Raw genomic sequence first — 115,343 nt, 5'->3', positions numbered from 1 at the left:
CAGTGGACACATTTCTAGCACCTGTAAATAGCAACTACCGTCTAATGCTTGGTCCTTTCAAAGACTACAAGCAGACTCAAGATGTTCTCGAACAAGTGAAAAAGATTGGCTACTCCTCAGCTTTCGTCAAAAAAATGTAAACATCATTGACATAAATAACGGTTGTTACTTAGTGTAAGCTATCTAGTTTGCCCAGACCGTTCTGTTAATATACGGACAACAAACAAAAATTGTATTCAAATGAATAAGAATAAACCTTCTATGAAACTTCTAACTTCCATTGCTCTTACCGCAACTTTAGCAGCAACTTCTGCTTCTGCGGCGCCTGTTGTTATGCCGGATGCACCTCAAATCGCAGCGAAAGGCTTCGTTTTGATGGACTACAACTCAGGTAAAGTCCTAGCTGAAAAAGAGATGAACACTCAACTTCACCCGGCTAGCTTGACAAAAATGATGACCAGCTACGTTATCGGCCAAGAACTGAAGCGTGGCAACATCACTCCAGAAGATGAAGTTACCATCAGTAAAAACGCTTGGGCAAAGAACTTCCCTGATTCATCGAAGATGTTTATCGAAGTTGGCACAAAGGTAACCGTTGAAGAGCTTAACAAAGGCATCATTATTCAATCAGGTAATGATGCATGTGTAGCAATGGCTGAGCATATCGCAGGTTCAGAAGACGCGTTTGTCGATCTAATGAATGCGTGGGCAAAGTCTATTGGCATGAACAATTCACACTTCGCCAACGTACACGGCTTGGATAACCCGAACCTATATTCTACGCCTTACGATTTAGCGCTACTTGGTCGTGCACTGATCCGCGACGTTCCAGATGAGTACCGTATTTACTCAGAGAAAAAATTCACCTACAACGGCATTACCCAATATAACCGTAATGGCTTATTGTGGGATAAGAGCATGAACGTTGATGGCATTAAAACTGGCCACACAAGCCAAGCTGGTTATAACTTAGTGAGCTCAGCAACTGAAGGTAAGATGCGTTTAGTTGCGGTAGTTATGGGCACTAAGAGCGCCAATGCACGTAAATCTGAAAGTAAAAAGCTGTTGAGCTATGGCTTCCGTTTCTTCGAAACAGTGAATCCACATAAAGCCGACGAAACCTTCGTAGAAGAAAAAGTCTGGATGGGTGACAAAGACGCTGTAGCACTAGGTGTTGACCAAGATACCTTCGTCACACTTCCACGCGGCCAAGCGAAAAACCTAAAAGCAAGTTTCGTACTTGAAAAACAGCTTGAAGCACCAATATCTAAAGGCGATGTCGTTGGTAAGCTATACTATCAACTAGACGGCGAAGATGTTGCTGAATACCCACTACTTGCACTTGAAGATGTTCAAGAAGGTAGCCTATTCAGTCGTCTATGGGATTACATCGTATTACTTTTCAAGAGCTTGTTCTAATAATCAAACTCTAGAGCTAAAAGTAATCAAGTTTCCGTAAAGCCGCATAATGCGGCTTTACTTTTTGTTGGCTTGAGATCATCCACATAAGGCATTACTATTCGCATCGTTATAACGAATTGGTATTTTTGGAGTCCCTAATATGTTGACCATCAACTCTGATGCAAAACTCAAAGACCTACTAGAGTTCCCTTGCTCTTTTACATTCAAAGTGATGGGTTACGCTAAGCCAGAACTTCCTGAAAAGGTAGTGGAAGTAATCCAGCGCCACGCGCCAGGGGACTACAGCCCAACTATCAAACCAAGTGCAAAAGGCAACTACCATGCAGTATCGATCAACATCACTGCAACGTCTATCGAGCAGGTAGAGACCTTATACAAAGAACTTGGTGAAATCGATATTGTTCGCATGGTTCTATAAAAATTTGAAAATTTAAATTTTTTTTGAAAGCAGCTTAGGCTGCTTTCTTTTTATATTTCAAAAACCTAGCACTTAATAGTGATTCAGTCGTTAAGAATTCGTTATTTATTGGTAGTTCAAAACCACAGACATGTTTATAATGCGAATACTTTATTAAGTAGCAGCGGAGTGATTGGTGGAAAATCAACTAGTTGTAAGAAAGCTTGGTAGAAAGGACTACGAGCCTGTCTGGAAAGCGATGCATGAGTTTACTGATAATCGCACAGAACAAACGCGCGACGAAGTCTGGTTAGTTGAACACAACCCTGTGTTTACGCAAGGTCAAGCAGGCAAAGCCGAGCATCTACTTAACACTGGTGATATTCCCGTTGTTCAAAGTGACCGAGGTGGTCAAGTCACCTATCATGGTCCAGGCCAGTTAGTGGCCTATTTCCTAATCAACCTCCGTCGTAAAAAACTGGGCGTTCGTGAACTGGTTACTCATATCGAAGACCTCGTTATTCAAACGCTAAAAGAATACAATATCGAATCGGCTGCGAGACCCGACGCACCTGGCGTCTATGTTGACAATAAAAAAGTATGTTCATTGGGCTTACGCATCAGAAAAGGATGCTCTTTCCATGGACTAGCATTGAACGTCAATATGGATCTCACTCCCTTTTTAAGAATTAATCCTTGCGGCTATGCCGGAATGGAAATGGTTCAGGTCAGCCAGTTGGGCGGTCCACAGCAAGTGTCCGTCGTAGAAGACCAATTAATCAAAGCACTCATAACAATACTTGATTACGAGCAAGTAGAATTCAGCGAAGAAGCATAAGACGATGAGCAAACCTATCCAAATGGAAAAAGGCGTTAAGTACCGTGACGCTGACAAAATGGCATTGATTCCAGTTAAGAATATGCCTACCGAGCAAAAAGAGATCCTTCGTAAGCCTGAGTGGATGAAGATCAAACTCCCGGCAGACAGCCAACGTATTCAAGATATTAAATCTGCAATGCGTAAAAATAACCTGCACTCTGTTTGTGAAGAAGCATCCTGCCCCAACTTAGCTGAATGCTTCAACCACGGTACTGCAACATTTATGATTCTTGGCGCAATCTGTACTCGTCGTTGCCCATTCTGCGATGTTGCCCATGGTCGCCCCAACGCTCCAGAAGCTGGTGAACCTAAAAAGCTGGCGCAAACAATCAAAGACATGAAGCTGAAGTATGTCGTGGTGACTTCTGTAGACCGCGATGATCTTCGTGATGGTGGTGCAACACACTTTGCTGACTGTAATCGTGAAATCCGTGCACTTAACCCGGAAATCCGTATTGAAACCTTAGTTCCAGATTTCCGTGGCCGTATGGATGTTGCGCTTGAGGCAATGAAAGACAACCCACCAGATGTTTTCAACCACAACCTAGAGACCGCTCCTCGTCTCTATCGTAAAGCTCGTCCAGGTGCAAACTACAAGTGGTCGCTACAACTGCTTAAGAAGTTTAAAGAGATGCACCCTGACGTACCAACAAAGTCGGGCTTAATGATGGGCTTGGGAGAAACAAAAGAAGAGATCGTGGAAGTGTTGAAAGACCTTCGTGAGCACGGCGTTACCATGTTAACGTTAGGCCAGTACCTTGCGCCAAGCCGTCACCATTTACCTGTAGAACGCTACGTTCCACCTTCTGAGTTCGATGAGCTAAAGGATATTGCACTGGAACTTGGCTTTACTCACGCGGCATGTGGTCCATTCGTTCGTTCTTCTTATCATGCGGACTTACAGGCTCAAGGCGTAGAAATTAAGTAATTCCATTTGTGGTTTTTTGTTAAACACGGATTCGCTCTCGGAGCCATCCGTGTTTTTTTTAAGAAAAATCGCCAAGATGACAATCTCATACTCGCATTTTCGCTATATTTAGGTAGGCTTAAAGAAAAATATTATTCAATCAAGGATGTAGCATGAAGTTACTTAAAGTTGGTCTGCCTATTTTAGCCGCTACTGTTATTGGTGGTTGTGCGCAGAATACTCAACAAGACAACTACTTAGAGGCGTCATTTGAACTGTGTAATACCGAGGTAAATCTGTACTCGGTGAGCGACGATGGTCGAGTTCGTATCGTTTGTAAAGACGGCGCTAAATTCGCACTGAACAGCGAGAAAACGCTGGATATCATGCGTGACATTAATATCGATTACTGTAATGGTGAAGGCTTGGGTCAATTTAGTGAAAGTCGCAAGTACTACTCGTTCAAGTGTAAATCTGGAACTTTACTGAATATCAATAAATAGCTAGCGTTTACTTTTCAAACGAATACAAGATCAAAAAAGCGAGCTCATAGCTCGCTTTTATTATTTCTTAGATAAATCTATTAAGCGTAAACAGGTAGACGCTTACAGATCTCGAGTACTTTAGCTTTTGTTGCTTCAATCACTGTTTCATCATTGATGTTGTCTAAAACATCACACATCCAGTTGGCAAGTTCAGTCGCATCTGCTTCAGTAAAACCACGGCGAGTAATCGCTGGAGAACCAACACGGATACCAGACGTTACGAACGGGCTACGAGGGTCATTTGGTACTGAGTTTTTGTTTACAGTAATGTTCGCTGCACCTAGGGCTGCATCCGCTTCTTTACCTGTAATATCTTTGTCGATTAGGTCAACAAGGAACAGGTGGTTCTCAGTGCCGTTAGACACAATCTTGTAGCCGCGCTCTTGGAACTGGGCAACCATCGCTTTTGCGTTCTTAACTACGCGAGCTTGGTACTCTTTAAACTCAGGCTCCATTGCTTCTTTGAATGCTACTGCTTTACCAGCGATAACATGCATCAAAGGACCACCTTGACCACCAGGGAAAACAGCTGAGTTAAGCTTCTTGTACATGTCTTCGCCTGCATTAGACAGGATTAGACCACCGCGAGGACCCGCTAATGTTTTGTGTGTTGTGGTCGTCACAACGTGTGCATGAGGAACAGGCGTTGGATAAACACCAGCTGCAATAAGACCTGCAACGTGCGCCATATCAACAAACAGATACGCATCAACTTTATCCGCAATTTCACGCATACGAGCCCAATCTACGATCTGGCTATATGCAGAGAAACCACCAATGATCATTTTTGGCTTGTGCTCAAGTGCTAGCTGTTCCATCTCGTCATAGTTGATTTGACCAGCTTCATCGATACCGTAAGGAATTACGTTGTAGTGCTTACCAGAGAAGTTAACTGGAGAACCGTGAGTGAGGTGACCGCCATGAGCCAAGCTCATACCTAATACTGTATCGCCCGGGTTAAGTAGAGCCATGTACACGGCACTATTCGCTTGAGAGCCAGAGTGAGGCTGAACGTTCGCATACTCACAACCAAATAGCTCACACGCACGGTCAATCGCTAGTGCTTCCGCTTTATCGACGTATTCACAACCACCGTAGTAGCGCTTGCCCGGATAACCTTCAGCATATTTGTTTGTTAGCTGAGAGCCTTGCGCTTCCATTACGCGAGGGCTGGTGTAGTTTTCCGAAGCGATAAGCTCGATGTGCTCTTCTTGACGAAGGGTTTCTTCTTGAATAGCTGCAAATAGCTCCGCATCGTAATCAGCGATGTTCATATCACGCTTAAGCATCTGTATCTCCTGACTCAGATTGTTCTGAAAGTTTCAAAAAAACCACACAATGACCAAAAGCAAACGTTTTCGTCACCACATTTGATGACTTGCATCATACATAATTTGATCTAGGTCATAAAGAGAAAATTGGAAATTTCTCATGCAGTTTTCTCATAGTGAACCTTAGGTATCATCATGGGCGCCTGAATTAGTACGACAATGTGTACACTAAGTGTCAATAATTCCATTTACACAGTGTAAAATTTGAATTACATAGGTTTACCGCAAATTTCGCCTTCAAGCTACCGAAAAGATCATCTTTTCAATACTATTGCGGCGATTATTACTAAGAAGAATTTTGAACTGATGCAAAAACACTCACGTAGAGAAGATTGGATAGCAATACTGACTGGTACATTTATTGTTGCCCAAGGTATTTTCTTTCTTCAGTCGGCTCAACTATTAACTGGCGGTACCACAGGTCTGGCGCTTCTTGTAAGCCAGTTTGTGCCGGTTTCTTTCGGTACCTTGTATTTTGCCTTCAATAGCCCGTTCTATCTGTTAGCATGGAAACGCTTTGGTAAACGTTTTGCCGCGAGTAGTGCTATTTCGGGGGCGTTGGTCTCTGTTATCACAGACAACATGTACCGTGTCGTGTCACTGGATCAGATTAACGATATTTATTGTGCTATTGCTGGCGGCTTGCTGATGGGTCTCGGCATGCTGATTCTATTCAGACATCGCTCAAGTCTTGGTGGGTTCAATGTGCTTTGCCTGTTTATTCAAGATAAATTTGGTATTTCAGTTGGCAAAACTCAAATGGCAATAGATTGCTCGATCCTAGTCGCTTCATTCTTCTTTGTCTCACCGAGCGTCATTATGACCTCCATCTTGGGTGCAGTAATGCTGAACCTTGTTCTAGCTATGAACCATAAGCCTACCCGCTACGTAGTGACCTACGGTTAATACCAATGCCCTTCGCTTTCCTCTCAGTTCGGCGAAGGGCATTGCTCGTTACTTATTAATCAAAATAGCTACCGTCTCATACGGCTTCATGACTACTTTTTTCTCAAGTGTTACTGTGCGTTCTAGGTCGTAGTTGCTCAAGACTCGTTGTCCAGTGAGCGCAACGAAAGGTTCAGGTAGAGTGACCTGAGTCTCCTGCCCGAAATAGTTATTCAGGCATAGCAACATGGTTTCAGCGTTTTCTCGCAGATATCCATGCACCTGTTCATGCTCCGGGAACAAATCAGTATAACTACCATCGGTTATCACAGGCACTGTTTTGCGAAGAGCGATAAGCTCCTTGTAGAAGTAGAACACGGATTGTTCGTCTTGAAGTGCTGCCTGAGCATTGATCTGCGAGTAGTTTTCAGAGACTCCAATCCAAGGTGTTCCTGAAGTAAAGCCAGCATTAACACTACCATCCCACTGCATCGGCGTACGAGAGTTATCGCGAGATTTTTGCTGCAAAATCGCCATCATCTCATCATGAGACGTTGTGCCCTCTTCAACCATTAGTTTGTACATATTCAAACTTTCCACATCACGATACTGAGCAAGCTCAGTAAAGCCTGGGTTAGTCATACCAATCTCTTCGCCTTGGAATATGTATGGCGTTCCCTGCATTAAATGGACGGATGCTGCGAGCATTTTCGCCGACTTATTGTGATAGCGGGTATCATTACCCAAGCGGCTCACAATACGTGGCTGGTCATGGTTACACCAAAACAGTGCTCCCCAACCTTTGCCATTCAGACCCGTTTGCCAATGGTTGAAAATCTGCTTGAGCTGGGCAAAGTCAAAATCCGCTTTAGTCCACTTCTCTCCATTTGGATAATCAACTTTCAAGTGATGAAAGTTAAACACCATCGACAGCTCTTTGCTATCTAACGCGCTGTATTGCTGGCAATGCTCTAGCGTTGTCGAAGACATCTCACCGACCGTCACTGAACCATACTTTTGGAATACCGCTTCGCTGATCTCTTGTAGATATTCATGCACTCTTGGGCCATCAGTGTAAAAGCGACGGCCATCACCAATATGATCATCTGCAAAATCTTGCTGCTTTGAAATCAGGTTAATGACGTCTAACCTAAATCCATCGACTCCTTTTTGCGCCCAAAACTCAATCACACGTTTTACGTCGTCTCGAACAGCAGGGTTCTCCCAGTTCAGATCGGCCTGCTCTTTGGCAAACAAATGCAAATAGTATTCGTTTGTGGCTTCATCTAGTGCCCATGCAGAGCCACCAAATTTAGATTGCCAGTTGTTTGGGGCTTGCCCATCACGACCAGGTTTCCAAATATAATAATCACGATAAGGACTTTGCTTATCACCAAGAGCCGACTGGAACCATTCATGCTGTGTTGACGTGTGGTTCACTACGATATCCATGATAATACGAATCCCCTTTTGATGAGCTTGTTCTAGTAGCTCATCAAAATCTTGCATGGTGCCAAAATCAGGGTTAATAGCGTAATAGTCAGCAATATCGTAACCGTTATCAATCATTGGAGAGGCATACACTGGTGTTAACCAGATAGCATCAACACCAAGCTGATCAAGGTAATCTAGCTTTGAGGTAATGCCTTTGATATCCCCCATACCTTTGTTGCCGCTGTCACAAAAACTCTTCGGATAGATTTGATAAATAGTGGCGGTTTTCCACCAGTCTTGTTGAGCTTGTTGACTCATCGATTTCAATCTCACTTACCATTACAAAAGAAACAAAAAGAAAACAGTGGCTCAAATTGAGCCACTAATGGGGGAGTTACGCGCTTGCAAGCTCTAGCTCGCCTTTTGACTGAGCGCGTTTATACAGGAACAGGGTTAGGATAATTGGCACCGCCATAGCTACTAGCATCGCCATTAGATATACCGTCCAGTACTGAGGTTGGATGGAAAGAATACCCGGTAGACCACCAACACCAATACCATTCGCCATTACACCAGCGCTACCACAAATCGCTGCAGCAAGCGCACTACCAATCATGGCGCTCAACATCGGGAATTTGTATTTCAAGTTAATACCGTACATTGCAGGTTCTGTTACTCCTAAGTACGCAGAGATAGCAGCAGGAACTGAAATATCTCGTTCGCCTTCGCGCTTACTAATAATGATGATACCGACAACTGCAGAAGCTTGAGCAATGTTTGACAAAGCAATCAAAGGCCAGATTGGCGTACCGCCAAGGTCTTGCATAAGCTGTAAGTCAACGGCGTTAGTCGTGTGGTGGATACCCGTTATCACAAGTGGTGCGTATAGGAAGCCAAATACCATAGAACCAAGAACCGCGAAGTCACCCGTCATCGCAGCTTTCGCTGCAAATGCAACACCGTCACCCAGCACGCGACCAAAAGGACCAATAAGTGCGTGCGCTAAAATCACAGATAGAATGATTGAAACGAAAGGCACCACAACCAGATACAGGTAACTTGGAACAATACGTTTAAGGTTCGTTTCGATAAAGGCCAAAGCAACACCGGCTAACATGGCCGGAATGACCTGAGCTTGATAGCCCACTTTCTCTATCACGAATAAACCAAAGTCCCAGACTTCAGGAACCTGCTTACCGATTAAGTAGGCATTCATTAGTTGTGGCGACACCAAGGTCACACCCAGAGTAATACCCAGAATAGGTGTGCCTCCCAGTTTTTTCACTGTCGACCAACACACACCAACAGGCAGGAAGAAGAAGATTGCTTCACCAATTAACCATAAGAACGAATGAACCGTGGCCCAGAACTGGCTGATTTCAACCAGTGTCTTGCCATCGAACATGCGAATGTCGCCAATGACATTTCGAAAACCAAGAATCAGACCGCCAGTGATAATCGCAGGTAAAAGAGGAACAAAAATTTCGGCTAGATGCGAAATACCGCGCTCGAGAATATTCATATTTTGGCGAGCAGCCAGTTTGGCATCATCTTTTGATGCAGCTTTCTTGCCCGCCATGTCAATAAGTAGCTTGTATACTTCATCGACTTCAGTACCAATTACGACTTGGAATTGGCCAGCATTGGTAAAGCAGCCCTTAACAACCTTTAAGCTTTCTAGTGCTGATTTATCTGCTTTTTCTGTGTCGTTAAGAACAAATCTCAGACGAGTTAAGCAGTGACTCACACTGGCAATGTTGTCGGCACCGCCGACCCCTTCGATGATGGCTGCAATATCTTGCTTCGCTATCTTGCTCATCGTATGTACACCTTTTTACTGATATAGAGACGTTGGATAACAAACGTCCATGTGTCTCGTTGTATTAATAATACCGCAATGCGCCAATGGGAACATTCCCAAAAATCTAAATGCAGTGTGACACACGAGAAAAAAACGTAAATGGGAACATTCCCATTAATTGAGAGTGATCACAATAATTGTAGAGAAATGCATCAAAAGAAAAGGATGAGAAGACAGAGTAGAAGCCGTGTTTACACAGCTTCTTGTGTGAGATGAGAGACGATAGCGTCGCCTTTCAATTGCTTAATCAATAGGTTAGCTGCTTTTTCACCTGCTTGATGATAGCCAGGATCAATACTGTAGATATTCGGGAATAAAAATGACAACAATTCATTGCCACCAATACCCGTGACAATAATGTCCTCTCTTCCTAACTCTTGTAAGCGCTTAATGGTACCCAGTGCTAGAGTATCGCTGGCGCAGACAATGGCTTGCAGGGAATCACTCACCACATCATCCACTAGTGAATATGCACTCTCATGATGAAGTGCTCCGGTACGAAACCGAGCCGGCAATTGCTGCTCTTCACACCAAACTTGATAAGCGTTTAAGCGAGCTAAGCCTGTAGTTTTATCTTCAGGATCTACACCAATAAACGCCAGATCACTCACGCCTTGATCTTTAAGCTTATTCAGAACCGCGTGGATCAAACCGGCATTGTCGTAATTGATCGACGACACTCGATCGGTATCCATCGCAATCACAACTACCTTTTCATCCCAATCTGCCACGGCATCCAGATCCAACTCGGTAAAACCAAACACTATTACCCCATCCACATTTCGCTTTCGCAACACGTTAAGATGTTCATTAGTTTTCACCGGATCGAACTGGCTTTCCATAATCACAACGTCATAGCCTGCCGCATAGAGTACATTAAGCATGCTGCTGACGGCTTTGTTTTCAGAAGGGGAATCCAGTCGAGAAATGATCACACCAATCACGTTCTGAGCTCCACCACCTCGCATAGACTGAGCCGATTTTGACGGAACATAACCATGCTCCGCGATCACCTGCTCTACCTTTTCGCGAGTCTCTGGCTTAACTTTGGGGTCATTGGTCAACACTCGAGAGACGGTCGATTTGCCGACTCCCGATAGTTTTGCGATATCAAGTATGGTCAGTTTTTTAGTCATTAGCCTTTAGGAATACTGCGTGTGGTCATACGGCAGGACTTATCAGTGACACCATTCATTGTCAGCATGCCTTCTCGACCTTTACTGAACAACTCAATATTAGAATCGGTTTGCGATTCACCATCCAAGGTATAGCGCACGCCGGATGCTGAGGGGACTCGATGCAACGGATATTCCGTCTTGTCTATCAACAAAAGGATTTGTTCACTGGAAAGTTGAGTGACCTGGAAGTTTTGACTATCACACTCATATTGGAGCACATGATAATTACCAGCTGTGGATTCCGTTTGTCCGCCACTACTGCATGCCGCCAATCCACTCACCAATAAAACGGGTAACAACGTTTTTTTTGCAATTGAAAGCATCATTTCTCCTCTTTAAGGCTAACACCCATTCAGTTTATTTCTATTTAGCAAGATACGCTGGTACATCGCGGATGCTATCAAGAACAGTAGTCGCAATGGACTCACCGCGCTCAGTAACAGGCTTACCTGTACGTACCAAAATCTTAGTACCTACACCAGCTGCTTCAGCCGCCATCATATCTTCTGCTTTGTCACCCACCATAACGGATTTAGCCATATCTATCTTGAGAAAATCTCTTGCCGAAATGAACATTCCCGGCTTTGGTTTGCGACAATCACAATCTTGTTTGTAGTCACCAACACCGTGCTCTGGATGATGAGGGCAGTAGTAAATACCGTCAAATTCGACGCCATTATCTGAGAAATTCCAGTCCATCCATTGAGTTAGAGACAAAAAGCGGTCTTCTGAGAACATCCCACGAGCGATCCCTGACTGGTTCGTTACTAGCACGAGCATGTAGCCCATATCTTGTAACTTCTTGGTCGCTTCAAACACACCTTCAACATATTCGAAGTCATGTTCATCGCTTACATAGCCATGGTCGATATTGATTACGCCATCACGGTCTAAAAACACAGCTGGTTTTGCCACAGGTTACTCTCTTGCTCTAGATAAGTGCTAATGACATGAATTATTACATGCTTTTATATCCACATCACTATGAAAATGCCGTTTAGACGTCTAGACGTAAAAATATCTATTGACACAAATCGGTGAAACCCATAGCATCTTCTATCAATTGAGATGTAGTTCAAACTTTTATGCTACTCATTGGGTTTAGGTTGCTTAGATGATCGAAATTAATCAGGTAAACAAAGTGTTTTATCAAGGGACAAAGGAAATCAACGCTTTGTCTGATATTAACCTTCATATTGCTGAAGGCACCATCTTTGGTGTGATTGGCTCATCCGGTGCAGGGAAAAGTACCCTGATTCGTTGCGTTAACATGCTAGAAGCACCGACGTCTGGAGCAGTCATTGTTGATGGTATTGACCTGACTAAACTGTCCAAGTCAGAGCTAAGCGAAACGCGCCGCAATATTGGCATGATCTTTCAGCACTTTAATCTGCTTTCATCTCGTACCGTATTTGAGAACGTCGCGTTACCACTTGAACTTGCAGGTAAAGCGAGCTCTGACATTGAGAACAAAGTCTCTGAACTGCTTAAATTAGTGGGCCTTGCCGACAAACGTGACACCTATCCGGCTAACCTGAGTGGCGGACAAAAGCAGCGCGTCGCCATTGCTCGAGCCTTGGCTTCTGACCCTAAAGTTCTCCTATGCGATGAAGCAACGAGCGCACTAGACCCAGCGACGACTCAGTCTATTCTTGAACTGCTCAAAGAAATTAACCGTAAACTTAAAATCACCATGTTACTTATTACTCATGAAATGGATGTGGTGAAAAGCATCTGCCATGAAGTGGCAATCATTGGTGATGGTCGCCTTGTAGAGAAAGGCACTGTGGGCGAAATCTTCGCTCATCCTAAAACCGAGCTCGCGCACGAATTTATTCGCTCCACACTGGATCTTTCTATTCCGGAAGATTATCAAGCTCGCTTGCAAACCGAACGAGTTGAAGGCAGTTACCCACTGGTACGCCTTGAGTTCACTGGAGCAACCGTTGACGCACCGCTAATGACGCAAATTGCGCGCAAATACAACATTGATGTAAGCATTCTCAGCTCAGATCTTGATTATGCCGGTGGAGTTAAATTTGGCATGATGGTTGCTGAGTTATTCGGTAATGAAAGCGATGATAATGCAGCAATCCAATACCTTCGTGACCACAATGTAAAAGTAGAGGTACTTGGCTATGTCCTTTAATACTGTCTCTGAATGGCTATCACTTAATAGCAATCTACTGCTCGGCGCGACATGGGAAACGCTCTACATGGTCGCTGTTGCTGGCATTGTTGGCTTCGCAGTAGGTATTCCGCTAGGGGTGATTCTCCATACAACGAAGAAAGGTGGCTTGCTGGAAAATCCACGCCTAAACAGTGTGCTTGGTGCCATAGTAAACGTAGGTCGTTCAGTACCATTCTTAGTGTTAATGGTCGCCATCATTCCTGTGACCAAAATGCTCATCGGCACCTTTATTGGCACAACAGCAGCCATCGTGCCATTAACAGTAGGGGCTATTCCATTTGTCGCTCGTTTAATTGAAGGCGCCTTGCTTGAGGTTCCAACGGGCTTAGTGGAAGCGGCGCAGTCAATGGGTGCTACCCCTTATCAAATTATTACCAAAGTGCTGCTTCCTGAAGCATTACCGACTATTGTCAATTCAGTGACAATCACATTAGTGACACTTGTAAGCTACTCAGCAATGGCTGGCACAGTGGGTGGCGGTGGTCTTGGTGATGTCGCGATACGTTACGGATTCCACCGATATGATGTGGTTATCATGGCAGTTACTGTCGTCATGCTCATCGTATTAGTACAAATTATTCAGTCTATTGGCGACGCTATTGTGCGCCGAGTAGACCACAGATAATTGAAGTTTTAGATTTATAACAAGGAGAGAGTCATGAAATTCAATGTTAAGAATTTACTCGCAATCGCAACAGCAGCGTCTGCACTCGTTCTAGCCGGTTGTGGTGAGAAAGAAGCCGATACTAACAAAATCAAAGTTGGTGTTATGGCCGGTGCAGAAGCACAGGTAGCAGAAGTAGCAGCGAAAGTAGCAAAAGAAAAATACAACCTTGATGTTGAGTTAGTTACCTTCACAGATTACGTGACGCCAAACGCAGCGTTAGATGATGGCTCTATTGATATCAACGCATTCCAACATAAGCCATATTTGGATCAACAAATTGCAGACCGCAACTATAAGCTGACTGTTGCAGGTAACACATTTGTCTACCCTATCGCAGGCTACTCTAAGCAAGTAAAGTCTGTGGATGAAATCCAAGATGGTGCTCGCATTGCAGTACCAAACGATCCAACAAACCTAGGTCGTTCTCTGCTGCTTCTTGAGCAACAAGGTCTGATCACGCTACGTGATGGCGTTGGTCTACTGGCTACCGTTCGTGACATCGAGAGCAACCCGAAAAACATCACCATCGTTGAGCTTGATGCTGCTCAACTTCCACGTTCACTCGACGATGTTGCGCTGTCAGTCATTAACACTACGTACGCTAGCTCTATCAACCTAACACCTCAAAAAGACGGCGTATTTGTTGAAGATAAAGAGTCGCCATACGTAAACCTTATCGTAGCTCGTGAAGACAATGTAAACGCTGAAAATGTACAAAACTTCGTTAAAGCATACCAAACTGACGAAGTCTACAACGCCGCTTCTGATATCTTCCAAGGTGGTGTTGTTAAAGGCTGGTAATGACTCGCTTTTAATTCAGATACAAAAAAGGTTGAAGCATCTCGCTTCAACCTTTTTTACTTTCTAAACCCTGCGTTCAAACTGTTTTACTTCAGATGATCCCAAGAAATATTCGACACTATTCGGCAGGTATCGCATTTGAAGTAGAAAATGTCATGCAAAGGCTCATCAAGTAGCCATTCACCACCACATTTAGGGCATTTGCGAGCTTTCTCTTCTGCTAGATCCTTACCACCAACTTTGTAGAGATAGTAATAGGTTGGAATTTGTGTAATGTACTCAATGCGGCCACGAATATCCCAACCACGACGGAAAATATCACTACCAATGTCCGATAGCTCTCGTAATGCGGCATGCTCAGCTTTACATCCTCCTGCCATCTGAATCTCATCGCAAGCTTGCCATTCGGTTTGCCATTTAATGACCGACTTATGGTCTCCATTTAGAGTCGGAGGGTTTCGGTAGAGCGGAATAGGCAATAAGGTCTCACCACTTCGAAGTGGAGAACAAGTGTGCACATAGGTGGTATAAAGCACTTGCCAACTTGGTACTTCATCTTCTGCCGCTTGCTCTGAGTTAATATCGCGTCCCAATAATCTTACTTTAGGTGCGAGCAGGCATGCCTCTGATAAACGCTTGAGGCAGACTTTCACAAAATCAGAGTGATGTTTGGGATGTAGGCTTTCTTGTTCAGGACACACAGCTCGTACAAAAAACTCCCCTTCCCCCATCACTATGGGAAATTCACGCCCTAATACCTGACCGTTATATCGCAGCGCATCCATCAGGCCATTAATACCTTTTTCTACTGCGCTGATGGTGGTGTTATCAAAACACTCAAAATGAAGCTCAACAACATACATAATTAAACGTTAGGCTCCAATCCATCGAGGAAAGTGACGATATCTTCAGCAATCACATCTCTTCTATCGGTACCCAAACGCTCCAGAATGACATTTCCAGTGATGTTGCAGATTGAAATCACGTCCATATCGGCATCGGTTGCCGCGATAAATACCGTAGGCTTAAGCTTCAACCTTCTTTGTGTCACCAAGTGGCCCAAGATATTTTCTTGCAAACGAGTAAAATCATCGTCACTCCAAACTTGCAGTAAGGTCAGTTCGTTACCCTGCCAAGTTGCTTCCATATCAGCACTATATTGATGGCCGTAAAAACCTTTAATGTCATCGTGAAGGCTCAACTCAATACCTTGCTCGATGTTTTCGAGCATCTCAGGAGCATCGCGAAGACAATGTGTCCAATAAACCTGTTGCTCGTCTTTGCTATCAATACATGGGGAAACTAATCCATGCAATTCTTCACTAGCAGGAAGTGTTTGATGTTTTTCTTGCCATGCTTGTTGATAGCGTTTTGAAAACGCCTCCAAAGCTTGTTGTACACTTTGATTCATATTCTCTCCAGTTATCCTTCGCTTACAACGCGTTTTACCACGACAAAGGATGACAGCTATTCAGGGATCTCGTAAAATTCAGCTTATTCTAATCGAAATATCACACAATTATGAGCAAATATTCCAACGCTAAAGAGCTTTCAGGTCTCACCCTCGGCCAAAAAACCGAGTACGCCAATCACTACGATGCCACTTTATTGCAACCAGTGCCGAGAAGCTTAAATCGTGATGACCTTGAACTAGGGAAAACTCTGCCATTCCAAGGGTGTGATATTTGGACGCTATATGAAATCTCATGGCTCAATGCTAAAGGTTTACCTCAAGTCGCGGTCGGTGAAGTGTCCATTCCAGCTACGAGTGCAAACCTTATCGAGTCGAAGTCATTCAAACTGTATTTGAATAGCTACAATCAAACGCGATTTGCAACTTGGGAGCAAGTGCAGTCCACAATTGTAACTGATCTGTCTAACTGCGCAGGCGAAACGGTCAGTGTCAAACTGACCCCTGTCGCGGATTTCGAAAATACCAAAATCGTAGGTATGGCAGGCGAATGTATTGATGACCAGGATATTGCCATCGATAACTACGAATTTGATGCAGAGCTTCTTAAAGACGCTGCGGGTGATGAAATCGTTGAGGAAGCGCTTCATAGCCATCTGCTAAAATCAAATTGCTTGATCACTAATCAGCCAGATTGGGGCAGCGTGGAAATACAATATCAAGGCGCAAAGATAGATCGAGAAGCGTTACTGCGCTACTTAGTGTCCTTCCGCGAACACAACGAATTCCACGAACAGTGTGTCGAACGTATTTTCACTGATTTGGTGCAATACTGTAATCCAACTAAGTTAACTGTGTATGCAAGATACACTCGTCGCGGTGGTTTAGACATCAACCCATACCGTTCTAATCAATATCAAGCACCTGAGCATAATGCTCGTATGGCAAGACAGTAACCTTTTAAACTTCAGGAAATGGACACTTTCATGGGCTCTAAATTTTGGGTTGTATTAGGGATTTTTGCAGCGCTTCTAAGTAGTGTGGCGAATGCAACGTCGTCTTTTACTTCTCCCCTCTTGGTTGAGGCGGATAAGTTGGTCGAAATTGAGCCCAGCAAAGCGCTAGAAATCGCGACCGACTACCTGACAAACCGCAGTTTTGCAGAGCCCAATGATGATCGCCTTCCAAACCTATCTCGTGACGATACCGACCAACGCATTCGAACGCCATTAAGTACGGTGAATGCGTTAATCATCGCTTCTCAAGCCCAGTTTAACTTGGGGCGAGTCCGCGAGGCGTTGCAAGGCTTAGATAAAGCCGAGTCAATGACCAAGCAATATCACTTGCTGTTCTTAGAGTTAGATGTACGTATTCTCAAGACACGTTTACTATGGCTGACAGACAGCGAAGGGGCAAAGGCGTTAGATGCGCTCAAGACTATAGAAAAAGACCTTGAGGCGATTCGTAAAGGCCAAAGCATTGCTAACCGCACCAGCTACCGCATCAAAATCTTACAAGCAGAGATAGCTTCGGCGGAAAATGAATACGATCTCGCGAATCATATGTATCAAAAGGCGAATGAATTCGTACCGCAAGATAAACTTTCGAAATGGGAAGTTGAATATCATACCGCTTATGGTACCCACTTCCTCCGCTACCGACGCTACAACGAAGCGCTATCTGAGCTCTTGCTCGCTTATTGGACCGCAATCGAGCTGAACAGTAGCGATCAGCTGGCACATATTAACCAATTGCTAGCGCAGTTATTCATGCAGCGTCAGGTACTGGATAAAGCGCTTGAACACTTGTCACAAGCCGCCGATTTTTATGGCAATTACCCTGAGTCCCCTATCCTCGCGGATGTGTTAAAGCTCATGGGGGATATTTATTTCCTTCAAGGGAAATACAACTTGGCTTTAGTGCATTACTTTAATGTTATCGACCACCAAGCAACCGATAAAAATATCGAAAAAGTCATCGATATTAGAATTAGTTTGGCATCCACGTATTTGCAACTCTACAACTATCCACTTGCTGAGCAGTATCTTACCCGAGCAGAAAACCTATTAAGTTATGCCGATTACCCGGCGCTTAAGGCGCGTGCATCACTATTGTACGCAGGACTAGCTTACCACCAGCAAGAAAATGACAAAGTCATTGAACATGCCACCAAGGCACTTGAGCTGAGTAAATCCCTGAATCAAACATCGCTAGAACAGCAAGCATACCAGTTGTTAGCGTTAGGCCATGAACAGCAAGGCCACTACCAACAAGCACTCGATGAAATTAAGAAAGCTAATTCGCTGCGCATTTACCAGCAAGATCAGCTTAATCAAATAAGTGAAGACGCCTTCAGGCAACAAAAACAGTTTGTTGAACAGGGCCTACACTACGAAACGCAAAAACAAGAGCTCAAAGATGCACTGCTGCAACAGAAAAAGTTCCAGAAAGTCGCTTTTGGTCTGTTCTGTGCCCTCTCTGTCATGGCACTGATGGGGCTGAGATTGTTCTATGTTTATCGACGTAACAAAACCGAGTTAAAAGAACTTAATGACACGTTATTTACCCATGCTCGCTCTGGTTTACCGAACCTACGTTTATTGAACGCTAACTTACCAAGTTCTTTACAGCGTACCCAAAGCTACTTTGAACAGTGGCAGGTTGGTGAGCTCATTAACGAGCCACTAAGCGATCGTCTTCGTTTTGTCATGATCGATGTACCGTTCCTAAGAAACATGTACCTTCAAAACGGTTACAAATCGGGTCTCGAACTAGAACGAGCATTTGGTGAATTTATCCGTAGCAAAATAGAAAGCCCCGCTCGTATCTATCATTTCTCCGACGCGAACTTACTCTACATTGAACCGAGTATTAAGCCGCGAACCGCAGAGAGTTTATTCGAAGAAATTCAAAGTTGGGTGGACGAATTTGAGCCAAATCGAAACATCAATCGTATCGTCCGAGTCGGCATGGCCAACTACCCCTTCTTGCCACGAGCCTACACCGCCATCAATGATAAAGAGCTGCTTGACATCTTACTCATCGCCACGCATATGGCACGTGATGTCAGTATGAAAGAAAGTAAAAGTCATTGGGTTTATTTGAAGGCGATAGATAATGCACCTGCTGCAAGTTTAGCGACTGAAGATATCCGACAAGCATGTCGAACCGCTATAAAACAAGGACTAATAAAAGTGCACTCATCCTCTCAGAATGAGGACGGGTTCAAAAAAATACTGACTAGTGAGTAAAAATACGGCACTTGAACGCAAGATTACGTGACGTTGTGATGTTTTTTGATATTATCAATCAATACATCAATAAGTTTGACAACTAGTTTGTTTTTATAGGATTTATGGGCTCACAGGATAGCGAGACAATGGAGAATCTCCATCAGCTTAGAATGCAGTTGGAGCAATTACGCGTTGCTCAACGAGATGCATCGCTGAAATCTCGTCGTGAGCAGACCATTCTAAAACGCTTTATTGGTACCTTAAGTCACGCCCATATTGGTTCGCACTCGCGAATTGATGACAAACTGATTGAATTACGCCATGAGTTAGAGCATAACAAAGACATCAGTAGTTTGGTGCCAAAGTTTGCTATTTTGGAGCGCCTGATCGGTCAAAAGGCAGTTGCCATGGAAAAACAACAAAGCTCATTGGAAGAGCAGACTCGACGCAGTGGCGAAACGTTGCAGCGCGTTGCTGGCCTACCCGCTCAAATCAAGCGTGACCTGCGCTCTATCCTTGCTTACAACGACAACAACTCACTAAAACTCACTGATAACGCGGTGAAACTGCTGGCAATTTATGAACGTGCCATCAAGATTATTACCTCAAACTCTGCGTTAACCTCCAAAGAACCAGAAATCAGTGCGGATTCCGCTTTACTGTTAACCTTAGGTGACGAGCTTCAGAACCTGATTACAGAACTTGATTTTGACGGTGAGCCTGGGGAGCAACTGTTTGAAATTCGCTCTAAGCTGCTTACTGACGCCTCCGGCAATAACTTGCTCGAGCTGACCTTACAAGTACTACGTTTGGTTATTGATGCCACCAAATATGAGCGTCGCACCTCAGAGCAATTTTTAGAACGAGTAAATACGTCACTTTCGTCCTCACTAAAAAGCAATGCTCAAAACCTCGATCAGAATCAAATCTACTTTGAGCAGCGACAAATCATGAGTAAAGAACTCAGTGATTTAGTGACTACGGGACAAAACAGTATCGCCAACTTGCAAGACTTAGAAGATGCTAAGCGAACCATGAATCCATTGTTTGCTCAACTAGCTTCCCTAACCGAGCGCCTGCAACATGCCGAAGCTCGTGAACAAGCCTTGTTAGAAAGAATGACGCACAGCAATAATCAGCTTGAGTCACTTTACGATGTCACTCAAGACTATCGACGCCGCCTAGAGGATCAATCCAAACGCATGCTGTTAGACCCCCTTACTAAGGTCTACAATCGTACCGCTTTGCTGGATAAACTTGAGATCGAATATCGTCGCTGGCTTAAGAATCAGCATCCACTCTGGGTTATTATCTTTGATATCGATAAGTTTAAGAGCATAAACCACAACTTTGGCTATAGCGCTGGAGATAAGGCTCTTAAAATCATCGCTAAAACCATTTCAAGCACAGTTTCAAAGACAGATACCGTTGCTCGCTTCTCTGGCGAAGAGTTTGTACTGATTATGCCTGAGCAAAATGAAGCTTATTGCCAAGCTAAAGTTAGAGAAATACAAACTAAAATCAGCAACTTACCATTCAAATTCCGTGACCAACTGATCACTATCACTTTATCAGCAGCAAGTACGGCCTTTAGTCACAATGACACCCCAGATGAAGTGCTTGAGCGTTTACACAAAACGATCGCACACACTCAAAAACTCGGTCCTAACCAATTGGCTTGGAAGCCCTAGTCCTCTTTTATTTTTCAAATAGTTATAGAAACTTGTGTCACATTTGCTAATCTAATAGTTATCTGTGTACTTAACCGAAGCTATTGCTGGAACTAAGTCCACAGCCAATAACTAAAACTACGCGACCGACTGCAAAGCGCGAGTAACTATAGCAACGCAAATAACTATAACAACACGAATAACTAAGGCGATTGGTTCACTGTCTGATATTTGACTCTTAAGCTTTCAGCCAACAAATACAGACAGTAGCGAGACATGAATCGCTTTCGGTTCTAGAAAAGGAAATGCTTATGATCACGCATATTAGCCCAGCAGGGAGTATGGACCTGCTGTCTCAGCTAGAAGTAGAGCGTCTTAAAAAAACCGCATCTAGTGACCTTTATCAACTGTATCGCAATTGTACCTTAGCGGTACTCAATTCCGGCAGCCACACCGACAACTCAAAAGAGCTGCTCGACAAATATCAGACTTTTGATGTTAATGTCATGCGCCGTGAACGCGGCATCAAACTTGAACTAGCCAATCCACCAGAACATGCATTCGTGGATGGTCATATTATCAAAAGTATCCAAGAACACCTCTTCTCTGTGTTACGTGACATCGTATACGTCAACATGCACTTGGCCGATAGTCAGCGACTTAACCTGACCAACTCTACCCATATCACTAACTTAGTGTTTGGTATCTTACGTAATGCGGGCACATTGATTCCGGGTATCGAACCTAATTTGATTGTCTGTTGGGGCGGACACTCCATAAACCCAACAGAATACCAGTACACTCGAGAAGTCGGTAACGAACTTGGTCTACGAGAGCTTAATATTTGCACTGGTTGTGGTCCAGGCGCAATGGAAGGACCAATGAAAGGAGCCGCGATTGGTCACGCCAAACAGCGTTATACTGAGCAGCGTTATCTAGGTTTAACCGAACCATCAATTATTGCGGCCGAGCCACCAAACCCAATCGTCAATGAGCTGGTTATCATGCCCGACATTGAAAAGCGCTTGGAAGCGTTTGTTCGAATTGCCCACGGTATTATTATTTTCCCAGGTGGTCCAGGGACAGCGGAAGAACTACTATATATCCTTGGTATCATGATGCATCCGAATAATGCCGACCAGCCAATGCCAATCGTCCTGACAGGTCCAAAAGAGAGCGAAGCCTACTTCCGCTCCATTGATGAGTTTGTCCGTTCGACCCTTGGTGAAGAAGCGACGAAGTATTATCAGATCATTATTGATAATCCAGAGAAAGCTGCACAAATCATGAAACAGGCGATGCCAACGGTAAAAGAACATCGTAAAAAAACGGGCGATGCATACAGCTACAACTGGTCACTGCATATTGAACCTGAGTTCCAACTTCCGTTCGACCCCACTCATGAAAATATGGCAGGGTTAGATTTACATCTTAACCAAAGACCTGAAAACCTAGCAGCCGCCCTGCGCCAAGCGTTTTCTGGCATCGTGGCTGGTAACGTTAAAGCTGAAGGCATCAAAGAGATAGAGAAACATGGACCATTTATCATTGACGGTGATAAATCATTAATGAAGAAAATGGACCGATTGTTAGCTGATTTCGTGGCGCAACAACGCATGAAATTACCGGGTTCTGAGTATGTTCCATGTTATCGAATCGCCAACGGCGAATAAAACACTGAAACTCAACTGAAGATTATTTACAATAAGGCCACGTTCTCAAGTGGCCTTAAATTTATGTCAATTCATCTCGTTATCATCGATGCACTCAATCTCATCCGCCGAGTACATGCGGTTCAACCCGACCCAACAGATATCGATAGAACCATTCAAACCACGTCGAGAACCTTACATCGCATTTTAGACGAGTCCAAACCCACGCATATCATTGCCGTGTTTGACCATCATGAACAGGATCGAGGTTGGCGCGCTGACATCCTTCCTGAATACAAGCAAAACCGTAAACCCATGCCTGAGCCTTTATTCAATGGTTTGGAAAAAATACAAGATGCTTGGTGGCAATTAGGAATCGATTCCTTGCTTTCTGAAGGCGATGAAGCTGATGACTTGGTCGCGACCTTGGCGGTAAAAGTAGCCAGTCACAACGAGAAAGTCACCATTATTTCTACAGATAAAGGCTATTGCCAGATACTTTCGCCAACATTACAAATTCGCGATTATTTCCAACACCGTTGGCTAGACGCACCATTTGTTGAGCAAGAGTTTGGGGTCAAACCGGAACAACTTGCCGACTACTGGGGGTTAACTGGAATCAGCTCATCACAAGTACCTGGGGTTGCTGGGGTAGGACCTAAAGCGGCCAAGGAAATCCTTAATCAGTTCACCGATATTGAGTCGGCTTATACCTCGGATGACCTCGCAGCTAAATACCGTAAGAAGTTAGATGAGCATATTGAAATGGCGAGAAAGTGTAAGCAGGTTGCCGCACTAAAAACCGACATTGAGTTAGGCTTTAATTTACAAGATATCAGATTCGAGGGCTCAAGCGCTCAGTCTTAAGCCCCCATACGCTTTAATGAGGCGAGATGTTGGATAGCACTTGGATGTGCACTGTGATTTCTTCACGGTCGTGGTACAAGTGCTTAGCTTGAAGCTTAAACTTCACCTTGTTCTCGATTAAGAATACCTTAAGGTTTTCAATATCCTGAAGAACCTCGTCATAGCGACCTTTCATTGGCAACTTCAGGTTAAAGATAGTCTCTTTCGCCCAACCACGAATCAACCACTCGCCCATCAGATGAGCAACACGAGCTGGTTTCTCAACCATATCACACACCAACCAAGTAACGTTTTTACGTGGTGGCTCAAACTTAAAACCATCGACTTGATGATGCTTCACTTGACCAGTATTCATTAAGCTGTCTGCCATCATGCCATTATCGATAGCATGAACAAACATCGAACGACGCACTAATTGATACGTCCAACCGCCTGGACAGGCACCTAAATCAACGCCCCACATGCCTGATGCTAATCGAGTATCCCACTCTTCTTTAGGGATAAAGACATGGAATGCTTCCTCAAGCTTTAATGTTGAGCGACTTGGCGCATCCACCGGGAACTTAAGACGAGGGATACCCATGAAAAACGCTGAGCTATTTTCTGGATAGGAGTAACCAACAAAGCAGTGTCCTGAACGAATAAAGCAAATATGCAGCACTGGCTTCTTACTATGCTCTTTATTGAACAGATAACCTTTACCACGCATCGCTTGGCGAACCGGCACCGTGAACTTACGACAGAACTTAAGTAGCTCTTTCGCTTCATTAGTATCAGGAGTTTCAATACGTAAATCCCCACAGCGAGGAAATTGCTCAATGGACTCCAATGACTCAAGTAGCGGCGTAATACGGTCTTCTGCTGGGAGTGACTCTAGTTCACTCGCGATGGCAAACATTTGACGAGCAAAAATCAGTGATTGGAAATCGATCTCACGAATCAATCTATCTGCATCGCCTGCTTGGTAACATTCAAATATCACATAGCCAGAGTTATTCTTCACTCTAGGGAAGCCGAATACTTCAATGGCATTCGCTTTGTCTTGAATCTCACCTGCACACTCTTTCTCGAATCCAGAGCGGCAATAAAGCATTACTTGTTTCACTGATTGACTCCATCTTTGGTTGTTTCGTCAGTCATCTGATATCCAGCGTAGGCGAGAAATACCCAACCTACCATAAACATCACGCCGCCCATTGGAGTGATAGGTCCAAACCACTTCACCCCAGTTAGCGCTAAGGCGTATAGACTACCGCTAAAGAAAAGGATGCCGATGATAAAGCAAATCGCAGCACGATGAAATGCCTTTCGAGAATTAGGGTTGCTAACGATCGTTGCCAACAAAGCACACAGTAAGATAGCTAAAGTATGAATAAACTGATAAGTCACGCCCGTTTCGAAAACGCCAATAAGATAAGGCGACAGTATCTTTTTCAAACCGTGGGCAGCAAACGCTCCAAGCGCAACACTCAACAGCCCCGAAATAGAAGCGACTATGACAAGAAAGCGGCTAGACATCAGAGATCCCTTTGATAAACAACGCGAGACGATCTACGGCTAACTGTCTATTTTGGGCTTCCGTGAACCCCGAAGACTTGCGAGGCTTAAAGCTATGATCACCATCGGGAATAAAGCTGGTTGAGACTTGGTCTGAAAACTCGAACTGTTCGAATTCTTCAAATTTCCCAAACGTATCTCGCTCTCCTTGGATAATAAGAATCGGTTTATCGATCGTCGCTAAATGTGTGCCTTTATAATTCTCTGGTTTACCAGGAGGATGGAATGGGAAACCTAGACAAGCAATGGATTGAACCATGGGATGTTCAGATAGCATGGATGCCATACGTCCTCCCATCGACTTACCACCAATCACTATCGGCTGACCACCAGCAACTTCCTCTATGACTGCAGTCATCGCCTCTAACAGTTTAGGCGCACGATCAGGTGGGCGTTTTTTGCCATCTATTGCACGTTTTTCCATATAAGGAAAATTGAAACGAGCAACGCGAACCCCTTTTTCAGCCAAACGCGTGGTGACATCTTGCATGAACTCGTGGTCCATTCCAGCGCCCGCACCGTGAGCAAATAAGAACAGTGGTCCATTTTCTGGGCCATCAAACACAACATTATTCATCCAGAAGTTCCTCTTGCTCACTCTGTGCCTTAGCTAACATCCAATCTCTAAAGGTCGCGATACGTCCCATATCTGCTTGTTTATCATGGCACACGACGTAAAACGCATTCTTGGTGACCAGTACTTCATCAAACGGAGCAATCAATCGCCCAGCATCAAGCTCGGGTTGGGCTAATACGTTATTCCCTAAAGCAATCCCTTGCCCATGTGCCGCAGCTTGCAGCACCATAGTCGAGTGACTGAATATCGGGCCATGATTCACATTTACGCCATCAATCTCGTTTTGTTTCGCAAACTGCTTCCAGTCTTTACGAGAGGTATCATGCAATAAGGTGTGTTTTGACAAATCGGATAGCGCATCTAAAGGCTTATTGCCAAGTAACAGTGCTGGAGAGCAGAGTGGCACCAAAAACTCCTGATAGAGCTTATCAGCACGTAAACCAGGCCAATTGCCGCGACCGTAGTAAATCGCTACGTCAACGTCATCCGTTAGCGAACCCTCATCCATGTCCACCGCCTTTATGCGCACATCAATGTCAGGTTCTTGCTCATTAAAGTCAGCAAGCCTAGGAACCAACCACTGAATCGCAAAGCTCGGCGGTAAGCTGATGGTCAACGCACCTTTTTCGCTTCGCTCTAACACCTTATCTGTCGCTTCGGCTAAAGAGGTAAATATATCTTTGATATCAAGAAAATACCCTTGCCCTTCTTCGGTAAGTAATAATGAACGATTACGGCGACGAAACAGTTTTAATCCCAAGAATTCTTCAAGGGCTTTAATCTGATGACTGACCGCAGCTTGGGTCACAAACAGTTCTTCGGCTGCGCGAGTAAAACTCAAATGGCGCGCTGCAGCTTCGAAAACTTTTAGCGAGTTAAGTGGAGGCAAACGTCTAGACATAGCGACTCTCTAAAGCATTAGTTTTTTTAATCTGAAACATTATAAATTGTCCATTGCCGAACAGCCAGAGAAATTCTATATTTCATCCCGCAAACGCGAGTCTGAACGGCTTGATTCTCTGTAGAATCAATTGACTTGCGCTTGCGATGTTGTGTTTGCAATCTCGATTTTCGAGTTAGGTAGATTCTACCACCACACTTTGGCTAGTTATCCCCTAGTCGATGTGTGTACTTCCTGTATTTTTGACCTGTCTGTCAAATTTTCTTACACCGCCTAAATGGCGGTGTTTTTTTATCTGCGTTTTATTCGAAACTATTGCATAAAAAAACGGCCGCAATTTGCGACCGCTTATTACAATATTATTAATAGTAGAACTAATCGTTAATCTGTCAGATTAAGATTACAGACCTGCCGCGGCAAACACCTGATTGACGATTTCTTGCGCTTCTGCCTCGATCAGTTTCAAATGCTCTTCACCTTTGAAGCTTTCACAATAAATCTTATAGATGTCCTCTGTGCCTGACGGACGAGCCGCAAACCAGCCGTTTTCTGTCGTCACTTTCAGACCGCCGATTGCAGCACCGTTACCTGGAGCGTGCGTCAAACGAGCTGTGATGGCATCACCAGCTAACGTTTCTGCCGCTACCATTTCTGGAGACAGTTTCTTAAGTACATTCTTTTGTTCAGTGTTGGCAACAGCTTGAATACGGTTGTACTTAGATTCACCGTGCTTCGCTGCCAGCTCTTCGTAGTACTCTTGTGGATTCTTACCCGTTACCGCGGTAATTTCAGCAGCTAGCAAGCAAAGGATGATACCGTCTTTGTCCGTTGACCATGGCGTTCCGTCTTTACGTAAGAAGGACGCACCAGCACTTTCTTCACCACCGAAGCCAAACTCGCCGTTATACAGACCATCTACAAACCACTTAAAGCCCACAGGTACTTCACACAGTGTGCGGCCAAGGTCGGCAACCACACGGTCAATTAGCGCACTCGATACTAGCGTCTTACCTACTGCCACATCGTCACGCCACTGGCTACGATGACGGTACAGATAGTCGATACAAACAGCCAAATAGTGGTTCGGGTTCATTAGGCCTTTTGGCGTCACAATACCGTGACGGTCATAATCTGGGTCATTACCAAATGCTAAATCGTAGTCATCTTTAAGCGCCAGTAATCCCGCCATCGCATAAGGTGATGAACAGTCCATGCGAACCACGCCGTCTTTATCTAAAGACATAAACTGGAATGATGGGTCTACCGCTTCGCTGACTAACGTCAGATCCAAGTTGTAAGCGCTGGCAATTTGACGCCAATAATCGATACCTGAACCACCTAATGGATCAACGCCGATTTTCAGGTTTGACTTCTGAATCGCTTCCATATCAATCACATTTACCAAGTCATCGATGTACGGCTTAACAAGGTCACGCTCTTGGAATAAAGGCAGAGTTTTTGCTACTGCAATAGGAAGACGTTTCACGTCTTTCATTTCATTAGCAATGATGTCGTTAGCACGATCCTCAATAGCCTGAGTAAGTTCTGCTTCTGCTGGACCGCCATGCGTTGGGTTGTACTTGATGCCACCATCTTGCGGTGGGTTATGCGATGGTGTGATAACAATACCATCCGCTTTATCCGCATTTGCTAAGTTATGTGTAAGAATAGCGTGAGAAATACCCGGTGTTGGGGTGTAGCCGTTGTTCTCTTGAGCGATAACAGTAACGCCGTTTGCTACAAGCACTTCAACGACAGTTGAGAATGCAGGCTCTGACAATGCGTGAGTATCTTTACCTACGAAAAGTGGACCTGTAGCGCCCTTTTCTGCACGAACTTCAGCAACAGCTTGCGCTATTGCTAAAATGTGGTTTTCATTGAAGGTTGCTTTGTCAGCGCAACCACGGTGACCGGAAGTACCAAATTGCACACTTTGTGCTTGGTTGCCAGCTTCAGGTTGAATTAAAAAGTAATTAGCAACGAGCGCAGGAATATTATGCAGGTCTTCTTGCTGAGCCTTTTGGCCCGCGCGTGGGTGTATAGCCATAACAGACGTCCTTTCAAAATTAAGCTTAAAAATAAAAAAAACCTCATAATACTCGTTTCAATATGAACATTATGAGGTTTGAATCGAAATCTTAGATGGATGCCGTCACTTTTTCGATGAGTTCGGCGGGATAATCCATCATGGTCATCACCTGCTCCACCATTTGCCTTTTACGACTGGTATTAGTGTTGGTGATAACCCAGAAAGGGGTATTAGGAATTGCTTTCGGCTTAGTCGTATTGCCGCTTTCTAGCAAAGCCGCTTCATTATTTGCGAAATAAACGCGTTTGCGACCTTTAACTTGTGAAGCTTCAGAGAAGCCTTCTGGATTTAAGCGATGCAGAGTTGATAGTACCAACATAAATCTATCGATAGCTTTTTTCAATCCAGCAAACTCGTCAGAAATCAGCAGTGAGCGCATTTCTTTTACTGAATCTACCGCCTCTACCTGAGGGTTCTCTTTACTAACGACGATAGTTTTAGCGGCAGCTGGTTTCTGTTCCGTTTCGGCTGCATCTACCTTTAATAAACGTCGTAAGATATCTGAAGCACTTTCGCCAATGTGGTGGGTCTGGCTTGCAATATAACGGTATAGATCCTCATCAACCTCAATTGTTTTCATTCGCTTTTCACAGTCTCTATGTTTAAACTCTGGGTGATTATAACGAGTTCCGCGATGAACCTCTACGTTAAACACATCACGAATAACAGAAAAATGTCAGCTTTATTGAACTATAAAAGAGAAGGTCAAGGCTTACCTGTCGTCCTCATCCACGGTCTGTTCGGAGACTTGAACAACCTTGGTGTTTTGGCTAGAGACCTAAAACAAGACTTTGATGTCATTAGTATCGACCTACGTAACCATGGTCGTTCTTTCCATAGCGATGATCATAACTACACCTTGATGGCTCAAGATGTGGTGCAACTGCTTGAGTCATTAGATATCACTAAGCCAATTGTCATCGGTCATTCAATGGGTGGCAAAGTTGCTATGCGTTTGTGTGATTTTGATTATCCACTTTCAAAACTGATTGTGATGGACATGTCTCCAGTCGAGTACACTGTGCGCAGACATGACAATGTATTGTCTGGACTAGACGCGGTGATTGCCAGTAAGCCAACGTCGCGCGCCGATGCTATGGGACTGATGAGTCAACACATCGAAATGGAAGGGGTTCGCCAATTTCTTGGTAAATCTTTGTATAAACAGGATGACTATCTTGCTTGGCGTTTTAATGTTGAGAGTTTGAAGCGTAACTACTTAGCTATCTTGAGCTGGCAACCAATTGAGAAAAGTAATGTTCCGATTTTATTTATTAAAGGCGGAGACTCAGATTACCTCACGGCCGAACATCAGCCTTTGATACAAGCTCAATTTTCAAATGCCAAAGCGCATGTTATTGCCAATACTGGGCATTGGCTTCATGCAGAAAAACCGGCAGAAGTACTAAGAGCTATACGCAAATTTATCTAAATTTGACGTCAAACCATTACTCGACTGCGAGCACGCATTAACTTTATCGAACAACAGTGGTATAGTTCCGCGCAAGCATATTGGCATAAAGGAATACCATGCTTTACGACTACATAAACAAACTGGAATCTATTGGTTTGGATCTACTGTTTGCAGCGATCTTCTTTTTGATCGGTATGGCAATCAAAGATGTCCTCAAACAAGGTAATGTTCCTGTTTTTGGTCGACGTATTGTATGGCTTGTGCTGTTCTTAGGGTGTGCAGGTTTTGTCGCAAAAGGCATTATTCAGCTCAGCTGGGAAGGCACAGGACTCGGCTAACGTTCCGGTTCCTTAATCCAACACAGACAATGAAAAGGTACTGAATCTATGGCAAGTGTAGGTCTATTCTTTGGTAGCGATACTGGCAACACAGAAGCTATTGCAAAGATGATCCAAAAACAATTGGGTAAACAGCTCGTTCACGTTCAAGACATTGCAAAAAGCAGCAAAGAAGATATCGACAACTTCGATTTACTGCTTTTAGGTATCCCAACTTGGTATTACGGCGAAGCTCAAGCAGATTGGGATGATTTCTTCCCAGAGCTAGAAGGCATTGACTTCTCAACTAAGCTTGTTGCTATCTTTGGCTGTGGTGACCAAGAAGACTACGCAGAGTACTTCTGTGATGCTATGGGTACAGTACGTGACATCGTTGAAGCAAAAGGCGGTACTATCATTGGTTACACACCAACTGAAGGGTACGAGTTTGAAGCTTCTAAAGCACTTGTTGAAGGCGATGAGTCACAATTCGTTGGCCTGTGTATCGACGAAGACCGCCAGCCAGAACTAACTGATGAGCGCGTATCTAACTGGACTAAGCAACTTTATGAAGAAATGTGCTTAGCTGAGCTAGAAGATTAATTCACTCGCCAAAGTGAATGCAAAAAAACCTCCATTTCGGAGGTTTTTTTATTTTGATTGTGTATCAGAAGTACTACAAATTCGGGTTTTTGAAGCAATTTGGCCTGTTTCAAACTCAATCGACTCTGTTGCAGCAATTTGGCTAACATTACTAAACCGTCCATTAAGTATAGGCATCAGTTGCTGACAGACTTGCTGAGTCATCGCCTCTAGCATCCAGGTAGTCATTGATTCTGTTTCAGGGTCTCCCGCATATCGATATGTGGTCGTTCTAAACAAAATCCCATCATTGAGCGCAAGATGCATATCAGAGATTGTGATTTTAGGGTCAACTTGCTTAAATTTAATATGAGCAAGATCGTCGTTGAGCTGTCTCAAAATTTCAGGTGTTAAGGTTTCTGAAAGTACAGTGCCGCTAAAGAGCACTGTTAAACCTAAAATGACTAAACGCTTCACTGACACCTCACTACATCATTAATTCAGTTAATAATAAACCAAACCATAACCGTGTTGTGTACTACTGGCAAAAACTAAGCTTGCACCGACGTAGTATCATTTTCTGTTTCTGCGCGGTATTTAGGCTTCTTACGGATATAAAGTTTACGTTGAATGGTGGCGACGACCTCACCATGCTGGTTGTGAATGTGGGTGACAAACTCTGGAAAGCACTTATCCCCTGTTGCCGTACTGTGTAGAATGCCGTCCAACATATCTTGGCTCACCACAAACTCAGCATTTAAGTCAGAAAAACCTGGCTTGATAAAATCGATACTGGCTTCTTTATCCCAAACATAATATTGCTCGCGAAGAATTCCCATCAACATCAACGAATAGATAGGATCAGTCATAGCGAAAATACTGCCGCCAAACTGGGAACGATTGGCATTTTTGTTCCACCACTTCAGTTTTAACCGCACTTTAACTGAACGAAAATCCTCACTGATCTCAGTGATTTTTATCCCGGCTCCCCAAAAAGGTGGCCAGATGTTCAATGCAAACTTCACGTATTTGGGTTTATAAATTTTCGCTAATCGTTTATCCATAACTCGCAATCCAACTTCATATGTAAACGAATTGTAACTGGTCAGACGTGTTTGTAAAGTGACATTGTTCGCCTTCTATGTTAATACTTAGTAACCCTTTGAAGTTCGAGGTTTATTGTTACGCTGTAGTACCCTATAATGAATAGATTACTGAAATCTGTTTATTGCTGCAGATCATTACAGGAAAGTTTATGTCAGACAACAATAAGGCACTTAAAGACGCGGGACTGAAAGTCACGCTGCCGCGACTAAAAATTTTAGAAGTACTGCAGAAGCCAGAGTACCAACATATCAGTGCAGAAGATCTGTACAAGAAGCTCATCGACCTTGGAGAAGAGATCGGTTTAGCTACGGTTTACCGTGTTCTAAACCAATTTGATGATGCGGGTATTGTTACACGCCATCACTTCGAAGGTGGTAAATCGGTATTTGAGCTTTCTACTCAGCACCATCATGATCACCTTGTGTGCCTAGATTGTGGTGAGGTTATCGAGTTCTCTGACGATGTGATTGAAACTCGTCAAAAAGAGATTGCAGCTCGTTATAATATCGAACTCACCAACCACAGCCTTTACCTCTATGGTAAGTGCATTGGTGGTGCATGCAAAGATAACCCTAAAGCGCACGAACCTCGTTAACACGCTAAATGGGTAGAATTAAAAAAACCAGCCATTGTGGCTGGTTTTTTAGTATCTAAAGCCCCTCTCAGAAAAGAGAGGCTTAAAGTGATTATTTTGCTTCGACCTTAGCCCAAGTGTCACGTAGACCAACGGTACGGTTGAAAACCAAAGATTCAGCACTAGAGTCTTTGATGTCCGCACAGAAGTAACCCATACGCTCAAATTGGTAACCTTGAGAAGCATCTGCTGCTGCCAAACTTGGCTCTACAAAGCCCTTTGACACAACTAGAGACTCTGGATTGATGGTTTCAGCAAAGTTATCCGCCGCCGCAGGGTTAGCAACAGTAAACAAGCGATCATACAGGCGAATCTCAGCAGGTAGACCTTTATCCGCTGATACCCAGTGAATAACGCCTTTCACTTTACGACCGTCAGCTGGATTTTTACCTAGCGTATCAGCATCGTAACTACAGAAAATCGTAGTAATATTGCCAGCTTCGTCTTTCTCAATGCGCTCTGCTTTGATCACATAAGCACCACGTAAACGAACTTCTTTACCTAAAACAAGACGCTTATACTTCTTGTTGGCTTCTTCGCGGAAATCTTCACGTTCAATCCAAACTTCACGAGTAAATGGTACTTCACGTGTACCCATTTCTGGTTTATTCGGGTGATTTGCAATTGATAAGGTTTCACCTTCACCTTGGTAGTTTTCGATCACAATTTTCACAGGATCTAAAACAGCCATTGCACGAGGAGCGTTCTCATTCAAATCATCGCGAACGCATGACTCTAGAGAACCAAACTCGATCATGTTCTCTTGTTTTGTCACACCGATACGTTTGCAGAATTCACGAATTGAAGCAGGCGTAAATCCACGACGACGCAAACCAGAAATCGTTGGCATACGCGGGTCATCCCAGCCGTTAACCAGTTTCTCAGTCACCAGTTGGTTAAGCTTACGCTTTGACATCACTGTGTATTCCAAGTTCAGACGACTGAACTCATACTGATGCGGTTGGCAATCAATAGTGATGTTTTCAAGAACCCAGTCGTACAAGCGACGGTTATCTTGGAACTCTAACGTACATAGCGAGTGGGTAATGCCCTCAAGCGCATCTGAAATACAGTGAGTGAAGTCATACATCGGATAAATGCACCACTTGTCACCTGTTTGATGGTGGTGAGCGAAACGAACACGATAAAGCACAGGATCGCGCATAACCATAAATGATGAACTCATGTCGATCTTGGCACGAAGACAAGCTGTACCCTCTTCGAAGCCGCCATCACGCATTTTTTCGAATAGCGCTAAGTTCTCTTCAACTGAACGATCACGATATGGGCTTGGTTTACCAGGTGCGGTAAGCGTTCCTCGATACTCGCGGATCTGCTCTGGACTTAGCTCGTCAACATACGCTAAGCCTTTATTAATCAATTCAACCGCATACTCGTAAAGCTTTTCGAAGTAGTTTGATGAATAACACACGTCACCAGACCACTCAAAGCCTAACCAGCTTACATCATTCTTAATCGACTCAACGTATTCAACGTCTTCTTTTTCAGGGTTTGTATCATCAAAACGAAGATTACATTGTCCCTGATAGTCCTGAGCAATACCGAAGTTTAAACAAATAGATTTTGCGTGACCGATATGCAGGTAACCATTTGGCTCCGGCGGAAAACGAGTATGCACGCTAGTATGCTTGCCATCCGCTAAATCTTTATCAATGATTTGGCGAATAAAGTTCGATGGACGAGCCTCAGCTTCACTCATCTATAACACCTCTATGTTTTAAGTATTGTCAGATATATAAACGCTAATGATCCACAATTCCTTGCGAAACCTCAACAAGAACTCGCATTTTCACAAGATTATTTTAGTACTGAAACTTGAACGGTGAAAAAGCAGAAGAAAAGAGGCATAAAAAAAGCCTCTCAAATGAGAGGCTTTACTATGGAAATCAATGAGTAGCTAGACTATGGAAGTTTTACTTCTGATAAGTCTTCACCAGCACCGATAGACTTCATTTCACCGGCAATGATTTCAGCTAGAGGGCCTAGGATAACTTGTAGGTTATTTTCACCTAGTTTCACTACACCTTTCGCACCTAGCTTTTTAAGTACAGCTTCGTCAGCAACAGAGCGGTCTTTAAGCGTTAGACGTAGACGTGTGATACAAGCATCGATTGAAGTTAGGTTATCGTGACCACCTAGGGCTTTTAGGTATTGGCGAGCTAGGTCACCGTTTTTCACGTCACCGTCAACTTCTACTTCTACATCATCGTCTTCACGACCAGGCGACTTCAGGTTGAAAGCGCGGATTGCGAAGCTGAATGTGAAGAAGTATAGAGCACCGAAGCCTAGACCGATTAGTAGTAGTGTGAATGGTTTCGTAGCTAGACCCCAGTTCAATACGAAGTCGATTAGACCAGCAGAGAAGCCGAAGCCGTGTAGCGTACCAAACATGTTAGCAACAACTAGAGCTAGACCAGTAAATACTGCGTGCATTGCATATAGTGCAGGTGCTAGGAATACAAACATGAACTCTAGTGGCTCTGTGATACCAGTTAGGAATGAACAGAATGCTACAGAGAATAGTGCACCACCAACTTGGCTGCGTTTCTCAGCAGGTGCTGCTAGGTACATTGCTAGTGCTGCACCTGGTAGACCAAACATCATTACAGGGAAGAAGCCGTTCATGAATACACCAGCGCTCTTATCGCCGCCGAAGAAGCGGTGTAGGTCACCAGTTTTCACTGTTTCAGTAACTTCTTTAACTGTTGCTGTGATTTCAGGAGTTACAGAGTTAGCAAACTCGAATGTATGAGCTTGACCAGCTACTAGAGTCTTAGCAAGAGCTGGGTCTACACAAAGCTGCTGTAGAGAAGGAAGCGCTTGACCAGCAGCTTGAGCGCCAGTAACTAGAACTTCTTGACACGTACCCATACCGAACCAGAAGTATGAGTTAAGAACGTGGTGAAGACCTACAGGGATAAGTGCACGGTTAAGCGTACCATAAACGAACTGACCAATTGCGCCAGAAGTTGATACTGCGTGTGCTAGAGCGTCAAGACCACCTTGGATGCTAGGCCAAACCACACCTGAGATCGCACCTGCTACTAGAGCAAATAGACCAGCCATGATAGGAACTAGACGCTTACCTGCGAAGAATGCCAACCATTCTGGAAGACGAGTCGCATGGAATGCGTTGTAAGAGTGACCTGCAATGATACCTGCGAAGATACCACCGAAGAATGACATGTTAACGTCAGCGTTGATTGTTGTTGCTGTCGCAGTTAGAACGAAGTAAGCAACTGCACCAGCAAGACCTGCTGCACCGTTACCGTCTTTAGAAAGACCAATCGCAATACCTAGACCGAATAGCAGAGGCAGTTGACCGAAAATCGCTCCACCAGCTTGCGCCATAAATGGAATGTCTAAAAGGTCGCCTTGACCCAAACGTAGTAGAAGCGCCGCAATCGGAAGCGTTGCGATAGGTAGCATTAACGCTTTACCTAGCTTCTGTGCATATCCTAGCATATTCACCTTAAGTTCCCCCTATAGGATTTGAATTTTGTTGGACGACTTATTTTAGCCGTTCAATTTAGTCCTATTCAGTTTATGAAATTAATTTTGCTCCGCAAATTAAAACCTCACCATTTGTGATCATAATCACCAGTTTTTGCCAAAATAGAGGCTTTTTGCTAGCTAGATCATAAAACTTATTTTATCATACGAAAAAATAGCAAAATCTAAGTAGGATTTTGCCTGAGAGAGTTGCACTAAGTAGCGATTATTTTGCGATTGGAATCAACTTTTCCAATGTAATGACTACACATAAAATAACAATAACTCCCTCATTATCATTAAGTTACTTTGACTGTTTTATCTAATTAAAACTTGCTGACTACTAAATCCGTCTCATTGCTACAAGCAGAAAACTAAGTCGAATCTTCACTGTTTCGATAACCGCAATGAGCTAAAGAGAATACAACACAAGGATTCGCTAACTATGTATGCATTAACTAACTGTAAGATCTTCACGGGTAGTGACGTTCTCACCAATCATGCGGTGCTAATCAATGGTGACCAAATCGAGTCGGTTCTGCCTAATGCAGAGCTTCCAAGTGACATTAAGTGCGTGGATTTAAACGGCGCAAACCTAAGCCCGGGTTTTATTGATTTGCAGCTAAACGGCTGTGGCGGTGTAATGTTCAATGACGAAATTACCGCCGACACTATCCATACCATGCATAGAGCTAACCTTAAGTCAGGCTGTACTAGCTTCTTACCTACGCTGATTACTTCATCTGATGACAATATGCGCCAAGCATTGACCGCAGCTCGCGAATACCACAGCCAGTACCAAAACCACTCTCTTGGCCTACACCTAGAAGGTCCTTACCTAAACGTTGCGAAAAAAGGCATTCATAGCCCTGACTTCATTCGTCAATCTGACGATGCAATGATCGACCTTATCTGTGAAAACCGCGACCTCGTCGCAAAAGTGACCTTAGCTCCGGAACAAAACGCACCAGAGCATATCGAAAAGCTACGTAAAGCAGGTATTGTGGTCTCAATTGGCCACACTAATGCCACTTACGAAGAAGCCCGTAAAGGTTTTGAATCTGGCATTACATTCGCAACGCATTTATTTAATGCGATGACGCCAATGACAGGTCGTGAGCCGGGCGTTGTTGGTGCTATTTACGATACGCCAGATGTCTACGCCGGTGTGATTGCCGATGGTTTCCATGTTGACTATGCGAACATTCGCATCGCGCATAAAGTGAAAGGTGAAAAGTTAGTATTAGTGACGGACGCCACAGCTCCAGCGGGTGCTGACATGGATTACTTTATTTTTGTCGGTAAGAAAGTATATTACAAGGATGGTAAGTGCGTGGATGAAAACGGCACACTAGGTGGCAGCGCACTTACAATGATTGAGGCGGTTCAGAACACAGTTGAACACGCTGGTATCGCTTTGGACGAAGCTCTACGAATGGCGACGCTTTACCCTGCTAAAGCAATGGGTTTAGAAGACAAGCTTGGCCGCATTAAGAAAGGCATGATTGCTAACTTGACCGTATTCGATAGAGATTATAATGTCCAAGGCACAATTGTTAACGGACAATACGAGCAAAATTGAGCATGAATGGCGGACAAATAGGTAACGTAGATTTAGTAAAACAACTTAACAGTGCAGCGGTTTACCGTTTAATAGACCAACAAGGGCCTATTTCTCGCATTCAAGTTGCTGATGTTAGCCAGCTGGCACCTGCAAGCGTTACCAAAATTACCCGCCAATTATTGGAGCGCGGCCTTATCAAAGAGGTCGCTCAACAAGCCTCAACAGGTGGACGCAGAGCCATCTCTCTAACGACAGCTGTGGAGCCTTTCCACTCTGTCGCTGTACGTCTCGGTCGAGATTATGTGCAGTTCTCTCTTTACGATTTGGGTGGCCGTGAAATGGCCTTCTCCCATAATGATTTTTACTACACCAATCAAAGTGAACTTAGCGAAGGCTTGGTGACATCGCTTCGCGAATTTCTAAAAGAACACAGCCCTAAAATCGAACAGCTTATTGCTATTGGCATTACCCTACCTGGGCTGGTTAACCCGACTACGGGTGTTGTTGAATACATGCCAAATACCGACATCGACAAACTCGAGCTCGCTGACTTAGTTCGTGCTCAATTCAAAGTAGAGTGTTTTGTAGGTAACGATATTCGTGGTTTAGCTCTGGCAGAACATTACTTTGGCGCAAGCCGCGACTGCCAAGATTCCATATTGGTCAGTGTTCACCGTGGTACTGGTGCTGGTATTATCGTCAATGGCCAAGTGTTCTTAGGGCACAACCGCAATGTGGGTGAAATTGGTCACATCCAAATCGATCCGCTAGGTGAACAATGCCAATGTGGCAACTTTGGCTGCTTAGAAACGGTTGCGGCTAACCCAGCAATTGTCAAACGCGTTAAAAAGCTGATTGAACAAGGGTATGAGTCAACACTTGCTCTAAAAGAGCACATCACTATTGAAGATGTTTGCTCACACGCATTAAATGGCGACGAGTTAGCCAAACAGAGCTTAGTTCGAGTGGGTAACCAGCTCGGCAAAGCCATCGCAATCACTATTAACCTGTTCAACCCGCAGAAAATCATTATTGCTGGTGACATTACCATGGCAAAAGAGATTGTCTTCCCAGCGATTCGTCGTAATGTCGAAAACCAGTCATTAACGACATTCCACACAGAGCTACCAATTGTTGCTTCAGAAATCGATAAGCAACCTACAATGGGTGCCTTCGCTATGATCAAACGCGCCATGCTAAATGGGGTTTTGTTACAAAAACTACTCGAAGATTGAGAAAATGTTTTGAAATAACAAACAAACCCTTACATAAATTATGTAGAATATGTGACCACACTTCGGTGTGGTCTTTTTGTCTTCAGATAATAAAAAATACTATGGAACTGATCCTTATAACCGTCGCCTTCATCGCGGGTTTCCTCGCATTGAAATGTCAACTACCACCCTTAGTAGGTTTTCTACTTGCTGGGTTTATTCTGCATCACTTTGGTTTTGAATCGACCGATACCATTACCACTCTTGCAGACCTTGGTGTGACACTTCTACTGTTTACTATTGGCTTAAAGCTCGACATTAAAACTTTGTTGTCCAAAGAAATTTGGGCCGGCGCAACCATTCATAATCTGCTTTCGACACTTTTGTTCGCCGTTTTGTTACTTGGTTTGAAAATTCTGGGTGTTTCTAGCCTTGCTACGCTCGACGTTGAGCAACTTATTCTGTTGGGCTTTGCTCTTTCCTTCTCAAGTACTGTATTTGCAGTAAAAACCTTACAAGAAAAAGGTGAGATGAATGCTACCTATGGCACTCTCGCCATTGGTATCCTGGTTATGCAGGATATCTTCGCGGTCATCTTTTTAACAGCATCAACAGGCAAGTTCCCAGAATGGTATGCCATCGGACTATTTGCTCTTCCTCTCCTTCGTCCCATCATGTTCAAGCTATTAAATAAAGCCGGACATGGCGAAATGCTCGTATTAAGTGGCATTTTCTTCGCACTCGTCATGGGTGCAGGGTTATTTGAATTGGTTGGAATGAAGCCGGATTTGGGTGCGCTTATCTTGGGTATGCTGTTAGCTTCACATTCTAAAGCTTCTGAGCTGTCAAAATCACTTTTCAATTTAAAAGAGCTGTTCTTAGTCTGCTTTTTCCTCAATATTGGTCTTGCTGATCAGCCTACAATCGAAGGTTTTGTGCTCGGTGCATTGCTCCTCTTGTTACTGCCACTGAAAGGCATTCTTTACTTCGTGGTCATCAACGCATTTAAATTCCGTGTCCGTACGTGCCTTCTAACTACACTCACTCTGTTTAACTTCAGTGAGTTCGGTCTCATTGTCGGTGGCTTGGCTTACAAACTGGGTTGGATTTCCGGTGACATCTTAGTCGCGTTAGCCATTGCCGTATCGTTGTCCTTTATCGTTTCTGCCCCTCTAAACCGAATTGGGCACAGCATTTACTTGCGCAGTGCGAAGTGGCTAAAGGAACAAGCAGCAGAGAAGATCAATACCCGCGACCAATTCATCAATCCAGGCGAAGCTCAGGTTCTGATTCTTGGCATGGGACGAATCGGCACTGGTGCTTATGACGAGCTCTACCAACGATATGGAAAAGTTAGCCTAGGTGTTGAAGTGCGCGAAGAAGCCGCTAAGCAACATCGAGAGGAAGGCAGAAATGTTATAGCCGGCGATGCCACCGACCCTGATTTCTGGGAACGTATTCTCGACACAGCTCATGTAAAGTTGGTATTGCTGGCAATGCCCCACCATCAAGGTAATCAAACTGCGTTAGACCTACTTCACCAAAAGCAGTTTAAAGGGCAAATTGCTGCTATCGCCGCTTACCCAGATCAATTGGATGAGTTGGAGCAAATGGGTGTTAATGCGGCATTTAATATCTACAGCGAAGCAGGTAGTGGTTTCGCACGCCATGTGTGCGATCAGCTGCAACCTAACCTCAAATAGCAACCTCTACAAACATAATTAAAAGCCGGTCAATCCGGCTTTTTTTGTGGTTAATTGACCATCAAAGCACCAATATCTAAATGCCATATACCAAAAAGGCCATTCAATTAAAAAATATTTAATCAAACCTCACTTTTATCATCTTTTTCGTTCATCACGGTTGCTTTTTTTTGAGCAGATGGCAAATTGAACTCAACAGCGTTAAATTTCATCTAAAAGGAAGTTGTATGTGTTCAGTATTTGGCATTTTAGACATAAAAAGTGATGCAGCCGCTCTACGTCCAGTCGCGTTAGAGATGTCTAAAAAGCTTCGTCATCGTGGACCAGATTGGTCTGGTATCTATGCTTCAGACAAAGCAATTCTTGCGCATGAGCGCCTGGCTATCGTTGGCCTTAATAGTGGTGCTCAACCACTTTACAGCCAAGATAAAAAACACATCCTTGCTGTTAATGGTGAAATCTACAACCACAAAGAAATTCGTGCTCGCTATGAAGGCAAATATGAGTTCCAAACTGACTCAGATTGTGAAGTCATTCTAGCGCTATACCAAGACATGGGTGCAGACCTACTAGAAGAGCTAAACGGCATTTTCGCTTTCGTCCTTTATGATGAAGAGAAAGATGAGTATCTTGTTGGCCGTGACCATATTGGTATCATCCCGCTTTACCAGGGCTATGACGAACACGGTAACTACTATGTTGCGTCAGAAATGAAAGCGCTAGTTCCTGTTTGTAAGACTATTAGCGAATTTCCTCCAGGCAGTTACTATGGCTCTAAAGATGCAGAGCCGCAGCGTTACTATATTCGTGACTGGAACGAATACGCAGCAGTGCAAGGCAACAGTACAAGCAAAGAAGAGCTGACTGAAGCACTAGAAGCGGCGGTTAAGCGTCAGCTAATGACAGATGTACCTTATGGCGTACTACTTTCAGGTGGTCTTGACTCTTCTATCACTTCTGCTGTCGCAAAACGTTTCGCAGCAATGCGTATTGAAGACGATGAAAAGTCAGCGGCATGGTGGCCTCAACTTCACTCATTTGCAGTTGGCCTCGAAGGTGCTCCAGATCTCAAAGCCGCTCGTGAAGTGGCTGACCAAATCGGTACCGTTCACCACGAGATGACCTATACCATTCAAGAAGGTTTGGATGCGATTCGCGATGTTATCTACCATATCGAAACGTATGACGTCACCACAATCCGTGCTTCAACGCCTATGTTCCTAATGGGACGTAAGATCAAAGCAATGGGTATTAAAATGGTTCTTTCTGGTGAAGGGGCAGACGAGATCTTTGGTGGCTACCTGTATTTCCACAAAGCGCCAAACGCAAAAGAGTTCCACGAAGAAACAGTTCGTAAGCTGCTTGCATTGAACATGTTTGACTGCGCACGTGCCAACAAATCACTTGCAGCATGGGGCGTTGAAGGCCGTGTACCTTTCTTAGATAAAGAGTTTATCGATGTAGCAATGCGCTTAAACCCTGAAGACAAAATGTGTGGCAACGGTAAGATGGAAAAACACATCCTGCGTGAGTGTTTTGAACACTACCTTCCAGAGTCAATCGCATGGCGTCAAAAAGAGCAGTTCTCTGACGGTGTAGGTTACAGCTGGATTGATACACTGAAAGAAGTGGCTGAAGCGAAAGTGACTGACCAACAAATGGAAACCGCAGCATTCCGCTTCCCATACAACACGCCAACAACAAAAGAAGGTTACGCATACCGTGAAATCTTCGAAGAGCTGTTCCCACTCGAATCTGCGGCCCAATGTGTTCCAGGTGGCCCGTCGGTAGCGTGCTCTTCTGCAAAAGCACTTGAATGGGATGAATCTTTCCAGAACTGTGTTGATCCTTCAGGTCGAGCTGTTCAAGCAGTTCACAACGACTCTTACTAAGTGTCAAAGTTAACCTAATCCAAAAAAACCAGCCTCACGGCTGGTTTTTTTATTTGAACACTAAATTGACGTTAGCCCGGGTGACCATCCACTCTTGGAGTAACTAGCATTTTGCCAAAGTGGTATACATACATACCGAACGCAAAGGCCCAAAGCCCCGCACTAATATCAATCATCAGGAACATGTGCTGTGGCCACACGGCCACACCAATACTACGAATGACTGCTGCAACAATAATAGCGACAAATGCCCATGTCATATTAGGGCCCTTATAGATAGCACGACCGGTATGCCCCATCGTCACGCGACTGATCATAGATAAAACTACGCCACCTAACGCGCCTACCGCAAACAAGTGCAGCATAGCGTGTGATGCAAAAGCATCGCTTAGCATTCCTCGGTACAACAGGCTTAATGGCAGACATAAATAAGTCAGCATTAATGACCAAACTAAAGGTTCAGAAAGCGTCAGCCAAGGCTTCCAACGCAACCAACGCACTAATTGAAACAGCCCTGCAATCAACATAAGCGGTTTACCCAGCACAGCAAATGATAACGGGAAGAAACTCAACACAAATAACCCCATCAGAGGCAGCGTCGCTAGCCACTCCAGCCAAACTAATGGCTGGGGTTTATCAAACTGGAATCGGCGCGAAGAGAAAAACGGAATCACTCTACCGCCCATTACTGAGATCAGGATAGTGAACCACCAGATCATCGCGCCCCATACCGCACTTGAACTAAATGGAGGCATTCCTTTAACAGTGGCATAACTGGCAAAGTTGGCAAAAATAGCTAACAAAAACAAAGGCACAAAAAACAAGTTCTTCCAGCCTTTTGACTGGTAAACCCTAAAACCCACTTCGTATGCGGCTAGCAGGATGAACAACGACTCAATACTAGACGTCAACCACAACGGTACTGGTGTCCAAAACAAAACACGTGTTAGCCCCCACAGTGTAACGAGCAATAATAGGCGATAATGCTTAGTTCCGTTAACTCCGGTCCATGTCTGCACTGCTGTTAGGACAAAACCGACCACGATTGCCATCGCAAAACCGAATATCATTTCATGGGCATGCCACCATAACGCGGGGACTTGCAACGCTTCGGGCTGACCTTTTTGGAACATGATGACCCAGGCCACCACCGCAAAGATGGCATAAACGCTTCCGAGTAAGAAAAAAGGACGAAAACCAAGACGAAGCCAAGCTGGTATCTTCTCTTCAACCTTTTTATCAGTAATATTTAGCATAACGACTCACTTAAAATGACATACATTTGTGTAATTGCACAAATCATACCAAGTAACAAAGGCCCCATATTTCGGGCACCACGAGTCCAAATTGCTTAAAATAAAGTCAAATGGACATAGGTAAAATACAAGTCATTATGACTCATATGGGTTCAATTTAAATCATCCAGAATTTGATCTCTTTGCTATACGAATCAATGACAAATTAGTACTCTAACGCTCACTTTATTCTGGTTGATAATATAGAGAATAGACAATGAAAATGGTTGCGGTCACAGCTTGCCCAACTGGTATTGCTCATACGTATATGGCAGCTGACGCTATTCGAAAAGCGGCTCAAAAAGAAAATATAGGCATCAAAGTAGAGACTCAAGGTGCAATGGGTATTGAAGGACAACTGAGCACCCAAGATATCGCTAATGCCGATCTTGTCCTCATTGCTTCCGATATTGAAGTTGAGCACCGAGCTCGATTTACGGGTAGTAAAATACACTGCGTCACAATCGAAGAGGTTCTGACTGATGTTGATTCGGTTATACAGCGTTGCATGGGGCTTGTTAGAGGTTAACCTTGATAGAACGTAGAATCACCTTTGTCCTACCGGAAGACGGGTTTTCTGGATGGAAAATCAATCGATTAAAAACACTGAGTAACATGTTTCGCTCAGTGGTGATTCTGCGTAATTTAACCTGCTGGGATAGTGCTAATATAGAGCATCCACTGCGTATTCTTTCACTAGCAGGCAAACAAGATGACCTTTGCCAGCTGCACATTGAAGGCTCAGATGCTGAGCTTGCTTGTATGGTCTTGATGGACTTTATTGCTGAACACTTTATGTTGGTGAATACGGCTCATCGCTCCAATAAACACGCCAATCTATCGTTATTGAGAGGATTAAGCACCTTCCGGTTACCATTTGAAATCGACTACCATTTTGCTCGTGATAGCAGCAACGATAAAACCGCCATTCTTGAGCAAGTCGCTAATCTGACAGCCCAAGTTAACTCCGCAGAGATGACACAGAACTTACTGAAACGAGAACAGTATTCGTCAACTGCAACGGGTAAAATGATCGCATTACCACACATACTCACTAGTGACGTAGATAAAGCATCGCTGACCGTCATTAAGTGTGAGAACCCTGTCGATTGGCAAGCACCTAAACTAGGACCCGTTACTCTGGTTATTGCCCTAATACTCCCCTCTCCTCCGGAGCGCTCGCTATTAGTGAGTTTTACTCATCTCACCAAATCGCTATTGGATGAGGAGTTTTGTCAACTGCTGACCTCCAGTAGAGAGCCTGAAGCAATAAAAGCGATATTGATTCATCAGCTGGTCAAAGGTCAACGGGCAAATGCCTTATAATACCTGCCGGTACTCGCTTGGCGTTTGCCCTGTTCTTGACTTAAATACTCTAAAAAAGTAATTCACATCTTGATAGCCACAGCGTGTTGCCACTTCCTGCAGCTTAAAGTCGTATTTTTTCAGCATAAACTTCGCGCGTTCCATTCTCACCCATGTGATGTAGTCCGCTAAAGTCATGTGCCCTTGCTGGCGGAACAGTCTCGATAGGTGATTAGGACTAATATGAAATCTCTTCGCAATACTACTGCGAGTAATAGTGCGGTGGAAATTCTCCTGAATGTAAATACAGATACCCTGGTACAGGTCGCCACTTCGTAAGTTATCCGATGGTTCTGACACCATAGACTGGCTATAGGAAAGTAACGCCATGAGCAAGTGCTCATCCATTGGGGACTTCTTCGGCTCTCTTGCTATCGCATTGAGCGCCTCGAGAATATGGTCAATGGCATGACCCGTACGTGTTTGCACACTGTGTTTTTGGATATCGTAAAACCCAGTTTCACCCTGTCTCTTACTCACCAAGCTAAAGCCTAGTTGGCGCTTCCCAAACAGCAAACTTAATACTGAGCAGTCCCCTTGCCAATTTGGTTTGTTCCAGCAGTTCGGAGGAATGTACAACGCATCACCCGATAATACCTTGATTGAGGATATACCCTGTTCAGGATCTTCAAGTTCATTCTCATACTCTCCACTAATTACCAACTCAAGCCTTGGGAAATTAACTTGATAGCTAAACGGTGGTGGCGTGAGCTGATCGGCAGCAAACCAGATTCGGTTGAAATGCTCCCTTTCGGCAATTAACGTTTCAATTAAATTGTGGAACATTGGCGAATTTCTCCAGCGACCAAATAGAAATATGAGCTCTTTTCGTGAGCTGCGTCATGCATTTCTGCGACATTCAGGAGGTTACAAAGCTCTAGCCAAGTCTAACATAATGATAATTACGACAATAATAACAACTAGAAACAAATAAATATGTAATTGATAAATAAAAAGTTTAACACTGTGCACTTACCAAAAATGGGTTATATAAAATATTGAGCCAGTTCACATTAAAATTCCATAGGTACAATAATCCAGTAAAAGCCTTTATGGTGCTCTAAAATTTCTTGCCAAAGCCACCGATAATTACCCTATCGAATGACTACATCACTTCTCAGCGAATCGGTCACCCCACTACCGGGATGTCAGTATGTTGTAAATGAGAAATCGTGTAGTCCAACCTCCACCTACAATGGTCAATAGGACAATCATTATGATTACGGATCTCATTAATGAAAAACTGATCTGCCTAAATCTAAAAGCAACGAGCAAGGACGAAGTATTCGCAGAAATGGCGCAGTTGCTCCATGCTCAAGGCAGAATTAGCGATAAAGCACAATTCCTAACCGATATCTATGCTCGTGAAGAAATTGGCAATACCGGATTTGAAGATGGTGTTGCGCTACCGCACGCGAAAAGTAAGGCGGTTGTTGAACCAGCCGTTGCGATTGGTGTGAGCCAATCTGGGATCGACTACGGCGCTGAAGATGGTCAACCGTCAAAACTCTTTTTCATGATCGCCTCTCCAGATGGCGGCTCTGATCATCATATTGAAGTGCTTGCTGAATTATCTTCCAAACTAATTGAAGATGGTTTTATTGAGAATTTCCTAAAGGCAGAAACAGAGCAGCAAGCGTTAGAGTTGCTGCTGGCTAAATCTGAAGCACCAGCTAATCAGCTGGAAGCAAACAAAGGCTTTCTTATCGGCGTAACAGGCTGCCCAACGGGCGTCGCACATACTTACCTTGCAGCAGAAGCATTAGAAAAAGGCGCAGCCGAGCTTGGTTATCAAATCAAGGTAGAAACTAATGGCTCAATCGGCGTAAAAAATTCACCAAGTGCCGATGAAATTGCTCGCGCTGATGCCATCATCGTCGCATCAGACAAGCAAGTGGATATGAATCGCTTCGCGGGTAAGAAATTGATCGAAACTGGCGTTAAAGCCCCTATCAGCGATGCAAAAGCTGTTATCAACCAAGCGCTTGAGGCGCCTGAATTTGTTGCTGATGCCAAAGCAGCCAAATCGGAAGACAATTCTTCGAAGCGTTCTGACTTATACCGTTACTTGATGAACGGCGTATCACACATGATCCCGTTTGTTGTAACTGGTGGTCTCTTGATTGCTTTGGCTCTTGCGGTGGGTGGTCAACCTAGCGAAGCTGGCATGGCTATCCCTGAAGGCAGCATGTGGCAGAAAGTACTTGATGTCGGTGTCGTCGCGTTCACTCTAATGATTCCTGTTCTATCCGGTTATATTGCTTACGCTATTGCCGACCGCCCTGGACTTGCCCCTGGCTTGATTGGTGGCTGGATTGCAAACAACGGTTCATTCTATGGTGCTGAGGCAGGTACAGGCTTTATCGGCGCTATCGTTGCTGGTCTACTTGTCGGTTACTTCGTCAAATGGGTTGTCACTCGTAACTATCACAAGTTTATTCAACCACTTGTGCCGATTATGATTGCACCTATTACTGGCTCTCTCTTCATCTCAGCACTGTTCATCTTCGTTATCGGCGCGCCAATTGCAAGCCTTATGGACAGCTTAAATGCGATGCTTATCAGCATGAGTACAGGTAGCGTTATTCTTCTCGGTATCGTACTTGGTGGTATGGCTGGCTTTGATATGGGTGGTCCATTCAACAAAGTAGCGTTCCTATTCTCTGTTGGCATGATTGCAAGTGGTCAAACTCAATTCATGGGTGCGATGGCATGTGCTATCCCAGTTGCGCCACTTGGTATGGGACTAGCGACTGTGTTAGGCCGTAAGTTCAACCTATTCGAAGAGTCTGAACTTGAAGCTGGTAAAGCTGCTGGCGCAATGGGTCTAGTTGGTATCTCTGAAGGTGCTATCCCATTTGCTGCACAAGACCCAATGTCAGTAATTCCTGCAAACGTCGTTGGTTCAATGGTTGCGGCAGTCATGGCGTTCTCATTCGGTATCACTAACAGCGTGGCACACGGTGGTCCAGTTGTGGCTCTACTTGGCGCAATGAACAAACCTCTACTTGCTCTAGTTTGTATGGCAGCAGGTACGGTTGTGACAGCACTAGTTTGTATCAGCTTGAAAAAAATGCGTGCAGCAAAAGCAGAAATGGCTGTTGCATAACCCGAGCTCCTAAAGGTGCCCCCTGCGCCTATCTTTAAAGCCCCGACTCGGGGCTTTTTTTTGTTCTAGAACGATATATAACTCCCTCAAAGTGCGAAACGTTTACATCGGCATCAAGTTCAATATCTACAAGGCGTTACACATCACAAAATGTCTAACTTTGTGAAACTTACATTGCGATATTTACACGATAGGAGTCTAATGAAGTCATATCGAATGAGAGGTTTCAAATGGCAACGATTAAAGACGTAGCAAAGGAAGCTGGCGTTTCAGTAGCAACGGTTTCCCGGGTAATCAACAAGTCCCCAAAAGCAAGCGCGGCATCAATAGAGTCCGTCACCAGCGCAATGAAAAAGTTAGGCTACCGCCCAAATGCAAACGCTAGAGCTTTAGTCAGTCAAAGTACCAATACTGTAGGTGTTTTGGTGAGTGATGTGTCTGACCCATTCTTTGGCACCATGGTGAAAGCCGTAGACAAAGTTGCACACCAACATGGAAAACATATCTTAGTGGGCAATGGCTATCACGATGCTGAAGAAGAGCGTAAAGCAATTGAACTGCTCATCAACAGCCGCTGTGATGCCTTGGTGATACATTCCAAAGCCTTGTCTGATGAAGAACTCATTCAATACGCTGAAGAAGTAAAAGGCTTGGTCTACATTAATCGCGACATCCCCCAACTCCCTGGCCGTTGTATCTCGCTAGATAACTATAAAGGAGCCTATATCGCGACCGAGCATCTCATTCGTAACGGACATACCAACATTGCTTGTGTAGCATCTTCACACAATATCGAAGACGTAGATCAGCGACTAGAAGGCTATCGAGATGCCCTCAAAGCCAATAATATAAAGCTGTCCGCCAGCTATATTGAATACGGCTCTCCAGACAGTGATGGCGGCGAAATCGCCATGACCAATCTACTAACGAAATCACTGCCAATTACTGCTGTGGTGGCTTACAACGATAATATGGCAGCGGGTTCTCTATCAGTGCTTGAAGAAAACCAATATGCCTTGCCAAATCAAATGTCTATTATCGGCTTTGATGATGGTCTGATTGCCAAATACCTTCACCCAAAACTCACCACGATCCGCTACCCAATTCAAATGATGGCCGAAAAAGCAGCGCAAATCGCTTTGGCATTATCAAAAAGTGAATCGGTTGAAACCGACCCAATGATTTACTCACCAACATTGGTACAGCGAGCATCTGTAGCTCGTAAGAACTAATTTGGTACCAATGCATAAACGAAAAAACACGGCTTTTGCCGTGTTTTTTATTGCTTATCAACTCGTTAGTTTGTTACTTGCTGTGCGTTAACCGTTTCAACATTAACACCTTCAGCAAACTCACCACGCTGTAATTTTTCACGAAGTATTGCATGCTGATCTTCCGTAAACGTGTATTTCGACATAATAAAGATTCGAATCAGCGCCCCCAGTGCAGGCAATAACGCAATACAGAAGAACATGCCATCAAGCGCTGTCTCAGTCTGCTCTGCATTAGGTACATACCCTATCGAAGCTAAAATAAGGCCTGTTAACCCACCAGCAACCGCTACAGATAATTTGCCAGTAAACGTTTGACCAGAGAAAGTAATCGCCGCTGTACGCTTACCACTGTGATAGTACGAATACTCTACGGTGTCAGCGATCATTGCTGAAATCAGGGGATTAGTCATCATAAAGATAGCGGTAATCACAGCTAACCATGACATCACAACCGTCGGGTTATCGTAACCGGTCATGTAGAAACCAACACGTGCAATAATTTCTAATACACATAGCGTGATAAAAATGTCACGTTTCTTAAAGCGCTTCGTTAACACTGGCGTCGCTAAGCAAGCAATCGCACTGACTAAAGTAATCGTACCGATCAGTGAGACTAGTCCAGCATCACCCATGTTGTAAGTGAAGAAGAAAATATACAGACCATTAACTAAGTTAAAGAACACATTCATAAAGAACGCAGCAAGAATAAAAAACAACGGTTTATTCTTGCGCACTGCTTGGAATGTCTGTTTAAGTGTAACCTTCTCACTCGCCGTAGAAATTCGTTCCTTGGTGTTATAGAAGCCATTCCACATGAACAGCAAACCTGCCACCATCAGGACAATAACCGCAGGTAAATAGCCTTGGTCCGCGCGGCCGTCAGCAAAGTAAGCGCTCAGTTTAGGAAATAGCACCAGTGTTGCGCCAATACCCGCATTAACACCTAGCATTGCGCATGTTGCTGCTTTTGCACGCTCTTGTGGTTCATCTGTCATAACAGAAGACATCGACCAAAATGGAACATCCGAAATAGTGTATAACGTGCCCCAAAGAATATAGGTGATACCGGCGTACATTACTTTTGTAGATGTATCGGCATCTATATTGTAGAACGACGCAATAGTCACCAATACGATAAGTATTGGCGTAAACAACATATAGGGTCTGAATTTACCAAAGCGAGACTCTAAGGTATCCATGTATCCGGCGATGATAGGGTCATTCACCGCATCCCACACTCGAGCAATTAGAAATATGGTACTCGCCGCGATGGGAGAAATGCCTAAAATATCAGTATAAAAGTAGAGGATAAAAGAACCCACGAGACCAAAGCTAAAGCATTGGCCTACGCCATATCCAAAATAGGACATCAGTTCCTTATTCGAGAGTTTGTTTTGTAGGGTAGTCATAATGTGTACTCATCCAGAATTATTATAGTAAAGCCAGTTGCTTCTTTAAGCCACTGGCGAACACTAGCCTCAGTCCAATATTGCTAGCGATTGAATTAAGTGAACTTCCTTTGGGTCATAGGGGGTGCCATCATCATCAAGCAGATCATGGAACCAGCGTTGCGCATAGTTCTCATCACTACGCTTAATCTCAGGCCATGGTAAGTGTGTTTGTGTTTTGCCCTTAACTAGCCCCCATTGATAGCAACCGATTTGTTCCGCCTGAAACACTGGCAGCTGTTCAAGAAGATGTGACTCAGCGTGACGCGCTAACCATTCGGTACACATCATTGGTCGGTTATGTTGTTTAACGATTTCGACAGCTTGTTTGAACTGTTCAAGAGGCAAATAGGCATGGAAAGTGATGATGTCAGATAGCTCCATCGCTTTAAGGTCTGTTGGGTGTTCATAGAGAGGCAAAGATAGGTCAAGAATACTTGGAGCGTGCCAAGCACCAACCGTCAAAGGTTGTACGGGTTGTTCTTCACGCGCCCACTGGAATGCTTTTTCCATCAATTCATGACTATAACGCTCCATCTCTTCATCGAAAGCAAGCTCACCAGAGGTGGTAAAAATCATTCGGTTAGTTGGCTCGTTGTATAAATCCCAAATAACGATGCGTTCATCGGTATTGTAAGTTGAGATAATGTCACGAATATACGCTTCAACCTCTCCCCATTGAGACTTGTCCATCACAACATTACGGCCTGGACTTGCTGCTGCTTGGCTATTGTGAAGCTCTGGTACAGGTAACTTCTGCTCTCCAAGATATGGATGGTCACCAGAGAAACCGCAGTCATCCATTGGAGTCATCATTACTTTTATTTTGTTTCGCTCACAAATATCAAGGAAACGGTCAATCCTTTGATGTAAACCTTCACGATCGACTTGCCACACAATAAACGGCAGATTGGTCCTTAGCGTGTTATACCCCACGCTTGCCGCCCACTCGAGTTCTTGCTCCATGATCTCAGGGTCAAAAGTGTTTGCCTGCCACATTTCCGTCCAGTTCACAGCAGTACGAGGTAAATAATTAAAGCCACGCAACCAACCATGGGTTTCTTGCCATTGCCACGCTTTCTCTTCAGACCATCTTTGCATCTTACTCACCTTGAATTAATAAGATTAATAACTTAACTAATAATATTAGCTAATATATTTACTAATAATTTCAATTAAAGACAAAAGCAATGAATACGTGTTATGCGTCACACCTACTAGAGGATCATTAAAGCATTCTGTGATCGTGATCTTTCAAAGGTGCATTTAAGTAGGCAATTCGCTAATATATAGCTAATAAAAATATTGGCAGAGACAAGATGACGAAAAGTAAAAAGATCACTATGAGTGACATTGCTGCAGCAGCGGGCGTATCACAACCTACCGTGTCGTTAGTTCTCAATGGCTCTCAAACGGTAAAAATCTCAGAAGCAACGAAGCGCAAAGTTCTCGATACTGCGAAAGAATTGGGCTATCAAAGCAAGAAGGTCGCTCACGCGTTAGGAAGATCGAAGAAAATTGCTATGGTCGTCAATGGGCTAACCAGTTACGATCCTTTCATAGACGCAGTCAATACGGCGAGAGAAGAAGCGTGGAACAACGACTATCTACTGATTACCTTTAGCTACAATCACGATGAAATACTCGCCAATAAAATAGAAACAGAGATCAATAACGGTGATTATGCGGGACTTATTTATGCATCGAGCATGACACGTGAGCTTTCAACGCAAAGAGTACAAACTCACCTACCGACGGTTTTACTCAATTGCACCATGAGCGATCAGCAAAACACGCCATCCATCCTACCAGCAGATATGATCGGAGCTTATAAAGCCATCAAGCACCTAACGAATCAAGGCTACAGACGAATTGCTATGTTAGCTGGAGAGAGTTGGATGTATGCATCGACACAACGTATTGATGGCTACAGACAAGCGCTTATTGATGCGGATATTATTCCTAACGAGGATTACGTCTTAGAGGCCAACTGGTCCCTCAAAGAAGCTTACGAGCAAACAAATCGTTTACTGGATTTGGCTATTCCGCCCGAAGCTATATTTTGTAGTAGTGATTATATGGCGATGGGCTGTTACCAAGCGATTGCTGAACGTCAATTAAAAATCCCTAAAGACATTGCAGTTGTTGGTTATGACAACCAACAAATTGCCTCAGAGAGCTTCCCAGCACTTTCTTCTATTGAACTGCCTTACGCTGACATGGGTCGGCTGGCTGTAGATAATATCCTTGCACAAATCCAAGAACAGCCGTTACTGTCGCAAGTACGAAAAGTCGAAGGCGAACTGATTGTTCGTGCTTCTTCCACCAAGGCATAAAAAAAGTGAGCAGTGGCTCACTTTTTACTAGGCAAGTTACTTCACCAATACACTAAAACTTGAAACGATAGGTGGTTTGATGTTGGTAGTTTTCTCCTACTTCAAGTACACCATTGCTGCTCCCCCACTCTGGGCGATTTGGCCCATCAGGGAAGAACTGGGTCTCGAGAGCTAAACCATCAAGTTTATCGTAAGTGCGGCTTAAGCCAGGTGTGCCATCAAGGAAATTACCCGAATAGAATTGCACTGCAGGCTTGGTGGTCAGGACTTCCATCAAGACATCTTGCTCAGGGGATTCCAATGTCGCCACCACAGCACAGCCATCAGTGAGCTTGGCGTCAAACACAAACGCATGATCGTAACCACCTGCTGTGATTTGGTCCTGCTCCGACAAAAAATCTCGACCCACTTGCTTCAGCACTGTGAAGTCAAAGCTGGTTCCCTCTACCGGTTTTAGCTCACCAAGAGGGATCAAATCCTCTCTAGTAGGTAGATAGGCATCAGCACACATTTGCAGTTTATGATCCGTGCTCTTCGCCGTGCTAGATTCGCCAGCTAGGTTGAAATACGCATGATTGGTCAAGTTCATCGGCGTTGTCTTATCACAAGACGCCTGATAAGTAATCATCAACGCATTATCGTCAGTTAGCTGGTATTCAACTTGAACCTTAGCCGTACCAGGGAAACCTTGATCACCATCTTCCGACTGTAACGACATAACAAGAGTTGATTCAGTGTGCGAGTCGATACTCCAACGACGCTTATCAAAACCCTCTACACCCCCATGCAAAGCGTTTTCGCCATTATTACAAGTGACTTGATACGACGTGCCACCTATCTCGAATTGCCCTTTATCAATTCGATTGGCGTATCTCCCCACCACTGAACCAAAATAAGCCCCTTGCCTCATGTGCTCAGCCATATTTGGCGAACGTAACAACACTTCACGTTGTTCCCCTGGCAAGGGGAGCGAGCAACTCAGCCACGTTGCTCCGATATCCATAAAAGAAGCCGTCATACCAGATGCATTTTTAAGGTGGATCACCTTTGCAGGCAGTCCATCAAATGACGCTGATTGGGTCATAGCGTCTTCAATCGTACTAAAATGCTCGCTTGTGGTGATCATTGTGAGACAACTCCTGCGCCATCTTTTGCTTGGCAGACATAAATCGACTCTTTCAAACCTGTAGCCGCTTCATATTGCTCTGCAATAGCCGTCGTAACTGCTTCTACAAGCGTTGGTGGGATAAGAGAAACCACACAACCACCGAAACCACCGCCAGTCATACGCACACCACCTTGGTCGCCGATTACCGCTTTAACGATATCAACAATGGTGTCTATCTCTTTCACTGTGATTTCAAAATCATCGCGCATCGATGCATGAGACTGTGCCATTAGCTCACCCATACGCTTCATATCACCAGTACTTAGTGCTTTTGCCGCCTCAACCGTACGATCGTTTTCAGTAATAACGTGACGAGCACGTTTAGCGACCATCTCATCCAACTCAGAGACACGATCATTAAATTGCTCAATAGTGACATCACGCAACGCTTTCACACCAAAAATGCGAGCTGCTTCTTCACATTGCTCACGACGAGTGTTGTATTCACTGTCTACTAAGCCACGCTTTTTGTTGGAGTTAATAATCACAACCGCCATATCTTCTGGCATTGAGACTGCTTGAGTCTCTAAGCTACGACAGTCAATCAACAATGCGTGATTTTCTTTGCCTTCAGCAGAAATAAGTTGATCCATGATGCCGCAATTACAGCCCACAAATTCATTCTCTGCTTGCTGGCCGTTAAGTGCGACTTCAGCTTGCGTGATCTCTAAGTTATAAAGCGTTTTAAATGTTTGACCGATAACCACTTCTAGTGCCGCAGAAGAGCTCAGACCTGCGCCTTGCGGTACATTGCCAGACACAGAAATGTCCGCGCCACCAATTTGATAACCGCGAGCCATTAAGAACTTAACCACACCGCGAATGTAGTTCGCCCACATCTTGTCTTGTTGGAAAGTAATCTCTTGAGTGATATCAAATTCGTCAGTGGCATCCTGGTAATCCACTGACACAACGCGGACGAGATTATCGTCACGCTTAGCGGCCGCTACTACCGTTTGATAGTTAATGGCACACGGTAGGACAAAACCGTCGTTATAGTCGGTATGCTCACCAATCAGGTTTACACGACCAGGAGCTTGGATAACGTGTGTCGGCTTGTAGCCAAGTACGTTTTCAAAAGAGTTCGCTACGTTTTGGATTAGGTCTTTCATGTTTTCGTCTCTCAATACCTAATGTTGGTTTGCGTACCAACTAATGCGTTCGGCACGCAGCAACATCAAATTCTTAAATTATTGTTGTTTGTAATGAACGTCGCTCAATGCTCTTAGACGCTCTGCTGCTTGCTCAGCGGTTAAATCACGTTGTGATTCGGCCAGCATTTCATAGCCCACCATAAACTTACGAATGGTTGCAGAGCGCAATAATGGTGGGTAGAAAATAGCATGCAGCTGCCAATGCTCTGTGCTCTCACCTTCATCAAAGAATGGCGCGTAGTGCCAACCCATGGAATAAGGGAATGAACACTCAAATAAGTTGTCGTAACGAGACGTCAGCTTCTTAATTGCTACCGCTAAATCGTCTTTTTGTTCTTCACTAAGTTCACTCATGCGACGAATGTGCGTCTTAGGGAGCAACATAGTTTCGAAAGGCCACGCCGCCCAGTATGGGACCACTGCAAGCCAGTGCTCTGTTTCTACTACCGTACGGGCACCGTCTTGCATCTCTGCAGTGACATAGTCCACCAGCAGGTTTGAGCCTTGTTGCTGATAGTATTCGCGCATTAAGCGGTCTTTTCGCTCAATTTCATTAGGAAGAAAGCTGTTCGCCCAAATTTGGCCATGAGGGTGCGGCTGTGAGCAGCCCATTGCTTCACCCTTGTTTTCAAATGCTTGAACCCAAAGGTATTCTTTGCCCAATTCTTCAATTTGCTCATTCCAAGTATCAACGACACAACGAAGCTCTTGGGGGCTAAGCTCAGGAAGCGTTTTACTGTGGTCTGGCGAGAAGCAGATAACGCGACTTAAACCGCGTACCCCTTGGGTTTTAAACAACGGATTGTCTGATTCAGGAGCATCCGGAGAATCTGGCATCAAAGCCGCAAAGTCGTTACCGAACACGTAAGTGCCTTTGTAATCTGGGTTTACATCACCAGAAATGCGCTCGTTGGTCGGACACAAAAAGCATTTCTCATCGTAAGTTGGTAATTGAACGTGAGAGACCTCTTCATTCTGACCACTCCAAGGGCGCTTAGCACGGTGTGGCGATACTAGGATCCATTGGGCTGTGAGAGGGTTATAACGGCGATGTGGGTGATCTACTGGGTTAAATTCAATGCTCGACATAATGCTTACTCAATAGTTAAATTCTAAAAATCAATTGGGATAACAAGGCGGTCTATTCGCTGTCATAACCATTAGGATTGTTTGACTGCCAATGCCATGAATCAGCGGTCATGTCTTGCAATGTACGTGTTGCTTTCCAGTTTAAATCGGCTTCTGCCTTGGCCGTACTTGCCCAGCACTCTGCGATATCACCAGGACGGCGCGGCTGCAAATCATAAGGAATAGGCTTACCACAGGCTTTCGCAAAAGCATCCACCATCTCTAGTACACTGCTGCCTTTGCCTGTACCAAGGTTATAGATATGCAATCCAGACTTAAGGCCAACGGCTTTCAACGCCGCGATGTGACCATCCGCTAAATCCATGACATGAATATAATCGCGAACGCCAGTACCGTCTGGTGTTGGGTAATCATTACCAAACACCGCTAACTTTTCACGGCGACCAACAGCTACTTGAGCAATAAATGGCATTAGGTTGTTCGGAATACCTTTTGGATCCTCGCCCATAGTGCCCGAGGGATGTGCGCCAACTGGATTGAAGTAGCGTAGTAAGGTGATGCTCCACTCTTCGTCCGATGTGAATACATCGCTTAGGCAGCGCTCGACCATAAACTTGCTGGTGCCATACGGATTAGTCGTATTGCCAACAGGAGACGTTTCGGTGATAGGTACTACTTCTGGATCACCATAGACTGTGGCAGAAGAGCTGAAGATAATACTCTTCACGCCTGCTTTTCTCATTGAACGTGCAAGTACTAATGTGCCATTCACATTGTTGTCATAGTACTCGATAGGTTTGGCAACAGACTCACCCACAGCCTTGAGACCAGCAAAATGGATCACCGACTGAATTTCATTTTCCTCAAAAATACGGTCAAGTAGTGCTTCGTCGCGAATATCACCCTGATAAAATGTCGGTGCTTGACCCGTTAATGCTTCAATGCGTGATAGCACGGCTTGATTCGCATTACACAAGTTATCGATGATGATAGGCTCGATACCACTTTCCAGCATTTGAACGCAGGTATGACTGCCGATATAGCCCATTCCACCCGTCACTAGTACTTTCACATTACACTCCTACGTTAAACTCTGATTATTGAGCGAGTTGTTACGCGAATACGCTCGTTATTCTCAAACTGAGGAAATTGTAGCAATAGCCAGCAAGATCGATCTGTGATCAAGCGCAAAAAGTGTAAACGTTTACACTAATTTCAATAAAAAACAGCTACTGATAGCGTAAAAGTGGATATGAACACCTTTAATTAAGGACCCTAAACCCAAAAACCAAAGTTAAACGATTACACAAATTTAACCAATAGCTGTGAAAAGGAAACAAAAAGGCGCCCGAAATGGACGCCTATTGGAAGTTACTTCTTGTTCGCGTACTTCATTGAGTCAAGTGCGACCGCGAAGATAATGATGGAACCTTTAATGATGTACTGCCAGTACGGACTCACACCAATATAAGTCATACCATAGTTGATAACGGTGAAGATAAGAACACCGGTAACGACCCCGGCGATACTACCGACACCACCTGCAAAGGACACACCACCCACCACACAGGCCGCAATGGCATCAAGCTCGTAGAGGAAACCTAAGTTGTTGGTGGCACTACCGATACGGCCTGCTTCTAACATACCGCCGAAAGCGTAGAATACACCAGACAACGCGTACACTTTTAACAGCGTCATTGGTACGTTAACGCCCGATACTTTCGCAGCTTCCGGGTTACCACCCACTGCAAAGATGTTTTTACCAAAGACCGTCTTGTTCCATAGAATCCACATAAAGATGATGGCGATAATGGCGTAGAAGGTTATGTAGGAGAACCTAAAATCTCCCATCCGTATAAAACCTTGCGTGAACACAGAAAAGCGCTCATCGAAACCTGCAATCGGTGATGCACCTACAGAGTCGTAGTAAAGAGAGTTAATACCATAAACGATGATCATCGTACCTAGAGTAGCGATGAACGGTGTTACTTTGAGGTAAGCAACGATGATACCGTTCACTAAACCGATGATTGCACCGATAGCACAAACAACAAGGATAACCGCAACAATTGGCACTTCACCAATGCTTGGGAAAACCTTGTTTACGTTATCAACGGATTGCAGTAACGTCGCGGAGACCACCGCTGCTAAACCAACCTGACGGCCTGCAGAAAGGTCAGTACCCTGAGTCACAATCAAGCCAGCCACACCCAGAGCGATAATGACACGCACCGAGGACTGAGTCAGGATGTTACTGAAGTTACGTAAACTTAAGAAAGACGGCTCTTGAATCACGATTACCGCTAACAAGATAAAAAGAACCGCATAAATAGCCCCTTCTTTGAGGTGCTTTAGTGCAAATGTTTTTACTGAGTCCATAATATTTTTCCTAGAGGTAACGAGAGGCCAGCTCTAAAATTTCATTCTGAGTAGTATTCTTCGTCTCGACGACACCAGCAGCACGACCATTACTCATCACAAGAATTCGGTCGGTGATACCCAATAGTTCCGGCATTTCTGAAGAGATAATGATGATGCCTTTGTTCTTCTTCGCTAACTCTAAAATAAGTTGATAGATTTCGAACTTCGCACCAACGTCGATACCACGAGTTGGTTCATCAAGCATGAGAATTTCAGGTTGCGTTAACAACCAGCGACCAATGATGACCTTTTGTTGGTTACCACCAGACAGTGATCCAATCGCCGTTTCATGACCCGGCGTCTTCACGCTCATTGAATCAATCACCCATTGAGTGTCACTTTTCATTTTCTTATTGCTTAGCAAACCAGACTTGGTTTTGTATTCCTCAACGTTCGCCACTAAGGAGTTAAAGGTAATATCAAGATTGCCGTAGATACCGGTCGAGCGACGCTCTTCGGTAACCAAAGCAAAACCATTGTTGATCGCCTCATGCGCATCTCGATTTCGCATCTCTTTGCCGTTAAGCAAAATGGTGCCTTCGCTGCGCTCTCGAACACCAAAAATGGTTTCTACGATGTCAGTTCGTTTTGAACCCACCAAACCTGCAACCCCTAGGATTTCGCCGGCTTTAAGTTCAAATGAAACATCTTGAATAGAAGGTTGGTTAAGTGCGGTGAGATTTTTGACCTCAAGAATCGTTTCTTTAGGTACATTACTTTTTTCTGGGAAACGCTGCGTCAGTTCACGACCTACCATCATGGCGATAATAGAGTCCATAGTGAGACCTTCAAGAGGGCGCGTATCGACCCATTGACCATCACGGAGAATGGTGATGTCATCACAAATGGCAAAGATCTCTTCCATTTTGTGTGAGATATAAACAACGCCGCACCCTTTATCTTTCAATTTCTTGATGATGGTAAACAGGTGGTTTACCTCTTTCTCAGTCAGAGAGGAGGTTGGCTCGTCCATGATCACGATTTTTGCATCGTAAGAGAACGCTTTAGCGATTTCCAACATCTGCATTTGTGATACCGATAAGGTATTCACTTTCACTTTAGGATCGATATTGATGTCGAGTTCTTTAAAGATCTCTTTGGTATCATGGTACATTTTGTCGTGATCGACAAAGAGGCCTTTCTTTGGATAGCGGCCAAGCCAAATATTATCCATAACGGTACATTGAAGTACCTGGTTCAATTCTTGGTGAACCATTGAAACCCCAGATTCCAATGCTTCTTTTGATGATTGAAAATCGACATGCTCTCCTAGGAAAACAATATCGCCTTCATCTTTTTCGTATATTCCGAATAGGCATTTTAGTAACGTCGACTTACCCGCCCCATTCTCACCCATTAACGCATGAATAGAGTGTGGTCGAACTTTAAGATTTACCTTGTCTAATGCCTTAACCCCTGGGAAAGACTTACTCACCCCTGTCATTTCTAACAGAAATTCATGCTGTTGATTTTCCATGGCATCACTTATTAATTATCTGGTATTAGGTAGAAATCAGACAAAACAATCCCATACCAATAATTTTAATGATTGGTATCGATATGCTTGGTAGGGATTAAGGGAGAAGTTATCACTTCTCCCTTATTTGCGAGATTATTCTAGAGTTGACTTATCAACGCCAACATAAGGAACACGTACAACTTTGTTGTTCAGTTCCCACTGAGTGCCTTCAGTTGCCGCTTTGCCATTTGCTAGGTTACGAGCCAATTCAAATGTTGCTTTTGCTTGAGAGTCTGCATCGTTAAGCACAGTACCCGCCATTTCACCAGACTTGATAAGCGCTAGTGCTTCCGCTAGAGCATCAACACCGAACACAGGGATATCAGCACCCGCACCTTTCAGAGCTTCTACTGCGCCCATTGCCATACCGTCGTTGTTAGCAATAACCACTTCAATCTTGTTACCGTTAGGGCCAGACAACCATGCGTCCATCTTATCTTTCGCCATCGCTGTATCCCACATGCCTGTATCCATGTGTAGCTCTTCAGTCTTGATGCCGTTGTCATTGATAGTTTTTACAGAGTACGTAGTACGTGCTTCTGCATCTGGGTGACCTGGTTCGCCTTTAAGAAGAACATAAGATAGAACGCCGTCGCCGTTCTTATCCCAAGATGGATTCGCTTTCCATTGCTGAGCAATTAAGTCACCTTGGATGATGCCTGACTCTTTAGAGTCAGTACCTACATAGTAAGCCTTATCATAGCTTGCTAGTGCTTTAGCACTTGGTTCTTTGTTATAGAAAACAATTGGCACGTCATCCATTTTCGCTTTCTGGATGATGGTTGGTGCCGCTGCAGGGTCAACTAGGTTGATAGCAAGCGCTTGAACGCCACGAGCAAGCATTACATCAACTTGGTCATTTTGCATAGACTGGCTGTTCTGAGAATCGTTCATCAGGATGCGAGTATCGCTGTCTTGGCCTGCTTCTTTCTCGATAGCTTGGCGAACTACAGACATGAAGTTATCGTCGTACTTGTAGATAGTAAAACCTACTGTTGTGCTTGCAACTGCTTGAGTTCCGAAGCCCATACCAGCACATAGCGCAGCTAGAAGAGTTAACTTTTTCATTGAACAAGTCCTATTTGTTAATTTTATAGTGTTTGTGTAGGGGATAAAAACGTTATTGTTTGACTAAATTGCATTCAAAGTGAAAACGTTTAACCCAGAGTATAGTGATAAAATGAACAATTAATGTGAGGAAGTTAAAAAAATTTACAAACGTAACAACATCTGTAACGAGTTGTTTAATTTGTTTGAAATGGTTAACACATCATGTAAAAACAAGCTCTCTGAACGTTTCATAGTGTAACATCGAGATCTTGGTCTCCTTTTTTACCGAATTTTGCTGCTGTAATTCTTACGTATTCTCGATCTTCTATGAGAACGTTTACAATAGTTCGAAATATGTCAAACTATCCCCTACCTTTACTAGTGGTATTGCGTTTACTCTATTTGAGAGTACACTTGCCGCCCCTTTAATCAGCTCCTCTATTTAATTAGGCGTAATCGAATGTCTGAAAATGCTTCAGCGCTCAGCAAACGAATGAATATCGTAGCGTTGACTTGGCCAATCTTTATTGAAGTTTTGCTAAGAACCGCACTTAATACCACGGATGTGTTTATGCTCAGTGGGTACTCCGACTTAGCGGTATCCGCTGTTGGTGTTATTACCCAAATTACTTTCTTCTTGATTGTTGTTTCCATGATGGTAAGCAGTGGTACAGGAATACTTATCGCTCAATACAACGGCGCATCCAAATTCAGCGAGTCTGCACAAACTGGTGTTGCCAGTATCCTGTTAGCGGTAGTGGTCGGTGGCGTTCTCAGTCTGTCACTGTTTTTAGGGGCGGAACATTTTATCGCGCTATTTGGTCTTGAAGATCAAGTAGCAGCCTTTGGTTACGAATACCTGATCATCAGCGGCTCCATGACGTTCAATGTCACCATAGGCATAGTACTGACTACAATATTACGTAGTCATGGTTACTCACGATCCCCTATGGTTATCAACCTCATCGCTGGGGTGATTAATATCGCCGGTAACTATGTAGCGCTGTACCAACCATTTGGGTTGCCAGTCTTTGGCGTTAGTGGCGTTGCGACTGCGACAGTAGTCAGCCAAGTGATCGGTACCTTATTGATGATCTGGGTCGTTCGTAAAAAACGCATTGAGCTGCCATTTAACCAATGGCGCGAGATCCCTAAAGCACTGTACAAAAAGATTATGAAGATCGGTGCCATGAACGCCGGAGAAATTCTCTCTTACAACATGGCGCAAATGACCATCGTATATTTTGTGGTGCAGATGGGAACCTCTTCCCTTGCCGCTTACACTTACGCACAGAACATCACTCGCGTGTCGTTTGCTTTTGCATTAGCTCTTGGGCAAGCCGGACAAATTCAGGCCAGCTACTTTATCGGTAAAGGCTGGATCGATGACATCTTAGGCCGAGTTCAAAAATACTATTTAGTGGGCCTAATCGCATCGACTGGTATTGTTGTACTGCTGTTTCTGTTCCGTTATCCATTGATTGATCTGTTCACACAAGATAGCGAAATTGTTGTTTTGGTGGCACTGCTTATTGGCGGTTCAATATTTGTCGAGTCTGGACGCGTATCCAACTTAATATTCATCGCCGCACTCAAAGGTGCTGGCGATATCAAGTTCCCTGTAAAAATGGGAATCTTGAGCATGTGGGGTATTGCGGTTCTGTTTGCCTATCTGCTTGGCATTCATTGGGGCTATGGCGTAATAGGCGCTTGGATTGCTATTGGTATGGATGAGTGGGTTCGCGGTATCGTAATGATTCGACGCTGGCGCTCTAAAGTATGGACACGCTTCGCCTTGACGTAGCGGATAAAAAGTAGCGGATAGAAAAATGGGCTAGCGATTGCTAGCCCATTTTAGTTAGATGTTCGAAATACAAAGTGAATCTAAGAAGATATGGCAATCTTCTACATTGAAACTCAGATCCAACTCATCACCACGAACAACTTCAAAGTCACCTGAAACGTGCACTCGATAGTTATCAAAGCCCGCTACCATACCAAACAGGTATGTGCTGTTCCCCAAGCGCTCTACTGCTTGTGTTGAGAAATGAAGCTTCTGCTCACCAGAGTTATCCAAAGCAATATGCTCAGGACGCAGACCAAAGCTCACCTTATCGCCTTCTTTTACTTTAGACGTATCCACCTTGACCTTAATAGACTGCTCATCTGGTAATGAAATGGTAATGCTATCATCACCAACACTGGTAACGTGTGCAGGTAGCATGTTCATCTTTGGCGAACCGATAAAACCAGCCACAAACTCGTTAGCTGGACTGTTGTAGAGCTCAAGCGGAGAACCCACTTGCTCTACTTGACCATCACGTAATACGACAATCTTATCAGCTAGGGTCATCGCCTCTACCTGATCGTGGGTAACGTAGATCATCGTGGTATCAAGCTCGCGGTGCAAACTGGCAATTTGCAAGCGCATGTCTACACGCAGTTCGGCATCAAGGTTTGATAGAGGCTCGTCAAACAAGAATACTTTTGGATCACGAACAATCGCACGCCCAATCGCCACACGCTGACGCTGACCACCTGACATATCTTTAGGTTTGCGATCCATAAGATGATCAAGTTGTAGGGCTTTTGCTGCGCGGTCTACTCGCGTTTTGATTTCGTCTTTAGGGAAGCCATTCATCTTCATCCCAAAGCCCATGTTCTCCTCAACCGTTAAATGCGGATATAGCGCGTACGATTGGAATACCATCGCAATTCCACGCTCAGCCGGGTCAACATGGTTCACCACTTTGTTATCAATTTCTAAAACACCATCGGTGATCTCTTCGAGACCAGCAATTAGACGTAGTAGCGTTGATTTACCACAGCCCGATGGACCGACAAAAACAACGAATTCGCCTTTTTTGATATCAAGATCCACACCGTGAATAACGGTTGCATCACCATAGCGCTTCACTACATTGGAAAGTTTAATATCTGCCATGTTCTATCCTTTATTCTTTTTGTTCGCTTGCTAAGCGTCTCCTTAGCAAGCGAAGTTCAATCTCTATGAATGATGAAACGCTATGCGTACGCTGACATACGCAGCGTCAACTGATAGCGATATTGTTCAGCAAGCAACTTGAATTCTTCATGAACGCTTGGTGTCCATGAGTCATCACCGCCCACGCCCATATGGAAGCCATCGACGCGCACAAACAGTTTTCCGCTGTCCACCAATTCATTGGTATGTTTCGCTGCTTTCATCACTTCAGTGCTATAGCGACTGACGGAGAGGTGGTGCTCACCAGTAATCGATAACGCGCCAATTTGGCTCTGTTTAACATCACTGCGTAGGCCACAATCAGTTGGGAATATATAGGGCGTATGCATCTCTTCAATAGACGCTTGATAACGTCCCATATGCGCCGCCAGTTTTCTATCGCTGTAGTTTTCAAAAGGACCACGTCCATACCAGCTAACTGAATCGATTGTGTTAGCAAGTGCTAACTCCATACCGACTCGAGGCAGTGATGGCAGACCTTTAGCCGCGTTGACCGTTACATCTACGTTGACTTCACCATCATTGAAGACTTGATAAGTCCATAGTGTTTCAAACACTAACTGCCCTTCAAACGTATGAGCGTAGCGAGATTCTACTTGGTGGTATTTGCCACGAGCAAAGTGGTCAAAGCCAATACATTCGGCCGTCAACGATGGCAGACCTGCCGCATCCCAACGAGCTAGCCATGTTGTTGGATCCACTCGGTCAGCTTCACTGGTGCCGATGTCATTATCCAATGGCGCACGGTAGAAGTTATCTTTTGGAGCTTGCAGTAACGACTCTTGTCCTGCTACTAACCAAGACGTTAGATACCCTGTTGCGCTATCAAACGTAATAGATTGCTCACCCGCAGTCAGCGTCAAGGTATCACCTTTCACTACTGCATCAGGCAAACCAGAATCGTTACTTAGTTGCGGTGCTAGACCAAACTTCGCAGGCAAGGTAATTTGCTCTGCTGACACGAGATGACCAGCCTCAGACCATGTGGTTGCAGAGGTTTTTACAATCTCAACATTAAGATGGTAATCACTACCTAACTTAGTTTCTGGTAATGCTTCAGCTAACTGAATATCAAGGTGACCTTCTGGAGAGATAATTAACTCCGTAGAGCCTTGGGCTATGGCAAAACCATCTTCTGTAATAGTCCAGTTTAATACCTCATCGCTTGGCGATGTAAATAGGTACTCACTTTGTACTCGAATCACTACAGGCTCAGTAGAGCGAAGGGTGACTTGATGGAATTGTTGCGCCTTTTTCGCTTCAAACAAAGTAGGATGCACGGTGCGGTCAGGGAAAATGAGACCATTGATACAGAACTGTCGGTCATTGATGTCATCACCAAAATCACCGCCATATGCCCAGTACTGAGTGCCATTTTCGTCGGTCTTAGTCAAACCTTGGTCTACCCAGTCCCAAATGAAACCACCTTGTAAGCGTGGGTACTCGCGGAACACATCCCAGTATTTGTCGAAGCTACCTAAACTGTTCCCCATTGCGTGTGCGTATTCGCAAAGGATAAGCGGACGCTCTTCGCCCGGCATTCCAAGCCACTTTTTGATGGCAAGTTTTGGAGTAACCGTTGGGTCGATATGATGACGCTGATCGCTGTCCACACGAGCATACATCGGCACGATAATATCGGTTGCTGCCGTATCGGAACCGCCACCTTCATATTGTACCGGACGTGATGGATCGCGAAGTTTAGTCCATTGGTACATTGCATGATGGTTGTTACCAATACCTGACTCATTGCCTAAAGACCAAATGATAATGGATGGGTGGTTTTTATCGCGCTCAACCAAACGAGTCATTCTACGCATATACGCGTTCATCCATGTGACATCATCTGACAGACGACACATTGGGAACTGACCGTGCGTTTCGATGTTGGCCTCATCAACTAGATATAAGCCGTATTCGTCACATAACTCATACCAAAGTGGATCATTCGGATAGTGTGCAGTGCGCACTGCATTGAAGTTGTATTGTTTAAGCAGTTTGATGTCTTCAATCATGCCTTCACGAGTCATAGTGTGACCCATTTCTGGATGATGTTCGTGACGGTTAACCCCGCGTACCAACAGTGCCTTACCGTTCACCTTCAATTGACCGTCAGTGATCTCAACGCTGCGGAAGCCAACGTTGTATGCTTCACAATCCACCAACTGACCATCTTCGTCATTAAGAGAAACCACTAGACGGTAAAGATTCGGCTCTTCAGCACTCCATTTTTTCGGGTTTTCAATAGCAACCTGATGCTCAGCGACTTCTTGCCACGGACCTTTCTCATCGATGATGCGCTGACCACATAGTGCAGACTTGCGCCCAAAGATGCTATTGCCCAATTCATCAAACAGCTCAATATTGACGCTAAATGGTGAGGCCTTCTCAGTAAGCTTAGTGGTGACTTTTAGCACTGCATCGCGGTAGCACGCATCAAGCTCAGTGTTAACCTGTACATCAGCAATGGCTGTTTTTGGCTTAGTGCGCAGAGTAACGTTACGGAAAATTCCACTCAGCCACCACATATCTTGATCTTCGAGATACGAACCGTCAGACCAACGAAGAACCATCACTGATAATTGGTTTTCACCTTCAACGACAAAGTCAGTCAGGTCGAACTCAGCCGCTAGACGACTGTCTTGAGAATAACCAACCCATACTCCATTACACCAGATATGAAATGCCGAGTTCACACCATCGAAAGTCACGGTTTGGCGCTCATCAGCTTTGACGCTGTCGAGTGTGAATGACACACGATACAACCCTGTTGGGTTATCCTGCGGCACGATTGGTGGGGTATCAGCAAACGGATACTTAACATTGGTATAGATAGGTTTATCAAAACCCTGCAGTTGCCAGTTACTTGGCACTTGAATCGCGTCCCATTGACTGTCGTCAAACGCAGTTTCAACACACGATGCTTCAACCTGCTCCGGTTGAGAGAACAACTTAAATTTCCATTCACCGTTTAGCGAGCGCATATTCTCAGACGGTCGGTTCTCTTTTGCAGCAACTTCACTGTGAAACGCATTAAGCGGCGCATGTGCGTCCAGAACGTTATGATGCGTTACATGCTGGTTTTCCCACTCTCTAGCGGAAATTACTTGATCGAAAGTTCTCATTCTAAACATCTCACTATTTCACAGAGCCAGTCATACCGGCCACAAATTGCTTCTGCATCAAAAAGAATACGGCTAGGGTTGGAATGGTTGCCACCACAGTCCCCACCATAATGATGCCAAAATCAGGGAAGTAGGCTGACGACAAAGAGGACAGCACTAAGTTAATTGTTTTTAGTTCGGCAGATTGCAATACAATCAACGGCCATAAAAAGGCATTCCACGACGTCATAAAGACGATAATAAAGGCAGCCGCGTACGTGGTTTTCATCACGGGCATATAAACAAACAGGTAGATTTTCCAATCTTTCACACCATCAACTCGCGCCGCATCAATAAGTTCTGATGGGAACGCTTTAGTACATTGGCGGAAATAAAACACAATGAATACTGAAGCAATGGTCGGTAGCATCACTGCAAGGTGAGTATCCAACAGACCTGCCTTCGCCATTAGTGTGAACAGTGGAATCATCAGCGCGGCAAATGGAATCATCATTGTCAGCAGCATGGCACTGTAAACACGGTCACGAACCTTGCTCTTATACACTTCAAAACCATAACCAGCCATGGATGAGATTAGCAGCGTAAACAGCGTACTAATAATGGCAATCTTCGAGGTATTGTAGAAAATTAGCCAAAGGTCAATTTGCTCATTCAATTTAGCTAAGTTAATCAGTAATTGGTCACCAAAAGTGAATTTACCCGTATTAACCTGAGTCGTTGTGTTAGTACTGGACACAATCATCCAATAAAACGGAAATAATGAGACTAACGAGAATATTGATAGAAATGCGTACATTAAACCACGCATCGCTTTGTTTTTATTGTTCATTATTTATCCCTCGCAATTCTAAATTGAAGCATTGCTAGAATAGCGGCAAAGAATACGATGACGTACGATACCGTTGCTGCATAACCGAAGTTTGGAACAAACTTAAATGACAGGTCATAGATATACATAGATAACGTTAGAGTTTCATTCGCAGGACCACCAGCGGTAATATTCACCACCTCATCAAATAACTGCAATGTACCAATGGTCGACATAACCGTAGTAAATAGGATTACTGGCTTAAGCAAGGGAACCGTAATAAAGAAGAACTGTTTAATAGGACTCACACCTTCAATACGCGCAGCTTCATAAATTGACTTATCTATGTTCTGCATTGCAGACAAGAAGAAGATCATGTTATAGCCAGTCCAGCGCCACGTAATCGCAATAATAATGGTTACTTTGGCCCAAAATGGGTCAGCCATCCATGGAATTGGGTCGCTTACAATGCCTGTCCACATAAGGAATGAGTTCACAATACCTTCATACGCAAACATACTCTTAAATAGAATCGAGTAAGCTACCAAGGAAGTAACACATGGTAGGAAAATCGCTAAGCGGAATAAGCTTCTGAATTTAAGATTTGGTGAGTTTAAACAAGACGATAATGCTAACGAAAGCAAGATCATAATAGGCACTTGAATAATCAAGAAAATAAACGTATTCGAGAGTGCTTTTAAAAATACAGGATCGTTAAATAAACGAGTTACGTTGCCAAAACCAACGAACTCCATAATAACACCACGTCCAGAGTGCATGGCCATCCAAAGTGAATTCACTATTGGGTAGATCATAAATAAGGACACTAATATGACGGCAGGTAAAACGAAACCCCAGCCATTAATATCATAAAAACGCTGAAAGCTATTTTTATTGTTTTTGGAGTTAGACTTAATCGTCTTGACTAATTCACTCATAATGACACCAACAAAGAGAAGAAAAGGCCCCCACCCTGACTCGCAGCAGAGATGGGGGCAAAGGAAAAACGATTATTGAATTTGATATTTCAGTTGTTGCTCAACACTTTCTAAGACTTTGTCGATTGGTGCACCTTGCATGATTGAAGGCATCTGCGCTGCAATCGCAGCATCGACTTCATAGGTGTACATACCATAGTTAACCGCTGGAATTTCAGCAGCCCACTTGTTGAAGTCTGCGTAAATCTTTTGGTTATTGAAGTAGCTATCTTCATATTGGTAGGCTTGTGTGTTACCAGCTGGTAAGTAAGAACCTACTGCACCTTGCTTCTTAAGAATTTCGTTGTAGAACTCTTTGTCTGAGCCAAAAGTTTGATTTAAGAAGTCGATGGCTGTATCTGCTTCTTTCGATGCACTCAATACATACCAGCTTGAACCACCAAGGTTAGAGCTGTTCACTGCTCCTTCTACATTCAAGCGTGGTGTTGGTGCGACCGCCCATTTACCTTCTTGACCTTCACCAGCTTTCACTGATGCTGTAATCCAAACACCAGTCGTAATAGAAGCAACAGCGCCGCTATTTACCGAACCAACCCACTCAGACCAGCCAATGGTAGGACGCGCGATTTCTGTCGTATGAAGATCACGGAAAATCTTAATGCCTTCTTCAAGCGCTTTGTTGTTTGCAATGTTTAAGCTACCATCTTGGTTGAAGTACCAACTGCCTGCACCTTGAATCATGACGCGCAGCAAACCAAGGTCAGATGGATTATTACCTAGCATGGAAACGCCAGTTTTCTCTTTCACTTGTTTGCCAATTTCAATGAAACGGTCCCAAGTAATATTTTCCATGTCCTTAGCGCTGAAGCCTGCTTTTTCAAGAATATCAGTACGGTAGTAAAGGCCTGATACCCCAGTATCAAATGGTAGGCCATATACTTCGTCGCCGACGGTCATTACATTCACTTTGTACGGAGCAAACTTAGTGTAATCAACGACATTTGTCATAGGAGCAAATGAGCCAGGATATGACTGTAAGTATTTCTGAGCATTGTAATCTTCAATCAATACCACATCAGGCAATGCCGACGTGATTCCAGACGCTAGCATAGTATGCAGCTTCTGTTCGATATCCGCTTTCGCAAAATCAACGACTTTAATGTTTACATCTTCATGCTTCGCTTCGTATTTCTCGGCAGCTTCTTGCATGATGGCCACATTAAAGTTTGGATCCCATGCCCACACCGTGATGTCTTTCGCGAATGCTGTTTGACTGAAACAAGCTAAACCTACTGCAGAGGCCACTAATCCTTTAACCATTTGCTTCTTCATAACTGTTATTCTCATTTTTTGTAGGGGTTTTTGCTTCCATTTGGAAACGTTTACACAGAGAAATTAGCATTTATTTTTTAGAATTAAAGGGGGAGAGATGGGATTTTTGATCTATTGTCGCTAGAAATTGCTTAGGTTGTGGGTCTGATCACTTTCTTAACAGAATTGTTAGCAGTTAGCCTCCATATGCAACTAACTGCTAATTTGGATACGTTAACAATTGTTACAGCGCAAACTTGTGTAATCCTTACCACTAAAGTGTGGTTTCATGCAGCGACGATAAAATGGCTTCATATATGGTGTCTTTTAGCCAATGAATTTTATCGCTCATGTGCGACTGCTTCTTCCAAATCATAGAGATATCAAAATCAGCCACGGGCACTGGTGGTGGAGCGGATGTAAGGTTAGTTTGAATCAGGTTAATCTTGGCCATTTTTTCGGGCACTATCGCAAACATCTCACGACCAGTAACTAAACGCCCTATCGTCAGAAAGTTTCGCGAGACGGCAGTGACTTCACGGGATAATCCAATTGACTCTAGCTGCTTATCGACGTTACTCGTGAAGTTACCCTCCGGACTGACTAAGCAATGCGGCAGAGAGGCGAAGGTCTCGATATCCAATTCGCCAACCTTCACCAAACTACTGTCATAGATACAGACGTGTTTTTCAGTGTAGAGCTTTTGCGCACTAAACTGCTGCTCTAAATCGGGAATACTACCGATGATGATGTCTAAGTTTTCCTGCTCACTGACTGAACGGTAATTGTGTCGATTAACATTGATGAAACTGACTTTTGCGCCAGGGGCTTGTGACACTATGGCGTCATAAATAGTTGGAGCAAAGATAAACTCCGCGTAATCAGTTAATCCTATTTTGCAGATTCCGCGATAATTCTTTGCCAAGAATTGTTCTGTGGGTAACACGTTAAATTGCACCAGATTTAATATCTGTTCTACCGTTGGATACAGCTCTGTAGCTCGCTCTGTCGGTACCATTTGATGACCTTTGCGTTCAAAAAGTCGGTCCCCACACAAAGTTCGTAACTTAGATAAACTGTGACTCATTGCTGACTGACTGACAAAGCTCTTCTCAGCCGCTACAGACACACTGCGTGTTTGGTAAAGGTGAAAGAATACGATCAACAAATTTAAATCAATGCGTTTCCAATCAATCTTCTCTCGTCCAGTTTCACTCATAGTATCTATCAAATCTATTAATTTGAATCATTATAGATGAGTCAGTAGCATCGGCGCTAATCGAAATTGTTATTTTCATAAGATAGGTGCGCAGGTGTCTACGTTAAGCAAAGAAACCACAAACAACCACTCAAACAGCAATGAGTCATTGTTTGCTATATTTAAGATCTTTTTCGCTCTAGGATGGGTCAGCTTTGGTGGTCCCGCAGCTCATATAGGTTATTTCCGCAATACCTTTGTTGAGAAACTCAATTGGCTAAGCGATGAAGAGTACGCTCAAATTGTTGCTTTAAGCCAATTTCTACCGGGCCCAGGTTCAAGCCAAGTCGGTTTTGCTGTCGGTTATCAACGCGCAGGCATTGGCGGTGGTATCATGGCATTTCTTGGCTTCACACTGCCATCAGTAATCCTCATGCTTGCCCTTGCAGTCTTGAGCAGTCAGCTCACTGAATCCAGTTACTTTCAGAATGTGGTGCACGGTCTGAAACTTCTCGCCGTGTTAGTAGTCGCTGACGCCACTTGGGGTATGTATAAGAATTTCTGCAAATCTAAACTCACTGTTTCTATTTGTATCGCTACTGCCATTACACTGCTTTTGTTCCAAAGTATTGTAGCGCAAATTCTGGTTTTAGTTGTAGCTGCTCTTCTAGGCGTCCGATATCTCGCAAATACAGAAATCGTAAATACCTCCAGTAAACTGTCTTTCTCTGTATTGCCATTAGTCAGCTTCGTCGTACTTCTTATCGCCCTACCATTTATAGGTCAATGGTCGTCATCGATAGCACTTTTCTCCGATTTCTACCAAGCAGGCAGTTTGGTATTTGGTGGCGGTCACGTAGTTCTTCCTCTGTTACAAAATATTGTGGGCGATCAATTAACGCAAGACGCTTTCTTGACGGGTTATGCCGCAGCGCAGGCAGTGCCAGGGCCAATGTTCACTTTTGCTACTTACATCGGTTATGAGCTAATGCCCTCGGCACCAATAAGGGGAGCGATTGTTGCAACACTTGGTGTATTTGTTCCTGGCTTTTTGCTCCTTATCGGCGTGTTAAAAAACTGGCAGCAGCTCGCTAAAATACCGGCGATTTCTGGTGCATTGGTGGGCGTAAACGCCGCCGTAGTTGGTTTGTTATTGTCTGCCCTCTACCAGCCTGTCTTTGTTAGCGCTGTTTTTGGTGCAATGGATCTTGCTTGGGTGCTTTTAGGTGCACTCCTTATGAAGCAGTTTAAACTGCCTATCGTTTGGATGGTGGTGTTCTTTGCTTTTGCAGGGTTACTATCACCAGCCGTGGTAAGTTTAATCTAAATCAATTATCACTCTGATTTTAGGTAATATTTCTCGTCAGATTTTCAGCTTAGTCATACACTAATTAATGAGGGGATTTCCCCTCATTGCTGTTTCAATTCAATAAAAGGGTTTTATATCGACAAGCAGTGATTAGGTGCTAAAACACCTACACAAACAGGGGGTGAGTTATGAGAAAGGACTGCTCTATTGGGAGCCATCATCGGAGTTCGAGCCGAGGCTCTATTAATGATGAATTAAAACGTGCCCATCATGCTATTAGCCTTCATGCTCCCGAAATCGTTAGAATCTCTGTCGCGCTCTTCGATGCCCAGCATGCTAGGTTGAGTACATTTGCACATAGTACATTACAAGGAGAGCCCCTGCTTCGATACAGTGCTCCTATTAGCGCTAACTCCGCGCTTGGGCAACTGGCCTGCAAGCATAAACATCGCGTCATTAATGACCTTTCATCAACCATTACCAACTCATCGCAACACTCGCGTTGGTTGTTACAACAGCCTTATGCGGCCTCATTAACCTTACCCGTCCTCAACGATGGTCACTTTACTGGGTTACTATTTTTAGATGCAAACCAACCTCAGTTTTTCGACAATACTACGGTTGAACAATTAACCTCTTGTACCAATGAGCTCGCTAAAGCGGTCAACGAACAGCGCAGCTACGTCAATGCTATGGCTGATATGGGCTATACCGTTCGTAGTACCAATTTCGAACATCTAGATGAGAGCCTCGATCATGCTTACCGAGTCGGTCAGTACGCAAGGCTCATTGCGCTGCAAGTGGCTGAACTGTATCAACTCGATGATGAAACCATCGACTATATCGTGCACTTTGCAGAGTTACACGACATAGGTAAGTACTCTTCATTGAGTTCGAAGCAGAGCTCTCCGTGGCAAGAAATGTGGCATAGCAATGTCGCAATGCAAGGACAAATTCAACAAGGGCTGAACTTAGTCAACCAGCTCGCAAAACAGATCCACGATCGGCAGCCAACCAGCATGACACTGTTAACAGATATCATCCAATATCATCATGAATATTTAGATGGTTCAGGTGCCCCAAACGGACTAAGTCATGCCGAAATTCCTATTGCTGCTCGTATTGTTACCGTTGCTAACATTTTTGATGCCCTAACCAGTCACCGTCATTACAGTGAATCTTGGTCCTTGATCCATGCATTATTGGAACTAGAAAAGATGGTCGCACTCGGCAAGATTGATAGCAATTGTGTGCACGCATTGCGCTGCCAGCAAGACGCAATCAAGCTTGTTATGTATTCCACACATATTCCTTGGCATTAAAATCTTATTGGACAATCTAAATCCTTATATTCCACTTAACTCACATTATTGGAGCTTTTGCTCCAATAATGTGCTTGAGCCCACAATAATCCGTCATTAGCATCTTGCGGTACTTACCCATTGTGACTAGTATTGTAATGTTAACAACACATTAACATTACAATAACTATAAATTATCGTTCTACACGAAAACGGAGTTCAGGAATGATACTGCCTAATGAAAGCACTCTCTCAAGTTGTACCCTACCGCCGCCCAACGAGATGATCCTAAAGTGGGCGCAAGAAAGACCGAATGAAGTTTACTTAAAACAAATTATCAATCGTGAGTTCGTCGAATTCACTTATGCTGACGTAGCAGATAAAGCATTACGTCTTGTTTCTGCTCTTCGTGGTCTTGGCATACAGCCAGGCGAAAAGGTCGCGCTCATTTCCAAAAACTGCGCAGAGTGGTTTATTTGCGACTTAGCGATGATGCTTGGCGACTACATCAGTGTACCAATTTTCCCAACCGCTGGTGCCGATACCATTGAATACTGTCTAACACACAGTGAAAGTAAGGTGTTGATTGCAGGTAAACTTGATGATGCTAAAGCCACCACCTCTGTCATTGAGTCTCTTGGTGATCTAATCACGATTTCCCTGCCTTACGATACCGCGCCAGATTGCCAGCACACATTTAATCAATTGATCGCTGATAGCAAGCCAAGTGAAGAGCGCCCTGTTCACTATGACGACAAGCTAATGTCATTGGTTTATACCTCAGGTACCTCGGGGCTACCAAAGGGTGCCATGTTGACCTATGGCGCATTTAGCTGGTCGGTACAAAGACTTATCGACCATATTGGCATTGAACCCAACGATCGTCTGTTCTCTTATTTACCGCTAGCTCATATTACTGAGCGAGTGTACATCTTTGGTTCATCAGTAGTAGGAGGCGTGCAGACTGCATTCCCAGAGTCACTAGACACCTTTATCGAAGATGTGAAGATGCAGCGTCCAACACTGTTTATTTCAGTGCCGCGACTATGGACTCTGTTCCAGCAGCGTATTCAAGATAAGCTGCCACAGAAGAAACTCAACATTCTACTTAAGATACCGTTTGTCAATTCATTGATTAAGAAGAAGTTGGCAGACGGCTTAGGACTTGACCAAGCACGAGTACTTGGTTGTGGTTCCGCTCCAGTGCCTCCAGCTCTATTAGATTGGTATCACAGCGTCGGGCTGAATATTACTGAAGCCTGGGGCATGACCGAATCTTTCGCTTACAGTACCATTAACTACCCATTTAGGGCCGACAAAATAGGTACTGTTGGTAACGCAGGCCCAGGTATTGAGCTTAAGATTGCTGAGGATGATGAAATCATGGTTCGAGGACAAGGTCTCTTCTCGGGCTACTACAAAAATGACATTGCGACTCAAGAAGCATTTGATAGCGAAGGATGGTTACATACTGGCGATATCGGCGCTATTGATGACGAAGGTTATCTAAACATTCAGGGTCGTAAGAAAGACACCTTCAAAACGGCTAAAGGTAAGTTTGTCGCACCTGTACCTATTGAGAAAAAGCTGGCGGAATACAGTCGTGTCGAAATGATGTGTTTAATCGGTTTAGGCTTACCAGCTCCAATCTTACTCGTTGTGCCTCACGACTTCCCTAACTTTGACAAAGCACGCTACGCACGTACCGCTGAGCGTGTCGTTAAGCGCATGAATCAAGAACTTGAGTCTCATGAGCAAATCAAAGGTGTATTAATGGTTAAGGAACCATGGAGTATTGAGAACGGGTTACTGACACCAACACTGAAAATCAAACGCCATTTGCTTGAACAGAAGTATCATGAAGTCGGCCATAGCTGGCCTAAAGATAAGCTGGTCGTTTGGGAAGAGTAACACCCATGCATACTAGATAAAGGCGACGTTAGTCGCCTTTTTTATTTGTATTGCCAAAATGGTCTTCGACTTTCTCGATTGGCCTGTTCTCTAGTCACTCCAATGTCTTCTAACAAATGAGCTGGCATTTCCGACAACACTTTTCTAGTACGTTGATTCTGACGCCATTGCCTGACGTAAGTTAAGATTAACTTAGTCAACAAACCTTTCACCGCTCTATCTTGTACATATTGATCGGAGTTGATTGTTTTATCCATTGCCTATCCTCCTCTGTTTTGTATAATTTTTATGCAAAACATCAATATGTGACAAACGATCTATTTTGACTTTGAGTTAAGGAAAACTTAAGTGAAAGAAAAGCTGCCTCCCCTTCAAGGACTTTACTATTTCTATAAAGCGGCTGAACTAGGCAGCTTTAAAGTGGCCGCCAATCGTCTGTTTGTTTCAGCGGCTGCGGTAAGTCAACAAATTCGACAGTTGGAAGAGAGCCTAGGTTGTCATTTGTTTTATCGGCAGCACAGGAAAGTGTTATTAACGCCAGAGGGCCAACAACTATATAGAGAACTTGCTAAGGGCTTTGAACATATATTCACCGGAGTTCAGAGTGTCAACCAAGATCCTAACCCCAATCGTTTGTCCATCTCGACATTGCCATCATTTGCTCAGCACTGGTTGGTGCCGAGAATACAAAGCTTTCGTCAGCAAAACCCTGATATTGCGCTTTTGATCGAGCCTAATAACCAATTGGTCTCTTTTCAGGATCAATCCGTTGATATTTGTCTACGTTATGGTGAAGGTATCTATGAGGGCGTGCAAAGCCACTTACTCATGGAAGATATTATCTACCCTGTGTGCCACCCGCTGTATCAACAGCAACACCAGATTTATGATGTTCAAGATTTGCATCGAGCCGACCTGATTGAAGATACTTGGCCGGATATGGATTGGAACTTGTGGCTACAACATGTCGGTGCGCCTGTAGGCAATCGAACGCTACAATATAACGGCTCGCACTTCGTTGTCGAAGGCGCACTGTCTGTTCAAGGCGTTGGGCTTATCAAACACAGCCTAGCCTATCGCTACATTAAAGAAGGAACCCTAGTGCGAATCGGCAATTACGCACTCAAGCCTAAGTTTGCCTATTACCTATGTGCTCCAGAGCATTACTTCAATCGACCTAAACTCAAAATCTTTATTCAATGGCTACAGCAAGAAGTTGCTGACTTTAAGCAGTGCGATATGTCTCATTTAGATATTATCGACACCGACTATGTACTCAGGCCGTTATAAAGGCAATAAAAAACCCGCCATAAGGCGGGTTTTATCAGTCAAAGGAAAAGACGAATTACTTCTTCTCTTCTTTTGCTTTAGCAATAACTTCTTCAGCAACGTTTGCTGGACAAGCGCTGTAGTGTGAGAACTCCATAGAGAACTGACCACGACCAGAAGTGATTGTACGTAGGTGACCGATGTAGCCGAACATCTCAGATAGAGGAACGTCAGCTTTAATACGAACACCAGTAGCACCAGCTTGTTGGTCTTTGATCATACCACGACGACGGTTAAGGTCACCGATTACATCACCAACGTTGTCTTCTGGAGAGAACACGTCAACGTGCATGATTGGCTCTAGAAGTTGAGCACCAGCTTTTGGCATAGATTGACGGAATGCACCTTTCGCTGCGATTTCGAATGCGATTGCAGACGAGTCAACAGCGTGGAAACCACCGTCGTATAGTTCAACTTCAACGTCTAGCGTTGGGAAGCCAGCTAGAACACCAGTTTCCATCATAGATGCGAAACCTTTCTCAACTGCAGGCCAGAATTCTTTAGGTACGTTACCACCAACAACTGTTGAAGAGAACGTGAAGCCAGAGTTTGGCTCACCTGGTTTGATACGGTAGTCAATCTTACCGAACTGACCAGAACCACCAGACTGTTTCTTGTGCGTGTAGCTATCTTCAACTGCTTGAGTGATAGTTTCACGGTAAGCAACCTGTGGTTGACCTACTTCAAGCTCAACGCCGTAAGTACGCTTCAGGATGTCTACTTTGATGTCTAGGTGAAGTTCACCCATACCTTTCAGGATAGTTTCACCTGAATCTTCGTCAGTCTCAACCTGGAATGATGGATCTTCTGCAACCATCTTACCGATCGCGATACCCATTTTCTCTGTAGAACCTTTGTCCTTAGGAGAAACAGCAATAGAGATTACTGGTTCAGGGAAGATCATTGGCTCAAGAGTACACTCGTGCTTAGGATCACATAGAGTGTGACCAGTTTGAACGTTCTTCATACCAACAACAGCGATGATGTCACCAGCTTGTGCAGTAGTTAGTTCGTTACGCTCATCTGCTTGCATCTCAACCATACGGCCGATACGCTCAGTTTTACCAGTTGCAGAGTTAAGGATTGTGTCACCCTTGTTCATTACACCTGAGTAGATACGGATAAACGTTAGAGCACCGAAACGGTCGTCCATGATCTTAAATGCTAGAGCACGTAGTGGCTCATCAGCAGATACAGTTGCAACTTCGCCAGTTGGTTCACCAGTTTCTGGATCAGTTAGAGGCTGAGGATCTACTTCAGTTGGAGATGGTAGGTAGTCAACAACTGCGTCAAGAACTAGCTGAACACCCTTGTTCTTAAATGCAGAACCACAGAATGTTGGGAAGAATGCTAGGTCACGAGTACCTTTACGGATACAACGCTTGATGTCTTCGATTGAAGGCTCTTCACCTTCCATGTACGCTTCCATTAGGTCATCGTCTTGCTCAACAGCAGTTTCGATAAGCTCTTCACGGTAAGCTTCAACGTCATCAACCATGTCAGCTGGAACGTCTTTAACTTCGTAGTTTTCTGGAAGACCAGAGTCATCCCATACGTATGCTTTACGGCTTAGTAGGTCTACAACACCAACGAAGTCGTCTTCACGACCGATTGGAAGAACCATTACTAGTGGGTTTGCAGCAAGAACGTTCTTAACTTGATCAACTACGTTGAAGAAGTCTGCACCCATACGGTCAAGTTTGTTAACGAAGATGATACGAGATACTTCTGATTCGTTCGCATAGCGCCAGTTAGTTTCTGACTGAGGCTCAACACCACCAGAACCACAGAATACACCGATACCACCATCTAGTACTTTCAGAGAACGATATACTTCAACTGTAAAGTCAACGTGTCCAGGAGTATCGATAACGTTTAGACGGTGATCGTTCCAGAAACAGCTAACTGCCGCTGATTGGATAGTAATACCACGCTCAGCTTCCTGCTCCATGAAGTCAGTAGTTGATTCACCATCATGAACTTCACCAGTCTTATGGATTTGGCCAGTCAGTTTTAGGATACGCTCAGTTGTTGTGGTTTTACCCGCATCAACGTGCGCGAAAATACCAATATTTCTGTATTTTGATAAATCAGTCATCGTTTTACTCTGTTAATAGGATATAAAATGCGCGCAGAGTATATCACAATCTGTCAAGACGGATAGCTTTGCGTGCATTCGTATTAAAAAAAAGTTATGCCTTCGCGGCGTATTAAGGTGCCAAATAGAGCAAAACTGCCTCTAAATGCTTGTTACACCTAGCTTCATCCGTGTTGGCTACTGTTGTTAGTTCGCAGTTAATTTTAGCTGCTCTTCGTGATTTTTCGATGTCATTTCGTAAAATCATACATTTTGTTGGCGACATTCTACCTAATTTTTCACAAAAACCATCATTAAAGTTCATCGAAAGCAGAAATCGCTTCAGATAGCTTCTTAACTCCGTGGATTTGCATACCTTCAATACCGCCTTTTGGCATATTTGCCGCTGGTACAATGGCTTTTTTGAAACCGTGCTTAAACGCTTCCATTAATCGCTCTTGACCACTTGGAACCGGACGAATTTCACCCGCCAGCCCAACTTCACCAAACACGACGACATCTTTAGGTAGTGGACGGTCTCTAAAGCTTGAAAGCAAGGCCATCACCAAGGCAAGGTCAGCACTGGTTTCGGTCACTTTGACACCACCAACCACATTCACAAATACATCTTGATCAGCCATTTGCAGACCGCCATGTTTATGCAAAACAGCAAGCAATAAAGACAAGCGATTTTGCTCTAAGCCAACTGCAACTCGGCGTGGGTTTGCTAGCTGGCTATAATCAACCAGTGCTTGAATCTCAACCAATAGTGGACGCGTACCTTCCCACACCACCATAACCGAGCTGCCTGACGTTTCTTCTTCACCACGAGAGAGGAAAATCGCCGAAGGGTTACTCACTTCCTTCAAACCTTGTCCCGTCATGGCGAATACGCCTAGCTCATTGACCGCACCAAAACGGTTTTTGTGGCTACGTAACGTTCTAAATCGGCTGTCCGTTCCACCGTCGAGCAACACCGAACAGTCAATAATATGTTCAAGAACCTTAGGACCTGCCAACGTTCCATCTTTAGTCACGTGACCAACAATGAAGATAGCAACGTTATTCTGTTTAGCATATCGAGTTAATGCGGTTGCCGACTCTCTTACCTGAGCCACACTGCCTGGCGACGATTGAACATCAGCCACATGCATAACTTGGATGGAGTCAATAACCATCAGCTTCGGTTGTTCCTTCTCTGCCACTTGGCAAATACGATCAACGTTGGTTTCAGACAGCATTTTTAGGTGCTCTTTTGGCAAACCTAAACGAGATGCTCGCATGGCAACCTGCTGCAAGGATTCTTCACCCGTTACGTAAAGGGTTGGCATTTGCGACGATAGCCAGCACATTGCTTGTAAAAGCAGTGTCGATTTACCTGCCCCTGGGTTACCACCAATGAGGATAGCTGCCCCAGGGACCACCCCGCCACCAAGTACACGGTCAAGTTCTTTAAAACCACTGGTAAATCGAGGGACCTCTTGTAAGTCAATCTCAGATAAGGTTTGGACGCTAGATTCCGTGGAACTGCCTGCGTAACCGGTCAAGCGTTCATTACGAGCGACTTGAGGTGATGCCGCTAAACGAACCTCACTGATGGTGTTCCAACTACCACATGCATTACATTGCCCCTGCCAACGAGGGAAGTCAGCCCCACAGTCATTACATACATAAGCTCTTTTCGCTTTTGCCATTTTTAACTCAACCCGTCACGATAATTACTCAAACAAATGCAATCCATTGCACCTTTTATTGAGAAATGTATTAATTTTCGAAAATGTTCGGCGATAAAATTTGTCAAGAATCGACAAGAATCTAAAAATAGATCCGATAATTACCTTATGAATATCTCGTCATCAATAAACAAACATACCAAAATGCATTAATTCAATACTATTCAGATACTTGAGATATCTAGTATAATACAGAATTGTAAAATATCATAATTAGGTATAACCTTTGGTGTATAAATTTTTGTATAAAGACTACCTAGTATGCTCAGTGATTCCACCTTAAAAAAACTCCATCGAAAGCCACAGAGCAAACAGCTCACTCTCACCGACCGAGATGGCTTGTATTGCCGAATATCAAAAACTGGAAGCGTTAGCTTTTTTATGCGCTATCAATTCGACGGTAAAGCAGATGCGGTAACATTAGGTCGCTACCCCAGTATGTCTCTAAAAAACGCAAGGGATAAGAACATCGAGCTTCGTGCTGCATTAGAGCAAGGTATCAACCCTAAGGTAAAAAAGAAGATCGATGTTGAGCAAAACACATACGCATTAACGCTCAATGAATTAGTTGATCTCTGGTACGAAAAAGAAGCAAAAGCCACCTTTAAAGTGCACGAGAATGTTTATGCGCAATTCAAAAACCACCTACTGCCATTACTTGGCAGCATTCCCGCTAAAGATATTACCACGCCAATGTTTTTTGATGCATTCGAATCAATAAGAGACAAATCACCAACCGTCATACTTAGCCTATTACCAAACGCCAGAAATGCTTATGCGTTAGCAGTGCGACGGAGATTACTAGAAAATAACCCACTCGTTGGCATCACCGCGAAGCGTGACTTTCAAGTACGCCCTGGAGAAACAAAGCGCGTGCTTAATGATGAGGAACTGATCTTGCTTCTCACTTACCTTGATCAAACTCAGAAACAACATTACAAGAAAAACACGCTTATTTTCTTAGGTCTGTTTTTTGGCTGTAGAATGAGTGAACTGAGGCTAGCTGAGAAAAAGCACTTCGACTTTTTTAAGATGATCTGGACTGTTCCACCTAAAAACCACAAAACAGGAAAGCAAACAAAATCGCCACTCATGAGACCAATTATTCCAGAGGTGAGAGAAAAAATAGAATTTTTGATGGGCGTGTCTAATAGCAAAAAATATCTAGTAACTAGTCAGCGCGGTGTGGAACCACCAGTACAATCATTCTGGGGAGATTGGCCTGAACAAATTAACAAATGGCTAGTTTTGAATGACTATCCTGAAATTAGTCACTGGTCCATTCATGACTTGCGCCGAACTATGCGCACAAATATATCTAAGTTTACCGATCCGCATATCGGCGAAGTAATGATTGGACACTCTCTAAAGGGTACCTGGCGAATCTATGACAGAGAAAACTATCTAGATGAACAAAAAGACGCCTATGCTAAATGGTTCAAAAAACTCGATAGACTAAAGCGAGGCGAAACCAATGTAACACCACTAAACACTTTTAGCGCAGCTCAAGATTAAGCATTTAAAAATACAAATTTCAATCTGTTGTGCAGAAAAAGCGCCTATGCAGAGTGGGTACCACATAGGCGCAACTATCTATACTCGATACAACGCTACAACGGGCTAACCGGTATGCCCGAAAACACCGCTATCTCTCTCTATAGTTGGGATTTAACGTAACCGCTCCTTTATATAGTGGATCATCGTCTAGCGCATTTGGGGCCATTCTAGCGCCGCGTTTAAGCATAAACTCAAGCCCGCTTAAGCCAGTATTGCCCGCTTTCCCTAAAGCTCTGGCAACAACACCCGGCGAGGCGTTATCACCTAGAATTCTGTTTATTTGTTCCGGGCTTTGTGGCGTAAACAGCTTTTCACCCAATGCGGCCCTAAATTCCGGGCGACTATCTAAACTAAACAGATCCGCCGCTGCGGTGCTAAAGTTTGCCCCTTCCTCTAGGTTTTCTTTTGCTACGGTTCTCTGTGCCGTCTGTGAGCCTTGATAAAGATTCCGCAACGTGCCGGTTAGTTCTTTCTCAATCATTAATTTATCTATGAGATCTTGCGCCTCTGCGGGATCATCAAATAAAAGTGATAAGCGGTTTTGCATTTCTTTGGACCGGGTTAACCTATGGCCCGCGTTTGCATTCTCAACTAGTTTATTAAGCTCTTTTTCTACCGCTTTCACCGCTCCTAGCCTGAATTCGTCGCGCTCCGCTTCTGTTAGATTGCTGAATGTATCGGAAAGTTTATCAATGTCTGTTTTCAAGAATTGTTTACCTTCCTCGCCCGCATCTAGCAAGCCGGTACTTTCCGACCAAATAGATCGCGCCTTTGCGTAAGCTGGATATTGTTGGTCAATCTCTCCAACAATTTGCTTTTTGATGTTGGTCAATTGCCTAACTGAATTATTGCGGCCCTGCCTATGAGCTACGCCGATATCGTCATCTAATGCGCGTTTTACGTAGTCCCAAAAAACAACGGGCTGCGTTGGGCTTTCTAAATCAATATTTATCATATCGTTTTTAGCCATTTTTACCGCTTCGTTGGCTGCATCTTCAAACGCCGGTGTATTCATTGTCGAGGATAGTCCCTCGCTAAGTTGCACCGGTTCATTTTTAACCGCGTCATAATATGGTTTTGCCTGTTCAGAGCGAATCTTGTTAATCGCTTTTACATTGGCATTGTATGCGGCCCCGCTTTTCCCTGTGCTGTCGTGGATTAGTTCACGAATACGATCACCCGCTTGCGCTTGTCTTTGCTCAAATGCTGACGCATACGCGGAATTTTCAGGCATAGCGGCGGCACCTTGCCCGGCACCTCTAAATGTTGGCGTGTCTGCCAGCGTAACATCTGCCCCGGTTCCCCTTAGTGCGGCTAATTCGTCCGCTATTTGATTTGCGTCTGTATCACCGGCAACGCGTCGTAAAGCGTTGTTTGCTGACGATTCAGGGGATCTAAATAGCCTATTGATAACCGGGTTAACCGTATCAGTTATTTTATTGGTTACGGTTGGAAGTACGTTTTCAGCTAGTTTTGTACCGGCGTATTCTCCAACACCGGCTAAAGCCATTCCCAAGCCCGCATTTGTTAGCGTGCTAGCTGTATCGTCTATATTGGTATTTTCCCCGGCACCAATAACGCCCCCCGTTACCACGGCTGCGGGGATACCGTTTATTAGCATCATTGGAAGCGTACCGGCAACATAACCGGCACCACTGGCTATAGGGTTAGCCGTTGATCTCTTTTCTCCCTCTGATTTCTGTATGTTTCGACGCTGCATTATGTTTTGCTTCATTTTGTCGGGCAAAGCAAACGCCGCTAAGTTTTCAACACCGTTAACAACATCCTGCACCGGCTGACGAGCGGAAGCCATAAACGCCCCGGCGCTTGTTTCCTGTCCTGCCTGTGTTGGTGGCGTGTATTCCGGTTGTTGCCCGCCATTTGTTAGATAATTAGTTACCGCGTTAATATCTTCCGTTGATTGAAGTGGATTAAAGGCGCTAGCCACATCAGAAACGTTAGCTAACATACCATTATCCGGTTGCGAGTATTCCGCAAAAACTTGCTCTAATTCTTGCTCTGTAGGTGGATGATCGCCCGTTAGTTCTAGCGTCTTTCCATCTGGACCGGTGATTCTATATTTTGGCATTATTGCACCTCAACAACGCTAAAGCGTCCAATTTTGCGCGGGCTATTACCGCCGCCATTACCGCCGCGTATCTGCTGAACTAAACGATCATTTAACGCTTGATATTCGTCTATTGTTGGCTCTCTTCCCTGTTCGGTATAGAAACGACCAATTTCACCTAGTCGCATAGAGGATAAACGCATTTGATTTAATTGATTTTGTACGAATTCTTTTGAAAGCCCGCTTTTTAAATTCCCTTCGTCGTCAAATAATGCAGAAGAAGCCGCCGAAATCTTCCCGCCCTCCGCGTTACTAAGCGAACCCATACCACGCATTTTTGTAACGTTATCCATGAAAGCGCGTGAACCCAACTGCTTGAATTTCTGCTCTGTATTTGTAGTTGTATTAAAGAAAGTAGGCAAACGACTTTCAAGACCTGTAACCGCGTCTAATTCCTTATCGCTAATAGAATTTATCGCTCTTAATGTATCTGTTGCGTTTTGATACATCGCTGTGCCCTGTGTTTTTAACTTGGTTGCATTCTTGGCGTTTTCCTTCTCGATTTGCAATTGTCCCGGCGGCTTATATCCGGGGATCGCTTGTATTTCCCCGGTTTGTTCATTGTATAGCGTACCCGCCCCGGCATTGTGCCAAGGTGCTGCCGTTTTTGGTTGGTGTGCTGCTGCATACTCTGCCTGAACTGCTTCCGCCTGCGGCCCTGTTAACTCCTGACTATTAACTAATTGACCTTGAGGATCATATTCGTTTTGAAACAATCGCCCGCCGTAATTTTCCGTTTTGAATGTGTTTTGAGGCTTGTTATTCATCTGAGAATAAACGTTATACAAATCAGGGTGATTCATGGCGGCGGCTTGCTGCTCTTGTGGATCAGGGCTAGAAATTCCGGTCATGAATTCATTAATTCTCGCCGCACTTCGATCATGGTCCCGCGCTTGCTGCAAATCATACATAGCATTGTTTTGTTCTTGCGGCGTTAAATAACCGGCCTGTAAATAGTCCGCCGGTCTTTGTCCGTATGCAGTTTGAACCGCTGAACTTATCCCCGCTAACATTTGACCAATTGAGCCTAAACTATTGTAATCCGCCGGGTTAACGGTTGGCCCTTTGCGATTCATACGTAACCCCCTTTCCATAGCATAGAGTTTTGATTTAATGATTTATAAAGATCTTCGGTCCGCTTGCCAGGATTGAATAGGTTAGCCGCTGTGCTAAATTCACCCGGTGAAAGCAAGTTATTATTTAATAACTGATTATTCCCGCTGGTAAATTCCTCTTGCTGAACTGGCGTATATGATGCAATCGAACCATAATCGGCACTCTCTACCGGTGCGAATGTCGACGCGGGGATCTGTTCCGCTATCGGCGATTGTTCGTCAGTACCTTCCAAGAAATTAGCCGCCCCCATTGAGCGCGGTTTTATTAGATTCATTGGCCTAGTTTCGGCAATCTGTGAACCTCGCCCCGTTGGACTGCCGCCAGCAAAAACCGCTCTAGGTGCATACATTTCCCTACCACCTGTTGAATGACGTTGCTCTGCCTCATAGCGATTCCTAGGCGTTTCGTTTGCTGAATGATCATATAACCCTTCCGCTATGCTGGTTCTATATTGCTGATTTGCAAAATTAGCAACAGTATTCGGCACCATACTGTAAAAGGGCGCCGCAGTTTGAACTAGAGGATTGGCAGGTGAAAGCATTGCCCCAACACCTAATACCTGCCCACCCAAAGCATACGTATCATAAGCCGGTGCATTGTGAACGTTTTGATTGTAGTAATCCCTAGCTGCTAGTTCTGCCGGAGTTGGTGGAGAGAAAAAATCATGCAAAGCATCATAAGCAGTTCCTCCTATCGTACCTATACTCCCTAAGAATGAATTCAACATCGACTCTGCATTTTCGGCATTTTCTAATCGTTGAATTTCTGATATAACGTCAGGATTTTGAGTGTGGTACCTATCCAGACCAGCGGTGTCCCGAAACAAATTATCGTTAAATGGTATTTCTGGATTTTCCACATCAAGGTGACCAAAAGCATTACCATTTAAGCCGCTAGCAAAAGGATCCGTTAAATCCGTTGTTTCTGCCAAGTTATTAAATAAACTGTCCCCAGAATTGCTGGAATGTCCACCATTAAAGCGCGGATCACTTCCCCAATTCCCGCCGCCGTGGTTCTGGCTACTCTGTGTTTCACCACGCCCCGGCGTGCTGGTTCCGTCTAGGTTATCAGTGCCCCCAAAACCAGTAGGTAGGCCGCTATTGCTGTGATCATCATCATGGCTGTTGGTATGGTGATTTCTACTACCCGGCCCGCCAGTTTTTGAGCCGCCCCCCGCGCTTGGACTGCTACTGCTATGTGATGAACTATCCGCTCCTGAGCTTTGTGCCCCTGTTCCGTCTCTCATGCCTTCACCTACTGTCTAGCCCATCGATTATTGCCCGGAATATTTCCGCCTTGCGGCACTGCTCTATTAGGATCATAAGAAGGCGCACCCGGTGCCATTGTTCGCATTCCGCTAGCTGTCCACGGCATTACCGCACCTTGGAATGTTTGCGCCGGTGGCGGTGTATCTTTGTTGTATGGCTGATTATTTGATGCTGCATAAGTGCTCTGGAATGTGTTTTGCGTTCTACCGCCGCCCCATTGACGACCACCAACAAGCGCCGCATATTTCCCGGTCATATCCCAAGGACTCATCCAGCGAGCATAATTATTATTAAGTACGTTTTGATCATTTGCTTGTGATGCGCTTCCGATATTGGCTCGACTATTCAAAATATCGCCACGCATAGCAACGCCTTGCCCGTACATGCCAACGCCACGGTTAGCCAAAGACGCAAGGTTATTAGCCGCACTCATGCGGTTATTAACGTTCTGGTTTGCTTGAGTTAACGCGTTGTTGTATGCGTTGGTGTTAATGCTCGTCGTTGCGTCTGCAATGGCATTGTTAGCACCTTCACGAATCAAACCCTGCGCAACTGCCCCACGCGTACCAGATAAACCACCACTCCCCGCTAAATTCTCGCGCGTCATTGCTGTTTGTCGGTCCGCGTTTCTGTTTACCTGGTTAGAAACGGAATTAATTTGATTGTTTATATAGGGCTGCTGGCTTTGCATAATATCGCCAATAACGCCAGAATCAACGCCGCCATTTTGAGCGATACCGTTGTAAACCCCTTCCGCGTTTCCGTAGTTACTGATCATGCCACGCCCGGTATCCGTTAAATAATTTGCCTGTGCCGGTGCCTCATTGCTGTAATAGTTTACTGCTTCTCCAAATGTTTGTTTTTGGTATGGCGTCCACGTTGCAAAGCGATCCCCTGTATAGGGTCCGTTTTGCATGTTGGCGTTTGCCATACTAAATTGATTTCTAAGCGCTAACTCTTGCGGCCCCCAAAGCGTATTTTCATAGCTTTGCTGCCCGCCTCTGGCGTTATATTGCTGACCTGACGCTAATGATAGTTCTCGTTGTTGCTGTAGATTTTGCCCAAATTGGTTTGCGGCCTGTTCTCGATCTCTTTCGTGCTGATTTGCTTGATTAATTGCGTTATATGCGCCCGCGCCAGCATTTACCAACCCGGATACCGCATCACCGTAATTACTTAAAAAATTTTTCGTACTATCCAAAAATCCAGCCATTTCTTGCCCTCGTAAACAAAAAAAGCGCAACAACACAACACATTAAAGAATGATCCTTAAAATGTTGGGTTATTGCGCTTTGCAGTCCCGTAGAGTAAGTATAAGTCGTTAGTGTGGATAGCTCAACGCTATGTCTTGTTCGAACTTATTCATTATGACGGTTGCAAAGCTTCTAATTGCTCTGAACCGCATTTCTTGACCATGAGCTGTAGGGTTAGACATTGATGCACCTAAATAAACAACCTGATCCCCTCCTGAACTTGAAGCCTCTAAAATCACATTCCAGATTAAACGAATATCTCCTAAAAAATTTTGTTTATTCACGTCATTATACGCGATGCGTCGTACGTTAATTTGCGCACCCGGCTCAACAGATAAGATGTTTTCGTATTGTGGCAATCTCCAAGGCGTACTTGTGGGAGTCCATACTAGGTTTGACGGGATAACTTTTAAACTTGTCCAATCTTTTACGCTGTCTACAGTAACGCCGTAAATATCTGACGGTGAATCACACGTAAACCCGCTAATATCAAGAGTAACAACCATTGTTCGCCTGAAGTTCTCATTTGGTACTGTAATTTCTATTAGGCGCTGCCTTTTTGAGCTCGTATCATTTGCAGGGAAAACCCATTCGCTGTAGGGAATGGGCTGAAACTGCTTTGCATTCATACCAACACTACCGATTAACTTCCCTACTTCAACCTCACCATTGAACCTAGCTGAACCGTCATCCTTCATCCATAAAACTGCATTTGTTGGATCGTCATCACCAACAACAAATACATAATCTTTCAGCGCACCAGCTGCGGAAGAATGATCACCATTAATGATTACCGCCCCTGAACCCGAACCCGCTTTAATCGTGGTTTGTGAGGATATGTGACGGCCTAAAATTCCACCATCTACCAACATATCGCCGTCTATGACTTTTTGATATGGCGTCCATGCGCTGTTTAGAACAAAATACGCCTTAACATCGATAGGATCGGTAGTATGGTTGCGTAGATAAATCACGTCTCCGTTCTTTTTTTGACGACCAACCAAACTAGAAAACCACGCGTTTAACTCTGCCGTTGTTGGTGTTCTCGAGTTCCAGTCTTCTTTATAGGCCCATCGGTTTCCGTCGTCTCCGTCGGCACCCACTCCATTTTGACCACTCCACGGGACCGGATTGCTCCATGATGGAATAGGTTGCTGGCTAGACTGTGCCGGACCAGTAACAGCCCACACGCGCTCACTAGCCGTTGCTTCTGGCGGATTCTTTGACCATTCATGCAAGTCTGCATCTGTTGGCGCGTCTGGTTTGGTGGCTGATAGCTTGTATAGAGTAACGTTGATGTCGTTAACTTTCTTGATAATCCCGTTTTTATCGTCGCCTAGTTCTGAACTAATGCCGCCCAATGATAGCGATATTCTCTCTAATGCCTCCTGCAATTGAAAATCGTGATCTTCTGGTTGCTCTATTAATCGCGCTATTGGCTCAAATATATATATTTCTCTTTTGTCCATTAGCGACCACCTTTTAGAATAACGTCAATATCCCATCCAGAAATCCAAAAATAGCCGCTTTGGGGCTGCTCTATTTTTACTGATAAGTATCGCCATGAACCGCGCAAATCGACCTTTTTATCTCGACCGATAACAAAGGTTTGCTGCCTTCCCCACGAAACACCCTCTTGTGTGCTGTTGTGACCACCTACAGTAATGATTAACTCACCAATGCCCTTGATTTGAGGGTACAACGCCTTAATTGATTTTATCGGTTTTGAGCTTTGATAAAGAGACTCTAGATCGATTGCAGACTGAATAATATAAGGGGTTAAATTTGAATCAGAGCGATACGCGCCGCCATAGTTAGCGCGAAAAATGTCACCGGTTGAAGTTAGGAAAACAATGGAGTCCTCCACCGTAGTTCTTGCCAAGTCACTATAAGAACGCGTTTCCTCTTCGTGAGTGGTCCCAATGTTGGCATATGTGACAGCATTGTTTGGCAAAATCTTGATTCTTGCTGCACCTATCACCGTTGCGGCTAGTTCTGCGCCCTGTTTATCCCATTTGGAAGGCAAGCGGCGCTTAGTCCATGCGTTTGCCCTTTGATTGTAAATTAACGCATGTGTGAGCGAGCTAGAACCAACCTCGGCAAAGAGAAACAACACCTCATCGCGTTCGATAATAGTAACTACCTGGACCAATTCAGGATCGCCTACCCTCTCACTAAACCATCGCTGTATTTTGCCATCAGCAATATAAAGCGCCCTTTGTCCGTCATGCGCGTATATCTTGTCAGTGTCTACGCAAAAATGAACATTTTTCATCGACGCCAATGCGTTGCTATTCAAAATTCCTCGATCGTTATCTATAGGCGATATTTTGTAGATTTGCGGAGCGCCCATATACGCCATTTTTGAAAGCCCGTGTGTATGATAAATCAATACAGAGCGACCAATTTGCTTTGCGGTGATCACCTCTCCTAGTTCTGCCGGTGCAATATCTAGCCCGGACGTACTATCCGCCGCGCCGTAATTCCAATCCGTTGCAATGGTGTCTATCGCTAAAGGCGCTGACCACAAAACATTTTGTGATGCTGCGTTCTGCCCTAGCTGCACACGAAAAGCGACTAAATGATTCTGATAGGAAATAATTAACCCTGCTTTCGCATCAATTTTATTACCACCAGCTTGCCCGCTATCGGTGATTGCATCCCATCCCGGCAAAGGCTTTAACTCGCTATCTGTTGGGCCTAGATATAATGGTGCCATACCATCAGCGGAAAAAATGGCAAATTCACCATGTTGGGTTACATGCCAATCTGCTGCTAACACTCCCGCCGCCGGTGTTACTTCGGTGTTTCTGGTTGGGCTTTCATAAACGTAAAATTTATTGTTTACGGCTTCTTTGGTGATAACGATTGTTTTATCGCCGTCACCTAAAGCCCAGTTATGGACGCTTACGGCGTTAGCAATACTAAAATAGTAGCTTTCGCCCTCGATACTGCGGATCGTTCCGTCTTTGACATAGACGTTATCCCCATCTGAGAGAGCGTTGGCGGGTAAGTCAAAGTCCGGTATATCTAGCTGTAATCCATTCTGAGCAATGTCTCTAACTGGTACTAACATGTTCACCCTCGTACATTAAAAACGCTGTAAACGGCGTGTCTGTCGCGTCAATCTTTGGCGTCCCGTGCCTACCGTTGCAAACAAGATAGGTTTTACCGATAGCAAGCGGGTCGCCAGTGTAAGGAAAAACAAAACCTCGCGTTAATTTTGGAAGCGCAAGAAAATCCGCGTGAGTTTTACTAGTGATTAGATTAGCCGCATTGGTTACGCTTGTTATTGCCGCCGCTATCTCTGCGTCTATCGCGTCCAAATCCGTATTTATTGCCGTTATGCCACTCATTAAGCTATTAAGCTGATCGGACGTAATAGAAACCTCACCCTGAACGTTTGGAAAAGCTTGTTTTATAGTGGCCTTTAATTGCCTTAACTGATCATCCAGCCCCGACACTAAATCATTATCGCCGGGATCAATAACTAAGTCTTTTATGCTCATGCTTGCCCCTTAACCATTCCAGCAAATCTCTGTATTTCTGTTGTGGTAGGCGCACCAACCGGCGGATTGATAAAACCTTTACCATTGGCATTTAATAGCCCATAACCCTGCGGAATATTCGCCTCACTTTTCGTAAGCAATACTAAGCCATTTATCAAACTCACTTGAGCGACGGTTTTAGCGTAGGCTTGCGCGCTTTCTTGGCTCGGCGTTGCTTGCTCTAAAGCTTTTAGTTGATTCCTGGTCGCGGCAAGTCTGGTTTCTATCGCCTCCAAACCAGAGACAACCCTGTTTAATTCATCACTGGTTATCGTGGTTGCCTTGTCTATGTTGGGGAACGTGTTTTTTAGTGCGGATTTTATTAATTGAATGTGTCTAAACGCATCGCCTATTTTATCGCTTGGTGATGGATTCGCAGAGTTTAAACCGTGTATATACGTTGTTGCTTCGATTGCCATTTTTTACCCCACATATTTCACTACGAATAAGCCGGCAAAGTAGTTGATTGGCATTGAGTCTACAGCTTGAGAACCGCCGATTAATTCGATTGCTTTACTAGTAAGATCTTCTGTTCCATTGGTACCGTCACACTTCACCCATTCAGAAGGAAGAGTAAAGGCGCCTCCCGCCTCATAAAAAAGCGCGTAATACCCCCCGGATGCTAGATTTTTCTCAAGGCTCAAATCATCCCAAACATACGCTAACACCTGATCTTTTTTTTCGTTAGCGCCTTGAATACCTTCGTTCTTCTCATCTGAAACGTTACCTTTTTCAGAAGTAAGATCGGATAGCTTTGTCGGTAGTTTGTTAATGTTTTTTTCTGTTAGCGTCACCGGTGTGTCAAATTCAGGAAATGACGACTTAAGAACGGTTTTTACTAACCGTAAATGATCATCATCTTCACCCACATCCGCCTTTGACGTTGGTAGAGATTCATCAAGTTGATTAATATATTGAGCGTTTTCAATGGTCATACAAACTCCCTAGTACCTTGCGTTAGCGACATATCCATCTGTAAACACCCATGTGGTAGTATCAGTGGTATCGCATAACAGGCGCGCGCCATCTTTGTAGACAACATCAGCGGTCACTGTAGTACCGCTCTGCTGTTTGACATTAACGCTTGGAACTTTTCGCATGGTTACAGGGAACTTTAGGTTGCCCCTGCGCGAATTCGAATTAGTAGAAGGCTGTAACAGAAATTCTGACACGTCGTTATCTACGTAAAGCCTCTGACATTTAGCTAAATTAACTTGAGGTAAATCAGGAACAAAATCTGTAGCCTTGTCACCGCGCTCCAATTTTTGTCCACCTATCTGTATTTTTGAATTATCAGGGAAACGAAGGTCTACCCTACAGTAATATTCATCATGAACATTTTTTGTTTGAAGTTCAGGAATGTCAGGTACAACAATCGTACTTGTGTAACGTTTATCTCCTCCAGCCCAATAATCACTATCTAAGTGGTTTAATGTGATCGTGTTAGGCGTTCCTCCCCAAACAATACTTTTATCTGAGATTTTTAGTACATACACTCGAAACTCAACGTCTTTTGGCTGACTATCATCGCTATAATTCCACCCCCAAAATGACAACGTCACCGGACTGTCATTAATCGGTACGCTTTCAATGGTGCGATACAATTCAGTTCCATAAGCGGAACCTGTTGTTCCAATTTGAAAGTCTAGGTATTTAGTTAATGGATTGGGATGGCCAGCACCCTGTGCAAGATGCACCTGAGAGAAGGTGCCGCCATTAACAACCTGACAATCATCGACGACATAGATTTCTCCTGATGTCATGTTTCCGCCAAATCCTGTTTGGGCTACCGTAAAGTCGCCATTGATTAACAGGTTTTCGTTAGGGTGTCGCCCATCATCAACATACTTTTTTGATGCGGAGCTATTATCTGTGGCCGGCGTAGTTGGAACCTCGAATTGTTCCGTAGTGCTACCATTTAAATCAGCTTTTTGACCAGCTGTATTTGCTGCGCTTTCTGCGTATTGATAGGCATCATAAACCGCCTTTGATGTAGCGTATTGCGTTATGCTTTGACTATCTGTATCGCTTGATGCTTGCCAGTTTCTAAGATTGCTAGCAATATCAGCAAGGCCAATCGATACGCTGTTCCCCCTCTTAGAGCCACTAGGAAGTACAATTTCAGAAATTTCTAGGTTTCCGTCACCACCACCCCAAAAACGATCCGTGACTGCGTCGTAATAAAGCCTTGAGCCGTGCTCAACAACATTGTGGTCATCATTTTTCAAATCACCGGTTGTAAATGTGTAAGTTTGGCCTTTTGGTAGTATGATGAACCATATCGTAGAATGCGCTGGGTTTGGTTTGTCTGGGTATTCTTTTTGGGCGTTTGGTGTCCAGACTCCGCCATCTGCAAATGTTGTTGATACTGCATTTAGCACATCTGTTTTGGCAGCAAGAACAATATTTTTATCCGCCAGAACCGTTTGAGCGTCAGCATCTACCGCCTGTTTATCAGTAGCCACTTGACTAGCTAGTGATTGAACTTTAGTTTTATCAGCCTCCACTTCTGTCTTTGCCTGGTCCACTGCTAACTTTGATTGCGCGGCACTTTGAGCGTTAGAGCTAGATTCGACCGACCAATGCAAGGCAGAATAATGACCGGGGGTAACCTCCGTTCCGTGGGGATGTTCGGACCAATCCCTTGCGTTACTGGCATAGGTATTGGCATTAGACTCGTGTGTACCCGCGTTCGTTGCTGATTGTTCAGCCCTTTGCACGTCATTTGCAATTGCAGCTGTCGCCGCTTGGACTCTCAAATTAAATTGTTTTATTTCGGCTCTAGCCTCATCAACACCTTGATATATAAGTCCGATTTTTGCGTAGTATTCTTGATACTCACTAGCGAAAGTCTCATACGCCTTTTGCGCCTGTTCTGCGTAGTTTTTCGCTCTCAATTCAGCATCGAGAACAGTGTCGTTTTGACTACCTTGATATAATGAACCCATTACTGATAAGCCCCTCTTATTTGCAAGGTTCCACCGCTTTGATCATCGTTTCGGGCTAGCGCTTTAATCGCGTCTATTTTTTTTCCGAACTTTCGCTCATAAAACGCGGATCTATCCTCGTCATTGGTCCATAGAAACGCTTCTACCAAACAACCAGATAAATATAAATCTGGGTTACCAACTAAAAGAGGGTTTGAGTCACTATCGCTTTGTTTCTTAACGGACCAATCTATCCAAAATACTACCGTCACTTCATCTGTAGAATTAACATCTAACTCGGGAACAAAAACCAGCGTGCCACCGCTGCGACTATAACCAGTACGCCCCGTTTTTTTGCTCGTTGCCAATGCGTATTCATCTTGAGTTAGCCTGCCAACGGGTAACCCGTTTCTATATACGTCACGAATTTCAAGCAATCCATTGGGTATATTAACTGCAGTGCCGTCATTGGCGGCTACATGCGTTACTCTAACTTCGTTAGCTGGCGTTCTTAGTTCTGTGTAAATCGTACTTTCGGCATCCATGATAAAAACGTCCAACGCCGCCTTAAACTCGTCATCACCACGATCAACGACGGACAAAATTGCTTGCTTTAATGATGCGTAATCAGTGATTTTTGTAGGCATTAATGGAGTCATAGATCACCCGTTTTTTCTAATTAAAAATTGTGGGTATTCACTACGCAAAATTTGCATGAATCTAGCGCGGTTTTCTGTGTCGCCCTTTGGCAAGGTAAGCAAATTAATTCCATGCTTTCGGTTGATTTCATTAACCACAAATTCAGGTATCCGCGCAATGTGTGCGTTGTCTGCAGCAAACTTGCGATCCCCTGCCGCCTCACGCACAAACTCTCTAATCGGGTCGATGCAACGCGTGTCTACGCGGCTATGCTCGATAATCTGATCGCCCTGTTTAATTAATTTTGTTTCCATGCTCTAACCTCGCTCGAGTAAAGTCATTTTTGACTATGTTGGCCACAATTAAAAAAAGGGAGGCATAACGCCGCCCCTTGTTTTTATAACACCGTGAACTGTGCTGTCGATTTCACGCCAGTGGTATGATCTGTCCCAGTAATGGTCACCGTTCCCGATGCTCTACCTTCTACATTTCCATCTTGCATAATTCTGGCCTTACCAGGATCCGACGACGTCCAATCAATCGTGGAAACCTGTGCTCCGGATGGCTGAATATTTCCAACACTAGCTGTCGCCACATCTTGAACGGGGATAGGATTACGACTAAACAAAACACTAAACCCCGTCAAGGTTGGCGCTATGGCTTTTTTCCCACTTTGTAAGTGCCATGAGCTTTTCCGTTGTTAACTTGAAGCGTTAATTCAGTAAGAAGCTGCGCTTTGTCAGAGTCACCGGTTTTAGCTAGTGGTTCAACATTGGTTGCTCGTAACACACGAATTTTCGCCATTTCCGGATCGATCGCGGCAATTTCCTCGACCATTTGGAAACGGTCAATTACTACGTCTAGTTCACCATATGGCGTCACCAATAAATCAATGTAAGTAACTAACGCCGTACCGGTACCGAAGTCACGCTGACGACCTGATGCGGTAGCCATTGCTGCAATTGTTTTTGCGTGCGTGGTGTTAATTAATAATTTATTCGGCTCGCCGCCTGAATCATAGGTTTTTTCTAGCGTACTCATTAGTTCAGCTTCTACAAACGTCCCCGCTGCTGCTGCAGTAACTGTATTGTCAGCATGAACATAATTGAAAAACGAACCCAGCTTGCGAGTTTTGCCGCCTGATGAAGCAGTGCCTGCGCCGGCCACGGGCGCCTGACGACGACCTATCACGGCTTTTTCAATATCGCGTTTAAGCTCTTTGATTTTCTTCTCTGACTGATAAACAAATTCGTCATTACGTCCGTATTCATCAACGGCACGAATAGTACCCGACACTTTCACGGTTTTAGTGAAAATCTGTGTACGGTTGTTTTTCATGTCCGTTGGTGATTCGTCCGCGTCTTTAGCGTCTGCGCCTTCGTCCGCTGCGTTGTCCGCGTCTGCGTCCGCTAGGCTATCCTCTTGCCATTCAACAAGCGTATTATGACAAGAAGTACGCTGTAGCATGGAAAGCATAGGTGTGCGCGTTGGCGCAATGTTATAAACAACATCCTCGATGTCTTCCATATCACCGACGACGTTATAGCTGTCAATTGTTGTTGATGCTGCCATTCCTAATCCTTACGACCGTTGAACCGGTCAAACATTTTATTGCTTAATTTGCTAGCCAATAGAGCGCGGGCCGCTTTCTGGTCACCATTATTCGCCGCTTTAGTTAGACGCGCTTTTTCAGTCTGTTCTCTTGCTTCCTGACTGGCTTTTGCACGTGGTCGCGGCTGTGGTGTAGATTTCGGTTTAGTCGCGTCTTTCGCTTTCTTGCTTGCTGTATTAACGCGGTGTGAATTAACTAGTAATTTCAAGGCGCGAGGATCAGCAAGTAATTGCGGTAATTCGTCGTCACTAAACCCGGTTTCTTTCGCTAGGCTTTCTAAATCTGGTAGCAATGTTTCAATGTCCGGGATACTTCCGCGCACGCTGTCTATTGCTTCCGCTCGTTTCTGATCAATTGCCGCCGAATTTCTAGCTTTAAAGTCGTTCAAAAACTGTTCTTTTGCATTATCAATTTGCGACTGTCTTGCTTGCAATTGTTGATAGTTGCCTAACAATTCTTGATACTGCGCCGGGTTTTGCATTGACAATGCCCGCCAGTCAACACGCTCAAATTCACTTAGCGCGTTTTGGTTTGCATAGTCAAAAAACGTCAAATTATCCGCGTATCCTTGGCGCTCTGTTTCGAGCTCCGTTCTTTCCGCTGCAATAGCTTGCGTTTTCTGCGTGTAGTCCGACTGCCTCATAAGACGGTTTTGCAATTCGGCACCGGTGACGGGTTCATCGTCGCCAATGTCGTATAACGTTTCAGAATCAAACAATAATGCTAACGGGTCATTTTCTACGGGTAGTTTACTGTCGGGATCGTCATCTTCGTGATCGCCGTCCTCGTCGCTATCTAGCTCGTTTTCAATGTTATCCGTGTTATTGTCTAATTCTTCGCCCGTGTCAGAGTCCGTTAGCGGTTGTTCTGAGGAAGGGTTAGATCCATTAGAATCTGTTTCATTTGTTTTTGGCTTTACGCTTGGTTGTTCGAATGCTGTTTTTCCGAATCCTAGCGCCTCACCTAAAACGGATAGTTTTGCGCCCGCTGGTACTGGCTGAGAGTCCGCCGCCGTGTTTTCCGCTGCGCCTTGGTTATTCTCGTTTCCCATTGGTTCTACTCCTAGTATAGTAAATCTTAAACTTATTGATCAACGGCGGTTTTTTGCTGTTGCAGTCCGTTGTAGATGTAACCTAATTTCGCAGCTACGCGCTCAAGCGCTTTTAGCTCGTTTAATAAGTCGTTTTTTCTTCTCCCGTCAGCCCGTAAAATCTGACGGACCAAAGAATCAAAAGTGGTTTTGTAAGCAACATTAAACGAAGGATTCGACAATAAATGCTCGGCATTTTGTTGGAGATCGTTTAATTCGATTTGGTGCATGTCTGCCGCGTCTTTTTGGTGCTCCTGAATCAACGCTAAACTTTGCATCATGTCTTTTAGTTCACTTTCCACTGTCGCCCCCTCCCATAAGATCCGTTAGTGTTGATTTAGAATCCGTCGAATCTTCCGTAACCGGTTCGTTATTCGGCGGTGTACCGTTCGTTTCGTCCTCGACCTGTTCGCCCGACAATTCCTTAAACATTCGCTTTTTTTGCTCAAGTTTGTTTTTGCTTGCATTCTTGATCTGCCTACGTCGCTCTAAAAAATCCATTACAAAGTAACCCCGCGTTTCTGTGATTTTTCTAACTCATACTCACGGCGATCTTGAATTACATCATGAGCGAATTTCGCGTCCTCGCGTTTCTCTTTGTGCGCTTCTATTTGGTGATTAAATTGCTTGTCAGATAACGCTAGCTGTAGATTCTGGTTCTGCATTTCCATTTGGTTAATGTACTGGCCCATTTGCCCGATCTGCTGCTGCATTTGTTGCAATTGCATTTGCATTTGGCTAAATGACTGCATACCTTGATCGCCGCTAGGGTCTTGCATAAACATGTGCGGACTTTCACCCATTGACTTAAACACTTCTGAGTAAATGGCGTAGCGCTTTGCGGTTGGATAAATAAGCCCGGCATCCGGATCGGCTAGCATGGTGTTGTGCATCAACATTAAGCCTTGAGCGCGTTTTACTGCTTCCTCTTCCGTGACGGTCATTTCCGTACTTAGCTCAAAATCGCCTTGCATTTGAGTCGGGGAAATTTCCGTTTTTTCACCGCCAATTTCTAGCAATCTCGGCTTTTCATCCATTTGCGTAGATAGCTTGTAAATGCCGTCAAATAAAGGTTTTAGAATCATTTCCGCTATGTGGCGGGCCATCATCATAATGCGGGCCGTTGATAGGTTGGTTAATCGCTCGATCAGGCTATCGGCGTTCTGATTGCTAACCGCGTCACTGTTCAAACCTTGAGCTAATCGAGAAACACCGCCGCGCTGTTCTTTCTCTTGCTTCAATTCTTCCAACACAATCCCGGTTGCCGGGGATAATTGCGGCTGTGGAATATCCATCATTGCCGGTTTGCCGTCGATAAATTCAACGTCAACAATTCCGCCTATGTGGTTCTCTAGCAGTTGTTTAGGGTTTCTCACTAACTGCATATCCGCCGCCATGCGCCCGGTATTTACGCGGGAAAGGTGATCGATATATTGGCGCATAACCATAGAGCCTGATTTTTGAATGGGCTTGATTACTTCAGCTAGGGCCATGCCGTTTATTTTGTGGGCTTGTGGAAGCAATGAACCGACGATCAGTTGTGGACGGTCAACGGGAACCGGGTCAATTAATAACTGCCCGTTATAGTCACAAATACAGTTGTATAACTGCGCGATACCGTCGCCAATTAAATCAATCTCAATAAACGCGTTGTAAACCTTGTAAATCTTGCCCTCTTGCGTTGGGCTGTCATTCTCAAATACGGTTGTTTCGTCGTTGCGTCGACGCGATTCTGTGGTTGTGTCTGCGTTTGCTCGATAATTATCAATTGATTTTAACGCCTCTTGAGAAACACCCATTTTAACTAGCTCTGAGCCAGTTACGCGCATTTCCTCGGCAATAAACGAGCTCGTTTCCTGATCTTCTGCGCCCGACTCAATCAAGATCCGCTCTGGTGCGATAACTTCTATTTTTACTTTGCCCGCATCCTTAATTACTGCATAGTCAACGGTTACAGTTGAATCCGGGTTTTGTGTAACCCCGATTAATTGCGCATTGCTTTGTGTTAACTGCTGATCAAGGGCGTAAATATATTCATCTGAATGTGGGATCGTTGCCTGTCCCGGCACTTGGATCGGGTTTTTCTCCCAATACCATTTGAGGCCAAACCAACGATTTAACAAACCATCGTGAAAGGCATCGTGTAGAATCTTGTATCCCTTGTTATCGTTCCAAAAAATATCTTTGACCAAAGCATTACGCAATGCGGCGTTTTCAACGTCCTGCGTTGTCTGTGGCTTGTAATGAATGATGTTTCTTGCGCCGGTAAAGGTAGACAACAAACGCGCCTTTGCGCTCTCTACAGCGTCGAATACGTCCATTGTGATATGGTCGCTTTGCCCGTCCTGTTCATTCCCAAATTTTTCACCGTAGTAATACGCGTAGTTATCGCCCTTTTTTGTCCCTAATACGTGGTTTAAATCGGTGGCGTTCCCAATGTACTCACCTAATGCGCCCTCTAATTTATGCGTTACTTTCTCGTCAGTCTGAGGATCGTCGCTATCATGATCGTTAATGTTGCCGTCTAGCATATCCATTTTAAAAAATCCCCTTAATTCCCGGAGCTGCCACGGTTGCAACGTCGTCGCCTGTTTTCGTGTGCTCTTTGTTTGGCAAGTGTTCACTTATGTGTTTGTGCGCTTTCTCTGGCGGTATCTGCGCCAATAAAATCACATTCCAAAAATTATCCCCGCCTTGAAACGGTTGATATTGAACCTCTAGTCCATCAAGGTTTTTTAGGATTTCGTATAGGTCCGGCCCTTCCATTGTTTTAGGGAGTTCAACGACTGCATACAAACCACGCCCTGAGCCGTTATTTTTGCGCTGTCGCTCTCTCATTCTCTCCATGTTTCCGCGTGGCTGGTGCGCAATGCGACAACCTACGGCGGAGTAATGGATCTCAATTAAACTTTGTGGTTTGTGCTGTGTTGGCGCGGTCCCGTTGATCAAGGACATTTCATACTCTGAATATTCGCGCCCTGTTGGATGTTTCATTAAAAATACTCCCTACGCGCTAAGGTAAGTTTCAACGAGTCGCCTTTGTCCGGGGATCGCCCTAACTCTTTGCGTATTTCTTCCTTTGCCTCTAGAACTAATTGCTTTTCCGCGTTCTTACGCCCTCGATACGCGCACAACTCCGCCCTTAGTTCCTCGTCGTTTGGTAAATCAACCGGTAAATCACTATTTAGAATGACGTTTAAGCGCCCGATCATTTCCGCTCTGGCGTTCATATAAAGCGTTTTATCTTCTGCCTCTCCGCCAAAATAGATCGCGTGAATTCGGTTATTGATGCCGTGATATTTTTTGTGCAAGCCTTGAACGACCGTGATCCCCATTGCGCCGCCGTCGATTAGCATTGCTTGAGGGTTCTCACGCTCGAATAAGTCGTAAAGGTAATCAATTAGGTCTGCAGAATTGCCTTTGTATTCTTCCTGATCGAATTTGGTTCCCCAACGGCGAGTAATAATAATTCTGTCTTTTCCATCTCCGGCGGAAACGTCAACGCCAATTACCGGCGCGTCATCATTTGCAGCTAGCTGTGTATGTTGAGCACGAATAACAAGCTCTGATTTAATGATCCCGTCTAACATCGTTGAGGTAAACGCTACCTCCGGGCAATGCGGGTATTCTTGATCGAAAACTCTTTCCGGGTTTCTTTCGCCGTCGGTAAATTCAGCGATTTTTAAACGTCTCCAATATAGCGAGGCATCGTCTAAACCCTGATCGCCATACATATCAACTAACGCTTGCTCTGTTTGCGTTCGTTTGAATCCTTTGGGTGGTTTTACTTTGTATTCTTTAACCCAAAAATAAGGAATAAAAACGGGCGTGAATGGGGAAATGATTGGGTTTCCTTCGTCGTCCAATTCTCCGCGCTGCGCTTTCTCTGCTAACTGCCATGCAGAATAAAACCATCCACTCATGCCATTAGCAGTAGACTCGACAATAATATCTGCAACACTGGCGACGGATTGCAGCAAACCGGCTAACATTTCTGACGCATTGTCGTAAAACGCCGCCTCTGATAGATGCAACATTCCGTTTATTGTGTCGCCTCGTCCGATCTCGTCGCCGCTGGCGGTGTAAACGCGTATTCCGCTGTCAATGATGTCAAAAGCCAGTTCATAGGCGTTAGAGCGCTTTGTAGGGATTCTGATTTGATCGGGTAAATTATCATGGAAGCGGCGCGTCATATTAAAAAGAGTGGATGAACTTTTAGAGGTGTGCGCGATTACTGCTGACTGGATACCGGCGGCTAGTTGCGTTTTATGAACGCTCATACCTTCCGCTAAAGTTGAGATACCACTTTGACGACCTTTCAACACAAGGATACGAGCCGCGCCTAACTGTTCGCGCAACTCTTTGATTTTTTCTAATACAAAACGCTGTGATTCGTTGAGAACAAAAGGAATTAACCCGCCGTCTTTAGGGCGGATTTTTAAAAAGTCCTCCGAAAATGCCTCATAATCATCATCATAGATTTCTAAGATTTCTTCGAAATCCCAACTTTCGGCGGCGCTCATTTTTTGCGCCTTTTGATTATGTCTGCAAACTGTTCCGCCGGGCTAATCTCGATACGGTTAGCAAAGGCACCAACGGCAACGTGTTTACCTATCAATTCTAGATTTTTAACTTTGTCGGGCCATTTGATTTTTTTTAGTAACCCTAGTTGTTCTTTGTCGTCGCCGCGTCCCTCCCAAAGTTCCGCGATTTCGAAACCACCGATAAATTGTCGCCATGTTTTGGGCCATTCACTAATGGGCTTTAATCCGCCATCGTCGCTTAGAATATCAAGGACGTCCATTTCGTCAATTTCAACTAAGCGCTTTAAAACGTAGTCGGAATCAATTTCCGTCCGTTCTACTCTGTTTTGTTTTGCTTGCTGTACTTTGTGCCAGATATGAATGTGTTTTTCTGCACAATTGTCAAAGTCCCCTACCCATGTAGAGCAAACGCGGCGCGCATAGCTAGCGGAATAACCCGCTCTAACACCAGCAGCACTGGCATTTAAGTCAATGAGGTATTCAGCAACAAACGCCTGTTGTTTTGGATTGAGTTTCTTTGCATCACCATCCATAACCAAATCTTCACCCTATACCATCTCTGTATAAATTCTATCTCTCCCCAATCATAGTTGCAATTATTGCAACACAACATGCTAAACATTTCACTTTGTGCAACAATAATATGAATCATAACTGTTAGGTGGATTTATGGATTTAGTAAGTCAAAAGTCATTTCATGCTTGGATTCTTTCGACTATTGCTATGTGGAATGCTAGCGGGGTTTTTCAGGCTATATCGACACTAGTTAGCGCAATATCGGCAGCGGTGATCATTTGGTACTACATAGGAAAAATCAAAGAAACCAATGAAAGAAGAAAATTAAGGAGGGAGCGTTTTGAGCGCAGGAAATATTAAAAAAACGCTTTGTGCCATGGCTGTCATTGTGGGAATAGTTGTCGGCACTCATACAGAGTTGCGCACCTCAAAGCAGGGCTTAGAGCATATATTTGACGTTGAGGGTTGTAGATCAAAAGCATACCAATGCAGCGCCAATAAATGGACTATTGGCGTGGGTCATGCGTCGAACGTTAGCCAGGAACAGACCGTCACTAATCAGGAAATTGCGGATTACTATGCGATGGATATCAAGACTGCAGAATCAACCGTTGATAAATTAGTAAAGGTCCCCGTGGCTCAGTACCAGTATGACATGTTTGTGAGTTTCGTTTTTAACCTTGGAAGTGGTAATTTTTCACGCTCAACGATGCTAAAGCGAATTAATGAAAATAACATCGTCGCGGCATGCAATGAGTTTCCTAAATGGGTTTACGTAAATAGAAAAAATTGCAATGATAAGGAAAGCAATTGCTACGGCATAGTACATCGCCGTGAGATAGAAAAAAACATCTGTTTGAATGGGTACTAATATGTTTGGCCATGTAAAATTTGCACTCATTATTGCTAGTCTATCCGTTATGTCTGGAAGTCTAATTAGCAATTACTTTCTCTTTAGAAACTGGCAAAACGAAAAGACACAAAATACGGTCATGTCTAACCAACTCAAAAACATGACCAGTATAAACAACTCACTCAATATCGTTGTTGAGCAATTAAAACAACGCCGACTTTTAGATCAAAAAGTCCTAGACGAAAAAAACACCATAACGCAAAGGCTAGATGGAGTAGAAACCAATGTGCTTTCCAAACTACAAAATCTTCTCGAAAATGAAAAATGCGCTAATACTACTATTCCTTACTCTGATAGCTGGCTGTACCACAGTGCCCCCAAAAATAGTCAAAGAAGTAAAGCTGATTGATAATAAACCACCAGCGGCACTACTTTCTGAACCGATACGGCCCTTCAATACTCCACCCAAAACATACAGTGAAGCTGTCGAACGCGATCAAATATGGCTTTGTCAGTGGGAAAAATTAGCATGGCAGATTAGCGAGATTCGAGCTTATTACAAACTCAATACAAAACACGATTGGTTATGCATAAAGTACATGGATGAAACTGAATCTGACGGGGAAAACTAAGCCCACGCGGTTGGGGTTGCGTGGGCTTAGTATGCAGAATATATGGGAAATTCTACGAGGTCATTGTAAGCATGATGCATTATCACGTTCAAGCGATGGAGTTAATCATTTAAAATCGCTATTATGCGGGGCTGCGGACAAAGGTAAGGTGTATTGATTCGTCCAGAACTTTGCGCACCTTTCCTTTTGTCCCACTCCAAATGTCATTCCTAGCGCTATGCGCCAATCAATTGCTAATTCACTCGGAGCCTTACAGGGTTTAACGATCTCCCCGCGTTTTTCTTTGGCCTTTGAATCATACTGTTTTTGTTTGTGGTTCAAATCAATGTCAATCAAACGGAATTCATATCGGTGTTTAGGGTTACGCTCAAACTTAAAGCCATAGCGATATAGTTTGTGTTTGTTCCCGGTTACGTCAGCATCAACGAGACGCTCCATAAACTTGATAGAGTGGTAATCATCGCAATTGTCTAAGTAAAGCTTTGCAACTGCGTATAGGTCCGTAGCTTTGCGGCCTTTCTTGTTGGCCCATATATCAAATTTTTCTCTTAGCGTTTTCATTGCTTCATTCGCTCCGTGTAAATATCCTTTGCCTTGTCCATTCCGCTAGCTGTTAGCTCCACGCCCAAACTGAGATCTTTAAACCTACAGACACGTAATAAATTCTGTTTGCCTAGCGTATGGATCCCCTTTCTGTAGTTAGCCGGGTCAATAACTCCCGCTCGTATGTTCTGAACCATCCCTAGCACTTTGGAAACCTTAAACGGCGGTTTGTGGCCCCTCTGCATGAGTAGCAGCAAAATAAATAAGGTTTCCGACTGTGCGCGAGATATGCGGTTTACCGTCATTCCTTAATCACCTCCCGAGTGATTAGAAGTAATCACCCTCAACATCTATTTCTATATGCTGCCAGCTTTCAGATTTGTAAGCGCTCTTGATCTCTTTCTCGTAATTGAACAACGGCGAGGTTTGAGCGCTGTTTCTACTAACGGCAATCCATCGTTTTTTTGTTACTGGTTTGATGCGAAATCCATATTCATCTTTCATAAATCCACAGTGGGTATGCCATTTTGGATCTCGTTCGAATTTCTCAAGCGTCAACCACTCCCGTCCGGGTCTTCGCATTTGAACTTCGCCGCCGTTTAGCCAGTGTAAGCACTCTTTTTTGTACTGCCCCAAACACAGGTAATATTGATAATCAGCATAAAATGAGACTCCTTTGCTATCCCCATCCTTTTCAATCCATTCACCATCGATATTGCGGAATTGAACTAATTCCATATTTGCGGCCTTGGCTACAATCATTTCGTAATGTTTGTGTTTCATTAGCTTTCACCTCGCACCTTGAGTGTGATATACGACGCCGCTGCAATAATTTCATCCCAATCGTCGAAAAACTGCCAATTAGGATGAGTCGGATCAAAATCAACTCGGTTTATCGAATCCCAAATTTCAGAAGCTAACTTATTTATGTAGTCAGAACTGTTATCAATGATTTCTTGCTCTCTTAAAGTCGGTTTTGATAATTTCATTTAAATTCGTCCTCTTGATAAATCGATACGCGGGGCCGATTCCCTTTGCACCTGTTTAACGTGTTCAATTTTTTCGCTTAACGCATTCTTGCGTAGTAGATCTTCGTTGACGTTCTCGATCTCTTTCTGCGTAACAGTTTCCTCAACTAGCATTTGTAAAAAAACATTGGCATAGAAGCGGGCGAGTCTTGGCTTTGCCCGATTAAAGTAATAAAGGTAAATATTTTGATATTGCTCGGATGCAAACTCCCTTAGGTCCTGGGGAAGAAAATTTAGTCTTATGTAAATCCAATCCCTATCCGATTTGATGCCGTATTTTTTATGTCCTCCAAAGTAAACGTGTGGATAATTCATTATTAAATCCCCCAACAAATGAATAAAAAAAACTATGATCGTGTCTACGTTCCACCCATTACCCAACATCTTGTAACGCTGCGTATTGCTAACGTGGTTTGTGTAGTTATCTGGCACACCCTGTAAGCGCTCGTACTCGATACAAGTCAGCTTTCGATAATACATACCGTCAACTAATTTAAAGTTCTGGTGCCAACCGTTTGCGGTTAATGATGGGGATTTTCCATCGAGGTCGCGTAACCCTGCCGGGTTATTTCCTCGACCGCTAAAAAACAACGCGATAACGTTATCTTTCTGAACTGTCGTTAAACAGTTGGTTTCCTCATCCTTCCTTAGTTCAATTCGTTGCTCTGTTTTCCCTTGCATAGAATTAACTTTGTGATCTGCTCGTTTTCCGTCGACTATGTACCGACCACGAATCGAACCGCAAACTACAGCCGTTTGGGTTTGGTTTCTGTTTAACCCGCGCCAATCACTGGCGTTTAACGCAAATGCTTTATCTAGTGGTTTTCCAACTCCATCCTTACGGCTATAGCTAGCAGCGAATAAGACCGCATCACCATCTTTTTTAATGTCCGTTTGCAAAATATCCTTTAGATAAATATTGCGATCTTCCGGTAATTCAAACCCCCAATTGTGCCAATAAAAACGCTGCCTGTTTTGTGCGCAAACTATTGCGGAGTTCATAAAGTTAGGGACTGTGTTTAATGCTTCGGTAATCATTTCTAAAAACGGTTTTTTCATTTTTACGTTTTCAAGGAAATATTTAACGTCCGGGTTCTTGCGTCTTGCAAAATCCAGCAAAAGAACAAATTCCCAAAATAGGTATGATTGACTTAAAAACTCTGCCCCCATATGTTTCATTAGTAGGTATGTTTTTCTATCTGTAACTAAAACCTCTTTTCCGTTCAAAATTGCCTTTGTTCCGGCTTGCCCTCCTGCCATGCTGAATCCCTGACAAGGCGATCCGGCTACGATCACGTCAACCTTTGACCAATCAATATCCCAATAGTACCAATCGCAAACGCTACCCATATGTATGTTGTTCGGGTTGTTTGCCTGGTCCACTTTGTTTGCATGTGGGTCGACTTCCGATACATAAACGCGGTCAAACTTTAGGCCTATTGCGTCAATGGCAATATTGAAGCTACCTAGTCCGTGAAATAGGCTAATGGCCGTTCTTAACTTGATCATAATTCTCAACACACCATTAAGGGCTAATTAACGCCCATTTGCGTTTATAAGTAACGTTCAATTCTGTGGTTAACGAGGAAGCCAAGAGAATGCACCGTTTGTTTAAATAGATGGTCTTTGCATCGTTGTTCACTTGGCAATTCTTCGTATTCGACAAGGCAAGGATGCGTTTTTTCTTCCTCGTTTTTTTCTTCCCCATATTTCCAACCATCTGCAATCTTTTCTTCCATCCAATTTTTGTGACTATCTGCGGGATCCGCGTCCGGGTTTTCTAGATGGAAGTTAACGCCATTGATAGCGCTCATTTTTTGCCAATCTGGGGCTTTGTCCCATTCTGGCTGCGAGTCGTCACCGATTGACGCACAAAAGGCGCGGTTTATTTCGTGACATACCTGAGCAATTTTTATAACTGATTTCATTTTTCTGTTTCCTTGTGTTGTTAAAACGAATCTGGTTTTGCTACTGACCGAACCGCTGACATAACGCCCTGTTGCAGATGGGTTTCAGCAATTGATACCCAACGCTGATCAACTGTTTCGTTTTCTCGTAGCATTCCAATTAAACCTTTGAGTTTTTCACCCATTTCTTTACAGGTATTCATTAGGTGGATTTCTTGAGCGTCTAACTCGCGATAGCCTTTGATTTTTCTATGTTGGTTTTCCATTCTTTCCTCATTTCAGATAATTAAATTCGTTTTCTAGTGCTATCTGATCTTTCAAGTTTTCGATTTTTTTACGAGCCTCGAACTGTCGAATTCTTTCAGCGTCCGGTTTTTCTCTGATTGCATCAGGTTTGCGCTTTGAGACTGTAAAATCCTTCCAATCTTCTTTCATGGCTAGACCTCAACAAAATAAACGCTTCTTCCATCCTCACGGCATACGTTGTCGCACTGCACTTGAAGACAATCAAAGTGACCAAACTCAAACGCACATTTCCTGCAGTCTGCTAAGTCATCACCTGAACCATTCATGACTCTGTAATTACGTCCTGCAATGGTCTGGATTTCGGTTACTGGTATCTCTGTACTGGTTGGCATATGCAATCACCTCGCTAATTACTTAGTCTTCTCAGGTTCTCGTTACTGGCCGTTTCAGCCACATTGCAGACAAATGCACTAAATGAACTGAATGCATTCTCGTTTGTGCAGTCCGTGTAGTCGCTATAGGTGTCACCCATCGATGCGCAACCTGATAATGCAACTGAGATTAAAAAACAGGCTAATATTTTCAATGTTGTCTATCCAATTGAATCTTTAGTCTTTCAGCAGAGTCAAATACCCTTGCTGAATCGGTTTAGCTTTCTTTGTAAGGCCTTAAACTAAATTATTAGAGCCTTTGCTAATGTTTTGAGTTCTAGGCCACTTAAAAGCTCATAGGCTTCATTGCGTAGGAGTAAGCAATCATTTTTTTCAGTGAGTGCTCAAAACTTCACTTCCCTACCTTGCTCTCTAAGTTCCTCCCTAAACTCTTCCGAAGGGCTAATTTCGTTATTTCGCCGATTTCTTTTTTGTTTATTTTTTTCTTTAGGATCATTGTTAGGATCTCTTTTAGGATCGTAGGCAGATTTCGCACCCCTAGACCTGCGGATTTCGCACCCCCCACCTGCGGATTTCGCACCCCTAGACCTGCGGATTTCGCACCCCAAACTTAACTGGTAAAGTGATGACCGATTTTGACGACGAGTTACCGTTACGAGCCCTTTTTCCTCCAGTATTTTTAAGTTATCTCGAAATGTCCTAACGCCAATTTTGCAACGTGATGCCATTTTTTCGATTGAATACCAGCTCAAACCATCATCATTAGAATTATCCGCAAGCTGGAGGAGAACGAGCACTTGCGCCCCTTTTATCCCCTCTTGCTCCCAAGCCCAAAATGTACATTTAGCGCTCACGTTTTTGCGGACCTAATTACGGCTGCTGGAGCCATTCGCTGAGATGCCTTCAACCTTCAACGCGCCCTCGGTAATTTTTTCAATCTGGTAAGCACGTAGTTCTGGAATGTTATCTTTCCATTTATGGACAGCTACTTGTGAAATGCCCAATGCATTCGCTACCGCCTGCTGCGAACCGAAATGATCTATCACTAACTTTTTATTCATTGAAATTACTCCTCAAGTACAAATCCGATAACCAATATAACTCTGGTTAATTCACAGTTCAATAACTTTGGTTTATTTTATTTCTCTAACCTAAGTTATAAAATGAGGTAATGAATATGCTATCAACAAACATTAGAGCCAGACTAAGGGCTCTTGGAATGACTCAGAAAGTGCTAGCCGAAAAGGCTGGCATATCCCAAGTCATGGTTCATAAACTTTTGTCTGGGAAAACGAAGAGCACCGCAAAGATAATCGAATTGGCAAAAGCGCTTGAATGCGATCCAGGGTGGCTCCAAACTGGAATTACTGATGCCAACCCAAAGCCACATATGACACCAGGTTTTAGTTCACGGAATGAATCTGGCTCTAAAAATAATGACGAGATATCCATACCGTTCGTGTCTCGATTGACATTGACTACAGGAGGTACTGTCCTTTCAAGTCAGCAAAAATATGAGGCAGAAAAACTATTACACTTTCAAAAGAGTGCATTAGTTAATGCTGGCGTTGATTGGAACAATGCAATCTGTGTAAATATGACGGGGAACTCTATGGTTCCAGTGTTATTAAATGGCTCAACAGTTGGTATTAACTGCTCAGATACAGACCTTATTAGTGGTAAGATTTACGCCATAAACCATGCAGGTGAGCTTTTCATCAAGCGACTTTATAGCCTGCCCAATGGTGGGCTTAGGGTATATAGTTTTAACGAAATAGAGTATCCCCCTAGAGAATACTCGAAAGAACAAATTGCTGAAGAGAGTATTGTGATATTAGGTAAAATATTCTGGTATTCGGTCTTCTTTTAACAACACTCCGTTCCCTCGATCCGCACATCCCGCACTAGCGGGATTTTTTACGCCTACGAAATAAAATTTAACTAAAGTTATTGACGTTATGTACTAACCATAGTTATATTTATAACCATTGTATGGTTTGGGCTAGGAAACTAGCCTTGTTAAAGATTGGGGATTCTTATTATGCCAGTAGCTAAACACACTCTCACCAAACTACAGTCCGCTATTTATTTTGAATTATTGGAACATGGCCAGCTAACTGGCTATGACATTAGCAAGATTATTGACGGTAAAGATTTGTATTGGAGTCATCAGCAGGTTTACAGAGAGCTGCCAAAAATGGCACTAAAAATGGTCTACGTTCCTCAAGAAGGAAAGCCCGATAAAAAAGTGTACTCACTACCTAACGAAACCTTTTATAGCCACAAAATTAAAGATATAGACCTTTTATTCCTGTCCGCATATCCAGACCAAAATCTCATCGATATGAGAATGTCTTATATCGATGACCAGCTACAAGCACTATCAAGCGTCCCATTATCAATCATTAACTGCTTTCGTATCGAGATCACCAACCTCGAGCGCGAGTATTTACTCAGCCTTAAAACTCACTAATTGGAGATAACATTATGAAAAACCAAGCAATCGAAATTGGCGCACCTACATGCCACTTAGAGCAGGGAGCGGCACATTACCCGCAGTTCGAACAAGTTAGAGATAAGTTGACGTCTCTCGCAGCTCGCATTGAAAGCACCGACAGTCAGTTAATGCAAACCAACTTTCAATTATTTGGCTGCACCAATGAGCCCGAAGAAGAATCATCCAGTAACTTAAATGTAAAGGCTAAGGAGCCAGAAGGCAGAATTAATACTCTCCTTCATATTCTTAACGGGTGTCATAGACATCTAGACCACATCGAAGAAGAGCTTGTTCGACTTTCTAGAGAATTATAGCCATGGCAACAGGTCAACATATCGAATTCGTGCGACGCAATGTCGCACTAAAAATGGAGCTCAAGGGCTATAACAAAAAACAAATTAACATTGGCTGCGATGCGGCTATCAAGGCATATCAAAATGGCGCTGCGCATTCAAACGGCAAGTTATTTGATAGTTGTTTAAATATCGCTTTTGCTGCGGTCGGAAAGCCAAAAAAATAAGGACAATTTAAGATGAGTAAGTTTTTTAAAGCTGAATTAAGAAGCCAAAAAACACAACATCCCGAAGGTGCTAAAACCGTCGTTGTGTGGGTAACTGACAAGCTTAAAAAAGGCGCGGAAGTTAAGGCCGTGGAAGAATTGAAACAAATCGATCCTGAAAATTGGGAGTTGTACAAAAAGCCGCTATTGGTTGCCGACACGGAAGAGAACTACACGGCGTTTATTGAATCAAAAGCCGCGTTTATTGATACAGCTAGCGAAACCAACGAGGAAGCGCGCCCGTCACTAGCTACCATTTCCGAATATGTATTACCGACGCCGTGGGTTGTTCGTATTGGCCTTGTTCAAGCTGACGGGTTAAACATGGCATCATATGCAATCATAAACCGCTCTAAAGGCACAGAGGGCGAAAGCGTTGCCGCTGGCAACATTGAAACATTTTGGGAACCGAAGGGCACAAAAGAAAACGCGATCATTGGCGGCTTATCAAAAGCAGCAAACGCAATAATCACCTATATGTCGGAAGTATGGGAAGAAAAAACCGTTAATAGCGCTCTGCAAATGATTAGCCAGTATTCGAAGGAAAACCCTGCGGGAACCGTAGAACAGCAATTTGACGAACATAACGTTACAACTATAGCTACAAATGACTGTGCTCGAGCGGTTAAAGAGAAAAACCAAACCACGCACCCGGACGTATTAAAAAACGACCTACTAGAAGCGATTAAGGCACACCCGGACTACAAAAATTTTACTCCCGCATTCGCACCAACTGCGTTTATTGATTCAGTTGATAAGGTAATAACAGAGTTAGAGGAAACTCATGGTGCATTACCGTACAGCCAAGTAATTGAGCACGTAAACTCTATGACCTCCCTAGCCGATCTTGCTGACGCTGGCCGTATTGAGGAAATCGTAGGTTCATATTTCCCTAACGATACCGAAAGCTTAGTTAAGTGCGACCTTGGCGACATTTGGCAGGTATTTGCTGACGACCTACTACGCGAATCTCAAGAAATGGAACAAGCCCCGGCGGATCAGTACCCGGTTTACGCTGCTCGTTTAAAAGGCATTTTTGACGAGCGCGGGCAACCTCTGTTTGACGCTGACAAGGATTGCGAAGATTACGACGTTTTAGCGACGGCTATGTTTGGCTACGTCGATAAAGAGAAAGCAATTCTAGAAACATTAAGCAACACCAATGCTTTACGCGCTCTATGCGACAAATTATTACTAGATTTATTTCCAGTTGAAACCGCATTCAAAAAGGTAGAAAAGCCTGAAACGGCGACAACTAGCGCAATGAATCGCCTATCTGAGAAATTCGCGGATAAATCCGCGCCAGAACCACAAAACGAATACGAAAAAACCGTATTGTCTTGTTTGGCCTCTGTGGATTCCGAGTCCGATTACAGCGCAGAACAATTAGAAGAGGCGGGAGATAAGTTAAGAACCGTCTTTTCTGAAAGCGCCATTTCACCGCATTCTGACACTATAAAATTCAACCACGAAGAAACAACAAAAAACATATTGAATGTCGATTTTGACGATGGTAACGCCGTAATGAAAACGTTCCTAAACCTTCGTTCATTGCGTGCTTTTATGCGAGAGAACGTAGTTTTTGATTCAACTTCAAAGACGGAAGAAACCAACAAACAAGCAGATCAAGATTGGGAGAAATATGACGAGCAACAAACACCAGAACCCCAAGATACCGCGAAAACTATCAAAGCAGAAAATCAAAGCGTTTCTGGAGTCGTGGACCTATCAAACGATCTTGCTAATAGCTCTAGTGTTATCGGCGGTAGCGACGGGCTCATTAATTACTCACATGATAGTTCTAGTGACGAAATAAAAGATACATTTAATATCGAACTAGAATCATTGAACGCTGAGATTGCCGCGTTACAAGTTGGCGAGGTACTAATAAAAGAACACCTTTCAAACAAGCTCTATCATAGCTGTATCGGCTACAGTTCAAGCGAAATCAAAGATGAATTAATTTCTAGCCAATATCGTCACGCAAAAGAAACGGGCGAGATCCCACGCGTTGAAAAGGATTACTTTAATTTTGGTAATTACGTACATGCGTTAATTCTTGAACCGGAAACCATTGAAACTGAATTCGTAATTGAGCCTGAGTTACCAAAGGGTGCGCTAATCAAAACAGAAGATTATAAAGCGGCTATTCGTTCGCATAACGAATCTACGGGTGAGAAAGTTAAGCTAACCGGAACGAAACCAGAGTTAGCATCCAGAATCAAAGAATTCAACCCTGATGTCATTTTTGCAGACGAAATAAGCGCAGAATTTATACGCCAGCAAAAAGCCGGAAAAATTGGAGTTAACCGCAGCCAATACCGACACGCTAACAAGTTGGTAAAACGTGCCAAAGAAGATCCGACGCTTAAAAATTGGATTACTGCGGAAGGTTCAAACGTCCATTGTGAGCGCTCGTATTTCTGGCGTGACGAGGAAACCAAACTATTAGTAAAAGCGCGCCCGGACAAAGAGATCGGCAATATCTTATTAGATGTTAAAACAATCTCCATCCCGACCAATATCAAAAAACGTGAGTTGGAAAGCTATCTAATCCGTGAAATTGAAAAGCGCGGCTACCACCTAAGTGCACACCATTACATGCAAGGCACAAAGGCGCAAACGTTCGTTTGGTTGTTCCTCAATACCTTTGAGGGTTATGAATGGGGCGCAATCGTTCAAGCAACTGGGGATATGTTAGAGCTAGGTTTTTATGACTGCCGCGAGGGTATAAATAGCATTGCCGAATCCGTCGATACTGGCGACTTTAACGGCCCTGTCAGCTATCCACACGGAAGCAACGGCGCACCGTTACCGATT

Annotated in this window: 110 protein-coding genes (2 of these 110 only partly in view); 43 read left to right on the top strand and 67 right to left on the bottom strand. The window is 44.1% G+C overall.

Annotation, left to right across the window (positions count from 1 at the left end; genetic code table 11):
• The 6 genes from HOP38_RS03095 to HOP38_RS03070 form a co-directional block, all read left to right on the top strand.
• A protein-coding gene (locus HOP38_RS03095; RefSeq protein WP_038225413.1) for a septal ring lytic transglycosylase RlpA family protein crosses the window boundary here: on the top strand, positions 1–140 show its final stretch. It extends 661 nt beyond the left edge of the window; 140 of the gene's 801 nt are visible here — the last part of the coding sequence; its start codon lies beyond the left edge, outside the window; its stop codon occupies positions 138–140.
• Between the two features lie 100 nt (positions 141–240).
• Positions 241–1,419: a serine hydrolase gene (locus tag HOP38_RS03090; protein ID WP_031493182.1), complete on the top strand. Its 1,179-nt coding sequence runs from the start codon at positions 241–243 to the stop codon at positions 1,417–1,419.
• A gap of 142 nt (positions 1,420–1,561) precedes the next feature.
• The gene (ybeD, locus tag HOP38_RS03085) at positions 1,562–1,840 is read left to right on the top strand and encodes a DUF493 family protein YbeD (protein WP_031493181.1); all 279 of its coding nucleotides are present in this window, start codon (positions 1,562–1,564) and stop codon (positions 1,838–1,840) included.
• A gap of 175 nt (positions 1,841–2,015) precedes the next feature.
• Positions 2,016–2,657, top strand: coding sequence for a lipoyl(octanoyl) transferase LipB (lipB, locus tag HOP38_RS03080; protein ID WP_198557401.1), 642 nt, complete (start codon positions 2,016–2,018; stop codon positions 2,655–2,657).
• A 4-nt stretch (positions 2,658–2,661) separates the two neighbouring features.
• Positions 2,662–3,627: a lipoyl synthase gene (gene lipA / locus HOP38_RS03075; protein ID WP_038225414.1), complete on the top strand. Its 966-nt coding sequence runs from the start codon at positions 2,662–2,664 to the stop codon at positions 3,625–3,627.
• 152 nt (positions 3,628–3,779) lie between these two features.
• On the top strand, positions 3,780–4,109 hold the full coding sequence (locus HOP38_RS03070; RefSeq protein WP_031493179.1) for a hypothetical protein: 330 nt from the start codon (positions 3,780–3,782) through the stop codon (positions 4,107–4,109).
• 80 nt (positions 4,110–4,189) lie between these two features.
• On the opposite strand, the gene glyA is transcribed toward HOP38_RS03070, so the two are convergent.
• Complete coding sequence (gene glyA, locus HOP38_RS03065; protein ID WP_124940694.1) at positions 4,190–5,440, bottom strand: serine hydroxymethyltransferase; 1,251 nt, start codon at positions 5,438–5,440, stop codon at positions 4,190–4,192.
• A gap of 348 nt (positions 5,441–5,788) precedes the next feature.
• Here glyA and HOP38_RS03060 point away from each other — a divergent pair, with 348 nt between their 5' ends.
• Positions 5,789–6,388, top strand: coding sequence for a YitT family protein (locus tag HOP38_RS03060; protein ID WP_198557400.1), 600 nt, complete (start codon positions 5,789–5,791; stop codon positions 6,386–6,388).
• A gap of 48 nt (positions 6,389–6,436) precedes the next feature.
• Here the strand turns inward: HOP38_RS03060 and treC are convergent, their stop codons facing one another.
• From treC to gmhB, 5 genes are all read right to left on the bottom strand, one after another.
• Positions 6,437–8,119, bottom strand: a complete 1,683-nt coding sequence (gene treC, locus HOP38_RS03055) for an alpha,alpha-phosphotrehalase (protein WP_198557399.1) — start codon at positions 8,117–8,119, stop codon at positions 6,437–6,439.
• 76 nt (positions 8,120–8,195) lie between these two features.
• A complete protein-coding gene (gene treB, locus HOP38_RS03050) occupies positions 8,196–9,620 on the bottom strand; it encodes a PTS trehalose transporter subunit IIBC (protein ID WP_062456962.1) in 1,425 nt (474 codons plus the stop codon).
• A 233-nt stretch (positions 9,621–9,853) separates the two neighbouring features.
• Positions 9,854–10,798, bottom strand: a complete 945-nt coding sequence (gene treR / locus HOP38_RS03045; RefSeq protein ID WP_038225420.1) for a trehalose operon repressor TreR — start codon at positions 10,796–10,798, stop codon at positions 9,854–9,856.
• A complete protein-coding gene (locus tag HOP38_RS03040; protein WP_050798666.1) occupies positions 10,798–11,166 on the bottom strand; it encodes an MliC family protein in 369 nt (122 codons plus the stop codon). Before HOP38_RS03040 ends, treR begins: the two co-directional genes overlap by 1 nt.
• A gap of 37 nt (positions 11,167–11,203) precedes the next feature.
• A complete protein-coding gene (gmhB, locus tag HOP38_RS03035) occupies positions 11,204–11,755 on the bottom strand; it encodes a D-glycero-beta-D-manno-heptose 1,7-bisphosphate 7-phosphatase (RefSeq protein ID WP_006075392.1) in 552 nt (183 codons plus the stop codon).
• Positions 11,756–11,954: 199 nt separating this feature from the next.
• Here gmhB and metN point away from each other — a divergent pair, with 199 nt between their 5' ends.
• The 3 genes from metN to HOP38_RS03020 are packed head-to-tail and all read left to right on the top strand — an operon-like array spanning position 11,955 to position 14,499.
• The gene (gene metN / locus HOP38_RS03030) at positions 11,955–12,989 is read left to right on the top strand and encodes a methionine ABC transporter ATP-binding protein MetN (protein WP_006075393.1); all 1,035 of its coding nucleotides are present in this window, start codon (positions 11,955–11,957) and stop codon (positions 12,987–12,989) included.
• A complete protein-coding gene (locus HOP38_RS03025; protein WP_006075394.1) occupies positions 12,979–13,656 on the top strand; it encodes a methionine ABC transporter permease in 678 nt (225 codons plus the stop codon). Before metN ends, HOP38_RS03025 begins: the two co-directional genes overlap by 11 nt.
• A gap of 33 nt (positions 13,657–13,689) precedes the next feature.
• Positions 13,690–14,499: a MetQ/NlpA family lipoprotein gene (locus HOP38_RS03020; RefSeq protein WP_198557398.1), complete on the top strand. Its 810-nt coding sequence runs from the start codon at positions 13,690–13,692 to the stop codon at positions 14,497–14,499.
• A gap of 86 nt (positions 14,500–14,585) precedes the next feature.
• Here HOP38_RS03020 and HOP38_RS03015 read toward each other — a convergent pair whose 3' ends face one another.
• Together HOP38_RS03015 and syd are read right to left on the bottom strand one after the other, a co-directional pair.
• A complete protein-coding gene (locus HOP38_RS03015) occupies positions 14,586–15,362 on the bottom strand; it encodes a Zn-ribbon-containing protein (RefSeq protein WP_031493175.1) in 777 nt (258 codons plus the stop codon).
• A 2-nt stretch (positions 15,363–15,364) separates the two neighbouring features.
• Positions 15,365–15,910 (bottom strand): SecY-interacting protein, encoded by a 546-nt coding sequence (gene syd, locus HOP38_RS03010; RefSeq protein ID WP_038225426.1) that lies wholly within the window; start codon positions 15,908–15,910, stop codon positions 15,365–15,367.
• 110 nt (positions 15,911–16,020) lie between these two features.
• On the opposite strand from syd, the gene queF reads away from it, so the two are divergent.
• From queF to xni, 5 genes are all read left to right on the top strand, one after another.
• On the top strand, positions 16,021–16,866 hold the full coding sequence (gene queF, locus HOP38_RS03005) for an NADPH-dependent 7-cyano-7-deazaguanine reductase QueF (protein WP_198557397.1): 846 nt from the start codon (positions 16,021–16,023) through the stop codon (positions 16,864–16,866).
• A gap of 30 nt (positions 16,867–16,896) precedes the next feature.
• Positions 16,897–19,161 (top strand): tetratricopeptide repeat protein, encoded by a 2,265-nt coding sequence (locus HOP38_RS03000; protein ID WP_006075399.1) that lies wholly within the window; start codon positions 16,897–16,899, stop codon positions 19,159–19,161.
• A gap of 104 nt (positions 19,162–19,265) precedes the next feature.
• Complete coding sequence (locus tag HOP38_RS02995; protein ID WP_031496518.1) at positions 19,266–20,834, top strand: GGDEF domain-containing protein; 1,569 nt, start codon at positions 19,266–19,268, stop codon at positions 20,832–20,834.
• A 290-nt stretch (positions 20,835–21,124) separates the two neighbouring features.
• The gene (ppnN, locus tag HOP38_RS02990) at positions 21,125–22,486 is read left to right on the top strand and encodes a nucleotide 5'-monophosphate nucleosidase PpnN (protein ID WP_198557396.1); all 1,362 of its coding nucleotides are present in this window, start codon (positions 21,125–21,127) and stop codon (positions 22,484–22,486) included.
• Between the two features lie 63 nt (positions 22,487–22,549).
• On the top strand, positions 22,550–23,332 hold the full coding sequence (gene xni / locus HOP38_RS02985; RefSeq protein WP_006075688.1) for a flap endonuclease Xni: 783 nt from the start codon (positions 22,550–22,552) through the stop codon (positions 23,330–23,332).
• Between the two features lie 13 nt (positions 23,333–23,345).
• Here the strand turns inward: xni and rlmM are convergent, their stop codons facing one another.
• The 6 genes from rlmM to seqA all read right to left on the bottom strand — a co-directional run bounded on the left by rlmM (position 23,346) and on the right by seqA (position 29,036).
• On the bottom strand, positions 23,346–24,437 hold the full coding sequence (rlmM, locus tag HOP38_RS02980) for a 23S rRNA (cytidine(2498)-2'-O)-methyltransferase RlmM (protein WP_124940690.1): 1,092 nt from the start codon (positions 24,435–24,437) through the stop codon (positions 23,346–23,348).
• Positions 24,434–24,850 carry a DUF423 domain-containing protein gene (locus HOP38_RS02975; RefSeq protein ID WP_031493794.1) on the bottom strand — a complete coding sequence of 139 codons (417 nt, stop codon included), beginning with the start codon at positions 24,848–24,850 and terminating at the stop codon, positions 24,434–24,436. The genes rlmM and HOP38_RS02975 overlap by 4 nt, the downstream gene beginning before the upstream one ends.
• Positions 24,843–25,466, bottom strand: coding sequence for an alpha/beta family hydrolase (locus HOP38_RS02970; RefSeq protein ID WP_198557395.1), 624 nt, complete (start codon positions 25,464–25,466; stop codon positions 24,843–24,845). Before HOP38_RS02970 ends, HOP38_RS02975 begins: the two co-directional genes overlap by 8 nt.
• The gene (locus tag HOP38_RS02965) at positions 25,459–26,367 is read right to left on the bottom strand and encodes a transcriptional regulator GcvA (RefSeq protein WP_038225434.1); all 909 of its coding nucleotides are present in this window, start codon (positions 26,365–26,367) and stop codon (positions 25,459–25,461) included. The genes HOP38_RS02970 and HOP38_RS02965 overlap by 8 nt, the downstream gene beginning before the upstream one ends.
• Positions 26,368–26,767: 400 nt before the next feature.
• A complete protein-coding gene (gene pgm / locus HOP38_RS02960) occupies positions 26,768–28,414 on the bottom strand; it encodes a phosphoglucomutase (alpha-D-glucose-1,6-bisphosphate-dependent) (protein WP_198557394.1) in 1,647 nt (548 codons plus the stop codon).
• 91 nt (positions 28,415–28,505) lie between these two features.
• Entirely contained in the window at positions 28,506–29,036 is a 531-nt protein-coding gene (gene seqA / locus HOP38_RS02955; protein ID WP_171389018.1) for a replication initiation negative regulator SeqA, read from the bottom strand.
• A gap of 93 nt (positions 29,037–29,129) precedes the next feature.
• Between seqA and HOP38_RS02950 the strand changes: the two genes are divergently transcribed.
• The 3 genes from HOP38_RS02950 (at position 29,130) to fldA (ending at position 30,790) form a co-directional block, all read left to right on the top strand.
• Positions 29,130–29,888, top strand: a complete 759-nt coding sequence (locus HOP38_RS02950; protein WP_031494283.1) for an alpha/beta fold hydrolase — start codon at positions 29,130–29,132, stop codon at positions 29,886–29,888.
• Between the two features lie 98 nt (positions 29,889–29,986).
• Positions 29,987–30,208: a DUF2788 domain-containing protein gene (locus tag HOP38_RS02945; RefSeq protein WP_006075772.1), complete on the top strand. Its 222-nt coding sequence runs from the start codon at positions 29,987–29,989 to the stop codon at positions 30,206–30,208.
• A gap of 48 nt (positions 30,209–30,256) precedes the next feature.
• Entirely contained in the window at positions 30,257–30,790 is a 534-nt protein-coding gene (fldA, locus tag HOP38_RS02940) for a flavodoxin FldA (protein ID WP_006075773.1), read from the top strand.
• Between the two features lie 48 nt (positions 30,791–30,838).
• Here fldA and HOP38_RS02935 read toward each other — a convergent pair whose 3' ends face one another.
• Positions 30,839–31,246, bottom strand: a complete 408-nt coding sequence (locus HOP38_RS02935; protein WP_198557393.1) for a hypothetical protein — start codon at positions 31,244–31,246, stop codon at positions 30,839–30,841.
• Positions 31,247–31,320: 74 nt separating this feature from the next.
• The gene (locus tag HOP38_RS02930; RefSeq protein WP_006071893.1) at positions 31,321–31,833 is read right to left on the bottom strand and encodes a DUF4442 domain-containing protein; all 513 of its coding nucleotides are present in this window, start codon (positions 31,831–31,833) and stop codon (positions 31,321–31,323) included.
• Positions 31,834–32,024: 191 nt separating this feature from the next.
• On the opposite strand from HOP38_RS02930, the gene fcrX reads away from it, so the two are divergent.
• Positions 32,025–32,471 carry a ferric iron uptake transcriptional regulator FcrX gene (gene fcrX / locus HOP38_RS02925; protein WP_006071894.1) on the top strand — a complete coding sequence of 149 codons (447 nt, stop codon included), beginning with the start codon at positions 32,025–32,027 and terminating at the stop codon, positions 32,469–32,471.
• A gap of 91 nt (positions 32,472–32,562) precedes the next feature.
• Here fcrX and glnS read toward each other — a convergent pair whose 3' ends face one another.
• Positions 32,563–34,230 (bottom strand): glutamine--tRNA ligase, encoded by a 1,668-nt coding sequence (gene glnS, locus HOP38_RS02920; RefSeq protein ID WP_198557392.1) that lies wholly within the window; start codon positions 34,228–34,230, stop codon positions 32,563–32,565.
• A gap of 203 nt (positions 34,231–34,433) precedes the next feature.
• A complete protein-coding gene (gene nagE, locus HOP38_RS02915; protein WP_038222489.1) occupies positions 34,434–36,002 on the bottom strand; it encodes an N-acetylglucosamine-specific PTS transporter subunit IIBC in 1,569 nt (522 codons plus the stop codon).
• 466 nt (positions 36,003–36,468) lie between these two features.
• On the opposite strand from nagE, the gene nagA reads away from it, so the two are divergent.
• The 4 genes from nagA (at position 36,469) to asnB (ending at position 42,396) form a co-directional block, all read left to right on the top strand.
• Positions 36,469–37,605 (top strand): N-acetylglucosamine-6-phosphate deacetylase, encoded by a 1,137-nt coding sequence (gene nagA, locus HOP38_RS02910; RefSeq protein WP_198557391.1) that lies wholly within the window; start codon positions 36,469–36,471, stop codon positions 37,603–37,605.
• Between the two features lie 2 nt (positions 37,606–37,607).
• Positions 37,608–38,822: a DNA-binding transcriptional regulator NagC gene (gene nagC / locus HOP38_RS02905; RefSeq protein WP_006071900.1), complete on the top strand. Its 1,215-nt coding sequence runs from the start codon at positions 37,608–37,610 to the stop codon at positions 38,820–38,822.
• A gap of 101 nt (positions 38,823–38,923) precedes the next feature.
• Positions 38,924–40,504 (top strand): cation:proton antiporter family protein, encoded by a 1,581-nt coding sequence (locus tag HOP38_RS02900; RefSeq protein WP_038225443.1) that lies wholly within the window; start codon positions 38,924–38,926, stop codon positions 40,502–40,504.
• 227 nt (positions 40,505–40,731) lie between these two features.
• Positions 40,732–42,396: an asparagine synthase B gene (gene asnB, locus HOP38_RS02895; RefSeq protein WP_006071905.1), complete on the top strand. Its 1,665-nt coding sequence runs from the start codon at positions 40,732–40,734 to the stop codon at positions 42,394–42,396.
• 71 nt (positions 42,397–42,467) lie between these two features.
• Here the strand turns inward: asnB and HOP38_RS02890 are convergent, their stop codons facing one another.
• Complete coding sequence (locus tag HOP38_RS02890; protein WP_198557390.1) at positions 42,468–43,652, bottom strand: NnrS family protein; 1,185 nt, start codon at positions 43,650–43,652, stop codon at positions 42,468–42,470.
• Between the two features lie 256 nt (positions 43,653–43,908).
• On the opposite strand from HOP38_RS02890, the gene HOP38_RS02885 reads away from it, so the two are divergent.
• Together HOP38_RS02885 and HOP38_RS02880 are read left to right on the top strand one after the other, a co-directional pair.
• A complete protein-coding gene (locus HOP38_RS02885; protein ID WP_038225448.1) occupies positions 43,909–44,220 on the top strand; it encodes a PTS fructose transporter subunit IIB in 312 nt (103 codons plus the stop codon).
• 2 nt (positions 44,221–44,222) lie between these two features.
• Entirely contained in the window at positions 44,223–45,017 is a 795-nt protein-coding gene (locus HOP38_RS02880) for a PTS sugar transporter subunit IIA (protein ID WP_038222491.1), read from the top strand.
• Here the strand turns inward: HOP38_RS02880 and HOP38_RS02875 are convergent.
• Positions 45,012–45,842: a helix-turn-helix transcriptional regulator gene (locus tag HOP38_RS02875; protein ID WP_006071913.1), complete on the bottom strand. Its 831-nt coding sequence runs from the start codon at positions 45,840–45,842 to the stop codon at positions 45,012–45,014. The genes HOP38_RS02880 and HOP38_RS02875 overlap by 6 nt on opposite strands.
• A gap of 430 nt (positions 45,843–46,272) precedes the next feature.
• Here HOP38_RS02875 and HOP38_RS02870 point away from each other — a divergent pair, with 430 nt between their 5' ends.
• Both HOP38_RS02870 and HOP38_RS02865 read left to right on the top strand, forming a co-directional pair.
• Positions 46,273–48,165, top strand: coding sequence for a PTS fructose transporter subunit IIABC (locus tag HOP38_RS02870; protein ID WP_038225452.1), 1,893 nt, complete (start codon positions 46,273–46,275; stop codon positions 48,163–48,165).
• A gap of 230 nt (positions 48,166–48,395) precedes the next feature.
• Positions 48,396–49,397, top strand: coding sequence for a substrate-binding domain-containing protein (locus HOP38_RS02865; RefSeq protein WP_006071916.1), 1,002 nt, complete (start codon positions 48,396–48,398; stop codon positions 49,395–49,397).
• 65 nt (positions 49,398–49,462) lie between these two features.
• Here HOP38_RS02865 and HOP38_RS02860 read toward each other — a convergent pair whose 3' ends face one another.
• Together HOP38_RS02860 and HOP38_RS02855 are read right to left on the bottom strand one after the other, a co-directional pair.
• On the bottom strand, positions 49,463–50,848 hold the full coding sequence (locus tag HOP38_RS02860; protein WP_242456501.1) for an MFS transporter: 1,386 nt from the start codon (positions 50,846–50,848) through the stop codon (positions 49,463–49,465).
• Between the two features lie 69 nt (positions 50,849–50,917).
• Positions 50,918–51,988 (bottom strand): cellulase family glycosylhydrolase, encoded by a 1,071-nt coding sequence (locus HOP38_RS02855; RefSeq protein ID WP_198557389.1) that lies wholly within the window; start codon positions 51,986–51,988, stop codon positions 50,918–50,920.
• Between the two features lie 218 nt (positions 51,989–52,206).
• Between HOP38_RS02855 and HOP38_RS02850 the strand changes: the two genes are divergently transcribed.
• Entirely contained in the window at positions 52,207–53,223 is a 1,017-nt protein-coding gene (locus tag HOP38_RS02850) for a LacI family DNA-binding transcriptional regulator (protein ID WP_198557388.1), read from the top strand.
• A gap of 52 nt (positions 53,224–53,275) precedes the next feature.
• On the opposite strand, the gene galM is transcribed toward HOP38_RS02850, so the two are convergent.
• From galM to mglB, 7 genes are all read right to left on the bottom strand, one after another.
• The gene (galM, locus tag HOP38_RS02845; protein ID WP_198557387.1) at positions 53,276–54,349 is read right to left on the bottom strand and encodes a galactose-1-epimerase; all 1,074 of its coding nucleotides are present in this window, start codon (positions 54,347–54,349) and stop codon (positions 53,276–53,278) included.
• Complete coding sequence (gene galK / locus HOP38_RS02840; protein ID WP_006071924.1) at positions 54,346–55,503, bottom strand: galactokinase; 1,158 nt, start codon at positions 55,501–55,503, stop codon at positions 54,346–54,348. The genes galM and galK overlap by 4 nt, the downstream gene beginning before the upstream one ends.
• Before the next feature lie 78 nt (positions 55,504–55,581).
• Complete coding sequence (gene galT, locus HOP38_RS02835) at positions 55,582–56,634, bottom strand: galactose-1-phosphate uridylyltransferase (protein ID WP_198557386.1); 1,053 nt, start codon at positions 56,632–56,634, stop codon at positions 55,582–55,584.
• A 52-nt stretch (positions 56,635–56,686) separates the two neighbouring features.
• A complete protein-coding gene (galE, locus tag HOP38_RS02830) occupies positions 56,687–57,706 on the bottom strand; it encodes a UDP-glucose 4-epimerase GalE (protein WP_006071928.1) in 1,020 nt (339 codons plus the stop codon).
• Between the two features lie 299 nt (positions 57,707–58,005).
• Entirely contained in the window at positions 58,006–59,013 is a 1,008-nt protein-coding gene (gene mglC / locus HOP38_RS02825; RefSeq protein WP_006071930.1) for a galactose/methyl galactoside ABC transporter permease MglC, read from the bottom strand.
• Positions 59,014–59,023: 10 nt separating this feature from the next.
• Positions 59,024–60,532, bottom strand: a complete 1,509-nt coding sequence (gene mglA, locus HOP38_RS02820; RefSeq protein WP_198557385.1) for a galactose/methyl galactoside ABC transporter ATP-binding protein MglA — start codon at positions 60,530–60,532, stop codon at positions 59,024–59,026.
• A gap of 135 nt (positions 60,533–60,667) precedes the next feature.
• Positions 60,668–61,642 carry a galactose/glucose ABC transporter substrate-binding protein MglB gene (mglB, locus tag HOP38_RS02815; RefSeq protein WP_006071934.1) on the bottom strand — a complete coding sequence of 325 codons (975 nt, stop codon included), beginning with the start codon at positions 61,640–61,642 and terminating at the stop codon, positions 60,668–60,670.
• A gap of 442 nt (positions 61,643–62,084) precedes the next feature.
• Here mglB and HOP38_RS02810 point away from each other — a divergent pair, with 442 nt between their 5' ends.
• Positions 62,085–63,428 (top strand): MATE family efflux transporter, encoded by a 1,344-nt coding sequence (locus HOP38_RS02810; RefSeq protein WP_038225461.1) that lies wholly within the window; start codon positions 62,085–62,087, stop codon positions 63,426–63,428.
• Between the two features lie 54 nt (positions 63,429–63,482).
• On the opposite strand, the gene HOP38_RS02805 is transcribed toward HOP38_RS02810, so the two are convergent.
• From HOP38_RS02805 to HOP38_RS02780, 6 genes are all read right to left on the bottom strand, one after another.
• Entirely contained in the window at positions 63,483–64,568 is a 1,086-nt protein-coding gene (locus tag HOP38_RS02805) for an ABC transporter ATP-binding protein (RefSeq protein WP_006071937.1), read from the bottom strand.
• Between the two features lie 80 nt (positions 64,569–64,648).
• The gene (locus tag HOP38_RS02800) at positions 64,649–67,753 is read right to left on the bottom strand and encodes a beta-galactosidase (RefSeq protein WP_198557384.1); all 3,105 of its coding nucleotides are present in this window, start codon (positions 67,751–67,753) and stop codon (positions 64,649–64,651) included.
• A 13-nt stretch (positions 67,754–67,766) separates the two neighbouring features.
• Positions 67,767–68,582: a carbohydrate ABC transporter permease gene (locus HOP38_RS02795; protein ID WP_006071941.1), complete on the bottom strand. Its 816-nt coding sequence runs from the start codon at positions 68,580–68,582 to the stop codon at positions 67,767–67,769.
• Positions 68,582–69,499, bottom strand: coding sequence for a carbohydrate ABC transporter permease (locus HOP38_RS02790; protein ID WP_006071943.1), 918 nt, complete (start codon positions 69,497–69,499; stop codon positions 68,582–68,584). Before HOP38_RS02790 ends, HOP38_RS02795 begins: the two co-directional genes overlap by 1 nt.
• A gap of 72 nt (positions 69,500–69,571) precedes the next feature.
• Complete coding sequence (locus HOP38_RS02785) at positions 69,572–70,831, bottom strand: ABC transporter substrate-binding protein (RefSeq protein WP_006071952.1); 1,260 nt, start codon at positions 70,829–70,831, stop codon at positions 69,572–69,574.
• Between the two features lie 253 nt (positions 70,832–71,084).
• Positions 71,085–72,029 (bottom strand): LysR family transcriptional regulator, encoded by a 945-nt coding sequence (locus HOP38_RS02780; protein ID WP_198557383.1) that lies wholly within the window; start codon positions 72,027–72,029, stop codon positions 71,085–71,087.
• Between the two features lie 148 nt (positions 72,030–72,177).
• Between HOP38_RS02780 and chrA the strand changes: the two genes are divergently transcribed.
• From chrA to HOP38_RS02765, 3 genes are all read left to right on the top strand, one after another.
• Entirely contained in the window at positions 72,178–73,335 is a 1,158-nt protein-coding gene (gene chrA / locus HOP38_RS02775; RefSeq protein WP_198558242.1) for a chromate efflux transporter, read from the top strand.
• Between the two features lie 170 nt (positions 73,336–73,505).
• The gene (locus HOP38_RS02770; RefSeq protein ID WP_198557382.1) at positions 73,506–74,639 is read left to right on the top strand and encodes an HD domain-containing phosphohydrolase; all 1,134 of its coding nucleotides are present in this window, start codon (positions 73,506–73,508) and stop codon (positions 74,637–74,639) included.
• Positions 74,640–74,843: 204 nt separating this feature from the next.
• Positions 74,844–76,529 carry an AMP-binding protein gene (locus HOP38_RS02765; RefSeq protein ID WP_198557381.1) on the top strand — a complete coding sequence of 562 codons (1,686 nt, stop codon included), beginning with the start codon at positions 74,844–74,846 and terminating at the stop codon, positions 76,527–76,529.
• Positions 76,530–76,570: 41 nt separating this feature from the next.
• Here the strand turns inward: HOP38_RS02765 and HOP38_RS02760 are convergent, their stop codons facing one another.
• Positions 76,571–76,786, bottom strand: coding sequence for a DUF1127 domain-containing protein (locus HOP38_RS02760; protein WP_198557380.1), 216 nt, complete (start codon positions 76,784–76,786; stop codon positions 76,571–76,573).
• A gap of 91 nt (positions 76,787–76,877) precedes the next feature.
• Here HOP38_RS02760 and HOP38_RS02755 point away from each other — a divergent pair, with 91 nt between their 5' ends.
• Positions 76,878–77,819: a LysR substrate-binding domain-containing protein gene (locus tag HOP38_RS02755; protein WP_006071963.1), complete on the top strand. Its 942-nt coding sequence runs from the start codon at positions 76,878–76,880 to the stop codon at positions 77,817–77,819.
• Between the two features lie 55 nt (positions 77,820–77,874).
• Here the strand turns inward: HOP38_RS02755 and fusA are convergent, their stop codons facing one another.
• Entirely contained in the window at positions 77,875–79,956 is a 2,082-nt protein-coding gene (fusA, locus tag HOP38_RS02750; RefSeq protein WP_006071965.1) for an elongation factor G, read from the bottom strand.
• 293 nt (positions 79,957–80,249) lie between these two features.
• Complete coding sequence (radA, locus tag HOP38_RS02745) at positions 80,250–81,629, bottom strand: DNA repair protein RadA (protein WP_006071967.1); 1,380 nt, start codon at positions 81,627–81,629, stop codon at positions 80,250–80,252.
• 300 nt (positions 81,630–81,929) lie between these two features.
• On the opposite strand from radA, the gene HOP38_RS02740 reads away from it, so the two are divergent.
• Positions 81,930–83,183 (top strand): tyrosine-type recombinase/integrase, encoded by a 1,254-nt coding sequence (locus tag HOP38_RS02740; RefSeq protein WP_198557379.1) that lies wholly within the window; start codon positions 81,930–81,932, stop codon positions 83,181–83,183.
• Positions 83,184–83,313: 130 nt separating this feature from the next.
• Here HOP38_RS02740 and HOP38_RS02735 read toward each other — a convergent pair whose 3' ends face one another.
• The 20 genes from HOP38_RS02735 to HOP38_RS02640 form a co-directional block, all read right to left on the bottom strand.
• Positions 83,314–85,314, bottom strand: coding sequence for a hypothetical protein (locus HOP38_RS02735; protein WP_198557378.1), 2,001 nt, complete (start codon positions 85,312–85,314; stop codon positions 83,314–83,316).
• A complete protein-coding gene (locus tag HOP38_RS02730; RefSeq protein WP_198557377.1) occupies positions 85,314–86,429 on the bottom strand; it encodes a hypothetical protein in 1,116 nt (371 codons plus the stop codon). Before HOP38_RS02730 ends, HOP38_RS02735 begins: the two co-directional genes overlap by 1 nt.
• A complete protein-coding gene (locus HOP38_RS02725; protein WP_198557376.1) occupies positions 86,426–87,715 on the bottom strand; it encodes a hypothetical protein in 1,290 nt (429 codons plus the stop codon). The genes HOP38_RS02730 and HOP38_RS02725 overlap by 4 nt, the downstream gene beginning before the upstream one ends.
• Positions 87,716–87,723: 8 nt before the next feature.
• Positions 87,724–88,950 (bottom strand): hypothetical protein, encoded by a 1,227-nt coding sequence (locus tag HOP38_RS02720; RefSeq protein WP_198557375.1) that lies wholly within the window; start codon positions 88,948–88,950, stop codon positions 87,724–87,726.
• A gap of 108 nt (positions 88,951–89,058) precedes the next feature.
• Positions 89,059–90,459 carry a hypothetical protein gene (locus tag HOP38_RS02715; protein ID WP_198557374.1) on the bottom strand — a complete coding sequence of 467 codons (1,401 nt, stop codon included), beginning with the start codon at positions 90,457–90,459 and terminating at the stop codon, positions 89,059–89,061.
• On the bottom strand, positions 90,459–92,066 hold the full coding sequence (locus HOP38_RS02710; RefSeq protein ID WP_198557373.1) for a hypothetical protein: 1,608 nt from the start codon (positions 92,064–92,066) through the stop codon (positions 90,459–90,461). The genes HOP38_RS02715 and HOP38_RS02710 overlap by 1 nt, the downstream gene beginning before the upstream one ends.
• Positions 92,050–92,499 carry a hypothetical protein gene (locus tag HOP38_RS02705; protein WP_198557372.1) on the bottom strand — a complete coding sequence of 150 codons (450 nt, stop codon included), beginning with the start codon at positions 92,497–92,499 and terminating at the stop codon, positions 92,050–92,052. The genes HOP38_RS02710 and HOP38_RS02705 overlap by 17 nt, the downstream gene beginning before the upstream one ends.
• Entirely contained in the window at positions 92,496–92,957 is a 462-nt protein-coding gene (locus tag HOP38_RS02700; RefSeq protein WP_198557371.1) for a hypothetical protein, read from the bottom strand. Before HOP38_RS02700 ends, HOP38_RS02705 begins: the two co-directional genes overlap by 4 nt.
• 3 nt (positions 92,958–92,960) lie before the next feature.
• The gene (locus tag HOP38_RS02695) at positions 92,961–93,473 is read right to left on the bottom strand and encodes a hypothetical protein (RefSeq protein WP_198557370.1); all 513 of its coding nucleotides are present in this window, start codon (positions 93,471–93,473) and stop codon (positions 92,961–92,963) included.
• A gap of 9 nt (positions 93,474–93,482) precedes the next feature.
• On the bottom strand, positions 93,483–95,486 hold the full coding sequence (locus HOP38_RS02690; protein WP_198557369.1) for a tail fiber protein: 2,004 nt from the start codon (positions 95,484–95,486) through the stop codon (positions 93,483–93,485).
• Entirely contained in the window at positions 95,486–96,124 is a 639-nt protein-coding gene (locus HOP38_RS02685; protein ID WP_198557368.1) for a phage adaptor protein, read from the bottom strand. The genes HOP38_RS02690 and HOP38_RS02685 overlap by 1 nt, the downstream gene beginning before the upstream one ends.
• A 3-nt stretch (positions 96,125–96,127) precedes the next feature.
• Positions 96,128–96,418, bottom strand: a complete 291-nt coding sequence (locus HOP38_RS02680; RefSeq protein ID WP_198557367.1) for a hypothetical protein — start codon at positions 96,416–96,418, stop codon at positions 96,128–96,130.
• An 83-nt stretch (positions 96,419–96,501) separates the two neighbouring features.
• Complete coding sequence (locus HOP38_RS02675; protein ID WP_198557366.1) at positions 96,502–96,732, bottom strand: Ig-like domain-containing protein; 231 nt, start codon at positions 96,730–96,732, stop codon at positions 96,502–96,504.
• Between the two features lie 26 nt (positions 96,733–96,758).
• The gene (locus tag HOP38_RS02670; protein ID WP_198557365.1) at positions 96,759–97,676 is read right to left on the bottom strand and encodes an SU10 major capsid protein; all 918 of its coding nucleotides are present in this window, start codon (positions 97,674–97,676) and stop codon (positions 96,759–96,761) included.
• A 2-nt stretch (positions 97,677–97,678) separates the two neighbouring features.
• Entirely contained in the window at positions 97,679–98,767 is a 1,089-nt protein-coding gene (locus HOP38_RS02665) for a hypothetical protein (protein WP_198557364.1), read from the bottom strand.
• A gap of 32 nt (positions 98,768–98,799) precedes the next feature.
• Positions 98,800–99,108 (bottom strand): hypothetical protein, encoded by a 309-nt coding sequence (locus HOP38_RS02660; protein ID WP_198557363.1) that lies wholly within the window; start codon positions 99,106–99,108, stop codon positions 98,800–98,802.
• Positions 99,109–99,306: 198 nt separating this feature from the next.
• Positions 99,307–101,343, bottom strand: coding sequence for a portal protein (locus HOP38_RS02655; protein ID WP_198557362.1), 2,037 nt, complete (start codon positions 101,341–101,343; stop codon positions 99,307–99,309).
• A gap of 1 nt (position 101,344) precedes the next feature.
• Positions 101,345–101,800: a hypothetical protein gene (locus HOP38_RS02650; protein WP_198557361.1), complete on the bottom strand. Its 456-nt coding sequence runs from the start codon at positions 101,798–101,800 to the stop codon at positions 101,345–101,347.
• Positions 101,800–103,329, bottom strand: coding sequence for a terminase large subunit (locus tag HOP38_RS02645; protein ID WP_198557360.1), 1,530 nt, complete (start codon positions 103,327–103,329; stop codon positions 101,800–101,802). The genes HOP38_RS02650 and HOP38_RS02645 overlap by 1 nt, the downstream gene beginning before the upstream one ends.
• Entirely contained in the window at positions 103,326–103,883 is a 558-nt protein-coding gene (locus tag HOP38_RS02640) for a terminase small subunit (RefSeq protein ID WP_198557359.1), read from the bottom strand. The genes HOP38_RS02645 and HOP38_RS02640 overlap by 4 nt, the downstream gene beginning before the upstream one ends.
• Positions 103,884–104,019: 136 nt before the next feature.
• On the opposite strand from HOP38_RS02640, the gene HOP38_RS02635 reads away from it, so the two are divergent.
• The 4 genes from HOP38_RS02635 to lysC are packed head-to-tail and all read left to right on the top strand — an operon-like array spanning position 104,020 to position 105,351.
• Positions 104,020–104,226: a hypothetical protein gene (locus HOP38_RS02635; protein WP_198557358.1), complete on the top strand. Its 207-nt coding sequence runs from the start codon at positions 104,020–104,022 to the stop codon at positions 104,224–104,226.
• Positions 104,207–104,737: a lysozyme gene (locus HOP38_RS02630; RefSeq protein WP_242456500.1), complete on the top strand. Its 531-nt coding sequence runs from the start codon at positions 104,207–104,209 to the stop codon at positions 104,735–104,737. Before HOP38_RS02635 ends, HOP38_RS02630 begins: the two co-directional genes overlap by 20 nt.
• Before the next feature lies 1 nt (position 104,738).
• Complete coding sequence (locus tag HOP38_RS02625; RefSeq protein WP_198557357.1) at positions 104,739–105,128, top strand: hypothetical protein; 390 nt, start codon at positions 104,739–104,741, stop codon at positions 105,126–105,128.
• A complete protein-coding gene (gene lysC, locus HOP38_RS26190; protein WP_423250086.1) occupies positions 105,037–105,351 on the top strand; it encodes an Rz1-like lysis system protein LysC in 315 nt (104 codons plus the stop codon). Before HOP38_RS02625 ends, lysC begins: the two co-directional genes overlap by 92 nt.
• A 105-nt stretch (positions 105,352–105,456) precedes the next feature.
• On the opposite strand, the gene HOP38_RS02620 is transcribed toward lysC, so the two are convergent.
• The 9 genes from HOP38_RS02620 to HOP38_RS02580 form a co-directional block, all read right to left on the bottom strand.
• Positions 105,457–105,912, bottom strand: a complete 456-nt coding sequence (locus HOP38_RS02620; RefSeq protein ID WP_198557356.1) for a hypothetical protein — start codon at positions 105,910–105,912, stop codon at positions 105,457–105,459.
• 309 nt (positions 105,913–106,221) lie between these two features.
• The gene (locus tag HOP38_RS02615) at positions 106,222–106,677 is read right to left on the bottom strand and encodes a hypothetical protein (RefSeq protein ID WP_198557355.1); all 456 of its coding nucleotides are present in this window, start codon (positions 106,675–106,677) and stop codon (positions 106,222–106,224) included.
• Positions 106,677–106,883: a hypothetical protein gene (locus HOP38_RS02610; RefSeq protein WP_198557354.1), complete on the bottom strand. Its 207-nt coding sequence runs from the start codon at positions 106,881–106,883 to the stop codon at positions 106,677–106,679. The genes HOP38_RS02615 and HOP38_RS02610 overlap by 1 nt, the downstream gene beginning before the upstream one ends.
• Positions 106,884–108,431 (bottom strand): DNA cytosine methyltransferase, encoded by a 1,548-nt coding sequence (locus tag HOP38_RS02605; protein ID WP_198557353.1) that lies wholly within the window; start codon positions 108,429–108,431, stop codon positions 106,884–106,886.
• Between the two features lie 44 nt (positions 108,432–108,475).
• Positions 108,476–108,850 carry a RyR domain-containing protein gene (locus tag HOP38_RS02600; protein ID WP_198557352.1) on the bottom strand — a complete coding sequence of 125 codons (375 nt, stop codon included), beginning with the start codon at positions 108,848–108,850 and terminating at the stop codon, positions 108,476–108,478.
• A 20-nt stretch (positions 108,851–108,870) separates the two neighbouring features.
• Positions 108,871–109,095, bottom strand: coding sequence for an Acb2/Tad1 domain-containing protein (locus HOP38_RS02595; RefSeq protein ID WP_198557351.1), 225 nt, complete (start codon positions 109,093–109,095; stop codon positions 108,871–108,873).
• A 171-nt stretch (positions 109,096–109,266) separates the two neighbouring features.
• A complete protein-coding gene (locus tag HOP38_RS02590; RefSeq protein ID WP_198557350.1) occupies positions 109,267–109,467 on the bottom strand; it encodes a hypothetical protein in 201 nt (66 codons plus the stop codon).
• A 383-nt stretch (positions 109,468–109,850) separates the two neighbouring features.
• The gene (locus HOP38_RS26185; protein WP_198557349.1) at positions 109,851–110,321 is read right to left on the bottom strand and encodes a helix-turn-helix domain-containing protein; all 471 of its coding nucleotides are present in this window, start codon (positions 110,319–110,321) and stop codon (positions 109,851–109,853) included.
• 12 nt (positions 110,322–110,333) lie between these two features.
• Complete coding sequence (locus HOP38_RS02580; RefSeq protein WP_198557348.1) at positions 110,334–110,528, bottom strand: Cro/CI family transcriptional regulator; 195 nt, start codon at positions 110,526–110,528, stop codon at positions 110,334–110,336.
• Positions 110,529–110,638: 110 nt separating this feature from the next.
• Here HOP38_RS02580 and HOP38_RS02575 point away from each other — a divergent pair, with 110 nt between their 5' ends.
• From HOP38_RS02575 to HOP38_RS02555, 5 genes are all read left to right on the top strand, one after another.
• Positions 110,639–111,337 (top strand): XRE family transcriptional regulator, encoded by a 699-nt coding sequence (locus HOP38_RS02575; RefSeq protein ID WP_340138493.1) that lies wholly within the window; start codon positions 110,639–110,641, stop codon positions 111,335–111,337.
• A 171-nt stretch (positions 111,338–111,508) separates the two neighbouring features.
• The gene (locus HOP38_RS26180) at positions 111,509–111,940 is read left to right on the top strand and encodes a hypothetical protein (protein WP_423250079.1); all 432 of its coding nucleotides are present in this window, start codon (positions 111,509–111,511) and stop codon (positions 111,938–111,940) included.
• Between the two features lie 14 nt (positions 111,941–111,954).
• Complete coding sequence (locus tag HOP38_RS02565) at positions 111,955–112,278, top strand: hypothetical protein (RefSeq protein ID WP_198557347.1); 324 nt, start codon at positions 111,955–111,957, stop codon at positions 112,276–112,278.
• Between the two features lie 2 nt (positions 112,279–112,280).
• Positions 112,281–112,484, top strand: a complete 204-nt coding sequence (locus HOP38_RS02560) for a hypothetical protein (protein ID WP_198557346.1) — start codon at positions 112,281–112,283, stop codon at positions 112,482–112,484.
• Between the two features lie 12 nt (positions 112,485–112,496).
• Positions 112,497–115,343 carry the 5' portion of a PD-(D/E)XK nuclease-like domain-containing protein gene (locus HOP38_RS02555; protein ID WP_198557345.1) on the top strand. 66 nt of this gene lie beyond the right edge of the window, so the window shows 2,847 of its 2,913 coding nt (coding positions 1–2,847); the start codon lies at positions 112,497–112,499; its stop codon lies off the right edge, out of view.

It is taken from the genome of Vibrio mediterranei (genome assembly GCF_013364395.1).
Classification (GTDB): Bacteria; Pseudomonadota; Gammaproteobacteria; order Enterobacterales; family Vibrionaceae; genus Vibrio; species Vibrio mediterranei.
Note: the sequence above shows the minus strand (reverse complement) of the source record. Positions and strands in the feature narration are given on the sequence as shown.

What these genes read in the sequence shown, in the direction of transcription:
- HOP38_RS03090 (WP_031493182.1), top strand. Translation starts at nt 241, where the DNA reads ATGAATAAGAATAAACCTTCTATGAAACTTCTAACTTCCATTGCTCTT.
- ybeD (WP_031493181.1), top strand. Translation starts at nt 1,562, where the DNA reads ATGTTGACCATCAACTCTGATGCAAAACTCAAAGACCTACTAGAGTTC.
- lipA (WP_038225414.1), top strand. Translation starts at nt 2,662, where the DNA reads ATGAGCAAACCTATCCAAATGGAAAAAGGCGTTAAGTACCGTGACGCT.
- HOP38_RS03070 (WP_031493179.1), top strand. Translation starts at nt 3,780, where the DNA reads ATGAAGTTACTTAAAGTTGGTCTGCCTATTTTAGCCGCTACTGTTATT.
- glyA (WP_124940694.1), bottom strand. Translation starts at nt 5,440, where the DNA reads ATGCTTAAGCGTGATATGAACATCGCTGATTACGATGCGGAGCTATTT.
- HOP38_RS03060 (WP_198557400.1), top strand. Translation starts at nt 5,789, where the DNA reads ATGCAAAAACACTCACGTAGAGAAGATTGGATAGCAATACTGACTGGT.
- treC (WP_198557399.1), bottom strand. Translation starts at nt 8,119, where the DNA reads ATGAGTCAACAAGCTCAACAAGACTGGTGGAAAACCGCCACTATTTAT.
- treB (WP_062456962.1), bottom strand. Translation starts at nt 9,620, where the DNA reads ATGAGCAAGATAGCGAAGCAAGATATTGCAGCCATCATCGAAGGGGTC.
- treR (WP_038225420.1), bottom strand. Translation starts at nt 10,798, where the DNA reads ATGACTAAAAAACTGACCATACTTGATATCGCAAAACTATCGGGAGTC.
- HOP38_RS03040 (WP_050798666.1), bottom strand. Translation starts at nt 11,166, where the DNA reads ATGATGCTTTCAATTGCAAAAAAAACGTTGTTACCCGTTTTATTGGTG.
- metN (WP_006075393.1), top strand. Translation starts at nt 11,955, where the DNA reads ATGATCGAAATTAATCAGGTAAACAAAGTGTTTTATCAAGGGACAAAG.
- HOP38_RS03025 (WP_006075394.1), top strand. Translation starts at nt 12,979, where the DNA reads ATGTCCTTTAATACTGTCTCTGAATGGCTATCACTTAATAGCAATCTA.
- HOP38_RS03020 (WP_198557398.1), top strand. Translation starts at nt 13,690, where the DNA reads ATGAAATTCAATGTTAAGAATTTACTCGCAATCGCAACAGCAGCGTCT.
- HOP38_RS03015 (WP_031493175.1), bottom strand. Translation starts at nt 15,362, where the DNA reads ATGTATGTTGTTGAGCTTCATTTTGAGTGTTTTGATAACACCACCATC.
- syd (WP_038225426.1), bottom strand. Translation starts at nt 15,910, where the DNA reads ATGAATCAAAGTGTACAACAAGCTTTGGAGGCGTTTTCAAAACGCTAT.
- queF (WP_198557397.1), top strand. Translation starts at nt 16,021, where the DNA reads ATGAGCAAATATTCCAACGCTAAAGAGCTTTCAGGTCTCACCCTCGGC.
- HOP38_RS03000 (WP_006075399.1), top strand. Translation starts at nt 16,897, where the DNA reads ATGGGCTCTAAATTTTGGGTTGTATTAGGGATTTTTGCAGCGCTTCTA.
- HOP38_RS02995 (WP_031496518.1), top strand. Translation starts at nt 19,266, where the DNA reads ATGGGCTCACAGGATAGCGAGACAATGGAGAATCTCCATCAGCTTAGA.
- ppnN (WP_198557396.1), top strand. Translation starts at nt 21,125, where the DNA reads ATGATCACGCATATTAGCCCAGCAGGGAGTATGGACCTGCTGTCTCAG.
- xni (WP_006075688.1), top strand. Translation starts at nt 22,550, where the DNA reads ATGTCAATTCATCTCGTTATCATCGATGCACTCAATCTCATCCGCCGA.
- HOP38_RS02975 (WP_031493794.1), bottom strand. Translation starts at nt 24,850, where the DNA reads ATGTCTAGCCGCTTTCTTGTCATAGTCGCTTCTATTTCGGGGCTGTTG.
- HOP38_RS02970 (WP_198557395.1), bottom strand. Translation starts at nt 25,466, where the DNA reads ATGAATAATGTTGTGTTTGATGGCCCAGAAAATGGACCACTGTTCTTA.
- HOP38_RS02965 (WP_038225434.1), bottom strand. Translation starts at nt 26,367, where the DNA reads ATGTCTAGACGTTTGCCTCCACTTAACTCGCTAAAAGTTTTCGAAGCT.
- pgm (WP_198557394.1), bottom strand. Translation starts at nt 28,414, where the DNA reads ATGGCTATACACCCACGCGCGGGCCAAAAGGCTCAGCAAGAAGACCTG.
- seqA (WP_171389018.1), bottom strand. Translation starts at nt 29,036, where the DNA reads ATGAAAACAATTGAGGTTGATGAGGATCTATACCGTTATATTGCAAGC.
- HOP38_RS02950 (WP_031494283.1), top strand. Translation starts at nt 29,130, where the DNA reads ATGTCAGCTTTATTGAACTATAAAAGAGAAGGTCAAGGCTTACCTGTC.
- HOP38_RS02945 (WP_006075772.1), top strand. Translation starts at nt 29,987, where the DNA reads ATGCTTTACGACTACATAAACAAACTGGAATCTATTGGTTTGGATCTA.
- fldA (WP_006075773.1), top strand. Translation starts at nt 30,257, where the DNA reads ATGGCAAGTGTAGGTCTATTCTTTGGTAGCGATACTGGCAACACAGAA.
- HOP38_RS02930 (WP_006071893.1), bottom strand. Translation starts at nt 31,833, where the DNA reads ATGGATAAACGATTAGCGAAAATTTATAAACCCAAATACGTGAAGTTT.
- fcrX (WP_006071894.1), top strand. Translation starts at nt 32,025, where the DNA reads ATGTCAGACAACAATAAGGCACTTAAAGACGCGGGACTGAAAGTCACG.
- glnS (WP_198557392.1), bottom strand. Translation starts at nt 34,230, where the DNA reads ATGAGTGAAGCTGAGGCTCGTCCATCGAACTTTATTCGCCAAATCATT.
- nagA (WP_198557391.1), top strand. Translation starts at nt 36,469, where the DNA reads ATGTATGCATTAACTAACTGTAAGATCTTCACGGGTAGTGACGTTCTC.
- nagC (WP_006071900.1), top strand. Translation starts at nt 37,608, where the DNA reads ATGAATGGCGGACAAATAGGTAACGTAGATTTAGTAAAACAACTTAAC.
- HOP38_RS02900 (WP_038225443.1), top strand. Translation starts at nt 38,924, where the DNA reads ATGGAACTGATCCTTATAACCGTCGCCTTCATCGCGGGTTTCCTCGCA.
- asnB (WP_006071905.1), top strand. Translation starts at nt 40,732, where the DNA reads ATGTGTTCAGTATTTGGCATTTTAGACATAAAAAGTGATGCAGCCGCT.
- HOP38_RS02890 (WP_198557390.1), bottom strand. Translation starts at nt 43,652, where the DNA reads ATGCTAAATATTACTGATAAAAAGGTTGAAGAGAAGATACCAGCTTGG.
- HOP38_RS02885 (WP_038225448.1), top strand. Translation starts at nt 43,909, where the DNA reads ATGAAAATGGTTGCGGTCACAGCTTGCCCAACTGGTATTGCTCATACG.
- HOP38_RS02875 (WP_006071913.1), bottom strand. Translation starts at nt 45,842, where the DNA reads ATGTTCCACAATTTAATTGAAACGTTAATTGCCGAAAGGGAGCATTTC.
- HOP38_RS02870 (WP_038225452.1), top strand. Translation starts at nt 46,273, where the DNA reads ATGATTACGGATCTCATTAATGAAAAACTGATCTGCCTAAATCTAAAA.
- HOP38_RS02865 (WP_006071916.1), top strand. Translation starts at nt 48,396, where the DNA reads ATGGCAACGATTAAAGACGTAGCAAAGGAAGCTGGCGTTTCAGTAGCA.
- HOP38_RS02860 (WP_242456501.1), bottom strand. Translation starts at nt 50,848, where the DNA reads ATGACTACCCTACAAAACAAACTCTCGAATAAGGAACTGATGTCCTAT.
- HOP38_RS02855 (WP_198557389.1), bottom strand. Translation starts at nt 51,988, where the DNA reads ATGCAAAGATGGTCTGAAGAGAAAGCGTGGCAATGGCAAGAAACCCAT.
- HOP38_RS02850 (WP_198557388.1), top strand. Translation starts at nt 52,207, where the DNA reads ATGACGAAAAGTAAAAAGATCACTATGAGTGACATTGCTGCAGCAGCG.
- galM (WP_198557387.1), bottom strand. Translation starts at nt 54,349, where the DNA reads ATGATCACCACAAGCGAGCATTTTAGTACGATTGAAGACGCTATGACC.
- galK (WP_006071924.1), bottom strand. Translation starts at nt 55,503, where the DNA reads ATGAAAGACCTAATCCAAAACGTAGCGAACTCTTTTGAAAACGTACTT.
- galT (WP_198557386.1), bottom strand. Translation starts at nt 56,634, where the DNA reads ATGTCGAGCATTGAATTTAACCCAGTAGATCACCCACATCGCCGTTAT.
- mglC (WP_006071930.1), bottom strand. Translation starts at nt 59,013, where the DNA reads ATGGACTCAGTAAAAACATTTGCACTAAAGCACCTCAAAGAAGGGGCT.
- mglA (WP_198557385.1), bottom strand. Translation starts at nt 60,532, where the DNA reads ATGGAAAATCAACAGCATGAATTTCTGTTAGAAATGACAGGGGTGAGT.
- mglB (WP_006071934.1), bottom strand. Translation starts at nt 61,642, where the DNA reads ATGAAAAAGTTAACTCTTCTAGCTGCGCTATGTGCTGGTATGGGCTTC.
- HOP38_RS02810 (WP_038225461.1), top strand. Translation starts at nt 62,085, where the DNA reads ATGTCTGAAAATGCTTCAGCGCTCAGCAAACGAATGAATATCGTAGCG.
- HOP38_RS02805 (WP_006071937.1), bottom strand. Translation starts at nt 64,568, where the DNA reads ATGGCAGATATTAAACTTTCCAATGTAGTGAAGCGCTATGGTGATGCA.
- HOP38_RS02800 (WP_198557384.1), bottom strand. Translation starts at nt 67,753, where the DNA reads ATGAGAACTTTCGATCAAGTAATTTCCGCTAGAGAGTGGGAAAACCAG.
- HOP38_RS02795 (WP_006071941.1), bottom strand. Translation starts at nt 68,582, where the DNA reads ATGAACAATAAAAACAAAGCGATGCGTGGTTTAATGTACGCATTTCTA.
- HOP38_RS02790 (WP_006071943.1), bottom strand. Translation starts at nt 69,499, where the DNA reads ATGAGTGAATTAGTCAAGACGATTAAGTCTAACTCCAAAAACAATAAA.
- HOP38_RS02785 (WP_006071952.1), bottom strand. Translation starts at nt 70,831, where the DNA reads ATGAAGAAGCAAATGGTTAAAGGATTAGTGGCCTCTGCAGTAGGTTTA.
- HOP38_RS02780 (WP_198557383.1), bottom strand. Translation starts at nt 72,029, where the DNA reads ATGAGTGAAACTGGACGAGAGAAGATTGATTGGAAACGCATTGATTTA.
- HOP38_RS02770 (WP_198557382.1), top strand. Translation starts at nt 73,506, where the DNA reads ATGAGAAAGGACTGCTCTATTGGGAGCCATCATCGGAGTTCGAGCCGA.
- HOP38_RS02765 (WP_198557381.1), top strand. Translation starts at nt 74,844, where the DNA reads ATGATACTGCCTAATGAAAGCACTCTCTCAAGTTGTACCCTACCGCCG.
- HOP38_RS02760 (WP_198557380.1), bottom strand. Translation starts at nt 76,786, where the DNA reads ATGGATAAAACAATCAACTCCGATCAATATGTACAAGATAGAGCGGTG.
- fusA (WP_006071965.1), bottom strand. Translation starts at nt 79,956, where the DNA reads ATGACTGATTTATCAAAATACAGAAATATTGGTATTTTCGCGCACGTT.
- radA (WP_006071967.1), bottom strand. Translation starts at nt 81,629, where the DNA reads ATGGCAAAAGCGAAAAGAGCTTATGTATGTAATGACTGTGGGGCTGAC.
- HOP38_RS02740 (WP_198557379.1), top strand. Translation starts at nt 81,930, where the DNA reads ATGCTCAGTGATTCCACCTTAAAAAAACTCCATCGAAAGCCACAGAGC.
- HOP38_RS02735 (WP_198557378.1), bottom strand. Translation starts at nt 85,314, where the DNA reads ATGCCAAAATATAGAATCACCGGTCCAGATGGAAAGACGCTAGAACTA.
- HOP38_RS02730 (WP_198557377.1), bottom strand. Translation starts at nt 86,429, where the DNA reads ATGAATCGCAAAGGGCCAACCGTTAACCCGGCGGATTACAATAGTTTA.
- HOP38_RS02725 (WP_198557376.1), bottom strand. Translation starts at nt 87,715, where the DNA reads ATGAGAGACGGAACAGGGGCACAAAGCTCAGGAGCGGATAGTTCATCA.
- HOP38_RS02720 (WP_198557375.1), bottom strand. Translation starts at nt 88,950, where the DNA reads ATGGCTGGATTTTTGGATAGTACGAAAAATTTTTTAAGTAATTACGGT.
- HOP38_RS02715 (WP_198557374.1), bottom strand. Translation starts at nt 90,459, where the DNA reads ATGGACAAAAGAGAAATATATATATTTGAGCCAATAGCGCGATTAATA.
- HOP38_RS02710 (WP_198557373.1), bottom strand. Translation starts at nt 92,066, where the DNA reads ATGTTAGTACCAGTTAGAGACATTGCTCAGAATGGATTACAGCTAGAT.
- HOP38_RS02705 (WP_198557372.1), bottom strand. Translation starts at nt 92,499, where the DNA reads ATGAGCATAAAAGACTTAGTTATTGATCCCGGCGATAATGATTTAGTG.
- HOP38_RS02700 (WP_198557371.1), bottom strand. Translation starts at nt 92,957, where the DNA reads ATGGCAATCGAAGCAACAACGTATATACACGGTTTAAACTCTGCGAAT.
- HOP38_RS02695 (WP_198557370.1), bottom strand. Translation starts at nt 93,473, where the DNA reads ATGACCATTGAAAACGCTCAATATATTAATCAACTTGATGAATCTCTA.
- HOP38_RS02690 (WP_198557369.1), bottom strand. Translation starts at nt 95,486, where the DNA reads ATGGGTTCATTATATCAAGGTAGTCAAAACGACACTGTTCTCGATGCT.
- HOP38_RS02685 (WP_198557368.1), bottom strand. Translation starts at nt 96,124, where the DNA reads ATGACTCCATTAATGCCTACAAAAATCACTGATTACGCATCATTAAAG.
- HOP38_RS02680 (WP_198557367.1), bottom strand. Translation starts at nt 96,418, where the DNA reads ATGGAAACAAAATTAATTAAACAGGGCGATCAGATTATCGAGCATAGC.
- HOP38_RS02670 (WP_198557365.1), bottom strand. Translation starts at nt 97,676, where the DNA reads ATGGCAGCATCAACAACAATTGACAGCTATAACGTCGTCGGTGATATG.
- HOP38_RS02665 (WP_198557364.1), bottom strand. Translation starts at nt 98,767, where the DNA reads ATGGGAAACGAGAATAACCAAGGCGCAGCGGAAAACACGGCGGCGGAC.
- HOP38_RS02655 (WP_198557362.1), bottom strand. Translation starts at nt 101,343, where the DNA reads ATGGATATGCTAGACGGCAACATTAACGATCATGATAGCGACGATCCT.
- HOP38_RS02650 (WP_198557361.1), bottom strand. Translation starts at nt 101,800, where the DNA reads ATGAAACATCCAACAGGGCGCGAATATTCAGAGTATGAAATGTCCTTG.
- HOP38_RS02645 (WP_198557360.1), bottom strand. Translation starts at nt 103,329, where the DNA reads ATGAGCGCCGCCGAAAGTTGGGATTTCGAAGAAATCTTAGAAATCTAT.
- HOP38_RS02640 (WP_198557359.1), bottom strand. Translation starts at nt 103,883, where the DNA reads ATGGATGGTGATGCAAAGAAACTCAATCCAAAACAACAGGCGTTTGTT.
- HOP38_RS02635 (WP_198557358.1), top strand. Translation starts at nt 104,020, where the DNA reads ATGGATTTAGTAAGTCAAAAGTCATTTCATGCTTGGATTCTTTCGACT.
- HOP38_RS02625 (WP_198557357.1), top strand. Translation starts at nt 104,739, where the DNA reads ATGTTTGGCCATGTAAAATTTGCACTCATTATTGCTAGTCTATCCGTT.
- lysC (WP_423250086.1), top strand. Translation starts at nt 105,037, where the DNA reads ATGAAAAATGCGCTAATACTACTATTCCTTACTCTGATAGCTGGCTGT.
- HOP38_RS02620 (WP_198557356.1), bottom strand. Translation starts at nt 105,912, where the DNA reads ATGAAAACGCTAAGAGAAAAATTTGATATATGGGCCAACAAGAAAGGC.
- HOP38_RS02615 (WP_198557355.1), bottom strand. Translation starts at nt 106,677, where the DNA reads ATGAAACACAAACATTACGAAATGATTGTAGCCAAGGCCGCAAATATG.
- HOP38_RS02610 (WP_198557354.1), bottom strand. Translation starts at nt 106,883, where the DNA reads ATGAAATTATCAAAACCGACTTTAAGAGAGCAAGAAATCATTGATAAC.
- HOP38_RS02605 (WP_198557353.1), bottom strand. Translation starts at nt 108,431, where the DNA reads ATGATCAAGTTAAGAACGGCCATTAGCCTATTTCACGGACTAGGTAGC.
- HOP38_RS02600 (WP_198557352.1), bottom strand. Translation starts at nt 108,850, where the DNA reads ATGAAATCAGTTATAAAAATTGCTCAGGTATGTCACGAAATAAACCGC.
- HOP38_RS02595 (WP_198557351.1), bottom strand. Translation starts at nt 109,095, where the DNA reads ATGGAAAACCAACATAGAAAAATCAAAGGCTATCGCGAGTTAGACGCT.
- HOP38_RS02590 (WP_198557350.1), bottom strand. Translation starts at nt 109,467, where the DNA reads ATGCCAACCAGTACAGAGATACCAGTAACCGAAATCCAGACCATTGCA.
- HOP38_RS02580 (WP_198557348.1), bottom strand. Translation starts at nt 110,528, where the DNA reads ATGAATAAAAAGTTAGTGATAGATCATTTCGGTTCGCAGCAGGCGGTA.
- HOP38_RS02575 (WP_340138493.1), top strand. Translation starts at nt 110,639, where the DNA reads ATGAATATGCTATCAACAAACATTAGAGCCAGACTAAGGGCTCTTGGA.
- HOP38_RS26180 (WP_423250079.1), top strand. Translation starts at nt 111,509, where the DNA reads ATGCCAGTAGCTAAACACACTCTCACCAAACTACAGTCCGCTATTTAT.
- HOP38_RS02565 (WP_198557347.1), top strand. Translation starts at nt 111,955, where the DNA reads ATGAAAAACCAAGCAATCGAAATTGGCGCACCTACATGCCACTTAGAG.
- HOP38_RS02560 (WP_198557346.1), top strand. Translation starts at nt 112,281, where the DNA reads ATGGCAACAGGTCAACATATCGAATTCGTGCGACGCAATGTCGCACTA.